This is a genomic window from Enterococcus sp. PLH-Efm8 (assembly GCF_053011625.1).
In genome coordinates, this window is sequence record NZ_CP172568.1 from 288358 (window position 1) to 403700 (window position 115343).

Consider the following 115343-nt stretch of genomic DNA (forward strand, 5'->3'; position numbering starts at 1 on the left):
CGAGGAGCGATCATTGGCGGTATTGCTCATGGTTTCTTTATTACATTATTGCCCGCTTTGCTAGTAACGATCTTTAATTCGATGGGATTCATCAATGCTACAGCAACCGATGTAGATACAGTAGCCGCAGCACTCTTATATGCCTGGATCTTAAGCCCAGTTTTGAAAGCGTTTTAATTGAAAGTAGGGAAAATGATGTTTGGATTTTTTAAGAAAAAAGAAAAAGAACCGAAAAAAGTTCTGGCAAAAGAAGAAAAAGCCCTATCGCCAGAAGCGACCGAAAAGATTCAATCAGAGATTACACAATTGAAACAAGAGATTTCCACTACCCAAGATAGGCATAAATTAGCGGAACTTTATGAACAAGTTGGACTTAAATTTTCTGAATTGCATGAGAACGATCAAGCCATCCAATATTTAGAAAAGAGCTTGGAAAATAAACAGACGATCGGAGATGGGTATAAAAAACTGATGAGCCTCTATAACCAGAAGCGTGCAGATGCTGCTCGTGCTGGTGATGATCAAGGGATCGATTACTACATGGGCAAAATGGATGAGATGCGACAAATTGCAAAACAAGTAACGATCAAAGGAAACAAATAAAAAGATAAGGTGGCAATAAAAGATGTATACAACATTGAAAGAAGTAACAAAAACAGCAGAAGAGTTGAATTTTACAGTTGGAGCTTTTAATACGCATAACCTAGAAATGCTTCCTGCCATGCTAGGCGCAGCAAAAGAAATGGGTTCGCCAATCATTATTCAAACAAGTGTCGATACCGCTAAATATATCGGCATGCATGTGTTAGTCAATGTAATGACAGCTATTGCAGAAGAAGAAATGGTTGATGCAGTCTTACACTTAGACCACGCCCGAGACTTTGATGATATCAAAGAAGCAATCGATAGCGGATATACTTCTGTCATGTATGACGGGTCCCATCTACCTTTCAAAGAAAATATCTTGAAGACAAAAGCAGTAGTAGAATATGCCCATGCGCACGGTGTTTCCGTAGAAGGAGAACTTGGAACAATCGGCGGTACAGAAGAAGGAATCCATGTCGCTGAAAATGACAAGGTATATACAAGACCGGAAGACGCAGTGAAATTTGTAGAAGCTACAGGCGTGGATGCATTAGCTATTGCTATCGGTACGAATCATGGACAATTCAAATCAAAAACAGAAGTAAACATTCCCTTGCTGAAAGAAATCGATGCAGTAGTTGATGTCCCCCTAGTTATCCATGGAGGAACAGGTGTGAAAGAAGAAGATTATCCTGAATTGATCAATAACGGGATCCGCAAATTCAATGTTGGAACGGAGCTTTTAGTCAACTGGACGAAAGTAGCTAAAGAAACCTTTAGTGAAACAGAAATCAACAAGTCTCTTCGCCATAATGTGATTCCAGCAAATAAAGCAGTAAAAGAAATTGTCAAGCATAAGATTGGACTGTTTATGAACTTGGAAAGTCCAATTAACTTAGGAAATAAATGAGATGAAAAAGTATTTCATTCTTCTGGCTGGTAGTCCTGGTACAGGAAAAACATATCTTATGAATAAACTACGGGAACGATTTCCAGATATGTATGCCATCACGCTCGATGAAATCAAGGAATACTATGCAGAATCCATCGGGTTTAACAATTTGGAAGAACGGGCGGAACAAGAAAGGACGAAAGTTTATCCTTTCTATTACAAAGCACTTGATTTGTATATGGAAGCAGGAAAGAAAGTGATTGTGTCCGAGTATCCTTTTAGTGATAAGCAAAAAGCACGACTCCAAGAATTAGCAGATAGATACGGATATCAGGTGATCACGATTCGCCTAACAGCAGACTTTGAAGTGTTATGGCAACGTCGGTACAAACGTGATCGTGAATCAGATCGTCATTTGAGCTATATCATGGATCATTATCACTATGGTGACGTATTGGAAGATCGAACGAAAGGGACCAATCATATTACGAAAGAAGCATTCAAAAAGATCATCGCCGACCGAAAATATGACAAATTCCAGTTAGGAACACTATATGAATTTGATGTAACAGACTATACTCAAGTGGATTACACTCCACTATTGGATAAATTAGAAAAAGAAATCAATGACAATAAGTAACAAAGAAATGGCTTAATATCGAAAAATTGGCTTTTGAACACCGTTTACCGAGAGGTCGTGAGCCTGTCGTTCAGCTCCGAGTCACAAGGAGCAATTTCAAAGAAACAGCTTCTCATGTTTGATGAATATTGTGACTTGTGACCGAGGAGTTGGTAGGAGAACACCGTTTAGTGGGGAGGTTGTGAAAAAGCTGTCCTGCCTCAATTAATAAGAACAGCCAGACAAGAATAGCTCGTCATATTTTTCGTTTGATGGGGCTTATTACCGCAGATGCAAGCTTTTGAACGCCATTTATTCACAGCCCCAGAGAAGTCGAATGTCTTTTGTTCTCGAGTTTTTTAACATTCTTTTATTTATTGCAGATTTCATTATATTTATTTGCCGTAATTAAACCAGTCTTCTATACTTGATTACATAGTCATACATTTGCTAAAAAAGAAGGGAAGAGAATGAACAAGAAGTTGGCTCAATACAAAAGACTACTCGCACTTTCTCAAGCTGGTCTATATTATGGAAAAGATGTATTTGATAAAGAGCGTTTTGAGGAGATCCGGACGATTTCATTGGAACTGATCAGTGAAATAGGAAAAGAAACTTTCGAAGAAATAAAAGCGCTCACAACGATTGGAGAAGGACATCCAACACCAAAAGTAGATGTTCGTGCCTATATCAAAAAAGATGGCAAGGTCCTACTAATCGAAGATAAACGGACGAAAGAATGGTCACTTCCTGGTGGATTTGCTGAAATAGGATTGTCTCCTGAAGAAAATGTGCGTAAAGAAGTCTATGAAGAAACAGGATTAACAGTAGAAACTACTCAGTTGCGAGCAGTTTTTGATACGAATAAACAAAAAGATATTCCACAGCTTTTTCAGTATTATAAACTTGTTTTTGCTTGTGCGATCCACGGTGAAGAGGCCAAGTTTATTGAGAATAATGAAACTTCCAACATGGGATTTTTTAGTATAGAAGAGTTGCCAAAGCTATCAGAAAAGCGAACAACGAAGAAACAGTTACTTATTTTAGAAAACAAAAACCAGATCTATTGTGATTGAGCTTTTTCGTAAAAGAAGAAAAGAATATACTTTACTAGTTATTAAAAAAGAACTTGATTTTTTTATTAAAAATAGTTGCATTTGCAACAAAAAGAGGTAAACTAGTCTTACAAACAAAATAAAGGTGGGATGAAATGGCTGAAATCCTTCGAGACATCGGAATGATTGCCCGAGCGCTAGACTCTATTAGCAATATCGAATTCAAAGAAGTCGATTTAACAAGAGGACAGTATCTTTATTTAGTACGTATTTGCGAAAATCCTGGAATCATCCAAGAAAAACTAGCAGAAATGATCAAAGTAGATCGTACAACGACTGCCCGAGCAATCAAGAAATTAGAATCCAATGGGATGATCGAACGTTTGGAAGATAAAGAAAATAAAAAAATCAAGAAACTCTATCCGACTAAAAAAGGAGCAGAAATCTATCCTTTCATCATTCGAGAAAACAACTACTCCAATGCAGTCGCATTAAATGGTCTTTCTGACGAAGAAGCAAAACAATTGGAATATCTTTTAAATAAAGTATGCAAGAATGTTAGCGAAGATTGGAGTTTTGTCAAAAAAGGCAATAAAAGGATCTATTGAAAGGAAGAAGCCGTGAATAAATACGAAATTCGAAAAATGACGCCTTCAGATGTAGACTTACTACAACAAATTAGTATCGAAACATTTACAGATACATTTGGAAAAGATAATTACCGGAGCATTTAGCTGATTACTTGACACAAGCTTATGCACTAGAAAAACTTACAGAAGAGCTAAAAGATAAAGAAACAGATTTTTTCCTAGTGAGTATCGATCAAGAGCCTGCGGGTTACCTGAAACTAAATACAGGAACGAGTCAATCTGAGGAAATGGCTGATCATTTTTTAGAAATCGAGCGAATCTATGTACGAAAAAAATTTAAACATCAAGGTATCGGTACATTTTTACTAGATACAGCTATTGAAAAAGCAAAAGAAAAGCAAAAAACAGCCATTTGGCTCGGTGTTTGGGAACACAACGATGTTGCGCTCGCTTTTTATCGTAAAAAAGGATTTATCAAATACAGCGAACATGTTTTTTATATGGGAGATGATCCCCAAACAGACTATCTATTCATCAAGCAATTATTCTAATCAAGAGGTGTGAACAGATGAAAAAAGTAATAGTGGATACCAATTTCTGGGAAGTATTTCCTGAAGCAACCATCGAAATCTTATCCGTAAATGGTATCGATAACCACGTAACAAAAGAAAGTGAAGAAACGTATCATCAATTATTGAATGAGGCAGCAAAAGAAGCAAGAAATTACCTTACAGAAGAAACATTCAGCCAAAACGAAGTCATTGCTCAGTGGCGTCAGGCATTTACCACATTCAAGACTAAAAAAGGTGCACGTTCTTCTATTGAAGCTTTACTGAAACGTGCAAATCAAGAACGGGAATTTTTCCCAATCAATCCGCTTGTAGATATCTATAATAGTATTTCCTTGTCTTTTGGCGTACCTTGCGGCGGAGAAGATATCGAAAAGATCGCAGGAAATCTGCATTTAGGAAAAGCCCAAGGTGACGAATCATTCCTGCCTTTAGGTGCAGATTCCGATGCTCCGGCACTTCCGGAAGAAATCATCTACTATGATGAACAAGGAGCGATCTGTCGCTGTCTCAACTGGCGTGAAGCCCAAAGAACGATGCTGACGGAAGAAACACAAGCAGCGGTGCTGGTCATTGAATCCATCAATGCTGAACAAGCGGCACGTGGCGCACAGGCAATCGAAGCGTTGAAGGAAAAAATCGATCAAACATTTGGCGTAACTAGTGTTAGACACACACTAACCAAAGATGAATCAGAAGCAGAATTATAAAAGAATCGAAATAAGAAGAGCGGCATTCATTGCCGTTTTTTTTTTGTCTTAATTGTCAAATTAAGTTAGACAGATCATCAATACTTACGTAACTCAAAAATACTTCCAAAGGTGTTCGATAATCCAGTGATTTTCTAGGAATATTATTTCGTTTAGATGCGACAGATTGAATAAAAAATTCATCTACTGAATTGAAATCCATAGATTTCAATAAACCATCTCTACGTAACAATCCGTTAGAATTCTCGTTTAGGCCTCTTTGAGACGGCGTTCCTGGATCAGCGAAATAAATGGCAATATCATTGACATTACTGATCTGTTTCCAATTTGAAAATTCCTTTCCACAATCAAAAGTGATGGATTTGAATAGGTTTTTCGGTACAGATTCAAACCATTGATTTAATTTTTTTTCAATATCAATCGCTTGTCTACCACACGGTTTCAATGTGATGATAACTTTTGATAATCGTTCAACTAAGGTAATTACAGCACTTTTATGTTTCAGACCTACGATAGTGTCACCTTCAAGGTGACCAAACTCATTTGAGAATTGGCTATAATCCTTTTCACGTTCATGAATAGAGCGGCGGAAAGTTTGTTTTCCACGTCTTTCTTGATGTCCATTCGGTTTACGCTTGCCTTTCATCGGTAAGTCAGAAGAATCAAATAGCCCCTTTTTGAACATACGATAAATGGTACGAGCAGAACAACTAATAGGAAACGCTGCACGACCAACAATCACATCGGGTGTCCATCCTTGAACAACCTTTCTTTGAATATATTCTGATTGTTCCTCGGGTAAAACAAGCGGACGTCTACCACAGTTTGATTTGTTTTTCTTATACTGTTGATAATATTCTAAGGCTGATTTTCCTTGCTTGAAGAACAGATATACTTTATGGATCGTTTGTCTTGAACGATTCAAGCAATGGGCAGTTTTAGCAACAGATTGATTCATTTTGAAATAAGACTCTATTATTACAAGTTCATCCGTTGTAAGATGGGTATAGGTCATTTGTACTCACTCCTTATAATTCTTTGGTCGGAACTATTTTGAGTGTAGCACAAATGACTTTTTTAGTTGTCTAGCTTAATTTTACAATCGGCGTTGTAAAAAAAGTTTGTGGAGGAAAGCAATCCTAGAAACTATTGCTTTATTTTTCTTGAATAGTATCAAACACAAGGTGTTTGCGCTTTCGTGATATAATGGAATCAGTTTATAGACAGGAAAGAAAATCAAATAGAAAGAAGGGTCAAACGATGATACAAAAAACACGTGTGATGCTTTATGTCAATGACGTAGAGATGATTTGCCGATTCTTTGTAGAAAAAATTGGTGCAGAAATTTCTGAAACAATCGAATTGCCAGAAGAATTTAAGAGTATTGTACTCAGCATCTCAAAAGAATTAGAATTAGGCGTATTCCCAAAAGTATTTGTGCAGAAGTTTTCACCAGAGGTATTAGGACCACCGCCTTCTTTAGTATTTTTTACGGATGAATTTGAAACTATCTACGAGAACATGGAAGAACCAGGAGAAATCACAGACAACAATGGCGTCTTGACTTTCAATTTTTCGGACCCTGAAGGCAATTATTTTGTTATAGGAAAAGCTGAGTCGTCTGATTGAATAAAAAGGAGGAGAAACAGTGGATCTAATGGGAAGATTAGAAGGTTATTTGAAGTATCGGCGAGCAAAACATAGTGAGAAGCTTCGAGCAAAGAATCTCAAATCAGGAAAAAAGAAGACAAAAGGCTGGGGAAAAATGGTCGATACAGGTTTTGGCGGACTAAATAATCTGAATCCTGTCGATACAAAAGAATTCATCAAAGAAGAACAGAAACGAAATGGTAAAATCAAATCACACTATTGATTTTTGAGACTAGAATGAAGAAACTTTATTAACACAATAAAGAAATTCTTGTAATCCAAAGTGAATGTTCATGAACTTTGAGATAAAGGGATTTAATCAGATGGAACGTTCGGATTTTGCTTAAAATCCGAATTTTTTGTTTACTTATGTTTTGTTTTAGTATATGATAAAACACGTTGTTTTATTAATAAATCGAAATTTTAACGGACTTTATTTATAATGTTCGGATTTAGGGGGATGGAAGATGAAGGAAAAAATACTTTCCTACTTCGAAATAGAAAAATTGAACACCACGGTAAAACGTGAGGTACTGGCAGGATTTACAACATTTATCTCAATGGCTTATATCTTATTTGTAAATCCAACTGTATTAGGTGCTTCTGGAATGGATGAAGGAGCAGTGTTTACTGCGACTGCATTAGCCAGTGCGATCGGCTGTATTTTAATGGGGGTATTAGCCCGTTATCCAATTGGAACGGCACCTGCTCTTGGGATCAATGCTTTTTTTGCTTATTCTGTTTGTTTAGGAATGGGGATTCCATGGGAAACAGCATTAGCCGGCGTATTCGTTGCTTCTTTGATTTTTATTTTGATCACAATCTTCAAGCTGCGGGAAATGATCATTGATGCGATCCCAGCAGATTTGAAATATGCGATTTCTGGCGGTATCGGTCTATTTATTGCTTTCCTTGGTCTGAGCGAAGGTGGGATCATCGTTTCGAATGAATCTACATTAGTAGGATTAGGATCACTCAACGTTGGTTCTACTTGGTTGACGATTTTTGGATTAGTCGTAACTGCTATCTTGCTTGTTCGGCGTGTACCAGGTGGCATCTTCATCGGGATGGCAGCTACAACGATTTTAGGTCTGGTCACAGGTTTGATTCCAATGCCTTCTGAAATTGTTGCCGCAGCACCAAGTTTGAAACCAACATTTTTAGTTGCATTAAAACATGTAGGGGACATCAATTCTCTTCAAATGTGGGTCGTAGTGCTGACATTCTTGCTTGTGACTTTCTTTGATACAGCAGGAACTTTAGTTGGATTAGCAAACCAAGCAGGTTTCATGAAAGACAACAAGATGCCTCGTGTAGGGAAAGCTTTAGCTTCTGATTCAACAGCTATGCTTGCGGGTTCCTTATTAGGTACTTCTCCTGTTGGTGCATTTGTAGAATCATCAGCTGGTATCGCCGTTGGAGGACGTTCAGGTATCACAGCTATTACTACAGGGATTTTCTTCTTGTTAGGCTTGTTCTTTTCTCCATTACTATCAGTTGTTACTTCACAAGTAACTGCACCAGCATTGATTATGGTAGGAGTATTGATGGCACAATCTTTGCGACAAATCGAATGGGGAAACTTAGAGATTGCGATCCCTTCATTCTTGATCTTGATCGGCATGCCTTTGACTTATAGTATTTCAGATGGGATTGCATTAGGTTTTATCTTCTATCCAATTACCATGTTAGCAGCTAAAAGAGGAAAAGAAGTATCTCCCATCATGTATGGTCTGTTCTTTGTATTCATGGGATTCATGTGGATATTGAATGTGAAATAAAGAGGTTGTGAAATCAGTGTTCTGGCCTGAGTATTAGAGAAAAAAACGAAAAAATAGTTCCTCATATTTTGCCGTTTTTTGAGCTAATACCAAGGGACAGCTGAGTGAACACCGTTTATAAAGAGGTTGTGAAATCAGTGTTCTGGCCTGAGTATTAGAGAAAAAAACGAAAAAAATAGTTTCTTATATTTTGCCGTTTTTTGAGCTAATACCGAGGGACAGCTGAGTGAACACCGTTTATAAAGAAGTTGTGAAATCAGCATTCTTCCCTGAATAAATCAATCCTTTCAAAAAACAGTTGAGGGAATTTCCTCAGCTGTTTTTTTGTTTTATTCTGTTACCGATAACAAGGTGCAATAGCTATTTGAAAGCGTTACAATTTTTAGTGAGAGAGACTAAAATAAATGATTAAGCAAAAAATAGAAACATCCATTTATAGGAGGAAAATCATGGAACAAAAATGGTGGCACCATTCAGTTGTTTATCAAATCTATCCAAGAAGTTTTCAAGATTCAAATCAAGATGGTATTGGAGATTTGCGGGGGATTATTTCCAGGTTGGATTATCTGGCGTATTTAGGTATTGATGCAATTTGGCTTTCTCCAGTATACGAGTCTCCGAATGATGACAATGGGTATGATATCAGTAATTATCAAGCAATCATGGCAGAATTCGGTACGATGGAAGAAATGGAAGAACTGATTGAAGAAGCAAAGAAAAGAAATATCCGTATCATCATGGATCTGGTGGTGAATCATACTTCTGATGAACATCCGTGGTTCATTGAGGCCCGTAAAAATAAAGAAAATCCTTATCGGGACTATTATATTTGGCGTGATCCGGTCAATGGAAAAGAGCCTAATAGATTGCGCTCAATATTCAGTGGTTCTGCTTGGCAGTTGGATGAAAAAACGGGGCAATATTTTCTGCACTTGTATAGCAAGCGTCAACCTGATTTGAATTGGAAAAATAAACAGGTTCGCCAAGAGATTTATCAAATGATGAATTTCTGGATCGATAAAGGTATTGGTGGCTTTCGTATGGACGTGATCGATATGATTGGCAAAGAACCGGATAAAGAAATCACAAGTAATGGACCTAAACTGCATGAGTATCTTCAGGAAATGAATCAAGCAACTTTTGGTGACAAAAATCTGATGACTGTTGGCGAAACATGGGGAGCAACTACCGAAATCGCTAAACTTTATTCCAATCCTAAAAGAAATGAATTATCCATGGTCTTCCAATTCGAACACATAGGATTAGATCAGCAAGAAGGCAAAGACAAATGGGATTTGAAACCCTTGAGTATCTCTGAACTGAAAAAAGTATTATCCAAATGGCAAACATCTTTAGGTGATGAAGGATGGAATAGTTTATTTTGGAATAATCACGATCTTCCGCGAATTGTTTCTCGTTGGGGAAATGACGATGTGTATCGAAAAGAAAGTGCCAAGATGTTTGCTATCTTGCTCCATATGATGAAAGGCACCCCTTATATCTATCAAGGAGAAGAGTTAGGCATGACGAATTGCCCAATCGATGATATCGCGGAAGCAAAAGATATTGAGACAATCAATATGTATAACGAAAGGATTTCTTCTGGATTTACAAAAGAGGAAATCTTGGAATCAATCAATGCGAAAGGAAGAGACAATGCTAGGACGCCTATGCAATGGAACGCCCGTGAACATGCTGGGTTTACTACTGGAATTCCATGGCTTCGAGTCAATCCAAATTATAAAGAAATCAATGCAGAAGAAGCGTTAGCAGATCAAGATTCTGTTTTTTATATGTACAAGAAATTGATCGATTTGCGTAGAAAACATGACATCATCGTCTGGGGAGACTATGAATTAGTGGAAAAGACGCCTGAGCATGTCTTTGCCTATTCTCGCATATATGAAGACCAGCAATGGCTCGTTATTTGTAATATGTCCAGTGAAAAGCAGACGTTCACTGTTCCACGTGAAGCTTTAAGGGTTATTGTGTCAAATTATCCTCTGAAACAGTTACCAGACGGCAAAGTTGATTTACGACCTTATGAAGCATTTGTGTTGGAAGTAAAATAAATCGTTTGCTTAGATGGTTAACGAGTGTTTTCTTTCGGGGATCGTCTTATGTATTTGTTATATATAAATATTAAAAATGAAGAGTAGCATTCAATTTTTTTCTTCTCTTCTGCCGAAATAGTTAGAATATCTTGTTTTGATGAATCGAGCTATACTTCAAGTAAGAAATTGTTGATAGCGAGGAGAGATAGTTATGGATCAGGAAATATTTCCAGAAAATTTTTTATGGGGCGGAGCAGTAGCTGCTAATCAATGTGAAGGTGCATGGTTGGAAGACGGCAAATTACCTAATGTGACAGATACGCTTATCGGGATCATGAACCAGCATCCTAGTATTCAGTGGAATGAAGAAAAAAAGATTTGGGAGATTGCTTTAGACGAATCACTCCATTATCTTTCTCATGAAGCGATTGATTTTTATCATCGATTTGAAGAGGATATTCGTTTACTGAAGGAGTTAGGTTTAAAAGCTTTTCGAACAAGCATCTCATGGGCACGAATATTTCCAAGAGGAGACGAACAGAAGCCAAATGAGGCTGGTCTCGTATTTTATGACAGACTAATCAATACATTAAATCGATATGATATCGAGCCAGTAATTACTCTTAGTCATTATGAAACCCCCTTAGCATTGGTAGGAGAGTATGGGGGGTGGCAAAATCGAAAATTAATCGACTTTTTTGAATTTTATGCGCAGACCGTCTTTGAACGCTACCAAGGGAAAGTGAAATATTGGATGACCTTTAATGAGATCAATAATGCTTTTCGTATGCCTTATGCAGCTGCTGGATTGGTTACATTCCCTGCTAGAGATAAACTTGAACCCATTGCTACACTAACAAAAAAAGAGATTTATCAAGCCTGTCATCATATGTTTCTAGCGAACGCCCGTGCTACTCAATTATTAAAGAAAATCGATCCAAATGCTAAGATGGGTATTATGTGTAGCTTTTCTGCATTAGCGACTTATGCATATGACTGTGATCCAGAGAATGTATTTGGTTCACTGCAATTTAAACGCAATTCATGGTTTTTCTCCGATGTCATGTGCCGAGGGCATTATCCAGCTTATATTTACAGGATATGGAAGGAAGAAGACTGTGCACCAGTAATGTTAGATGGAGACGAACAGTACTTGCAAGCTAACACGGTAGATTATATTGCATTTAGTTATTATCGTAGCGCTGTCTATAAAAAAGAAGCAGAAATGCGCGTAGATACTGGCGGAGCAAATGGTTTCGATAATCCCTTTTTGAAGGAAAAATCTCCCGAACCTTGGAGTTGGCCAATTGATCCTCTAGGGTTTCGTTATGTCATGAATGAATTGACAGACCGTTATGAATTACCATTATTCATAGTTGAAAATGGCATTGGACTAGATGAAGCACCAGATGAATTGAATCGAATCCACGATCCAAAACGTTGTGAGTATCTAAAAATACATCTTCAGGAAATTGCTGAGGCAATAAAAGATGGTTGCCAAATCATTGGTTACTTATGGTGGGGACCAATCGATATCGTATCGGCAGGAACAGGGGAAATGAGGAAGCGATATGGCTTTATTTATGTGGATAGACAAAATGATGGGAGCGGAAGCTTTAGGAGATTGAAAAAAGATAGTTTTGAATATTATAAACAAATTATCCAGTCTAATGGTAAAAACCTTGAATATAGATCTTTCTTCAAATGATTTTTAAACCTCTGCAAGTGACTATTGTCATTTGAGAGGTTTTTCCTGTATGTTTATAACAAAGAGGAGGTGTAAGCAAATGGACTTAAATAAACGACAACTCCAAATTCTTGTAGTATTAAGAAATAAGAATCATTGGATAACAAGCGAAGAATTAGCTGAAGCTTTAGGTACCAACAAGAAAACGATCCAAACTGAAATCAAAAATATGCTTGCTATCTACGAGAAGAAAATCATTATCCAGTCAAATAAACGTTCAGGTTATTTTTTAGAATCAATTGAATCTGAAACTAAACAGCAAATCATACAAGAGGTGACGAAACATAAAATCTATTCCAGCATGGATTTCCGAGCTTCAACTATTGTGACGTACTTATTGTTTCAAAAAGGGTATGTCAGTATGCAAAAGATAGCAGACATTTTCTTTCTTTCAAAAACAGCCGTATCATTACAAATAAAAACGATTTTGCGTTGGATCGAGCGCAATCCTAAATTAGAACTGGAAGTTTCGTCGACAAAAGGACTAAAAATCATTGCTGAAGAAAATTCAAAAAGAATTTTCTTATCTCTTGTTGGAACAGAAACGGTGATCCAACACGCAAGGTTGCCTCAACAAATCAGTACAATTTTTTCCAATATCATGCCGACTGTCCAAAAGACATTAAAAGAGGTTCTTATATCATATAATTATATTGTTTCAGGAGAGGACTTCATACGATTTTCTCGGTATCTCGTTTTGACCATTCTTCGAAGAGAAGAACTTTTAGAAAAAACAAACAGGTATACATTATTTATTCCGATGGTAGAGACCCTCACAAAAAAGTTATCATCAGAACTACCCTATTCTTTTTCCAATCAAGAAAAACAAGCAATTGAAAATCGACTATTAGAGTTAAATTATTTGATGATTAATGATGAAAAAAACAAAGAAATAGAGAAGAATCTAAGAGCATTTGAGCAAACGATTATTCGTTTTTTAGATCTTCCTGTTTCGTTATTGTTCCATGAAACAGAATTTTTGCTAACCCATATCAAACAAATGAAAACGAGGATGGATGCCGGACATAATACCATGAATCATTTTGTACAAAAGATCATCTCCCGTTATCCTTTAGAAATTTATTTAATTCGGCGTTTCTTCCCAATACATTTTCAATTACGTCCCAATTTAGCTGAAAGCGCTTATTTGGTTTTGTATCTTGCCGAAGCGTTGAATCCTTTTCGAAAACAAGGGGAGATACTGATTGTTAGTAACCAGCCAATTAGTATTTTGAATACACTAAAAAAACAGATTCAACAAAGTATGAACATGTGGATCAAAGAATGCCGGATAGAACCAGTGTATCTTTTCAAAAATCAATCAAACAAAATAACGGAATATGATGCAATTTTGACTACTGAGCAAGAGCTTATTTTTGAGTGGGATGATTTGATTTATCTACCTAGTGTTCTAGATGAGTTTGAATCTTCGGAGATTTATCAGATTTTGCGTGAAAAGCTGACCATAGTTGAAGAAAAAAAGAAAACAAAACTGCTTGATCATTACTACAAAGAAGAAAATCAAATAAAAATCCATAAAAAGATAGATTCCATTCAGCAACTAATCTCTCCTAGTTCTGACCTAGTTATGCTTCCGTTAAATGCCGAGACTTTGTTGTGCTGTCTTATCAAAAGCCAAGTAGAAACAAAAATCACAGAGTATCAGCTTGAGATACCACTTATACATCAGCAAAGGAAGATCAAGCGTGTTTTTTTTGTCTCCTTTGACTATAAGAGAAACGATATACTTGTTTTCTTTCAAGCAGTGAGTGATTTGCTCGGCTAAGTAAACCATACACACTATTGTACAGTTTCGTTCGCTATTAGAAGGGGTACTAATTGAATGGAGAAACCGTTTTCTAAGAACTATACTTATCTTGTAAGAAGGATTGCTACGGCATTAATTAACAAGGGGGAAGTAAAAATGGACTATTCACAATTAGCGAAAGATATTGTCCGATTTGTCGGAGGCGAAGAAAATGTCAGCAATGTTTACCATTGTGCAACAAGGTTACGCTTTACCCTAAAAGATAATAAGAAGGCAGATAAGGAGAAGGTAGAGCAACTAGAAGGTGTGATCACTGTAGTCGAAGCTGGAGGAATGTTTCAAGTCGTAGTAGGAAATGCAGTAAATGAAGTGTATGACGTATTATCCAAACAAATGAAACTAGAAGATGATGCATCTAGTGGAAAGAGAGGAACTGAGAAAAAAGGCATTTTAAACTCTTTTATAGACATGATCGCCGCTGTTTTTGCCCCGACTTTAGGCGTCTTGGCAGGAAGTGGTTTGATCAAAGGAGTACTCGCCTTATGTACGAGTTTGAATTTATTAACTACTGAATCAGGAACTTATATCATTTTGAATGCAGCAGCTGATGCATTTTTCTATTTCTTGCCTATATTTTTGGCATATACTGCTGCAAAAAAGTTCAATACAGATCGTTTCATCGCTATGGTTATTGCAGCAGCTCTCGTTTATCCTACGATTGTCAGTGCATATAGTGATAGCATAACCTTGCGATTTCTAGGGATGCCCGTGATTCTAGCAAGATATACAAGTACGGTTATTCCAGCAATTTTAGCTGTATGGGTTCTTTCTTATATTGAGCCTAAGATTCGCAAAAGCTTGCACGAAAGTATTCGAAATTTATTGACACCATTCATTTGTATCATCGTGATGGTCCCAATTACTTTATTAGTTGTAGGTCCAATTGCAGATTATGCAAGTCAGCTGATTGCAGCTGGATATTTAGCTGTTTATAACTTTAGCCCTGTTTTATCTGGTGCTGTTATCGGCGGATTTTGGCAAGTGTTAGTGATTTTTGGGTTACATTGGGGACTTGTACCAGTAATGACCAACAATCTTTCTTTCTACGGTCGTGATACGCTAGGTCCAGCATGTATGACTGCCGTAGCTGCGCAAGCAGGAGCAGTACTTGGGGTATTTTTGAAAACGAAAAATAAGAAAGTAAAAAGTTTATCTTTATCTGCATTTATCACAGCATTATTTGGAATCACTGAACCTGCTGTTTATGGTGTGACTCTTAAATATAAACGACCATTTTACATTGCTTGTATATGTGGAGCTATATTTGGTGGAGTAGCTGGTGCCGCAGGAGCCGGTGCTTTGGCAGTTGCTACAAGAAGTATTTTGTCTTTCCCGATTTATATTGGTGAAGGATTTGTTTGGCTAGTTGCTAGTTATTTCTTAGCGATGATCAGTTCCTGTATGCTAACTTTTCTTTTCGGCTACAAGGATGAAATCGAAGAAGAATCCTCAAAGGATATAGTGTTAAGTACTCCTGCAGCAGGTGAAATAATTGATTTATCTGAAGTAAACGATCCAACATTTGCTAGTGGATCTTTAGGAGAAGGGTTTGCGATCATTCCAACGGACGGAAAAATCTACAGTCCTGTAAACGGGGAAGTTTCAACAGTTTTTCCAACGAAACATGCAATTGGGGTAGTCAGTGAAGAAGGAGCAGAGATACTGATCCATATCGGTATTGATACAGTGAATTTAAATGGCAAATACTTTCAAAGTGCAGTATCTGATGGAAAAAAAGTACGTAAAGGCGATTTATTGATGGAAGTAGATTTGCAAGAATTAATCAAAGAGGGATATGATCCGACCACAATGGTTATTGTTACAAATAGTAGTAGATTCAAAAATATCATTACTAGTCATAAGAAAAATAATCAAACAAGAAAACTAGCAAGTTTAGGGGGATCGATATGAAAAAATTTCCAGAAGGATTTTTATGGGGCGGAGCGACAGCGGCCAATCAATGTGAAGGTGCATGGGATGTAGATGAAAAAGGATTATCTGTGTCTGATGTGTATACATTCGACAGCGATTTACCTAAAGAAAAATGGACAGATCAATGGCATATGATGACGCATCAGCAAGTAAAAGCGGCGCAGGATCCCAACAGCAAGTATTATTATCCTAAAAGACACGGAAATGATTTCTATCATCACTTTAAAGAAGACATCCGTTTATTTGCTGAAATGGGTTTTAAATGCTATCGGATGTCTATCGCATGGACAAGAATTTTTCCTCATGGTGATGAAGAAACACCCAATGAAGCGGGATTATTTTTTTATGATCAAGTGTTTGACGAATGTCTAAAATATGGGATTGAGCCAGTCGTTTCTCTTTCCCATTATGAAATGCCGTTATATTTGGTTACAGAATATGGTGGATGGCCTAATCGAAAGCTTATTCAGTTTTACGTTCGTTTCGCTGAAACAGTATTCAAACGCTATAAAAATAAAGTAAAATATTGGATGACTTTCAATGAGATCAACTGTGTAAAACATCACCCTTTTGTTAGCGTAGGAGTAATTGAAGAAAACCATCCCCATTTGGAACAAGCGAAATACCAAGGTGCACACCATCAGTTTATAGCAAGTGCTTTAGCTACAAAAGCTTGTCATGAAATTATCAAAGGTTCACAAGTCGGTTGTATGATCAGCTATCAGCTTCTTGTTCCGTATTCTTGTGATCCGGATGATATTCAAAAAACAATTGAGCAGCAAAGAACTTCTTTGTTCTTTAGTGATGTTCAAGCAAGAGGATATTATCCAGCGTATACGCAACGAATGTTTGAAGAAAAAGGTGTCAACTTAAAAATAGAAGTAGGTGATGAAGAAATCTTAGCAGCCTACCCTGTTGATTTTGTTTCTTTTAGCTACTACATGTCTAGTGCAGTCAGTGCTCATCCAGAAAATTTGGAAGGGGTCCAAGGAAACTTAATAACTGGAGGAATTAAAAATCCGTATCTTCCATCAAGTGAATGGGGCTGGCAGATTGATCCTAAGGGTTTGAGAATTGCTTTGAATCAATTATATGATAGGTATCAAAAACCACTGTTCATAGCTGAAAACGGACTCGGAGCTATAGACAAAGTAGAAGAAGATGGAACCGTTCAAGACGATTACCGCATTGACTATTTGAAGCAGCATATTGAGCAGATGAAGGAAGCTATCGAAGATGGAGTAGATTTATTTGGTTATACGTCGTGGGGCTGCATTGATATCGTCAGCGCTTCTACTTCACAAATGTCAAAACGTTATGGATATATCTATGTTGATCAAGATGACGAAGGGAATGGCACAAAGAAACGGTTAAAGAAAAAATCATTTGATTGGTACAGACAAGTCATCCAATCAAATGGCGAAATCCTATAATAAAAGGAAATAAGGGACTGTGACAAAAGTCTTGTCACAGCCCCTTCTTTACGAATAAACAGTATTCTCCTGCCAACTCCTCGATCACAAGTCACCATAGTCATAAAACATGAGAAGCTGTTTTTTGAAATTGCTCCTTGTGACTCGGAGTTCAACGGCAGGCTCACGACCTCTCAATAAACGGTGTACAATCAGCTGACCATCGGCATTAGCTCAAAAAACGACAAAATATGAGGAACTATTTTTGTTTGGCTGTTCTTATTACTTGATGCAGGACGGCTTTTTCACAACCTCTGATATAAACGGTGTTCAAAAGCCAGTTTTTCGGTATTAAGCCAAATTTATGCAAAAATGTGGAAAGCCATTTTCACAAAATTTTTCTTCATACTCAAAACTAAACGACTTTTTCACAACCTCTGATTCACGGTGTTCCAGAAGGAGTTTTGTCGAAAACAAGCCGAAATTCTTTGAAGATGGCTACTTCTTTTTTTCAAATCTAGACAGAGGAGGCGGACATTATTCCGTGTTTTTTGACAAAAAATAAAAATCATACTATGATATGTACGCCAATGGAGGGGATGAAATGGAAAAGCCAATTGAAAAAGCGTTAGATGAATGTCTTTTCTTTAGCGTGAAAAAGCTAGATCGCATGTTGAATAAATTAGCTGATGAAGCGTTTAGAAGGACAGGTCTGGCACCAACTTATGGTTTTATTTTATTGATATTAAAAGAAAAAGATGGAATACCACAAAAAGATATTGCACAAATGCTCTATTCCGCCCCATCAACGATTGCTCGTTTTGTTGAAAAATTAGAATATAAAGGATACGTCAAAACAGTTAGCGAAGGTCGCTTGTCATTAGTTTATCTTACAGAACAAGGACGCCAATTTGCTAAGGAAGTCGATGGTAGCTGGGAAGAACTTCATCAGTCATACAAAGCAGTTTTGGGAAATGAAGCAAGTAAAGAATTAGCCCAGACAATGAATGATGCAACAGATAAGTTACAAAAAAAATAAAATTTTTTAAGCAAATTAGTTGCATGTACAACTAATCGAGTGGTTTAATGATAGATGATTCTCGATAGGTTAATCAGAGCGAATTATGGGAGGAATGACAATGTCACAATTTGATCAATCAATTACTTTACCTTCAGGAGTTCAATTGAAGAACCGATTGATGCTGTCGCCTATGACGACACAACTCAGCTTTTTCAATGGAGTGATCACCGAAGATGAGATCACTTATTATAAACAACGTTCTAAAGGTCTTGGTGCTGTTATTACTGGTGCTGCAAATGTCCAAGATATCGGAAAAGGCTGGCCAGGTGAACTCAGCATCGCTCATGATGAAATGATTCCTCGATTAAGTGAGCTAGCGAAAGCAATCCAAGGAGAAGGCGCAAAAGCGATTATTCAGATTTTCCACGGTGGACGAATGACAAGTCGAGCAACTTTATCTGGAGAACAGCCTGTATCTGCAAGTGCAGTTGCAGCAAAACGTCCTGATGCGGAAACACCACGAGCAATGAGTGAAGAAGAAATCGTTGAAACAATCCAAGCATTTGGCAAAGCCACACGTAGAGCGATTGAATCAGGATTTGATGGAATCGAGTTGCATGGAGCAAATACGTATTTGATCCAACAATTTTTCTCTCCGCATTCGAATAGACGAGAGGATCAATGGGGCGGTAGCTTGGAAAATCGTTATCGTTTTATTGAAGAATTATTAACAACGGTTTTCTCAGCGGTTGAACAATATGCTAAAAAACCATTCATCGTAGGGTATCGTTTCTCACCAGAAGAATATGAAACACCAGGTATCCGTTTTGAAGACACGATCTGGCTTCTTGAACGATTACGTGAGTCAAAACTAGATTATCTGCATGTTTCATTAAATATGTATGATCGAATAGCTCGTTCTGATAAATACAACGATAAATCGATTCTTGAAGTGGTCCATAACACGATTCAAGGAAAGATCCCTTTAGTTGGTGTCGGTGGGATCCGCAATCGCGAAGATGTAGAGCAGGTATTGAAATATGCAGAACTTGCAGCAATTGGACAGCAAATGATCGTCGATCCTGACTGGGCAGAGAAATTATTGGAAAACCGTGAGGATGAATTTGTAACGAAACCTTTTGAAGAAGCATATAAAGAGCTTTATTTGCCAAGCCCATTATATAATTTCTTGAAAGCACGTTATCAATAACGCAATTTTTATAGAAAGAGGATGGGAAAATGAAAGTATTGATCGTATTAACAAATGTAGAAAAGTACGAAAAGATCGAGCGTCCTACAGGTTTGTGGTTAAGTGAACTGACTCATTTTTATGATGTATTAGTAAAAAATGGGATCGATGCAGATTTTGTCAGTCCTAAAGGCGGATATGTACCTTTAGAACCGCAAAGTGTTTTGAATATGGATGAAATCGATTGGGCCTATTATGAAGATGAAGATTTCAGAAATCGGGCCTTGGGAAATACCTTACGTCCTGATGATGTGGATGCAAATGATTATGCAGCGGTTTATTATGCTGGTGGCCACGGAACAATGTGGGATTTTCCAGAAGCAATAGATCTTGGGAAAGTCGCTTCACAAATCTATCGAAATGAAGGGCTGGTCTCAGCTGTTTGTCACGGTGTTGTAGGATTGTTGCCAGTTACAGATGAGTCTGGAAAATCTATTTTAGCTGGACGTACAGTGACTGGGTTCAGTAATGAAGAAGAGGAAGCAAATGGTACAACGAATGAAGTACCATTCTTAGCAGAAGATGCTTTGAAAGAAAAAGGAGCAAACTATCAGTCTGGAGCAGCTTTTTCAGAAGTGGTTCAAATTGATGGGCGGCTTCTTACAGGGCAAAATCCTCAATCTGCTCATCAATTAGGCGAAGCAGTTGTTGAAGCATTAAAGAATTAAAAATAAATGATGTGTCTATTCTAACTATTACATTACACACGCTAAAACTCGTCTTTTCGTTCTTTTCTGTTTCCTATTTGGACAGAGGTACGTAAAAGGCGAGTTTTTTTCTTTTATAAGAGTACATTTTTTGAAACATCTCTTCAGAAATGATACTCTTCAATTAGGTCCACTAGTACATTATTGAGAAGCAGACCTAGAACACGGTATGATGGAGAGGGTTGATTCTGCTGCATCGCTATGTATCATAAGGTTGAAAGCGAGTTATGAATACTGTGTTTTCTGATTGAGAAGTTAGCAGTAGAACACCTTATAAGAAAGAGGAATGCAGATGAACATTGTAATTGTCGGCGGGTCGTTTGCAGGGATTCATGCGGCTATTTATCTTCGCCAATTGATGCCAACAAGTGAAATATATTTGATTGAAAAGCAATCGAAGTTAGGATGGATTCCCAGCGGGTTCAATTTGATATTAAAAGGAAAGGTTACCAGTGAAAAACAACTTTCTTGGATCACGAAAGAAGAACTGACTGACCGCTATCGAATCCATGTTTACACAGAAAAGACAGTAATAGGATTGAAAGAAAAAAAAGTCGTTTTAGCAGGAGGAAAAAAATTGGATTTTGATCGTTTGATTCTAGCGACTGGTTCAAATCAAAAGTTTCGAAATATTTCTGCAGAATCAACGCTTATTCACCCAGTTAAAAAGATACAAAACGTAACGGCTCTTCAGCAAAAGATCATGAATGCAAAGAAAATTGCAATTATTGGTGCAGGACAAGCAGGAATCGAAATAGCTGAAGGGTTGGCATCAAGAAAAAAACAAATCCATCTTTACGAAAGCCGAAAGTCAATTCTTTTTCGTTATCTAGATCCTGAAATGACAGAACCGTTAGTAAAGGAAATGAAAAATCAAGGGCTTTCACTTTTTTTAGAAGAACAAGTTGTGTCTTTGACCGAAAATGAAACCGCTATTGTAGAGACGGAAAAAAGAAAGGAGAACTATGATCTTGTTTTGCTGGCTAATCATTCTCGCCCCGACAATCAGATGTGGGAAGAACAATTAACATTGAATGATGATGGAACGATCTGGGTAGATGACTACTTGCAAACGTCTCAAAAAGACGTTTATGCGATTGGCGATGCGATCCAAGTAACTTTTCGTCCAACAAATGAAAAAATGTATGTTTCTCTAGTAAATAACGCTGTCCGTACAGCACGAAATGTCAGCAAGACAATTAGTGGCTCACAGACAAAGGATCAGGGAACCTATCGTCCAGTCGGCAATCAGTGGTTTGGCTATTTCTTAGGAAGCGTAGGTTTGACAGAAGAAGAGAGCATTTTTTATCCCCAAAAAATTGAAACAGGATACGTAGACTACAAGCTTACAGCAATAAATCAAAGCAAAGTTAAACTCAAATTTCTATTTGATTCTGAAAAAAAGATTCTTGGAGCACAGCTCCAAAGCAAAAAAGAGATGTTCCACCTTCTTGACCAACTGACAATTGCAGTAAAAGAAGGATGGACGTTTGAACAGTTAGAAGAACATGAGCTATTTTTCCAGCCAGAATACCGTGTGCCAGATATGGTGTGGTCAAAGGTGGCGAATACTGCCTATGAAGATTGAAGCATTATTAGAAAGAAAAGAGCAGTTACAGATCCTGATTTTGCGAAACCTTGTTCTGCAAGGGGGAACAGCCTCTATCAATGGTTTGAGAGAGCATGTCCAACTGTCAAAAGCCTCGTTTGATCAATATTTGGAAGATATTGAATTGATTGGCCGAATGATGGAAAAAAAAGTAGAAGTACAGCGAAATGAGTATCAGGCGCTGCTTGTGTTGGACGAAGATGTAAGTTTGGAAAAAATTCTATTGTTTTTATTGCAGGAAAGCTTAAAGTTTAAGATGCTCGTCTATTTATTAGAACATCAGCAAGTATCCATCGTTCGATTAGCGACAGCGTTTAATATCAGTGAGTCTTCTGTTTTTCGAAAGATCAAAGAATTGAACCAGCTCTTAGAGGAATTTGGATTACAAATCAAAAACGGTCAATTATACGGAGAAGAGCTACAGATACGATATTTTTATTATGAACTATTCCAATATATCCCGGAAGATCAGCGACCGCTTTTTTTGCAAAATACACCAGAAAAAAGACCGTTCATTCTAGGATTGGACCGTGTATTAGAAACAACGTTTACGGCATCAGCAGAAGCACAGATTGCTTGCTGGCTCGGGATTACGAAAAAAAGACTATTGAATGAAAAAAGTACGTACGCAACTTTGAAAGAAAAGAAATTACTCTATCAGTCGGACCGGCTTTATCAAGCAATCGATCCAATCATCGTGATGCATCTTAGTCGAACAGCAGCAGAACTGAATGTATACGAAACAATGATGTTTTACAGCTTTTTTGTTTCTTTTTCGATAGTAGACGAAGAAATATTTTATCAGTATGATTTGACACGGAGCAAAAAGTTACCAACCGCTGTTTTAGATACTTACATTCGGGAAACGATGTTATGGCATTATCGTCCTCGTCGTTTGAAAATCAAAGAAGAAAAGGCAGTAGGCTACCAAATTTCCCAGATCAACAATGAATGGTTTTTCTTTGTTGGAAAGATCGAAGTCTATGAGCGTGATCGGCTTTTGGAACAGCAGCAGAAAATGCTCGGGCATTCCTTAACACAGTTACTGGCGAAATTACAGGAAACAGCGGTGCAGCAATTGCCGAGGAAAAGAGCTGAAGATAGTGAGCTTAGTTACCTGATGATCCAGTATGCCAATGTTCTTTTGATGATCGATTTTTATATTGCAAAACCAGTAGTGATTGGAATCGATTTAGAAAGTCTGCCGATTTATCGTATTGCTTTTCAACAATATCTGATCAGAGAACTGAGGGGAATCGGCGGTATTGAGATTGGAAGTTATGAAGAAGGTAAAGAATATGATTTGGTGATCACATTTTGCCAGAGAAACAAAAAACAGTGTGAATATTATCTGTCAGAATTTGCGTCACCTTACGACATTATTCGATTGAAAAGAAGAATAGAGACGCTGAAAAAAGAAAAGAATTGATTAAAAAATAGCTTCATAATAAAAAACTGTCAAAAAAAGAAAAAAAGAATAAAATTTTGACAGTTTCTTTTTTTAAAACAGTAGTATGATAAGAGTAGTTAAAGAAAGCGTTTGCATATAATGGAGGGAATCACAATGACAGAATCAACGTATATCATGGCGATTGACCAAGGTACAACTAGCTCACGAGCAATTATCTTTGACAAGAAAGGAAGACACATCGGCAGTTCTCAAAAAGAGTTCACGCAATATTTCCCGCAAGAAAGTTGGGTGGAACATGATGCAAATGAAATCTGGAATTCTGTACAGTCAGTTATTGCCGGAGCGTTCATCGAATCAGGGATCAAACCAAATCAGATTGCTGGGATTGGCATAACGAACCAGCGTGAAACAACAGTAATATGGGAAAAAGATACAGGACGTCCAATCTATCATGCAGTTGTTTGGCAATCCAGACAGTCAGCTGGAATTGCAGATAACTTAAAAAATGAAGGCTATCAAGAATTTTTCCACGAAAAAACAGGGTTAGTGATCGATGCCTATTTCTCAGCAACGAAGATACGCTGGATTCTTGATCATGTAGAAGGCGCGCAAGAACGAGCTGAAAAAGGCGAATTGATGTTTGGAACGATCGATTCTTGGTTAGTATGGAAACTGACCGATGGACAAGCACATGTTACTGATTACTCGAATGCCAGTCGGACGATGTTGTTCAATATCCATCAGCTAGATTGGGATCAGGAGATTTTAGATTTACTAAATATTCCTCGAGTGATGTTACCAAAAGTCACTTCTAACTCAGAAGTTTATGGTTATACGCAAGGTTATCATTTTTATGGAAGCGAAGCACCAATTTCAGGGATGGCAGGAGACCAGCAAGCCGCATTATTCGGACAAATGGCATTCGAACCAGGCATGGTCAAGAATACTTATGGTACAGGTTCATTTATTGTCATGAATACCGGTGAAAAACCGCAATTATCCAAAAATAATTTATTGACGACAATTGGTTACGGCATAAATGGAAAGGTTTACTATGCTTTAGAAGGAAGTATTTTTGTGGCTGGTTCTTCGATTCAATGGCTGAGAGATGGACTTCAAATGTTGCAAAAAGCTAGCGATTCAGAAGACGCAGCGAAACGCTCTACAAGCGAAGATGAGGTTTATGTTGTTCCTGCATTCGTTGGGCTAGGTGCTCCTTATTGGGATCAGGCAGCACGAGGGGCTATGTTTGGCTTGACACGTGGTACGACAAAAGAAGATATCATTAAAGCTACTTTACAGTCGATTGCTTATCAAGTGAGAGATATCATCGATACGATGCAAGATGACACTGGAATCAAGATTCCTGTATTGAAAGTAGATGGCGGTGCAGCAAACAATGAATATCTGATGCAATTCCAAACAGATATCTTGAATGTACCGATCCAACGAGCAGAAAACTTGGAAACAACGGCGCTAGGGGCAGCATTTTTAGCAGGATTAGCTGTCGGTTATTGGAAAGATACAGACGAGATCCGCGAATTTTATGAAGCTGGCAAGCTATTTGAAGTTCAAATGGAGGAAGAGCGCCGAGAAAAACTTTACAACGGTTGGAAAAAAGCAGTAAAAGCTACCCAAGCATTTGAATAAGGAGGAAATCCATATGTTTTCAAACAAGACAAGACAAGATAGCATTCAAAAAATGCAGCAAGAAGAATTGGATCTGTTGATCATCGGTGGCGGAATCACTGGTGCCGGTGTGGCAGTCCAGTCAGCAGCATCAGGAATCAAAACAGGATTGATCGAAATGCAGGATTTTGCAGAAGGGACTTCCTCTCGCTCGACCAAACTTGTTCATGGCGGTATTCGTTATCTGAAGACATTTGATGTGGAAGTAGTAGCTGACACAGTTGGTGAACGTGCAGTCGTACAAAGTATTGCCCCACACATCCCAAAACCAGATCCAATGCTTTTGCCAATCTATGAGGGCGAAGGAGCAACAACCTTCAATATGTTCTCGGTCAAAGTAGCAATGGACCTTTATGACAAACTGGCAAATGTGACAGGAACCAAATATGAGAATTATACGCTGATACCAGAAGAAGTATTGGAAAGAGAACCGTTTTTGAAAAAAGAAGGGCTAAAAGGCGCGGGTGTCTATCTAGATTTCCGCAACAATGATGCCCGTTTAGTGATTGATAATATCAAAAAGGCTGCCGAAGATGGGGCTTATCTAGTAAGTAAAATGAAAGCGGTTGGCTTTTTATATGATGGCGATCAAATCGTTGGCGTCAAAGCTCGTGACCTGCTGACAGATGAAGTGATCGAAATCAAAGCAAAATTAGTGATCAATACGAGTGGTCCTTGGGTAGATAAAGTACGAAACTTGAATTTTACGCGTCCAGTCTCTCCTAAAATGCGTCCAACTAAAGGGATCCATTTAGTTGTAGATGCGAAAAAACTGCCTGTACCGCAACCCACATACTTCGATACAGGAAAGCAAGATGGGCGGATGGTTTTTGCTATTCCAAGAGAAAACAAGACTTACTTTGGTACGACAGATACGGATTACCAAGGAGATTTTACGGATCCGAAAGTCACACAAGAAGATGTAGATTATCTATTGGATGTGATCAATCATCGCTATCCAGAAGCAAATATCACATTGAATGATATCGAAGCAAGCTGGGCAGGACTTCGTCCACTGTTGATTGGTAATTCTGGTTCTGATTACAATGGTGGAGATAATGGATCGATTTCAGACAAGAGCTTCAATAAAGTTGTCGATACAGTAAGTGAATATAAGGAAAACAAAGTTTCTCGTGCTGAAGTAGAAGACGTGTTGAACCATTTGGAAAACAGCCGTGATGAAAAAGCACCTTCTACGATTTCCAGAGGTAGTTCTTTAGAAAGAGAACCAGATGGTTTGCTGACTTTATCTGGTGGGAAAATCACCGATTACCGTAAGATGGCAGAAGGAGCTTTGCGATTGATACGCCAATTATTAAAAGAAGAATACGGAATAGAGACGAAAGAAATCGACTCTAAAAAATATCAGATTTCAGGTGGAAACTTCGATCCAACTAAATTAGAAGAAACAGTGACAGAATTAGCAAAAGAAGGAGTAGCAGCCGGTTTAGAGGAAGAAGATGCTACTTATATCGCTGATTTTTACGGGACTAATGCCCGACGTATCTTTGAATTAGCAAAAGAAATGGCACCTTATCCTGGTTTGAGTCTCGCTGAGTCAGCTCGGTTACGTTATGGTTTAGAAGAAGAAATGGTTTTGGCCCCAGGCGATTATCTCATTCGTCGTACAAATCATCTGTTGTTTGAACGAGATCAGCTTGATGAGATCAAGCAACCTGTGATCGATGCAATTGCTGGATATTTTGAATGGACAGAAGAGGAGAAGGCGCAACAGACTAAACGTTTAGAAGCATTGATTGCAGAATCAGATCTGCGGGAACTAAAGGGGGAGAAATAAATGAACAGTGATATGACTCAAATCATGGGGGAGTTTATTGGGACACTGATCCTAGTTTTGCTTGGAGATGGTGTGTGTGCGGCTGTGAATTTAAACAAAAGTAAAGCACAGGCTTCTGGCTGGATTGTCATCGCATTTGGTTGGGGACTCGCTGTAACAATGGCTGTCTATATTTCTGGATTCATGGGCCCAGCTCATTTGAATCCTGCAGTCTCTCTAGCTATGGCGATGACAGGGGCAATTAGTTGGAATCTTGTCGTTCCTTTCATCATTGCGCAAGTTTTAGGAGCTTTTGCAGGGGCCATTCTTGTTTGGCTTTCTTATTTGCCACATTGGAATGCAACGAAAGATGAAAGCGCGATTTTAGGAACGTTTGCAACAGGTCCTGCTATACGGAATTATCCAGCAAATGTGATCACAGAATTAATTGGTACATTTGTATTAGTTCTTGGGTTGCTAGCTTTTGGACAAAACGAATTTGCACCTGGAACGAACGTATTCGCTGTAGGTGGATTGATCTTAGCCATCGGTCTTTCATTAGGAGGGCCAACAGGATATGCAATCAACCCTGCTCGGGACTTTGGTCCTCGATTAGCACATGCGGTATTGCCAATAGCTAATAAAGGAACTTCAGATTGGGCATATTCATGGGTACCAATCGCAGGTCCAATGATCGGAGCAATTATCGCGGTAGGTGTCTATTCATTAATGGTGTAAATCTATAAAACATACTAAAGTTTGACAACCAAAATGTGTCTTGCTATAGTTAAGTGGAAAATAAATAAGACCTAGAAGAATGGGGTATGTTTTGTGAGTGTAGCTGGTATCTAATCAGTAAGTCGAATAGCCAATAAACAAAGTTTATTTGGTGTGCTTATGAAACGGTACCTGTCAGGAAAACAATATCTTTGTATTCTAATAAGGATAGGACATGACTTTTTTAAGCTGTGTTCTATCCTTTTATTTATCTCTAGGCCCTTATTTATTTTGGGACAGGTATCTCTTCAAGAAAAGGAGAGAATATGGACAACGAAATGATTAGTCAATTACAATTTGATCGGATCAAAAAGGAAATCCAAGCAAGAGCAATTGGAAACTATAGCAAAAAACGAATCAGCGATATGACGGTCTCGACAAACCTACAAACTGTCTTGGATCGTCAAGAAGAAACAAGAGAAGCACGCTTGATCTTAGAAAGCAGTCAGCATGTTCCATTTATGGGGTTGCCGAGGATCGATGCACTGACAGAACAAGTCAAAAAAGGGTTGATTCTGCAGCCAACCGATTTGATCGAATATGCGGATTTTCTTAGAAGCAGTCGGATGATCACAAAGTTTTTTGATAAGAATCAATACCAGACACCCTTGTTGTTTGCTTATAGCAAACATCTTCCTGATTTGATAAATGTAGAAGAGTTGATTGACCAGAAAATAAAAAATAATAAAGTCAGTGACGACGCGTCACGTAATTTGCGTAAAGTACGCAAACAATTACAACTAATCGAAAAAGAAATCCAGTCAAAATTACTGAAATTCTTGCGTCATCCGAAAAACAAAGAAATGATCCAAGAAGCAATGATTGTTCAAAAAGGCGAATACTATACGATTCCTATCAAAGCCAGCTATAAAAATAAAATAGATGGAACGATTATCGATGAATCAAATAAAAGAACGACGGTTTTTATTGAACCAACTGTGATTTCTAAATTGAATGAACACTATCAGTTGTTAAAAGCTGAAGAAATCAGTGAAGAATATCAAGTCCTGGCGGCATTGACTGGTGCTATCGCAGAAAACGAAGAAGTGATCGATTTATTGATCGAAACGATCACGGTGTTAGATATCATCTTTGCTCGGGCAAAATTTAGCCGAGAAATCAATGGAAGCACACCTAGAATCAATAAATCGGAACATATCATTATCAAGCAAGGCAGACATCCATTTTTACCTGAGCATGCGGTACCATTGGATGTTGAAATCGGTAAAGACTATCGAGGCTTGATTATCACCGGAGCAAATGCCGGAGGCAAAACAGTCGTGTTGAAGACAGTCGGTTTATTGACTTTGATGGCGATGTTCGGTATGCAAGTTCCGGCAAAAGAAGGGACAGAGCTTGCTGTCTTTGATGAGATTTTCGTCGATGTCGGTGACCACCAAAATTTAGAAAATGCGTTGAGTACATTTTCTGGTCATATGCAAAACATCGCTGCTATTTTGAAAAAGATAAAAAGGAATACGTTGGTACTTTTAGATGAGATTGGCAGTGGAACAGAGCCAAATGAAGGGGCTGCACTAGCGATCGCAATCATGGAATCTATGTATGAGCAAGGGGCATTGATCATTGCCACGACCCATTATGGAGAAATCAAGAAATTCGCCGGAGATCATGAAGATTTTGTGCCGGCTGCTATGGCTTTCGATCGGGAAGCACTTCGTCCTAAATATCAGTTGCGGGTTGGAGAAACAGGAGAAAGCCAAGCTTTGTGGATTGCTCATAAAATGGATATGTCGATGAAATTGATCCATCAAGCAGAGCGTTACTTGGCGGAAAAAGCCTATCGGACACAGAAAAAAGAATTTCTTCCTAAGACAGCAGTTACAAATAGGAAGGAGAATAAAAAAGAACGCCAGCTCTTTGCAAAAGGTGATCGGATATTTGTCAATGAATACCAAAAAGAAGCGTTAGTTTATGAAGATATAGGTGAAGATACGATTGATGTATATTTAGACAAAAAAATAATCCACGTGCCTCGTCAGCGTGTTCGTCTGGTGCGTTCAGCAGAAGATCTGTACCCGACAGGTTACGATTTAGACAGTCTGTTTATCGATTATAAAACACGTAAACGGCAGCGTGACCTAGAGCGAGGATCAAAAAAAGCTCATAAAGTACTAGTAAAAGAAATGCGCAAACGACAGGAAGAAAGAAGAGTAAACGATGAAAACAGCAAGTGATTATCTCAAATTAGCTCATAATATCAGTGGCTGTAAAGAAAAATAAAAACAGTGAAATCATTGGTTTTATTCCCCGTGTAAGCTAAAATAAAAAGAAAAGAGTGCTGAGGAGGTAGGGCGATAAAATGAAATTAAGCACAGACTGGCGTAAAGAAATACAAACGATTCCGAATCTTTTATCGATATTCCGTATTTTTTTGCTGCCGATTTATCTTTATTTTGTGCTGAGACAGTCATTTTATATAGCAGGAGCGGTCATTGTTGTCTCAGGTTTGTCTGATTATCTAGACGGGGTCATTGCTCGGAGATATAATCAGGTAACAGACTTAGGGAAGGTGCTTGATCCGTTTGCAGATAAATTGACACAACTTTTTCTGATTTTGTCTATGGCATGGTATCGACCGTGGCTTTGGCTGTTGTTTGGTCTATTCTTGATAAAAGAAGGCTTTATGTTTGTAGCTGGATTAATCGGGCTATCTAAAAATATCAAATTAAGTGGAGCGAAGTGGTATGGCAAAGTAGCGACTGCTGTCATCTATGTTGGCATGATCCTTTTGCTGCTTTTCCCAGAATTACCAACGCTGTGGGTGAGAGTCATTTTTGCCGTCATCACTTACGGTCTTTTACAATCTTTTGTCTTGTATGCTGTCGAGTACCGAAAGATGTTTCAAAGAAAATAAAAAAGGGGTGTGACCTATGTCGCATTCCTTTTTTTGATAAATAGACTCCCAGTAGCTACTTCTCGATAATAAGCCAACCAAACCAAAAACAGGAGAAGTTGTTTTTGAAATTATTTCTTGTGATTCGGAGTTAAATGGTAGGCTCACAACCTCTTGGTAAACGGTGTTCAATCAGCTGACCTTCGGTATTAGCTCAAAAAACGGCAAAATATGAGCAGCTATTTTTCCGTTTGTTTCTCTAATACTCAGGTCAAACCGCTGATTTTACAACCTCTTCCTTAAACGGTATTCAAAAGCCAGTTTCTCGGTATTAAGCCAAATTTATGCAAAAATGTAGAAATCCATTTTCACAAAATTTTTCTTAATACTCGAAACTAAGCGACTTTTTCACAATCTCTTCCTTAAACGGTGTTCAATCAGCTGACCTTCGGTATTAGCTCAAAAAACGGCAAAATATGAGGAGCTATTTTCCCGTTTTTTTCTCTAATACTTAGGTCAAACCGCTGATTTCACAACCTCTTCCTTAAACGGTGTTCAAAAGCTTGCATCTGCGGTAATAAGCCCAACCAAACGAAAAATATGAGAAGCTATTTTTGTTTGGCTGTTCTTATTACTTGATGCAGGACAGCGTTTTCACAACCTTTGATTCACGGTTTTCCAGAAGTAGCTTCTTCGAAAAATAAGCCGAAATTTCTTGAAGCTGATCACTTCTGTCGCAACCTCTACTGACTAAGGCTTGATATAAGCATAACCTTGGGATTGCAGTTCAACTAAATCAAGGACACCTGCTGGTACAACGATTACTTGTTCAGGTAAAGAACTTTCTGAAATATGATTAGCACGCATAGCATTGGCGCAAGCGTGAAAAACGACTCCTTGCAAATCTAAGAATTCTGCATTGGCAGAGTCTAGATAACCGGTAATCGCGATGCCATTTACAGATACGACAATCGTCGTTTCTGGAGAAGCTTTTATCAGGTTTTTTACGTTTTTCCCTGTTTCTGACCATTTTTCTAATTCATCAATATGGAAAACGACTTTCATTGAAATCATTCCTTTACTTTTTAATAATCATCTTGATCGCTTGTTCTAGTTTAGCCGCTTGTTCTTCTGGATTACTATCAGGTTTCTCAAAGCAATTTTTCAGATTATCTGCAACGATCATGCCCATTACGCGATCAATACTAGAACGAACAGCGCTTAATTGAGTGATGACATCCATACATTCTTTTTCGTCTTCGATCATTTTTTGGATACCACGAATTTGTCCCTCTGTACGTTTCAAACGGTTCAGGATATTTTTATTATCAATCTCCATAACACATTCTCCTCTATTTTTATAATTAGATAATACCCCTTATCGGTATTTTATGCAAATATAAAAAGTAGTGAAAAAAATGAAGAGTCATTCTGGTTGACATATTAATAAAGCTCCTGTTTAATATACCCCATGAGGTATTTATAAAAATGTAAATGAGGTGCAGAAAATGAATTTGCTATTTCAATCAATAAAATCGATAACAGTCCCAGAATTAAAGGAAAAGCTTTTGGAAAATCCAGCGTTACTTGATGTTAGAACACCTGCAGAATACCGGGGCGGGCATATAAAAGGAGCTAAAAATGTTCCATTACAAAGTATAAACAGATATGATGGAGACAAAGAAAAGACCGTCTATGTGATTTGTCAATCAGGGATGAGGAGTAAACAAGCAGCTAAAGAATTAAAGAAATCTGGTTATGATGTAGTGAATGTACGTGGTGGCATGAATCAATGGTTTGATCGAACAGTAGGAGGGAAATAAGATGAAAATCGTTATTGTCGGAGGTGTAGCAGGTGGAATGTCTGCTGCTACACGGCTTCGCCGATTAATGGAAGATGCAGAAATCGTTGTTTTTGAAAAAGGACCGTATGTTTCTTTTGCAAATTGCGGCTTGCCTTATTATCTTTCGGGAGAAATCAGTGAACGGGAAAATCTTCTTGTCCAAACGCCAGAATCATTATCCGCTCGTTTTTGTTTAGATGTGCGTCCAAATCATGAAGTGACAGCCATCTTTCCCGAAAACAAAACGGTAGAAGTCGTACATGAGGGTCAAAAACACATTGAACAGTACGATGCATTGGTTTTATCTCCTGGTGCAAAACCAGTTGTTCCATCGATTCCAGGGATAACAGAAGCCGACAATGTTTTTTCTATTAGAAATGTACCAGATATCGATAAAGTGATGCATGCATTAGAAAAACAGCCAAAGCGTGCCGTGATCGTTGGTGCAGGATTCATCGGATTGGAAATGGCAGAAAACCTAAAAAGAAGAGGTTTAGAAGTCATGGTGATCGAACAAGCACCACATATTCTTCCAACACTGGATGAAGAAATGGCAGCTTTTATAGAAAAAGAATTGTCTCATCAAGGAGTAGAAGTGATTACTTCTCATGCTGTCGCTGGATTTGAAGACCACGGGAAACGATTGCGACTGGATGATGGGCGTACCATCCCTGCTGATTTAGTTATTTTATCCATTGGTGTTCGTCCTGATAACCAGCTAGCAGTGACCGCTGGAATCGAATTAGGCATACGCGGGGGTATCCTAGTAGACGAACGTTATCAAACGAATATTCCTGATATTTATGCGGTGGGGGATGCTATCGTTGTAAAACAGCAAATCACTGGAAAAGATGCACTTATTTCTCTTGCTTCACCAGCCAATCGTCAAGGTAGACAAGTTGCGGACACGATTTCCGGAATTTCTCGAAGAAATCAAGGCGGTATTGGAACAGCAATTATACGAACGTTTGGAATGACTGCCGCATCCACCGGTTTAAGTGAAAGAACAGCCAAAGAAAACGAACTGTCTTTTGAAGTCATTCATGTATCAGGAAAAGATCATGCAAGCTATTATCCAGAAGCAACAGATATTTTACTGAAGTTGATCTTCCATCCAGAGACTGGCGAGATTTATGGTGCACAAGGTGTTGGGGCAAAAGGTGTGGATAAACGGATCGATATTTTAGCAACAGCAATCAAAGGGCATTTGACGATCTTCGATTTACCGGAATTAGAATTGACGTATGCACCGCCATTTGGCTCAGCCAAAGATCCAGTAAACATGCTAGGATATGCAGCAATGAACATTGCAGAAGGGCTTAGTGAAACCGTACAATGGCATGAATTGCCGACAGAACTAGCAAAAGGAAAAATTTTATTAGATGTGCGAACAGCAGAAGAATTGGAAAAGGGCAAATTCAAGGAAGCCAAACATATCCCTTTGAATGAACTTCGGGACCGATTAAATGAATTAGACAGCCAACAAGAATATATCGTCAGCTGTCATAGCGGATTACGTAGCTATCTAGCGGAAAGAATCTTGAAGCAGTCTGGCTACCACGTAAAAAACCTTGATGGTGCATTTTCTTTATATCAAACTGTCCGACCTGAAGAACTGATATATCCTAACAAATGATACTCGTTAAAAAGCTTGCATTCGACTCTTAAAAGAGGTAAACTAATCGGTTCCACCACTTTAAAAAAAGAGGAGAATGTGTATGGTCAACACACAAAAACAGTTAGAAGAAGCATATCTGAAGAACGTGTATCAAAAGCTAATTGATAAAAAAAACGAACTGCGGGAATCGATGGATACGGCAAAAATAGAAGGAAACCAGTCGTTGAAAGAAATGGCTGGCGAGCTTCGATTGAATTTTGACAGTTACTTAGATAACCTGGATACTTTTTCGATGATTGAAATGAAAAATAGAGAAATCGATCAGATGAATATCAAACAGAAAAACGCAGAAAATCAGCTAGCAAAGATCGAACGTTTATTGAAAAGTCCCTACTTTGGAAAAGTCGTTGTAGACTTTCTGGATAATGAGCCAAAAGAATCCTTTTATATCGGTACAGCAAATTTCACAGATGATGCAGATGAAAATCTTGTTTATGATTGGCGTTCACCAATTGCCGAACTTTTTTACAATAACATGATTGGTCCATCTTCTTATACGGTTCGTCAAAATAAAATCGATACGGTTATTAAAGAAAGACGACAATTTCTTTTGGAAAGAGATCGTTTGGTCAAGTTTTTTGATACGTCTGTAGCTATTCAAGATGACGTATTATTAGAAGTCTTAGGCCAAGATGAGACCAATGAAATGAAGGCTATCACTGCTACGATCCAATCGGAACAAAACACAATCATTCGGGATGTGAAAAGTCAAAATATCTTGGTAAATGGCGTAGCAGGAAGTGGTAAAACCTCTGCTATCATGCAGCGTATTGCGTATCTGCTCTATTTATATCGAGATACGATGACATCCGATGACTTGCTGATTCTATCACCTAATCATCGGTTTATCGACTATATTTCGAATGTCCTACCATCATTAGGTGAAAGAAATCCACTGAATCTAACCATCATACAGCTGGTTTCACAGCTTTCAGCAGAGGAAATAGAAGGTGAAGAGGCTTATTTCAAACGTATCACGGGAGAAAATGTATCGGAGCAGACAGAACGTTTGCGTAGCAAAAAGTTTATCGATAATCTAAAACAATCAGATCCTTTGTTTTTAGATCATCCGAATTTTATCCGTGGACTTACTAAAAATGGAAAAACAGTCCTTTCTAAAAAAACGATCGAAAAAATATATGAGAAAGTTCCTGCTCATCCTAAATTGATCGATAGGCTTCAAGCAACGAAAAAGGCACTGATGAGCGAATGGAAGAATCATCTTTTGAAACAAGCAAAAAGTCCTGCTGTGCAGAATCAGGTACTCTCGTTGACAGAAGATAGGCAGTTGGAATTATTCGGTAAATTGATTTCTGATGATTCGGAACAAAGTATTGTAGCTTATGCAAGGAAACTTTTACAAAAAAAATATCGAAAAATAACCAGACAAATCGAAGAAATGGCATGGGTGGATGAGCATCAGTTGTTTGAAAGAATTTATGAAAAACGATATGGCTCAGCTTATGCTTGGCAACCCACACGTACTGTTGATGAAGCAGTCATTATATTAGCTATTCGTCATTTACTTGTTGAAAAGGTAAATGTACCAGCATTTCGCTATCTATTGATTGATGAAGTACAAGATTATACCCTGGCACAATTAGGTCTATTGATCGAATTATTTCCAAAAACTCACTTTACTTTAGTAGGTGACGAGAATCAGGCAATCTTTAATTCTTCCACTACTTTTGCTGATATTATGCGTTGTTTCGACGACTACCATCTGCCGATCCATCGGTATGATCTTAGAAATAGTTACCGTTCTAGCGGAGCAATCACAGAGCTTTTCAAAACCTATGCTGTGGATCAAGAGAAGATCGACATCGTATCGATCCGACCGCAAGGAAAAGAACCCGAATACCGCTCTTTTCGATCCTCTGAAGAATTGTTGAAAATACTAGCTGAGATTTTGGTTTCTCTAAAAGGAGAAAAAGCGGCAGTTATCACCCAAACAGAAGAGGAAACCCAAACGCTACAAGAATCGATTAAAAAAAATTCATATGGATTAGAAAACTGCCAAATCATTCCTTTGAGTCTAGCAAAAGGACTGGAATTTGATCATGTAATCTTATATCCATTTGAAAACGATGGAGATGAGCAAAGAAGACGCAGACAAATGTACACGGCGATATCTAGAGGAATGAAAAGCATTGTCGTATTGGAAAGAGCAACATAATTAAGAGATAAAAAATAAAAAGAACAACTGATAAAAAGAACAAAATATTTTTCATTTACTGATGAGAAATGTTTTGTTCTTTTTCTTAGGAAAAATTTAGGAACACTTTATGTGAAAAGAAATGAAATGTATGGTAAACTCCTACGTCGTAACAAAAAAACGTGAGGTGAGGATATGAAAAAAGTAACAAGAGAAGAAGTTGCATCAATTTTGGTGAAAGATAAGTATTTTTCAAAAGGTAATTACTGGTTAAAGATTTGGCAAACGTTAGTGGCTCTTTTAGGATGGATGATCGTTGTTCTTCCTTTTATATGGGTCTTTTTCCCATTAACGAGACCAGAAAGAGCCAAGGATTTTTCCTTGTACGCTTTTTTATCAGAAAAGAAAATGCTGTATTTCTTAATCGGCTTTTTTGTATTGATTTTTTTCAGTTTCCTGATTACCTCATTTGTATTGACTAGGTGGAACAATCGAAATCTATACAAAAAAGTAAATAAATCTTTTGAATATGAAGATGAAAAATTGAAAAAAAGACAAGAATTACTTGAAGAAGTGTATACGGAACGTTTTGGAACAAAAGAAGAGAGAGAAACGGTCCGTTTTTATTCTGTCTCCGAAGAGAAAAATCTAGATACGACATTCATTGCAGATTTGTATAAAGAAAATGGGGTGGAACTGAAATGATCTCAATCACCCATACAGGTAATTTATTCTTAGATACTTGTTTGTCTATTATGTATTTTTTCTCGTTTCTTATCCGATTTTAGGCGGATTTGTATGGTTTATTGGTGTCTGGTGTTATGTGTTTTTATACAAACATAAGCAAAAAGAATGGGTAGATGTTCCCTTGAGTGTCGAACCGTTCATCACGATCATGGTGCCAGCCCATAATGAAGAAATTGTGATCGAAGATACAATCGAGTATTTGATGACGAAATTGAATTATCACAACTATGAGGTATTAGTGACAGACGATGGTTCAACGGACCAAACACCAGAAATATTAGCTAGACTGATGAAAAAATACGCTAATCTTCGTGTGGTTCGGATCGAAAAAAATAAAGGAAAAGCCCACGCGTTTAATATCGGACTTGCCTTTGCAAAAGGGAAATTGATTTTAAGCAATGATGCAGACACGGTACCGGAGCCAGATGCACTGATTAGGTATGTGAATTATTTCATTCGCCCTGGTGCAAGACATATTGCTGCGGTCACTGCAAATATGGATGTCCAAAATCGTACCAAATTGATTGCAAAATCTCAAACGGTTGAATTCTCAAGTATCGTGGGCATCATTAAACGAACACAGTCAGCTGTTTTCGGTGGTCTTTATGCGTACAGTGGAGCAAATACGATGTATCGAAAAGAAGCCTTGATCGATGTGGGCGGATTCAGACAAGATCGAGCGACAGAAGACATCAGTATTGCTTGGGATCATCAGTTAAATGACTGGTTATCTGTTTTTGCTCCTGAGATTATCTTTTTCATGGAAGTACCTGTGACGTTGAAGATGCTATATCGACAAAGAAAACGTTGGGCAAAAGGTGGAACAGAAGTCTGGCTGACGAATTTCAAAAAAGTGATGCTCCATCCTTTTAAACATATTGGAAGAACGATCATCTTCATTGATCAAACATTGAGTATTGTCTGGTCAATATTCTTTTGTATTTCCGTAGTTCTTTTTGCTGGATTAATCGGGCATTATGTATATCAAGGAAACTACGAACAGATTTATATTACTTTTACATTCAGTTTTGTGTTCATCTGCTTTGAAATGGTCGCAGGATTTTTCCAGTTGCTAGCTTCGCTGATTGTAGATGATCGACGAAGAAAATTGAAATACCTTCTTTTCGCACCACTATATATGCTTTTGTTCTGGATAGTGAACGCGATAACGATCGTGACGACTTTCATTCCAGCAGTCAAAACGATTTTAGGTTATGGAAGCGGGACATGGAAAAGCCCGGAACGTACAAAAAAATAAAAGATGCACCGTTTTTTAGACAAACAGCCTGTTGTGTTTATGGTTCTTCCAAACATTTTTGCTTATAATAAGAAATTAGTTAAAAAGTAGTAAGGATGGGAAAAGTGATGAAAAAAAGAATGAAGCCGTTAATCTGGCCAATTGCTGTTTCCAGTATTTTCTTATTGGGACAGACAGCTTTTGCGGAAACTTCTGAACCTGCTCAAACAGAACCTTCAACAACTATAAGCTCTTCTGGTGCTGAAAACGGTGCCTCGGAAACAGAAATGACTTCCAATGTACCGACAGATAATTCAGGAGAAACGATTTCATCTTCAGAAGATACATCAATAAATAGTTCTACCTCTTCTGACCAAATCGATCATTTGCAAGACTTGGAAAATAAAAGAAAAGAACTCGAAGAAGCATTAGAAGCTGCAAAAAACAAATTGAAAGAAGACCAAGCAGCAATCGATCAAGATTTAGCTGATCTTAAAAATAAAGTGGGAAATGACCGTGCACAACTTGAGAAAAAGCTTGCCGAAGCGAAAGCAAAAGCGGAAGCTGTCCAAACAGATCTTGACGGGAAGATCCAACAAGCAAAAGAATTCAATCAGCAATTAAATCAGGTTGCTCAAACAGCTTCTGGAAAGCTAAGTCAAACTCAAGCGGATATCACAGCGGCAAGTCAAGCAATCCACGGAAAGATCAGCGAAGCACAAACAGTTGCTAATGATTTTGAAGCAAAAAAAGCTGACTTAGCAGCTAGTTTCCAACGAATAAAAGATATTTTGCATTCGGCAGGAGAAAAATCAGTGACCTCTGGAAGCACGACAGAAACAGTTCAGCAAACGACAGAGCCATCCAAATCAACAAGTCAGACTTTGCCAAAAACAAATGAAAAAACAGCTTCTGTCAGTTATTCCTTAGCAGGGGCGGGTGTGTTAGTCGCAGCAGCTTACGGAATCATCCGCAAAAAGAAATAAAAAAGAGAGGATGGGAAGGTAGAGTACCTCGAAGTTAGACTGAAAAATCTAATTCTTGAGTGCCACTACATGTCCCATCTCTCTTTAGTTATTAAGGCTCTTTGTCAATAAGGACTGATGAGTTGTGCAAAATCAAATCTGAGTCAGAATGAACCACATTCTGGCTCAGATTTTTTGTTATCTTACATTGATTAATTGATTGATCAAAAAGATTCTAATTCTCATGTTCTCAAATGATTTAAATCCGTAGGATACTCGTTTCATTGTCTTTATGTGGGTATTCTTCGCTTCTATTTTTCCATTGGAATAAGGATAGATCATTGCGTTGGTGATGCCTTCTTCATAGGTCAGAAGGTTTTGAAGCTTTTCCCGAAAGCTGTCATCTAACGTTTCGGGAAGTTCTGCCAATAAGGAGAAAAATAAGTCAGGGTCTTTGTCTCGAAAGGCTTCAACTAATTCATGAAAAAAGGGATACGCCTCCTTTAGGGGCGGAGAAAACTCAAGCAATCGATCAATCATCATTGCTTCAGTAAGAAATGGGTATTTTGGTGCTCGGAAACTTTTCCATGTTTTGTATTCATAATGGTTGATGTTTGCACGATTTTTTAGCAAAAAGCGCCAGTTCTTTTTCAGTTTTTCTGCCTGGCTTTTCTGTCCGGCTTTACGAAGTTCATTCATTTCACGGATACGCAACTCATTGAACGCTTGATTCATGTGTTTGACAATATGAAACCGATCAATCACGACTTTCGCATTTGGCAGAACACGTTTGGTGAGCTGGAAGTAGGCGGCGTTCATGTCTGTCACCAAGAATTCTACTTCTTCTGGATTGGTACAACCTAAGAAATAGCTTGTTAATCGAGGTAATTTACGCGTAGGCAAAACATCTATTAATTTTCCTGTTTCGCCATCCGCGCAAATAAAGCTCATCTTATCTTCTATGGAAGCATGCGAACGAAATTCGTCAACCATCAATACTCTGGGGAGGATCTTCTTAGATTGCTTTGGTAAATAGCTTTTAAACTCTTTCAATGTACGAATAACGGTGGTCAAAGATACCTGACAGCTTTTCGCAATAAAAGATAAAGATACTTTTTCAGTCAGTAAAGAAGCAATTTTATATCTAACATGATTTGCGATTGAATGTCTGGGTTGGACAAAATAACTTTGAGCCGTCCAATGGGTGCGACAGTTTTTACAGGTATAGCGTTGCTTTTTTAGGCGCATAACCAAAGGCATATGATTGTATTGTTCAAAACGGACAATCGTTTCCTTTTTTCCATTTTTCACTATAATTGCTTTCCCGTTTCCATCTACCACAGTAGAACCACAACTTCTACAAGCACGAGGAGTAGGCGAGAGAACAGCATCGACGACCAACGTCTTTTTCTTCTGAAGGGTCTCGTAAGAGACCTCTGTAATCATCAAATCTTTCTCTGTTATTCTCAGCATTTTTTTGATAGAATCATTCATATAGCGTATCGTCCTCTCAGTTGTTTATTTTGTGGTGATTTAATCATACTAGAGAACGATATGTTTTTTAATACCTAAAATGAAAATGGGGCTGAAGAATCAATTCTGATTCATCAGTCCCATAAATTATAGAGCCGTTATTAAAACAGATGTCCCCTACTTATCTCGTGGAGACAGCTGTTCCACTACATGTGACCATCAGCATGCCATTGTCGCTGCCTAATACTTCATAGTCCATTTTTACGCCAATGATCGCATCAGCTCCTAATGCTTTTGCACGTTCGGCCATTTCGGCAAGTGCTTCTTCTCTTGCACCCATTAGTTCGTTTTCATAGCTTTTTGAGCGGCCGCCAAAGATATTTCGCAACCCCGCCTCCAAGTCTTTAAATGCATGGATCCCAGTAATGACCTCACCAAAAACGATCCCTTTATAAGCTACTACGGCTTTTCCCTCTACACTGTTCGTTGTTGTTGTAATCATTCGATCACTCCTCTCTTTTAATTAAAGTATAACAAACTTCAAGAAGCACTACACATATTTTCCCAAAATTAGAAATTTATTATATACTTGAATTGTTCATTAATGAAAGCGAAACCAATCGTTAGCAACTATGTAAAAGAAAGGAAGATTCTTGTGAAAAAAAGTATTTTGCTTATTTCTCATAGTCAAAAAGTAACAGATGGTATTAAAGAAATGATTGAGCAGATGCAAAAATCCGAAGAGGTGCAAATTTTTTCTCTCGGCGGAATAAATGGCGAGATCGGATCAGACCCGATGAAAATCGTAGAAGCAGTCAATGAATCAAGCGATGCAGCTAGTTATTTTGTTTTTGCGGATATCGGTAGCGCGGTATTGAACTCGGAACTGGCAAAAGACATGTTGGAAGAAGAGCAGCAGCAACGTTATCATCTGGTGGATGCGCCTTTAGTGGAAGGAGCTTTTGCAGCAGCCATCACTGCCGGTATAACAGATGATACTCAGCAAATCTTAACAGAAGCACAAAATGCCGGAAAGAAAGGATGGGAATAAATTGAAAAAAATCATGAATGATCCAAGCAATATTGTCGAAGAAATGCTGGAAGGATTAGTAAAAAGCTATCCAGAACTTGTTCATCGTGTAGAATCTTCCCGTGTTGTAGCCAAGAATCAGAAAGCGGAACAAGTTGGTTTGGTTTCTGGTGGAGGAAGCGGACATGAACCATCCCATGCCGGGTTTGTAGGGGAAGGGATGTTAAGTGCAGCGGTGCTTGGTGATGTGTTTACTTCTCCAACTCCAGATCAGATTCAGACGGCTATTAAGGAAGCGGATAGTGGAAAAGGAGTTTTGCTGATCGTTAAGAATTATACAGGGGATGCATTGAACTTCGATATGGCAAAGGAATTAGCTGCTATGGACGATATTGAAGTAGAAAGTGTGATCGTAGATGATGATATCGCCGTTGAAAATAGTACGTATACTGCTGGAAAACGCGGAGTTGCAGGTACTGTCCTTGTACACAAAATCGTGGGCGATGCAGCAAGAAACGGTGCTTCCCTAGCTGAGTTGAAAGAACTGGGAGAAAAGGTCGTACAGGCAACTAAGACGATCGGTCTAGCGCTTCGAGCAGCAACTGTACCAGAAGTAGGGAAACCAGGATTCGAACTAGGAGAAGATGAGATCGAGTATGGTGTTGGTATCCACGGTGAGCCAGGCTATCGTCGAGAAAAGATGCAGCCTTCTAAAGTACTGGCAAAGGAACTTGTTACTAAGATTTTAGATGATTACTCGAATTTACCAAAAGAAGCAGGTGTACTAGTCAACGGAATGGGCGGGACGCCTTTGATGGAACAGTTCGTGTTCATGAATGATGTTTTAGCTCTGTTGGAAGAAAGAGGCGTCAATGTAGTTTTCCGAAAAGTCGGTAATTTTATGACCTCACTAGATATGCAAGGTCTTTCTCTAACACTGATCGACTTGACGGAGACACAATGGAAAGATTCTTTAGAAAGCAATGTACAGACGATTTCATGGTAAAAAATCTCAAGATAAAAGGGTGATAATATGAAACTAACCGTTCAAGAAATCCAAGAATGGCTCACGCAATTTGCAGAGGCAATCAATCAGAACAAACAATATCTCAGTGATCTAGATACCCCGATTGGCGATGGAGACCATGGAAATAACATGGGAAGAGGGGTTTCAGCTTATGAAGAAGCTTTTCAAGCCGATCATCCTGAAACAATCAGCGATACATTCAAAGTATTCTCTATGGCGATGATATCGAAAGTCGGTGGGGCTTCTGGTCCGTTATACGGATCTGCATTCATGAACATGATGAAAGCGACAAAAGAGGTCGATTCTATTGATTCTCAAGAAAAATTAGGCGAAGTGATCGAGCAGGGAACAGCGGGTATTCAAAGCCGAGGAAAGGCAGAAGCTGACGATAAAACGATGTTAGATGTTTGGCTGCCAGTCACAGAGGCATTGAAGGCAGGGAATTTAACAAAAGAAATCATTGACCAGGCAAAAGAACACACCAAAGTCTTGGTAGCTAAAAAAGGACGAGCTTCCTATCTAGGAGAGCGTGCAATCGGACATATCGACCCAGGAGCTGCTTCTAGTGCCATTTTATTTTCAACGCTTTTAGATGTGATCAATCAACCTTAAGTTCAATAAAACTGCGGTGATGCTCATCGCAGTTTTTTGTTTGGCTGTTCTTATGACTTGATGCAGAACAGCTTTTTCACAACCTCTATTTGTCCATATCGCAAAATTCAGGTAGAATACAAAAGATAACGGAAAGAGGCGAAACAATGGAACTTGGAAAATCAGATTATCAGTTGTTTGATCGACCAATCTACGCATTCAAACAGCTCAAAGAGAGCCATCCAACAGATAAGATTGAACAAATCAAGAAAGAATATAAAGAACACTGGCAAAAATGGAAAGAGATTCAGCTCCAGACAGCTGCACTTTTGCCTGATATGTACGGCATGAGCAAACCTAAAATCGAAAGCTGGACGAATGGCTGGAATTTACGCAGTCATTTTTGGAGCGCGTACCGAAGCGAATCTCGTCAAGACGAGAATGCCTGTCTAGCAGTTTTGTTGAATCAAAAACAATACCAAATCTATTTGATGTACCAACATTATAAAAGCGAAGAACGATATGGTAGCATTGCAGCGTATAACCAGTTGCTTGCGATACTGAAAGAGTGGAGCAAAACAGTCGATATCAAGGATTATTACATATGGCCGCAACCAGAACATGAACTTGACGACCACTTAGCTTTGTCTGACTATTTGTCCGATACAAAGAAACAAGAAGAGTTGAAAAAAGCGATGAGAGACCGAACCTTTCAAATGGGTAAACTATTCTTCTATCCGCAAGAAATCGAACACGTTGAGCAAATAACCGCTGAAACCTTACAAGAACTAGCACCACTATATCAAAAGCTAGGTGCGGAAAAATTTCAATAGACAACACGAAATAAGCAATGCGAAAAACAAACCTTACTCTCGGCTTGCGAGTGAAGGTTTGTTTTTGATTATTCAAAAAGTAAATATTTAAAAAATTGATAGGAATCAATTACTTAAGGTCTCAAAAGAAGGAAAATAAAGCAAGGGACAAAAAGAAATCCACTCTATTTGCTGGTATCTGGTTCGCTTGACGTTTATGCTATGATAAAAGAAAATTATCAGTTGGAATAAGGGAAGTTATGTTTCTTTATTAGAAATAGCTGTTTAGAAGGAGGAGAGATTATGAGTCATGATCATTTATGTGTTTCATTTGTTCCTTTGTTCAATCACTTAGTACAGCAAGATCAAGAAAAAGTACACGCACTTGTCAAACATCACTATGTGGAAAAAGGAGAACAGATTCTTGCGCCGAATGGAGAACCTCAATTAGTGATCGTGGCCTCCGGCAGTATGAAAGTGTATCAATTATCTGCTAGCGGAAAGGAACAGCTTTTACGAGTAATAGAGCCGGGCGGATATGAGGGAGAGAGCCAGTTGCTAGGCGTTCCAAATGAGTCTTTATTTGGCGAAGCACTAGAAAAAACGGAAATTTGCATATTGAGACAAAAAGATTTCTCGGAACTCTTACTGCATTATCCCGCCCTTAGTCTGAAACTTTTAGCAATCAACGTTGAGAAATTAACAAAAGTACAGCAGCAGACAACTTTTTTGATGATGGAAAAAGTAGAAGAACGAGTCGCTGTCTATCTGCTTGACTTAGCTAAAGCGACAGGGAAGGATCACTTTTTCCTGCCAATGAAAATGAAAGAACTTGCTGCATTTATCGGTACGACCCCCGAAACTTTATCTAGAAAATTTAAATTATTAGAGGAGAATGGTTATGTAAAAAGAAAGAATCGAGAAGTCTGGATCATTGATAAAGAGCAGTTAGAAGACTTGTAAATAAAAAAATGACCTCCAAATGTTGGATTTTTGACCCAGATTTGGAGGCTAGCATGAAATTGTACATGCTTTTTTATTATCCTTCTAGTAAGTCTCTTCGCCTATAACCAATAGAACCAAGGACGAACAGTGCAAGGCTGATACATGATAACGTAAGGAACACGGAAAGATCAAAAGAATCGTTTGGCATCCGTGGAACCCAGCTAGGGACAGCTGTTTTGGAAAACCATTCTGGTAAATCCAAAATTCCGCCAAAGTAATTGAGTGCAAAGGAGTAAGCTAAGTAGATATAAGCAAGTTTACCCATTCGAGGAAGCCATCCGAATAGAAAGCCACTAATTCCGATAAACACTAAAACGGCAGGCAGGAAATTGAACCCGGCTTTAAGAAACATCAATAGATCCATGTCTTTCGCATCCTTCATCGAAGCCAAAGCAGAAAGCCCTAGTGCACCAGAACTAATCAGGATTGCCAATATAGCAAATAGAATAGCTAGTAACATATTGGTCCAATAAAGTTGGTTCCTAGAAATTTTTGTTGCGAACAGCTGATTCATACGTCCGTGGGTTTCTTCTGTAAATAAACGATTGATGCTAGCAATTGGTAAAATAGCAGCTAGACAAATCAAGACGACCATGATCGTGCTTGTAAAGTTTTTTTCAATTGAGACGCCAGATTGGATAAACATCTGTTTCATTAAGTCGTTACTTTCTAAAAACTGTTGCATATTCCCGTAGATAGAGCCGTATGCCGCCCCCATCAAACCAAAAGTGATAAGCCAACTGATTGTCATCCCTTTATTTAGATAGAATAATAAACCACGCAAGGATAAAAGAGAACGTTTAGCATACGGTTTTCCTTCACGTTCGGGGATATAGCCGGTGTTCAAATCTCGATGTTCCTCTAAAACAAATGAACTGATTATCAAGATTAGACTGAACAAAAACAAATAAAGCAAAGGAATCCAGTTGTTAGTTGTAAATGGATAGGTCAAATAAGACCAGCCTAAAGGATTCCACATCGAAAGGGAGGAATCAGCTACATCTGTTATTGCTCGTAGAAGGTAAAGTCCACCTAAAAACGCTAAAGACAGACCATTCGAACTGGCTGAACTTGGCATCAGTTGTGCAGCAAACAGTGCAACGGCACTCCCCAAAATCCCCATACTACCTACAGATAGCCCAAAAAGCCAAGCACCTTCTGCAGTGATCGAATCTGCTTGGAAAAAAATCATCGTACAGCTGATCGATATTGCTAAAAGCAAATTGATCAGAATACTTTCAGCGATGACAGCTAAAGAGTTTGCTTGACGTCCGACTCGAAAGGAACGAATAAGTTCAATCAGACCAAGTTCTTCTTTTTTTCTCGTTTGGCTCACCACGTGTAAAACAGAGATCACAGCAGCAAACAAACTGCAAAAAAGCAACATTTCATTTGCATACATCGCTCCTAAAGTATACTCAGCAGCATTCGAAGCTGGAGTTGGTCCGACCATTGCAATCATTGCCGGGTTTTGCAAGGTTTCGTATAATCCAGCTAATCCTTGTCCGGAAGTCAATTCTTCAAACGCAGGGACAAAACCACCAGAAAAAGCAGTGACACCGACTAGCCATATCAGGATCTTTTTCCAGTCACGGCTAAGGTTTTGAGAAAAAAGGGTGGACCAGCGTGAAAATTTATCAGTCATTTCGCTTCCTCCTCATCCTTCATAATGTCTCATGAATAAATCCTCAAGAGTCGGTGGAATAGATTCAAATTTTTTCACACCTAATTTGGACGCTTCAGCTAAAATCACATCGAAAGCTTCGTTATCAGCAGCAAATTGAGCGAGGTGACCTTTTTGCACAAAGTCATGGACACCGTTCAATTGTGCTAAGTGACTATTCTCTGCTTCTGTTTCTATAGTGATGGTCGAACGAGTCAAATGACGCAATTCATCGAGTGTTCCTTCTTCTACGACTGTTCCTTCGCGTATGATCACGACTTTATCCGCTAGTCGCTCGACTTCACTGAGAATATGAGAAGAAAGTAGGATGGATTTGCCCTGTTCTTTCAATTTTTCAACTTCTTCTTGGAAAATCGTTTCCATCAAAGGATCTAAACCAGAAGTAGGCTCATCAAATAAATAGAGATCCGAATCAACAGCCAAAGCAGCAATCAAGCCCACTTTTTGGCGATTTCCTTTTGAATAGTTTTTTGCTTTTTTCTTAGGATCAAGAGAGAAACGTTGAATCAGTTCATCTTTTTTTTGAGCACTCCCTTTTCCATGAAGCTTCATGAAGAGATCGATGATCGCTCCTCCAGTCAAATTTCCCTACAAAGAGATATCGCCTGGAACATAAGAAAGACGTTCATGGATAGATAAACTATCTTCCCATACATCTTGCCCAAAAATCGTTGCCGTTCCGCCGTCTTTTTTTATAATCCCTAAAAGTGTCCGAATCGTCGTGGATTTTCCAGAACCATTTGGTCCGATAAATCCAACGACTTCACCTGAATGTACGGTGAAAGAGACATCTTTTAAAGCTTCGAAACGACCAAAGCTCTTTTTCAAATGTGTGACTTTGACGATTTCTGCCATAAAAACCCCACTCCTTTTTCTAAAAATATATACTAAACAAGATTAAATAGTTTAATAAAAAGGTTTTATACCTTTTTATAAAACTTTTTTTATTATTTTAGTACATAATATTCTTTTTATAAATTTCTGTCAATGAATTCATAAACAAGGAATTGCTAGCTTGATACTTTCTCAATAGATAGTTATAATAAACCTCAGAATAAATTTGAACTATATATATTATAAAAGTTTAAAATTACGGGAGGCTCTACAAATGAACGGTTTTGAAAAGAGAGCACAAGAGAAAAAGAAAGAGATTTTACAAGCAGCTTTTGACTTGATGAACACAGACATAGGAACCGCTGGAGTGACAATGGATAAGGTAGCTGAGAACGCTCAGGTAAGTAAAGCGACGATTTTTAAATATTTTGGCAGCAAGGAAGGGCTGATTTATGAAGTATTTTTTGCATTTATGAATGATTTAGGGCAAGAAGCGAAAGCGTTGATTGCGGAAAATCTTCCATTTGAAGAAACACTGATTGCCATGAGTGAAAACAAAATCCGTTATCTCAATCGAGTGAACAAACAATTTTATATCGATTTGATGACATACTATACAAAAAAAGAAAAAAAAGAATTTTCTGACGCGATGGATGCGTATACGCAAGAAAGTTTCAGTATCATGCTTGATCTTTTCCATCGAGGGCGGAAAGAAGGAAAAGTGGATTTGAAATATTCGGATGAGTTCTTGATCCTCTATTTTCAAGCAATGGTAGAAGGAATTTCTAAGCCGGAGATATACGCAAAACTGCTTCCATATACAGCAGAATGGACAGAAGTCCTGATCAAGGGAATCGCACCGAAGAAGAAATAAAGCATAAAAAAGCCGAAACTGACGATAAAATGTCAGTTCGGCTTTTTTGGTTCATAAATGACGTAAAATCAAGCAGATTCGCGTGCTTCTTTGTCATAGACATCATGGACATTGATGAATGGATCAAGAATAGGATTTTTTCCGTCTAAATCAGATTGAAAACGAATGCCATCGATATTGATCCGAGCATTTCGATAGAAATCCGTACCTAATTGTCCCCAAGCTGGTGTAGAAGCATCGACATTACAGAAAATATCGAAACCTTGACTCTTCAAGTAAGCAAATTTTTGATTTTCTGCTGAATAAGGCTGCCAGTCGCTGATGTCTGCACCAAATGGATAAATCAGAATATTTGTTTTTCCTAGGATAGGTGCAACTTCTTGCTGCCACAATTCATTGTCTTTTTTTACATCTTCTAGTGAAGCTTGAGTCATATTCAAGTGACCCCATGTATGGGAAGCAAAGCTCCAGCCGTCTTTCTTCAACTGTTCCGCCACTTTTTTAGCTTCTTTAATCTCTTTTTTTGTTTTTTCATTGTCTCCATATTGAGATTTTGATGTTCGATAACCTAAAACTCCGTTGTAACCTGTCAGGGCCAAGGTACCTTTTGCGCCTCGATAAGAAAAATCAGGATGTTTCTTGACAAAGGCATCGATCAGAGGAACCATGTCAAAGTCACCGATTTCTTCTTTATCTTTCTCTTTATAGACATTTTTGATTTCATTGTTATTTGATACGACCAATCGGCTAGGAAAACCGGAATTATCCATATATTCATAATAGCTGACATCATCTTGTGAAAGAACCAATGGTTTTTTTCCTTCAGGTAGCGCAAGCCCGTTAAAGGAAAGATTTCCTTGTTCGTCTTTTTGGATCAAATCATTTAAATTAACTAAAACAAAATCATTTTGATAAAGTTGTTCGATCGAACGGTTGAATTCTTCAACAGTCACCATATAATCTTTGTATCCTTGTGCCTGTTGAGAGTGGAAGGCTTTTTGCGGGTCCACGATCAAGCTGTGGAAAAAGACATGAGAGATCTGAGTAGGATCAGACCAGTCGATCAGTTGTTCTTTCTCCTTTTTTAGTGTTTGAAGAAGCTGTTGTGTTTCAGTAGATCCGTTCTTACTATCTTTTTCCAATAACGCAATCGCTTGGTCATAATCGTAGCTTTGAGCCAGATTTTTTGCTTGAGTAACTAGTTGTTGCTTATCATCTGTCGGTTCTTTTGCTTTTTCTGTTATTTTTTTTTCAGGAATGATTGGTTCTTTTTTTGTAGATGATCGGATGACAAAAAACAAACTTAGAATTAAAATAACGATAGTTAAAGCAGAAGTGGCTCCTAAAATAATTTTTTGCTTTTTTTCCATATACCTCGTCCCTTGCTTTTTCATTTTTTTACTTGTCCCATTCCTTATTGTAACGAAGAAAGAATAAGAGGCAAAGTAAAGTGACTTCTCGATAAATTGCAGAAAAAATACAGAAAAAGTTATTTCTTTTAACAATAATTGAAAATAAAATGTTCGGAATTAGAGCGGATTCAAAAAAGAAAAAATGAGGAATTTAAAAAAAATATCCTTTTTCTGTTGACAAAGAAAAAGTTGCGCTCTATGATAGACACATATTAATAATAACAAGACGAAGATCGAAACGAAGTAGTTGTTAAAGCCAATGTTTCAGAAAGCTGGTGGTCGCTGCAAACCAGTACATGCTTTAAAGCGAATTACATTTCAGGAGTCTTTGGCAGTGATTGCCACGCGACAGCGTTAAATGTTCGAGAGGTATGTTGGATATCTAGACATACAAATTGGGTGGTACCGCGAGATTTCGTCCCTTGGCTTATATGCCAAGGGACTTTTTTTATTTCCTATCCTATCCTGAAGAAATAATTAATTACACATGCTAGCAGGTTCCTGCTTTCATAAAAAAACTACACGGAGGTCAGTAAAATGAATATTATTGATGAATTAACTTGGCGCGACGCCATTAATCAGCAAACAAACGAAGAAAGACTTCGCGAGCTCGTTGAAGAAAAGAGCATTTCACTTTATTGCGGCGTTGATCCAACTGGTGATTCGATGCATATCGGACATTTGATTCCATTTATGATGATGAAAAGATTCCAATTGGCAGGCCATCATCCATATATTCTGATTGGCGGCGGAACAGGAACGATCGGCGACCCAAGCGGCCGCAAAACAGAACGTGTGTTGCAAACGATGGAACAAGTGCAACATAACGTGGACGCACTTTCCAATCAAATGAGAAAATTGTTTGGTAAAGATGCAAATATCACATTTGTGAACAACTACGACTGGTTGTCAAAAATCTCTTTACTTGAATTTTTGAGAGACTACGGTAAAAACTTCAACATCAACACGATGTTAGCAAAAGATATCGTTGCCAGCCGTTTGGAAGTAGGAATCTCATTTACAGAGTTTACTTACCAAATTCTGCAATCTATCGACTTTTTGCATCTGCATAAAACATACGATGTGCAATTGCAAATCGGTGGAGCAGACCAATGGGGAAATATCACAGCTGGATTAGACCTAATCCGAAAATTAGAAGGACCAGAAGTAGAAGCGTTCGGTTTAACGATCCCATTGATGCTGAAGGCTGACGGAACGAAATTCGGAAAAACTGCAGGCGGTGCCGTTTGGCTTGATCCGAAGAAAACTTCACCATTTGAGTTCTACCAATTCTGGTTGAATCAAGATGATCGCGATGTAGTGAAATACTTGAAATTCTTTACTTTCTTGTCTCAAGAAGAAATCGAAGACTTAGCGAAAAAAGTAGAGACAGAACCTGAGAAACGTGAAGCACAACGCCGTTTGGCAGAAGAAGTTACAAGATTTGTGCATAGTGAAGAAGACTTGAAAGAAGCGCAAAAAATAACGCAAGCATTGTTCTCTGGAAATATTAAAGAACTAAATGCGGAAGAAATCGCGCAAGGATTCGGTAAAATGCCGAACGTTGAAATTTCAAGCACACCTGAAAATATCGTGGAACTGCTTGTTTCCACAAAAATTGAACCATCTAAACGTCAAGCACGTGAAGATGTTTCAAACGGAGCTATAAGTATTAACGGTGACCGCGTTACCGATTTAAATTTTGTCATAAATCCATCCGATGAATTCGATGGTAAGTTTGTGGTTATTCGAAAAGGTAAGAAAAATTACTTTTTGGCCAAAGTAATTGATTAGAATTTAGTAAGTTTTTACCTTGAAAAAGGGAAATACTATTACAACATTCCAATTTTGAAACCCATCCTAAAATAGAACGCTGGTTGTCGTTAATACAATCTTTGCGAGGGAGTTTACATTTGTAAATTCCCTCGTTTTTTTTAATTATTTCAAAAGTGTGAACAATTCGGATAATTGATACATATTAAAATATGATTAAAAATCAGGCCAAAACTTAGTTTACAGAATAGAAGAACAGGTGTAATGTAGGGCTCGACAAAATTTAAATATTTTTTTAGGAGGGTTTCACTATGAGTGAATCATTGTCGAAAGATCTAAACCTAAATGCCCTATTCATTGGGGACAAAGCTGAGAACGGCCAAATCTATAAAGCTTTGTTGAATGAATTGGTGGATGAACATTTAGGCTGGCGTCAAAACTACATGCCTCAAGACATGCCTATTATTACGCCAGAAGAAAAAAGCAGTGCTAGTTTTGAACACACTGTGAATAAAACAAAGGATGTTCTATCAGAAATTTCAGCGCGGATGCGTACCCATTCCGTTCCTTGGCATAATGCCGGACGTTACTGGGGTCATATGAACTCTGAAACATTGATGCCATCTTTACTAGCGTACAATTTTGCTATGCTATGGAATGGTAATAACGTTGCCTATGAATCTTCTCCTGCAACAAGCCAAATGGAAGAAGAAGTAGGAATGGAATTTGCAAAATTAATGAGCTATAAAGATGGCTGGGGCCACATCGTTGCTGATGGTTCTTTAGCAAACTTAGAAGGACTTTGGTATGCCCGCAACATCAAATCATTGCCGCTTGCAATGAAAGAAGTGACACCTGAACTAGTTGCTGGAAAAAGCGATTGGGAATTAATGAACTTGTCAACAGAAGAAATCATGAATCTGTTAGACAGCGTCCCAGAAAAAATCGACGAAATCAAAGCTCACTCAGCACGTAGCGGAAAACATTTAGAAAAATTAGGAAAATGGTTGGTTCCACAAACTAAACACTATTCATGGCTAAAAGCTGCCGACATCATCGGTATCGGTTTAGACCAAGTGATTCCAGTGCCAGTTGACCACAACTATCGCATGGACATCAACGAACTTGAAAAAATCGTTCGTGGTCTAGCAGCTGAAAAAACACCAATCCTAGGTGTAGTCGGTGTTGTAGGATCAACAGAAGAAGGAGCAATCGACGGTATCGATAAAATCGTTGCATTGCGTCGCGTATTAGAAAAAGACGGTATTTACTTCTACTTACACGTAGATGCTGCTTATGGCGGATACGGCCGTGCGATTTTCTTAGACGAAGACAACAACTTCATTCCATTTGAAGATTTAAAAGATGTTCATTACAAATACAATGTCTTTACAGAAAACAAAGATTATATCTTAGAAGAAGTACACAGTGCATATAAAGCAATCGAAGAAGCAGAATCTGTAACGATTGACCCACATAAAATGGGCTATGTTCCATATTCTGCCGGTGGTATCGTCATCAAAGATATCCGCATGAGAGACGTTATCTCTTACTTTGCGACATATGTATTTGAAAAAGGCGCAGATATCCCAGCATTACTTGGGGCTTATATCTTGGAAGGTTCAAAAGCAGGGGCAACAGCAGCCAGCGTTTGGGCAGCACACCATGTCTTACCTTTGAATGTCACAGGATATGGTAAATTAATGGGTGCATCAATCGAAGGTGCACATCGTTTCTACAACTTCTTGAATGACTTGTCATTTAAAGTAGGAGACAAAGAAATCGAAGTTCATCCATTAACTTATCCAGATTTCAATATGGTAGACTACGTATTCAAAGAAAAAGGCAACGATGACTTAGTTGCAATGAATAAATTGAACCATGACGTATATGATTATTCTTCATACGTGAAAGGAAGCATTTACGGTAATGAGTTCTTAACTTCACATACTGACTTTGCTATCCCAGACTATGGCAACAGCCCATTACAATTTGTGAACCAACTAGGATTCACAGATGAAGAATGGAACCGTGCCGGAAAAGTAACTGTATTGCGTGCCAGCGTAATGACACCATACATGAACAAAGAAGAACACTTTGAAGAATATGCTGAAAAAATCAAAGCAGCTCTTCAAGAAAAATTGGAAAAAATCTACGCAGACCAATTATTGGCAAGCGAAGCAAAATAAGCAAGGTAATCATGTTAGAAAACAGCTTGAATACTAACTGTTTCTGACGCATGTTTGGATCTGAAGAGCAAGGGGAGACCTAAGCTCTTCGATCCCTTTGTTTTGAGGTTGTCTTTGAAGAAACCCTTCAAGCAATAGACTCAAAGAATCCCCTCAAATATTCGCTGAATTGTTTCGTTTATTGCTGAAACTACTTCAAAGACATCGTTATTTTATCCAAAAAATCAAGGAGAGTGTCAACGGTGAGTAAATCTGAAGTAAGTAAAATGGGTCTTGGGACCTTTATCGGTCTGACAATGGCACTGTGTGCAACGGTTCGGAGTATTCCTACGTTAGCCGCAGTCGGTTGGACATTGATTTTTTATTCAATTTTTGCAGTTTTGTTTTTTGCCGGTCCGATATCAATGGTTTCCGGTGAGCTTTCAACGATGCTTCCTCAAGAAGGCGGTCCTCAGTTATGGGTAAAAACAGCACTGGGCAGCAAATGGGGATTTGTCGTTGCATGGCTATTATGGGTGCAAATGTTCCCAGGTATGGTAATGGTCGCTTCTACTTTAGGACCATTGTTAGGAAACACATTTGGTAATGTAGAACTTGGCAATAATCACTGGTTCGTTTTAGGTTGTATTTTAGTTATCTACTGGATCATCACGATCTTGAACTTGAAATTCGATATGGCAAAAGTCGGCGGGAACATCGGTGTATGGCTAGGGGTATATATCCCAGTAGTCATCATGTTCGTTTTAGGTGTTTTGGCAGCCTTCAAAGTCGGACTAGTCTCAAACGGCTATCTAGGTGACTTTTCATGGTCAAAAGCTTTCCCTGACTTGGAACATATTGATTCATTGAAATACTTAGCTGGTATCACATTTATTTTTGTTGGGATCGAAATGAGTTCTGTTTACATGCCTCGTTTGAAAGACGCAACAAAAAATTATACAAAAGGCGTATTTATCGCTTTGATCGGATTAGTTTTATTGAATGTCATCAATGCGATGCTTGTAGCAAATGTCGTACCAGATGGAAAAATGGAATTAGCAAATATCACGCAGCCTATCTTGATTGACTGTCAAATCCTAGGCTTACCAGAAGTGATCGGAAATATCTTCAGCTTCATGGTATTTATTGGTGTGCTTTTACAATTATCAGCTTGGGTTACTGGACCATCAAAAACAATCATCCAAGTAGCTCGTGAAGGATTCCTTCCACCAAAATTCGGATTCCATAAAGAAAACAAATACGGCGTATCTAGAAATGTCGTTCTAACACAATCAATCGTTATTTCATTATTTGCTTTGCTTTATGGTGTAATGGATGACGTAAGTGCTGTATTCTTGACACTTACAAATGCTACAACTGTTATTTATTGTATCGTGTACATTTTGATTGCTGTTTCATTGCTTAAAATGCGTAAGAAACATCCAGAATTCGAACGTCCTTACCGAATTGGTAAAAACGGAAACGGATTAGCTTGGGTAGTCAGCTGCATGCTGATCTTCTCTATCATCGTTGTCGTATTTGCTACATTAGGTACAGCGACATTGAGTGATGCATTATTAGTAGCAGCTATCACAGTGGTCATGTTCGTTATTCCATTGATCATCAATCACTTCAAGAAAGATTCTTGGGGGATTGAGGTAGAAAAAAGTTTAGAAGAAAAATAAAAAAATAAGTCTTTCAGCCGACGTTTTGTCGCTGATTTAGTAGGAGGTCCTGCCAAGTGAATAGTTTTTTCATGGCAGGGCCTTTTCATTTGAAATAGGAGATCGACGATGAATAAAAATATTTCTTTAAAAGAAAGTATCGCTGTATTGATCGTGTTGTTGGCACTCCTAGGAGTACTGATCATCGGATTCCAGCTCTCGCCACATATCCCGATCCTTGCAGCTTTCATGTGTTTGTTGTTTTATGGCAGATTTAAAAAGTTCACATGGGATGAGATCCATGACGGAATCATCAAAGGAATCACTCCAGGGATCATTCCAATCCTGATTTTTCTTTTGATTGGTGTCTTAGTTGCTTCATGGATTTTATCTGGAACCATCCCTACGATTATGGTTTATGGATTTAAACTTGTTTCTGTGCGTTTCTTTTTACCGACAGCATTTCTTGTTTGTGCAATTGTCGGAGTGACTGTCGGCAGTTCATTTACAACGATTTCGACGATTGGAATTGCTTTTTTGGGGATCGGTCATTTACTTGGATTCAATGATGCAATGACTACAGGCGCAGTCGTTTCCGGTGCCTTTTTAGGGAATAACTGCTCGCCTTTATCAGATACGACCAACTTGGCAGCGGGTATTGGAGGAGTTAATCTATTCGAACATATCGCTGGTATGCGTTATACGGATTTCCCAGCATTCGTCCTTTCGTTGATTTTTTATACGATATTAGGACATAACAGTCATTCAGCCGATCTAGCTAGTATCAATGAAATGATCCAAAACATGAAAGCGAGCTTTTGGATCTCTCCTTGGACATTGATTCCACTAGTTATTTTATTTGGGGGGGCAATCAAAAAGATTCCGGCTATCCCTACATTACTAGCGGGATCGACAGCTGCTCTCGTTCTTTCTTTTATCCATGAGAAAAGTTTGACGGTCGGAAAAGCAGCAGACATCTTGATGAATGGTTATGTCGCAAATACACCTGATCCAAAGCTAGATGAACTGCTTTCTCGAGGCGGGATCATGAGTATGTTAGGTTCTGCTAGTTTGATTTTACTTGCATTGGCATTAGGTGGGTTACTGATCAAATATCTGATCGTTGATACCATCGTTCAAGAATTAAAAGAAAAGATGGACCGACCTTCTCGTTTAGTCGGGTTTACTGCCTTGAGCTGTATCGGAATCAATCTGATCGTTGGAGAACAGTATCTGTCCATCATTCTTCCAGGAGAAACATTCAAGCGTTCTTTTGATGACGTTGGCTTATCAAAAACCTATTTGACACGAACACTAGCGGATTCAGGTGCGACCGTCAATTCTCTCGTACCGTGGGGAGTCAGCGGCACATTCATTATGGGAACGATGAAAGTTAGCGCGTTGCATTACTTGCCATTCGCCTTTTTCTCGATTCTTGCACCTGTCTTTACAATATTAGGCGGTTTTTTATTGAATCGTCGACGTGTAAAAAATTGAAGGAAGGAAAAAAGAGGCTGGGACAGAAGCGTTTAACTCCAAGAAATAAGAAGAAACTCAAGAAAATTGCTTTTTAAATTTTTGTGAATTTCAGCTTATTTCCGAAGGAGTTGCTTCTGCTTCCGCCGTTTATACGTGTTTAGAGCGTGAGACAAAAGTGTTCTTTACTTTTGTCCCACGCTCTTTTTTACAGATAAACAATGTGTTAGAAGTAGTATCTTCTTTTACATAAAAAGCTGACCATAGGATAAATGGTCAGCGTATTTAGTGAGTCAGCTATTTAGTATGGGTTTTCTAAAGGAACGACTGTCTCTCTTTTGATCAAGCGATGAGGGATGACCAAACGTACGCCACTGCTCAATTCTTCATGGATCAATTCGCGCAGCTTTTGCATAGCGACACGTCCTAATTCGGAGATATCGATATCGATACTTGTAAGGTAAGGGTGTGTTAATGTTGAGAAGATCGAGTTGTTGAAGCTAATGACGGAGAGTGTCTCTGGAATGACATAGCCGTACATTTGCGCCAACTGCATCGTGCGAAGGGCGAAGATATCGTCAATGACCACCAATGCTGTGGCTTCGTTTTCTTTCAACGTTTTCTCAAAGGACAGATAATCTTCCGGATGCTCTAGTACTACACTGGATAACGCAGGAAGACCAGCCATCATCATTGCTTTTTGATAACCGAAATATCGTTCGAAATACAAACTTTCATGAGTCGTGTTTGTCACAAACAGGATATTCTTATGTCCATTCTGGATCAAAAATTCTGTTGCTTGTTTACCTAGAAGCTGGTTATCATTATCTACATAAACGATTTCGTTCTCATGATGATAAGGCTGTCCGATCAAAGTGAAAGGGATGTGGTTTTGGTATAAATAATCAATGACAGGATCTTGACTATCTGAATACACTAGAATAAAACCATCTACTTGTTTTTGTAAATGCATACGCTGGACGTTCTCTAACAGCAATTCAAAATTTTTAGCAGTAGCGATTGCTGTAGTCATATCATAATTCCGCGCTTCTTCGTTGATTGCTTCCATGATCTCAAGATAAAATGGGTTACCGATCCGCTCTTTTGAATCAAGAGGGGGTAAGATTACGCCGATGGCACTGGAAATGCGTTTTCCTAGATTGCGGGCAGTCATGTTAGGAACATAACCTAGTTCATCCATAATTTTTCGGACTTTCTTCTTTGTTGTCTCGGAAATACTAGGATGATCGTTGATGACACGAGAGACGGTCGAGGTGGCAACACCGGCTTTTTTCGCCACATCTTTTACGGTAATAGCCATGATAAAAACACCTTTCTCTTGTTATTGTGCAGAGAACCGATAAATCGTCTGACTGATCCGTTCTTGACCAGGATGGAGGTTGATCGATCCAAATTTGGGGAAATGAACGATATCAGGGATTTCTTGCGGTTCGATTGCTAATCCGTAGTTTGAATGCATCTGTTTTCCATTGACAGAGAAATCAGCTTCGAATCCAGTCGTAGAAAATAATACCATACTTTTATTAGAAGTTGCTATAGTCATTTTGCGACCAGAATGCTTCTCGAATAATTGTAAGGAAGTTTTGGAAAGCCTAGGATGATGCAAAAGAAATACATCATCTAGTCCATCTGGATAACATGCAAGGATCTCTTGCAGTGTTGGGGATTTTCTAAAGTCGATTGGCAGTTCTTCTTTTTTTGTCCAATTTCCAGTAGGCAGTTTTTCTTGATCTAATTCAAGCACACCATCTAAAAAGACCGTTAACTGATGTTCATAGATGTCTCTTGTTCCATTTCCTGAAAGGTTGAAGTAGGCATGGTTGGTCGGATTGCAGATGGTTTCAACAAGGCTACTAGCAGAGGTTGTCATCTCTAATTCGTTTTTTGTTAAACGGTAAGTGATCGTAGCAGTGATTGGTCCTGGATAGGTAGAAAATTCATCTTTTAAGTAAAAGACCACACCTATTGATGATGGAGTTTTGAAAACTTCTACTTCCCAAAATTGGAAAGACCAGCCTTTCGTGCCACCGTGGATATGGTGTGATCCGCAGTTTTTCTCCAATCTATGCTCACCCCAAGAAGCATCCCGGATCCTTCCGGCTACAGGTCCGACAGTTGCTCCAAAAAAGCTTTTGTCTGTTAGAACATCTTCGAAACGATCGTAAGACAATAAAACATTTTCTGATTTTCCTTCTTTGTCTGGTGCGAAGATTTGGTGCAGGCGGGCACCGTAATTGAGAAGAACGACTTCTAAGTAGTCGTTCTTCAATGTGATTTTCTTTATTTCAGTCTCTGGAACTGGTACGACGGAGATTTCTGGATTATCCATGGTCATGCCACTTTTCTTTCAAGTAATCGATCGTAAGAAAAGTCGTATCAGGGACAAGCGGGATCTCCTCTCCAAGGTCTTCAGCACGTCCCACGCCAATTGGTTGAGCGCCACTTGAGAGGATGGCTTGGATACCGGCTTGCGCGTCTTCGATCCCGATACATTCTTCTGCTTTTAGTCCGACAGCTTTTGCTGCAAGGAGGAAGATATCTGGCGCAGGTTTTCCGTTTGTTGCTTCTGCCGGGTCGGCAATAGCATCAAAGTAAGGTGTAAGACCCATTTTTTCAAGTAGGAAAGGCCCGTTTTTACTTGCAGAAGCAAGAGCAATCTTGATTTTTTCTTCTTTTAAAGAATCTAGTAAAGGCACGACTCCGGGGAAGACATCTTTTGGTTCGATCGTCTGGATCATCTCTAAATAATAATCGTTTTTTCTTTTCGCTAATTCTGCAAATTCTTCCTTTGAAAAAGAGTGTTCTTTTCCGCCATGAGCTAAAAGCAAAGAGAGTGAGTCTTCTCGGCTGACGCCTTTTAGCTGTTCGTTGAATGTACGATCGATCGTAATGCCGATTTCCTGACCAAGCTTTCGCCAAGCACGATAATGGAATTCAGCAGTATCGGTAATGACACCGTCTAAATCAAACAATACCCCTTTAAACATTTGCTTCCTCCTTTCTTAGCGTTATTTCTAGACGATCCGCTAAAGAATAAGACTGTTCATAGACGTAAATTTCTAGAGGAGAACCTTCTAATAACTCGAAAGTAACTTGTTCATCTGTGACTGAGATGAACAATAAACGTCCGCGATAATTGATATGGAAAGAATAAGCTTTCCAAGTTTTTGGCAGAAATGGTGCGAATCTCAACTGATCATGGGCAGTTTTCATTTGAGCAAATCCTTGGACAATCGACAACCAGCTACCAGTCATGGAAGTGATGTGCAAGCCGTCTTCTGTGTCGTTATTGTAATTATCCAAATCCAAGCGAGCTGTTCGCTGGTACATTTCTACAGCTTTGCTTTCCATTCCTAATTCTGCTGCTAAAATCGAATGGATACTTGGCGAAAGGGAAGACTCATGGACAGTCATTGGTTCATAGAAATCAAAGTTTTTTTGTTTTTCTTCTTTTGTAAAAGTATCATTGAAGAAATAAATCCCCTGTAGTACGTCTGCCTGCTTGATGAAGCAAGATCTAAGGATTTTGTCCCAAGACCAATGCTGATTTAGAGGAAGATCGCTTGTGGGAATATCGGATACAGGCATGAGATCTTTATCTAAGAATGTGTCATGCTGGACAAAGATTCCTAATTCTTCGTCAACTGGGAAGTACATGTTCTCTGCGATATCTTTCCATTTGGCTAGTTCTTCTTCGCTGATAGTGATAGTAGCTTCTTTTTGATAAGTTAAATAATTTTCTCGCGTGTAACGCAAGACCCAAGCTGCGATCGTATTTGTATACCAATTGTTATTGATATTGTTCTCATATTCGTTTGGGCCGGTCACACCGTGGATCATGTATTTATTTGCTCGTTTTGAAAAATGGACACGGTCTGCCCAGAAGCGTGCTATTTCTGCTAAAACTTCCAGTCCTTCATTTTTCAAATATTCCGTATCGCCGGTGTAATTCGTATAATTGTAGATTGCATAGGCAATCGCGCCATTTCGGTGAATCTCCTCGAATGTGATTTCCCACTCGTTATGGCATTCGACACCAGCGAAGGTGACCATAGGATAAAGCGCGCCTTTTAATCCTTGTTGCTGAGCGTTGTGGATTGCTTGCGGCAGTTGATTATGCCGATATTTCAGCAGATTCTTAGTTACTTCAGGTTTGGCTAAAGCAAGATAAAGAGGGACAGCATACGCTTCTGTATCCCAGTAAGTGGCTCCGCCGTATTTTTCTCCTGTGAATCCTTTGGGGCCGATATTCAATCGTTCATCTTCGCCGTAGTAAGTAGAGAATAGTTGGAACAAATTGAATCGAATACCTTGTTGTGCTTCTTCGTCTCCTTCGATGACCACATCGGCAAGCTTCCATCGTTCTGCCCAAGCCGCTGTTTGCTCTTCTTTTGCTTGGATATAATTGTTTGTCTGGTTCGTTAATTCTGAGACAGCTTTTTCTGCTTGCTGCGCTTCTGGAATATCTCTACTAGTAAGAACGATAATTTCTTTTTCCACTGACCATGTCTCACCTTGAGATAATTCCGCAGACAAGCAACCATGTAATGCTAAAGTATCTTCGTGATAGTCAGGGATGACTGATTTTCCATTAACGAAATGGCGCATTGCTGCAGTAACAGTAAATTGTTCAATCCCAAAGTTGTTTGGAATAGTTTTAGTCGTCAAATAGCCGATTTCTTCTATAGTTCCACGATCAATCTCATTCCAAAAATGTTCATCATAGTTGCTGTCTTCGTTTTGAACATTTCCATCCAATTTTGATACGAGTTTGACTGTTCCGCTACCTTCAAGCATTTCTATAGTTAAATAGATATAAGCTGATTCTTTTTTGACAATGCTCAGAAAACGTTCGAAGGAAATGCGTACTTTATTAGTAGAAGTAGTGATTGTGAATGTACGAGATAATACACCATTTTTCATATCTAATTCCCAGTAAAAGTCTTCTGGTTCCAAAGAAGCCAAGTCGATCAGCTGATCGTTGATCGAAATATCTATCGCGATAAAGTTCAAGGCGTTGATCACTTTTCCAAAGTATTCTGGATAACCATTTTTCCACCAGCCGACACGTGTCTTATCGGGATACCAGACACCCGCCAAATAAGTACCTTGATGGTGGTCCCCTGAGTAAGTTTCTTCAAAGTTCCCGCGCATCCCCATATAACCGTTTCCAATACTTGTTAAAGATTCTTGCAGTCGAAGATTTTTTTTATCTAATTGTGTCGTGCTGATTTTCCATGGATCAATAGCAAATAGTCGTTTGATCTGTTTCATTTTTCTCCTCCTAATGAGCTGTTTTATACGTTCATAATAAACGCAACCGATTGCACAAGTCAATAGACAAAAGAAAATATTTCATAGAAAAAAGCATAAAAAAATAAATTTTTAGGAGAAAATTATAGAAGGGAACACACGCATTATAGGTTTTCTAGAATGGTATAGACAGAAAAATAAAAAATAAAGCATTTACAAAAAAGAAAACGCACGCTATAATACGTTTAACGAAACCGATTGCGTAAAGGAGCTAAACGGAATGAAAAAGATATTTAGTTTTGAGTTTTGGCAAAAATTTGGAAAGGCTTTAATGGTTGTGGTAGCAGTTATGCCGGCAGCTGGGTTGATGATCAGTATAGGGAAATCAATTCCCTTGATCAATCCTGATTGGACGCCGCTTGTCACAACAGGCGGAGTAATTGAAAATATTGGTTGGGCAATTATTGGTAATCTTCATATTTTATTTGCTTTAGCAATAGGAGGAAGTTGGGCAAAAGAAAGAGCAGGCGGAGCATTTGCAGCTGGGATCTCATTTATTTTGATCAATCGGATCACTGGGGCTATCTTTGGTGTCACAAGTGACATGCTTGCGAATGAAGATGCATTTACCCACACTCTGTTCGGTACGAAGATCATGGTTAAAGGATTTTTTACAAGTGTATTGGAAGCACCAGCTTTGAATATGGGAGTATTCGTAGGGATCATCGCTGGATTTGTCGGGGCAATGGCTTATAATAAGTACTATAATTATAGAAAATTGCCGGATGCTTTGTCATTTTTCAATGGAAAGCGCTTTGTTCCGTTTGTTGTTATCTTATGGTCAACAATCGTGGCATTGATTCTTGCTGTGGTGTGGCCAAACGTACAGGCTGGAATCAATAATTTTGGTTTATGGATCGCAGAATCACAAGAAAGCGCACCGATTCTAGCACCGTTTTTATTTGGAACATTAGAACGTTTACTATTGCCATTTGGATTGCATCATATGCTGACGATTCCTATCAACTATACACAGCTTGGCGGATCGTATGAGATTTTATCAGGCGCACAGGCGGGGACACAAGTATTTGGGCAAGATCCGTTATGGTTGGCTTGGGCCACTGATTTAGTGAATCTTAAAGGTGCAGGGGATATGTCGCAATATGAGTTTGTGTTGCATAACTGGACGCCGGCTCGTTTCAAAGTAGGACAAATGATTGGTTCTTCAGGTATCTTGATGGGAATGGCTTTTGCGATGTATCGTAATGTCGATCCTGATAAGAAAGCAAGATATAAATCAATGTATTTTTCAGCAGCGTTGGCTGTCTTTCTAACAGGTGTAACAGAACCATTGGAGTTCATGTTTATGTTTGCTGCTGTGCCATTATATGTCATTTATTCAGTGATCCAAGGGGCTGCATTTGCGATGGCAGATATCTTGCCATTGCGGGTCCATTCATTTGGGAATATCGAATTGCTGACTCGGACACCGTTAGCTATCAAAGCGGGTTTAGGTGGAGATCTTATCAACTTCGTGTTGTGTGTGATCGCTTTTGGTGTTGTTACGTATTTCTTAGCAAATTTCTTGATCAAAAAATTCAACTTTGCTACACCGGGACGTAACGGAAATTACGACAATGACAGTGAAGAAACCGTTGTATCTAACAGCGGAACAGGAACAGCAGATCAGCAAGTGGTCCAGATCATTCATTTGCTGGGAGGAAAAGAAAATATCAAAGATGTCGATGCTTGTATGACTCGGTTACGCGTAAGTGTAAATGATCGAGAAAAAGTAGGGACTGAAGAAGCCTGGAAACGAGCAGGGGCGATGGGATTGATCGTCAAAGACAATGGAGTCCAAGCAGTTTATGGACCAAAAGCAGATGTCTTGAAATCAGATATCGAAGATCTGCTGCAATCAGGAGCAGAGATTCCAGAGCCAGAAATGGTTTCTACAGGAAATAGACAAGCAGATAGTAAGCAATACTTAGGTATAGAACAAGAACTAGTTTCCGCAGCTTCTGGAGAAGTGATTCCTTTATCTGAAGTAAAAGATCCGGTATTCTCACAAAAAATGATGGGTGACGGCTTTGCTGTTATTCCAACATCAAGAGAAGTTGTTGCGCCGATCGCTGGAAAAGTGACAAGTATTTTCCCAAGCAAACATGCAATTGGGCTGGAGACGAAAGATGGTATCGAAGTTTTGATCCATATGGGTATCGATACAGTCCAAATGAATCAGCCAGCTTTTGAGATTGCTGTCAAAGAAGGCCAAGAAGTAGGAACAGGAACGAAATTAGCTGAGATGGATCTTGAGGTGATCCAAAATGAAGAAAAAGATCCAACGATCATGATCGTATTTACAAACGATAAAGTAGAAGAAGTAGTGATCAAGCAATTAGGTACAGTGACAGCTGGTAAAGTGATCGGCTCCATTAAAATGTAAGGAGAGGTTGTGAAATCATTGTCCTGACCTGAGTATTAGAGAAACAAAACGAAAAAACAGCTCCTCGTATTTTGCCGTTTTTTGAACTAATACCTAAGGTCAGCTGATTGAACACCATTTATCGAGAGGTTGTGAAAAAGCTGTCCTGCATCAAGTAATAAGAACAGCCAAACAAAAATAGCTCCTCCTATTTTTCGTTTGGTTGGGCTTATTACCGCAGATGCAAGCTTTTGAACACCGTTTAAGGAAGAGGTTGTGAAAACTGCGTTATGCATTGAGTAATAAGAGCGCTAGTCAGAAAATAGCTTTTCATATTTTCTAGGCTAGTGAGCTTATTACCGAGAAGCAGCAGTTTGAATACTGTTTAGTGGAGAGGTCGTGAAAAAGCTGCCCTGCACCAAGTGATAAAAACAGCCAAACAAAAAATAGCTCCTGGTCCATTGAGCTTATTACTGAGGAGTTAGCAGGAGAACACTATTTGCTGGAGAGGTTGTGACAAAAATTTTGTCACAACCCTTTTGTTTCGAAATGAAGACAAGGAGAAAACCAATGAAATTCATGACACTCAACACGCATAGCTGGCTTGAGCCAGAACCAGAGAAAAAATTGCAAGAATTAGCAGATAAGATCCTGTTAGAAGATTATGAAGTGATTGCTTTACAAGAAATCAACCAATTACTGGAATCTGAAGAAGTAGAACCTGCGAAGCTAATGAAGTTCTGTCCGGTAAAGAATCAAGTACCTATCCGTAAAGATAATTTTGCCTACCGTTTAGTTCAGCTTTTAAAGGAACACGGAAAAGAGTATTTTTGGAGTTGGGAAATGAGCCACATCGGTTATGATAAATATGAAGAAGGAAATGCACTGCTTGCGAAAAAAACATTGGAAAGTCAGGTCCTTACCGTCTCCCAATCTCAAAAGAAAGAAGATTATCAGACACGCAAGATCTTGATTGGGAAAACAAAGATAGATGATCAGGACATTTTTGTCTCGAGCTGCCACTTTTCTTGGTGGACAGATAAAAAAAGTGGCTTTTATTTTGAGTGGAAAAACTTGGAAAACTACTTTTTGGAAACTCGCGTACCACTTTTTTTCCTAGGTGATTTCAATAATCCAGTAGACTCTCAAGGTTATTATACTGTAAGAGAAAGTTGCCTTCTTCTTCAAGATTCGTATGTTGTCGCGAATGAAGAAGGAAAAGCAGCTACTGTGGAAAAGAAAATCGATGGTTGGGAACAAAATACAGAAAAATTGCGTATAGATTTTATTTTCGTCCCTGAAGGAATGCAGGTTAAAAAATATCAACGGATTTTTGATGGGATCGATAGTCCAATCATCAGTGATCACTACGGGGTGGAAATCGAATTAGATGTGAACGAATAAAAAATATAACATATAACATAAAAAAACTGATTAAAATAAAACTCTCCAAACGATTATACCGTTTGGAGAGTTTTTTGATCGGATGCATTTATCCCTTTTGCCTAAGCACGTAAATGCTTGTATCTATGATAAATAAATAAACATAGCAAGGTAAACCAGCCAATCAAAGTAAGAGAAAGAATGAAATAGAAATAGATTGGCGTTTGATAATGAAGCGTGAGCTCGTTGATTCCTTTTTGCTGCTTCACGATTGGGGTCCCGATATCTGTTACTTCATAATCAGTCAATGTTTTTCCATTTTGCTGTAGCACAGTCCGATCGTAGACGATAACAGGGATATGAACAGTTTTGTCCCCAGTGTTTTTCCACTTGATTGTCAGAAGACCGCCTGGATGTGTTTTTATAAAAGTTGTTTCGTTTTCTAGTATTTCTTCGTTATACCGGTCGTATTTATTGTCTTTTGTCTCCTTATAGATTGGCAGATAGTCAGGTGTGGTTTTTTGGAAAACGAACAAGCTGGTAGACATATCTTTGTTGAAGAATGTTTTCCTTGCTTCTTCCGGCGTATCGAATAGATAAGTATGTCGACTGACAAATGTTTCATTTTCCCACTTTTCCAGATGCTGGTATAAGTTCTGGATCGTCTGTGCTGAAAAAATAAGAATGCCAAATATACTTAAAAGACGGAACCACTTTTGTTCAGACCACTGGTTCAGTGAAAGGGCAAGGTAAAGTAGAAGCAATAGCGTAAATGGCACGAAAAATCGAAATGGAAACTGGATCAAACTAATAAAAGGCACATTTTTTTCGATCAATGTCGTCCATGGAATCAAGCTAGTAGAAAGAAAAAAGAAAACAAGACTTGTGTACAACACGATTTTTTGGAATAAGGTGTTCTTTTGTTGAAAGAAAATAAAAAGCAAAAAACCTGATAATATCAATATAGGAAAGGCCTTAGGGTAATGGAGCCAATAACTGCCATCCAGATCTATCGCCTTTTGACTCATTTCTCTGTTAACAAAGGGAGGAAGAATCTTATTCCCACTGTAAACAATAGCTAATCCTGCCCAAATATTTGCTGTCAGAACAAAATAAAGCAAGACCGACTTAATCAGTTGAAGCAGTGCTTTTCCTTTTTCAGTCTGGTTAAAAAAGTAATAAAGATAAAAAGGAATATACATCAAAGCTAACATGATCGAAGACAGTAAATGGATCTGTGTCATAAGTCCCACTGAGACAGCGACTTTGATAACAGGAAACTTTTTATGAAGGACGAAATCAGCAATAGGGATCATACATAAAGGATAAAAACAAGTCCCCCAGCTAGTGAATCCTTGGTTGATAGACCAGTATTGAATAGAATACGTACTCATGAATAAAACGGCTACTGGTACACTTACCCAATTTCGAATATTGACATATCTCAGTAAAATCAGCATAGAAAATCCTGAAATAAGATAAAGAATGAAATTTGAAAGAATCTGATAATGAAACCAGCTACCTGCAAGCAACACGATCAATCCTTGTAAATAAGCGAAAAATGGGCCGTAAACGGCATTCACGATCCTGCCACTTTGCTGGAATCCATAAAGGGAAGGAAAATAATGGAAATCCCCATATTTAATTTGTTGCGCGGCATCATAGAACCGATTGTAATGGAATGGGGCATCAGCACCCAAAATTAGTTTATGTGTGAATAAATGAGGCATGAGAAATGCCAAAGCAATGAAAAAAATTGCTAAAAATGGGCCATATTTTTTCAATTGTCGAACTCCTTTGCAAACTTTAGATAAATTCATCATATATCCTATGCGAGAGGTAGGCAAGAAATTAGAAAATTCATGAAAATATTTATGAATTTTACAAGAAAAACATAAGTGAAAGTTCTAAGGAGAGAGGATGCGACATAAGTTTTGTTGCATCTCCTTGTTTTGAAACAGAATTTTTCTTAATACTCGAAACAAAGTAGCTTTTTCATGACCTCTCGGTAAACGGTGTTCAATCAGCTGCTTCTCGGTAATAAGCTCACTAGCCTAGAAAATATGAAAAGCTATTTTCTGACTAGCGCTCTTATTACTCAAAACATAACGCAGTTTTCACAACCTCTTCCTTAAACGGTGTTCAATCAGCTGCTTCTCGGTAATAAGCTCACTAGCCTAGAAAATATAAAAAGCTATTTTCTGACTAGCGCTCTTATTACTCAAAACATAACACAGTTTTCACAACCTCTTCCTTAAACGGTGTTCAATCAGCTGCTTCTCGGTAATAAGCTCACTAGCCTAGAAAATATAAAAAGCTATTTTCTGACTAGCGCTCTTATTACTCAAAACATAACACAGTTTTCACAACCTCTTCCTTAAATGGTGTTCAATCAGCTGCTTCTCGGTAATAAGCTCACTAGCCTAGAAAATATGAGAAGCTATTTTCTGACTAGCACTCTTATTACTCAAAGCATAACGCAGTTTTCACAACCTCTTCCTTAAACGGTGTTCAAAAGCTTGCATCTGCGGTAATAAGCCCAACCCAACAAAAAATATGAGTAGCTATTTTTTGAGGCTGTACTTATTACTTGATGCAGGACAGCTTTTTCACAATCTCATCGGCTTTCATTTTCTATTTTTTTCCTGAACCCATATAATAAAAGAAAGAACAAAAAAACTTGCAAGGGAGGACACATGTGAAGCAGAGTAAGCAAAAACAGTCTCGTCGACTTTTGTTTCGTTTGTTTTTATTAATATGTATCGTCGTAGGGTTACTGATCGCTTTATATCCATTTTATGTGGATTCTTTAAATAGTTTTATTGATCAAAAACGTATCGAACAAGTACAAAAACGGACCGCAGCTGAAATTGAAGTGCAGCGAAAGAAAATGGAGGAGAAAAACCAACGATTAACTGACCAAGGATTCAATCCTGGTACTGATCCTTTCAATGAAAAGAACAGAAATGAAAGTACAACATCCAGCCAATTAGAGGAATGGCTGATCGGAAGTATCAATATACCTAAGATCCAATTAAATATTTCACTTTATGATCGGCTCAATGGTAGGATCCTTGAAAATGGAGCAGGCGTCTTGCAAGGAACCTCTTTCCCGCTTGGTGGAAATTCGACGCATTCAGTGATCTCTGCTCACAGCGGTTTACCTAATCGACGGTTATTTACCGAATTAGATCGTTTAGAAAACGGAGACACGTTTATTTTGACTGTTTTGGGAGAGAAATTGGCTTATCAAGTTAAAAATATACAAGTGGTACTGCCAGATGACACGTCTGTTCTAACGATTGCAGAAGGAGAAGACTTAGTTACCTTGCTTACATGTACGCCGTATATGATCAACACGCATCGTTTGCTAGTGACAGGACATCGGATTCCTTATAACGAATCGGTAAAAAAAGAAGAAGGAAAAGGAAATCAGGAAAGAACCATGCGGCAATGGTTTATTCTTGCAGGAACGATAATAGCTGTAGTCATACTGTTAGTGTTTATCGGACGACTAATCTATCAGTATAGATTAAGTAAAAAAGTGCTTGATTTTTCATTTATTATTAGTGATTCGTCAGGGAAACCGGTAAATGGTAGTTCATTCATTTTGAAACATAAGAAAAAAACACTTACTAGAAATGGTGTGCCGTTTTCAGTACAAAGCGACCATCATGGGAAAGTCAAGCTGGATCAATTGCCTGGTGGGACTTATCGAATCGTTTCAGCTGATGATCCTAAAGTTGCTGTTTCTTTTGGTATTAGAAAAGTAAAACAAGAGAAGATATACTTTTTTGAGGGGCGAAAACTTGTAAAAGAGCTTCAAAAAAATGGTTTTTATTTTAAAATCAATGAATAAGTAAGGAGAGAAAAAATGATCCGCACAACAACAAAATTGTCTGCCAAAGAACTGGAATCTGTTCTATCGATTTGGCTACATGCTAACTTGGATTCTCATGAATTCATTCCATCAACTTATTGGGAGAATCAAGTAGAATCTGTTAGGAAAGCTTTACCAGATGCAGTGATTTACTTAGCAGAAATAGATCAAGAAATTATTGGTTTTGCTGGGGTGATTGATCAGTTTATCGCAGGAATCTTTGTGAAAAGGGAATACCGGCAACAAAGAATCGGTACGCAACTAATGAAAAAAATAAAAGAAACCAATAAAACACTGACTTTGACAGTCTATCAAAAAAATCAATCAGCTATTCATTTCTATCTTTCACAAGGTTTTACAATTCAAACACAGCAAAAAGATGAAGCAGTAAATGAGGAGGAACTTGTGATGAAATGGAATCAAAACGCTGATTTTTGATGAACAGAATAACGAAATAATGCTCCCAGCCTAATTTTTTGGGCTCTTTGTCAATAAGGACTGATGAGTTGTGCAAAATCAAATCTGAGTCAGAATGAACCACATTCTGGCTCAGATTTTTTGTTATCTTACATTGATTAATTGATTGATCAAAAAGATTCTAATTCTCATGTTCTCAAATGATTTAAATCCGTAGGATACTCGTTTCATTGTCTTTATGTGGGTATTCTTCGCTTCTATTTTTCCATTGGAATAAGGATAGATCATTGCGTTGGTGATGCCTTCTTCATAGGTCAGAAGGTTTTGAAGCTTTTCCCGAAAGCTGTCATCTAACGTTTCGGGAAGTTCTGCCAATAAGGAGAAAAATAAGTCAGGGTCTTTGTCTCGAAAGGCTTCAACTAATTCATGAAAAAAGGGATACGCCTCCTTTAGGGGCGGAGAAAACTCAAGCAATCGATCAATCATCATTGCTTCAGTAAGAAATGGGTATTTTGGTGCTCGGAAACTTTTCCATGTTTTGTATTCATAATGGTTGATGTTTGCACGATTTTTTAGCAAAAAGCGCCAGTTCTTTTTCAGTTTTTCTGCCTGGCTTTTCTGTCCGGCTTTACGAAGTTCATTCATTTCACGGATACGCAACTCATTGAACGCTTGATTCATGTGTTTGACAATATGAAACCGATCAATCACGACTTTCGCATTTGGCAGAACACGTTTGGTGAGCTGGAAGTAGGCGGCGTTCATGTCTGTCACCAAGAATTCTACTTCTTCTGGATTGGTACAACCTAAGAAATAGCTTGTTAATCGAGGTAATTTACGCGTAGGCAAAACATCTATTAATTTTCCTGTTTCGCCATCCGCGCAAATAAAGCTCATCTTATCTTCTATGGAAGCATGCGAACGAAATTCGTCAACCATCAATACTCTGGGGAGGATCTTCTTAGATTGCTTTGGTAAATAGCTTTTAAACTCTTTCAATGTACGAATAACGGTGGTCAAAGATACCTGACAGCTTTTCGCAATAAAAGATAAAGATACTTTTTCAGTCAGTAAAGAAGCAATTTTATATCTAACATGATTTGCGATTGAATGTCTGGGTTGGACAAAATAACTTTGAGCCGTCCAATGGGTGCGACAGTTTTTACAGGTATAGCGTTGCTTTTTTAGGCGCATAACCAAAGGCATATGATTGTATTGTTCAAAACGGACAATCGTTTCCTTTTTTCCATTTTTCACTATAATTGCTTTCCCGTTTCCATCTACCACAGTAGAACCACAACTTCTACAAGCACGAGGAGTAGGCGAGAGAACAGCATCGACGACCAACGTCTTTTTCTTCTGAAGGGTCTCGTAAGAGACCTCTGTAATCATCAAATCTTTCTCTGTTATTCTCAGCATTTTTTTGATAGAATCATTCATATAGCGTATCGTCCTCTCAGTTGTTTATTTTGTGGTGATTTAATCATACTAGAGAACGATATGTTTTTTAATACCTAAAATGAAAATGGGGCTGAAGAATCAATTCTGATTCATCAGTCCCATAAATTATAGAGCCATTTTTTGCTGGGAGCATTATTTCATTTTGAAGTCACTAATTTAACTGTGTGAATATGCAGTTGTTACAATCTTTGATAAACGGTGTTCAAAAGCTTGCATCTACGGTAATAAGCCCAACCAAACAAAAAATATGAGGAGCTATTTTTATTTGGCTGTTCTTATTACTTGATGCAGAACAGCTTTTTCACAACCTCTGATTCACGGTGTTCCAAAAGTAGCTTCTTCGGAAATAAGCCGAAATTTTACAAAAATTTGAGAAGCAATTTCCGTAAATTCCTTCTTATTTCTTGAAGCTGACCACTTCTGTCACAACCTCTTTCTTAAACGGTGTTCAATCAGCTGACCCTCGGTATTAGCTCAAAAAACGGCAAAACATGAGGAACTATTTTTCCGTTTCTTTCTCTAATACTCAGGTCAGAACGCTGATTTCACAACCTCTCTTTCACAACCTTATTTTACTCGTTTATAATTTTCATCGAAATATTTTCCGCTACGGATATCATCTGGCATTCCATCGTATGGTTCTTCGCTAATAACATCTTCATTGTCTATACCTGCATCACCCATATAAGTGATAGTAGCAAATTCAGGAACAAGTAATTTTGGATAAGTTTCATATTTTTCACGAGCTGCTTCCATTTCTGCGATATGTTCGTTTTGGAAAGTAACAGTGATTTCTGGATGTTCTTCAACCCATTTAGGGAAAAAGATCATTCCGTGAAGTTTCTTTTCATTTGGCATAAAGTCCAATGCCACGTCTGTCCCTGTTGGCTCTGTCCAAGTGATTTTGAATACGCCGTCCGTCAATTTAACGATATCAGCTTCTTGGTCTTTTACCCAACGGCCTTTGACCATTCCGCCATGGATACGGTAATCAACAGTATGGTCATTTTTGGCATACCATTCATATTCCCAACCATTATCATACGTATAGATAAAGTGAGTTCCAATAAAATCTTCCAATTCTTTAAATTCTTTCATGTTTAAGCATCTCCTTATAAATTAAAACATGTAATAAACTACATGTTTTCGATTACTCATTTATGATAGAATGGATTTAAAGATTTGTCAAGGAGGGAAAACTGATGGCAAGAAAAAATACACTTCGATATATTTTGTTAGGGTTATTAAGTAAGAAGAAGATGACAGGATATGAATTGAATCAATCGTTCAAAAATGAAATAGGAGAATTTTGGCAAGCAAAACATAGTCAGATTTATCCTGAACTTGCAAAAATGGAAGAGCAAGGAATCATTCAGCATCAAGTAGAGATCACAGGTGAAAAATTGGAAAAGAAAGTTTATGAATTAACAGAAGAAGGGAAGGAACAATTGGCAGAGTGGATTCATACACCCACCAATGAACTACCGGTTAATCGAGACGAATTTGTTCTGAAATTGTATTTCGTCAAAGACGTGAATGATCCGGCATTAGTAGAAATTATTCAGCAGCAGCGTGACCTTCATGAAGAAAAACGACTTCATCTATTAGAGCGAAAAAAAACGATCTTTCCTACTGAAAAAGAAAAACATGAAAATTACGGACACTACCTGATTTTAGCGCATGCGATCAATCGGGAAACAGAATATGCAAATTGGCTAACAGATGTATTAGAAGAAAGTAACCGAAAAAAATAAAAAAATATCCGAACAGTGATGGAGAATTCCTTTCTATATGAAAGAAACGCAGATCACCGTTCGGATATTCTTATGTTCAAACAGGCCTTTTTTCAAGTATTTATGTAGCATCTACTTATTAAAAAGCTTGGTACTTAGGAGATTAGTGGCGTTTAGAGTTCTTTTAACAGCTGTTCGTAGTCAGCTTTTTCATCGACAGGAAGGAGCTTGTAAGTTAATTCGTCTGTCTCGTTGTCATGAATGATGTACATCTTAGCATTCTCTTCTTTGAAGTTACCGATTTGTAAAATCGTATAGCGTTCGTCGATCAATTCGATATCTTTGATTGCTTTTGAAAAAACTTTACGGACATGGTGCATTTTCTTTTGGCGGATTTCTGCCTTTTCTGCAGCTTTTGACAAAGTAAATCCGTCATCTAAATATTTTTTGATCAGTTCTACTTTTATGACTGTAGGTAAACGATATTTTCTAGGACAATTCGCATCAGCTTCGATCGAACGAATGAATCCCTTTTGTTCCCAATACCTTAATTGACGTGGAGACACACCTACGATATCACTTAATTCACTGATGCCAACAACCAATTGATCATTTTCCAACAAACGTTTAAGGGAAGCCCCAACCATTTTTGTCACTCCTTTTGTCCTCTTGCTTCCCTTAATTATATCCGTATTAACTTATGTGTCAAGTAGGTTGACAAATAGCGAATTTAGGACTAAAGTATTCTAGTAGTTTCAGAAAAAATTCAGAAAGAAGGAGAAATATGAGTAACAACCAACCCGTAGATATTTACGGAAAACCATATAATCGGACACTTTTAGTTGTTGTCTTATTAATTGGTACATTTTGTACCGTTTTGAATCAGACCTTATTGACGACAGCTTTTCCTACATTGATGAAAGCTTTCGATATTTCAGCGTCTGATGTGCAATGGTTAACGACTGGTTTCTTGCTAGTCAACGGGATTATGATCCCAATAACAGCATGGCTGATCAATAAATTCAGTTCAAGAAATTTATATCTTTCTGCCATGACGATCTTTTTGATCGGAACGATTACTTGCTTTACAGCACCTAATTTTAGTACATTACTAATCGGTCGCTTGATCCAAGCTTGCGGTGTGGGAGTATCGATGCCATTATTGCAAAATATCATGCTATCTATTTTCCCGCCAGAAAAAAGAGGATCAGCAATGGGGATGTCAGGGATCGTTATTGGACTTGCTCCTGCTTTAGGCCCTACATTATCTGGTTATATCATTGATAACTACCATTGGCGTGACTTGTTTGGTATGGTACTGCCAATCGTTGTTCTTGTCTTGGTTTTAGCATTCTTCCTAATGAAGAGCGTTATTCCATTGTCAAATCCTAGCATTGATATTTTATCCGCTATTTTATCAACGATTGGATTCGGTAGTTTGCTTTACGGATTTTCTAGTGTAGGAGATGACGGCTGGGGAAGCTTGAAAGTAATTGGTTTCTTAGTTGTTGGTGTGATTTTCATCGCATTGTTTTCATGGCGTCAATTACATTTGGAACATCCATTCTTGGAACTTCGCGTATTCAAATCATCTACATTCACGATTGCCGCTGTTTTAGCTGGTGTAACAAATATGGCGATGGTAGGGGCAGAAATGGTCGTACCATTGTATATTCAAAATATTCGTGGAGAATCAGCATTCCATTCTGGCTTGATGTTGTTGCCGGGTGCATTGATCATGGGGGCTATGATGCCTGTTACGGGTGCGATTTTCGATAAATATGGCGCGAAACGTTTAGCCATCACAGGGATGTTCATTTTGACAGCCGCAACTGCACCATTTGCTTTCTTGACAAAAACGACTCCAGTTTTATATATCGTGATCCTTTATGCGATCCGTATGTTTGGGATCTCCATGGTCATGATGCCGGTAACGACTTCTGGTATGAATGCATTGCCAAATAACTTGATCAGTCACGGGACAGCGGTAAATAATACATTCCGTCAAATCGCAAGCTCGATTGGTACAGCTATTTTGATCAGTGTGTTGACGAATGTGACAAAAGCAAATATCCCAAGCAAATCTGTATTGGATAATACACCATTAGCTTATAAAGATCAGGCAATCAATGCCACACTGTCAGGTTACCATGCCGCGTTTATCGTAGCGATCATCTTTGGGATCCTTGGCTTTATTATTGCCTTTTTATTGAAGAAAAAAGAACCTGTTCTAACGAAAGCGGGGGATAATGCATGATTATTGGAGTTTTGATTGTCAGCTTGCTTGCTTTTGCTTTAACGAACGTGTTCGCTAAAAAAACATGGCAAACCTTTTTATCTTTGATTTTCGGACTAATCTTCGTCGCTTCACTAAGTTTGATCGTCGCTAATTTGTCCAATCACTTTGGAATGGAAAAAGTAACGGAAACAAAAACAGAAAAAATTGTTTCCAGTGCTGATTCCCAAGGAGCAGATATGCTTTTGTATAAAGCTTTAGGGAATGGAAAAGAAAAAGTGTATCTTTACCGAACAAATGAAAAACAAGAAAAACCAAAAGCAACTGGTACGGATAACGAAACAAATAAAGTAGAAAAGACAGACGGCGATGCTGAAAAAGTGACGAAAACTACTTATTGGGAATACAAAAACGACATGTATAAATTCTGGTTCAATATTGCTGATAACAATCACGAATATGACAGCCGAGTGAATACATTCAAAATCCCAGAGACATGGGTAGAATTAAGTACGGACCAAGCAGCCAAGTTAGCTGAATTAGTTAAGAAACAGCAAAGTACGATGGAAAGTGAAGCAAAAGCTTATGTTCAAGACGGTATGGTAAAAGCAATGACTGAAAATCCAAAAATGAGCAAAGCAGAGCAAGAACAACGTACGAAAGCCTTAGCTGCTGAATTCCAACAACAAGCATTCGCAAAATTAGTGAAAGAAGCAAAAGGCGAATAATATTTTGAACACCGTGTAGGAGGTTGTGAAAAAGCTGCTCTGCATCAAGCAGTAAGAACAATCAGATAAAAATAGCACTCCATATTTTTCATCTGATTGGGGTTAGTGCCGTAGATGCAAGCTTTTGAACACCGTTTAAGGAAGAGGTTGTGAGCCTGCCGTTTAACTCTGAGTCACAAGGAGCAATTTCAAAAAACAGCTTCTCATGTTTGTTGAATATTGTGACTTGTGACCGAGGAGTTGGCAGGAGAACACCGTTTATTCGAAAAAAGGAACTGCGACAAGACTTTTGTCACAGTTCCTTCTTTTTTTTGCTATGCTATACTAGATGTAAAAAATAGGAGAAATAAAATGAGGGAAATTTATTCTTTTGAATCAAAAATCTATGCTTCCGAAGTCGGCAAGGGCGGGGCATATATTATTTTTCCGTATGATATAAGAAAAGAATTCGGTGCTGGAAGAGTTAAAGTCCAAGCAACTTTTGACAATGTGCCGTACGAAGGCAGTATCGTGAATATGGGTGTGAAAAATCCAGATGGTTCAGTCTGCTACATCCTTGGACTACGAAAAGATATTCGTAAAAACATCGGTAAAGAAATCGGTGATATTGTAGCAGTTACAGTGAAGCAAAAATAAAAGAGGTTGTGACAAAAGACGTGTCACAACCTCTTGATAAACGGTGTTCAAAAGCCAGTTTCTCGGTAGTAAGTCAAATTTATGCAAAAATGTGGAAACCCATGTTTACAAAATTTTTCTTACTACTCGAAACGAAGCGGCTTTATCACAACCTCTTGATAAACGGCGTTCAATCAGCTGTCCCTCGGTATTAGCTCAAAAACGGCAAAATATGAGAAGCTATTTTTCCATTTTTTTCTCTCATACTCAGGTCATAACGCTGATTTCACAACCTCTTCTTTCATAATGGTTTTTCACCATCTTTATAATAAACTGGTTCTTTGATATGGAAATCTATTTTTTCCAACCAATCTAAAATCTTGTAACCTAACTCTTCTGACATCGGAAAAGAGGCGTTGATTTGTGCATTGGAGATATGGTCAACATGGATACCGGAAGTAATCGTACAACTTCCCGGAACGGCAGTTTTGATGATCACAGCTATTTTTTCGGCTAAGACATCGTCTTTATGGAACCAACCATCGTGGCTAGGGAAACGTACAGTTTGCATCTCTGTATCACGAGAAAATGTAGTGACTGTTCCGATATGTGGTGTATCTCCGCCTGTTAAAGTGATCAATAAGTCTTTACCGATTACTTTAACAGCAGCTTGGATCGTGAAACCTAGTTTGGTTACTTCAACTATCGTTTCTTTTTCCATATTAATCACCCTGCCAACGTTTTGAATGCTCATTTACAATTCCAAATTGATCCAAAAGTTTCATTGTATGGTGATTAACAAGATCTTGGATCGTTTGAGGCTGATTATAAAAAGCAGGAATTGGTGGTATGATTTGCACACCTAGTCGTGCTAATTTAGTCAAGTTTTCCAAGTGAATGGCATTTAATGGCGTTTCACGAGGAACAATGACTAACTTTCGTTGCTCCTTCATTGTTACATCAGCAGCACGTGCAATAAGATTGTCGCCTAAACCAACAGAGATACCTGCGACTGTTTTCATACTTGCTGGTACGATGATCATTCCATCGGTCAAAAATGATCCGCTGGCGACAGCAGCACCTAAATCTTTGTTTGAATAATGGTAATCAAACAGGCTTTCGAATTCATTTAGTGATAAGTCGGATTCCAGCTTTAAGTTCTGTTTTGCCCATGGACTGATGATTCCGTGTGTTTCTATCATCGGATATTCTTTTAGTTTCTTCACTAGGTTGATGGCATAAATGGTGCCTGAAGCGCCACTTACACCAATCACGATTTTTTTCTTCCGTTGTGCCAATTGTTCCATTTTCCGCACTCCTTTTTATGATGTCAAAACAGTTGCAGATCATTCATTATTTCAAATATTTTTCCCAATCTTTTACTTCTTGGAATTTTGCACGTACAAAATGTTCTTTCATATCGAAAGGAACTGTACCGTCAAAGATAGTTTTTGCACTCATCCCACGGAAACGAATAGAGCCAGGATTATATTCTGGTAATTCTGATGGGTCCAATGGATGGTTTCTCATTCCTGGGATCACAATGACGTCTTTATCTCCTTGGAAACGAGTGTTGAAAGTCCAAACTACATCGTTCATGTCGAAAATATCAACATCTTCATCGACTAAAATGACTGTCTTCAATTCTTTGAAGGCTGATAAAGCAAGAATAGCTGCTTGACGCTGAATACCTTCATCCGCTTCGTTTTCTTTACGGATTTGCATGATGGTCATCAATTTACCACCACCTGCAGGAGGATTGTAGACATTTACTACTTTTCCTGGAATAGCTTTATCGACCAAGGCAAGAATACTTGCTTCTGTAGGAATACCGGCCATAGATACGTGTTCTTCACTGGGACCAATCGTTGTTTGCATGATTGGATTGTCTTTTCGGTGAGTAACTGCTTTGACTTTCACTACTTGTACAGCTGGATTAGCATCCCCAGTATAGCCAGGAAATTCTGGCATTGCTTTTCCTGAGTTCGTGTTGATATCTTCTTGCATTGTTTCATTTGGCATGATTTCTGCTTCAATGATGAATTCAGCACGAGCAATACCCACTTCATCGACTGCTATACCATCAACGATTTGAATAGGTTCGTTACGCAAAGCTCCTGCACACCATAGTTCATTGTAGCCAAGTGGAGTGGTAGGTGGTTCGAAAGTCGTGCCAATGGCAATTGCTGGATCTAAACCAATATTGATAGTGATAGGCATTGGTTTATTCAAGGCTTCGAATTGTTTTTGGAAGTGACCAATGTGGCGTCCGCCAGGCATGATGTACATACCGATCGTATCTTTATCTTCTAGAACCATACGATGGATCGTTACATCGCTCATTGTTTTTTCTGGATCTGATCCTAAGACTACACCCATTGTGATGTATGGACCAGCATCTTCAGGAGTATTTGTAGGTGCAGGCAAAATGTTGCGAATATCGAAGTCTGCATCGGTAGCTAGATGAACGACTTCTTGTGCTGGAGCGTCTGCTTTGTCTACTTTCACAGGTTTGATTGGATTTTCTACAGCGTCTTTCAAGAAACGACCAAGTGTTCGATAATCATGGTGCAAAATTTCACCTACACGTTTACGACTAGCCATTGTTCCGATGTTCACACGTGTGCCGGGGAAACCTTTGATATTGTTGAAAGTCATAGCTGGTCCTTCTTGAGTCGGACGTTTTACTGTACCGCCAGCACCGATATAACGGTAAACACCAGATAATTCTGCTTCAGGATCGATTTCAATATCTGTTTCGTGATATTGACCTGGAAGTGTTTTTAGTTCTTCGATGACTTTTCTTAAATCATACGGTTGATCTGTCATGAGAGATTCCTCCTTAGTTGTCTTTACCTATCTATAGTAAAAGGTGAAAAAGAGGAAAACAATTCAACTTGTTCGGTAAAGTATTCTACAATGGAATGGATGCGTTTTTTTGATAATAGAATAAACTATGATATACTTATCAATAAAAGAAAGCGCATACTTAGTGTTGGAGGAAGGAAAGTGAAAAAAATGGAGGAGTCATTTCCTAAAGCAGCAAAAGTGGAAAATATAGCGAATATTTTGAAAGTTACATTTGAAAACGGAGAAGTAAAATACGTGAAATCTCATTGGACAGAAGAGATAACCGATGACTTGCAATTTGGAAAAAAAGGAAGAGGAAAAAGAAAAAATCTTCTCGCACTTTCTCGTAATATGTGGATTGGGACTGAAGTAACGATTGAAGCAGATGGAACAGTATTCATAAATGGAAAAGACAGGTATACGCCAGAAGAGTTGTGGTACAAAGGAAAGAAAAGTATACCAGAATTATAAAAAATAATTAAAAAAAACAGCGCGAAACAAGGAACATATTACTTCCTCGTTTCTTGCTGTTTTCTACTATTTCAGCGCTCTTATGACTCAAATCTAAATGTGGTTGTCACAACCTTATTCTGCACGCAAAGCGATAGCGGCGTCTTTTTTCGCTGCCATTCGTGCAGGAAGATGACCGCCAAGCATCGTCAATATAGTAGAGACGATCACTAGAATAATCGCATGGACAGGATTTAGTTGAGCAACATTTTTTAGATCCGTCATGTTGTATAAGATGCTATTGATAGGGAATGTAGCTAGCCATGCAATAAACACACCTAATATCCCAGAAGAAATACCTAAAATACACGTTTCTGCGTCAAATACGCGAGTGATGTCTTTTTTACGTGCACCTAAAGCTTTTAGTACACCGATTTCTTTTGTCCGTTCAATCACAGATGTATAAGTAATGATACTGATCATGATCATACTTGTTACTAAAGAGATCCCTGCAAAAGCAATAAGGACATAAGTGATAGCATCCATCAATCCGCCAGTCAGTTCAGTCATCGTTCCAGCTAAATCAGTATAAATGATTTTATCTTCATCTGATTTGCCTTTATTGTAATCATCTAGATAATCCAAGATCTTTTCTTTGTCTTCAAAATTGTTCGGATAAATCATGATACTTGAAGGCAAGCTGTCTCCACCTAAATAACTAAGCAATGTTTGTTTGGCATTTTCGTCAACTTTTTCAGTAGTTAAGACATTTACATCACTGTCTCTTTGAGCTTTGACGATTTCTGATTCTTTGTTTTCGTTGACGATTTGAGTCGTTAATTGATCGCTATAAGCGATTCCTGGAGATAAGAGATTCATTGTAGAAGAAGATTTCACGCGTAGGATCCCCGAGATCTTCAATTCATCAGAAGCATTCTGATACATCGCATCATAATCTGTATTAGGGATAAAATTCCCAGTTGGAAGTTTTGTATAGTAAGTATTGTTGTTTACTAATTTGAATGTTGTACCAACGATATCATCAAAATCAAGTTTTTCGTCTTCTTTCACATCAAATCCAAGATTCTTCAATGCGTTGATATTAGTATTATTATTGCCGTCTACGATCAGCACGACATCTGTTGCTGAGGCTGGATAACTTCCGGCAAGTAAAGAATAATTGTCTTTTAAAAAGTTTTCTTTGCTAGTGTCAAGCTGTGTAGGGAAACTTGACACTCCCACACCTGTCATTGCTGACATCGTACTAGATAAAGAAAGAGATTCCGTATCAGGATTTTGATTCGAGAAGCTGACAGGCTGTACTTTGCCATTTACATCACGTAAAAGATTGATTCCTGTAGTACGGGTAAATCCGATATTATTACTTAAGTTAGGATCGATGTCTGTTACGTAATCGACGTATGTTTGATCAATCTTATTCGTGTGCTGTGCTTTATCTTCTTCGCTGACTTTTGCAGTAATCGTTTTGCTGTCTGGATAATCCGCTTTGCTTGCACCCAATCCGGCATCGTCACGAGTCTGGTTAGTCGTTACCTTAGAAATAGTAATCGGAAATTTCGCCATCGTTTCAGCTTGCGTGTTATCGATTTGTTTTTGGAATCCAGAAGAAAGGGACAGAACGATCGCGATTCCGATGATCCCAATACTGGAAGCAAAGGAGGTCAAGAAAGTACGTCCTTTTTTTGTTCGGATATTGTTGAAGGAAAGCTTCAACGCTGTCCAAAAACTCATCTTTGTTCTGCGTAAGTTAAATTGATCATCTTTTGGCCGTTCGATGTGAGGATGGGAATCTGTTAAGATCTTACCATCAGAAAATTCAATGATCCGATCTGCGTATTGATGGGCCAGTTCAGGATTATGTGTGACCATGATCACTAATTTTTCTTTCGATAACTCTTGGATCAATTCCATGATCTGGATACTTGTTTCTGTATCTAACGCTCCGGTTGGTTCATCGCACAAAAGGATATCTGGGTCATTGGCTAGTGCTCGAGCGATGGCCACTCGCTGCATTTGTCCACCAGATAACTGATTTGGCTTTTTATGCATATGATCTGTCAAGCCGACCCGGTGCAATGCATCTTCTGCCCGTTTTCGTTTTTCGTCTTTAGAAACACCACTTAATGTCATCCCAAGCTCAACGTTTTCAATAATGCCTAGATGACCAATCAAGTTGTAACTTTGAAAAATGAAACCGATAGAGTTGTTTCGGTAGGCATCCCAGTCACTGTCCTTAAAGTCTTTAGTAGACTTTCCGTTGATTACCATATCACCGGAATCATAATTATCTAGTCCACCAATCACATTCAGCATAGTCGTTTTACCAGAACCACTAGGACCTAAAATCGCTACGAATTCTTTTTGTCTGAAAGCGACAGACACACCATCCAATGCTTTGGTGGTGGTTTCGCCGACTTTATAATATTTTTTTATATCTTTTAATTGAAGCATAATCACCCTTCTCCCGTATTGAAATATTCGGTATACTAATAAGTATATCAGAACAATGATCGTAGTATACGAAATAAATGTTAACTGAAGATGAACTACAAGAAAAAATCTAGAAATTTTTCAAAAAACAGAGGGAGATCAATGAATCGTATTTTAGTAGTAGAAGATGATCCGCAATTACAGTTGCTTTACCGTTCTGTGTTGGAACGAGCGGGCTTTTCAGTCATCACCGCACTGAATGGAGAGGATGCGCTGAAAAAACTAGAAGCGACACATATAGAATTGATCATTACAGATGTCATGATGCCTGAAATGGATGGCTATGACTTGGTAGGATCATTACGTAACGCCAGATTCGACATGCCAGTTCTGATGATTACAGCAAAGGCTGATTTCGAGGACAAGAAACGTGGATTCAAATTAGGTGCAGATGATTATATGACAAAACCCATCGATGTCAATGAAATGATCCTGCGTGTGGAAGCATTGCTTCGACGTTCAAAAATCAATTACAGCAGTATCTTGACGATTGGGCAAACAAAATTAGAGCTGGATACTTATACAGTGGTACAAAATCAGCATTCTTTTATTCTGCCTCAAAAAGAATTTCTGCTTCTGTATAAATTACTGTCTTATCCAAACAAGATTTTCACTCGCCAGCAGTTGATGGACGATATTTGGGGATTAGACACGAATACAGAAGAACGAACGATCGATGTACATATCAAACGTTTAAGGACCCGTTTTGAAAAGACAGAAGATTTTCAAATCATCACAGTACGGGGACTAGGCTATAAGGCGGTTATTTAAAGATGAAAAAGAAGCTATTTTCACAATTATGGATCTATTTTGCTAGTATCGTATTTATTTCGATCTTAGTAACACTGCTGTGTTTTCTTGGTTTTATTTTCTTATTGTCTCGACATTCTATCTCGCCTGCTGAATCGGCTGGAAAACCAACGTTATACCCGTTATTCGTCTTTGCGGGGTTCAGTATGGTCGTGGGTACAGGAATATCGATTTTTGTTGGGCGGCGTATCCTGCATCCAATCAGTGCGCTAGGGACAAATATGAGTCTGGTAGCAACGGGAGATTTTTCGATTCGAATGGATGAACAGCAGAAAGTAGCAGAAGTACAGCAACTGTATAAAGATTTCAACGTTATGGTCCAAGAACTCAATAGTATCGAGACACTGAGGAATGACTTTGTGTCCAGTGTATCCCATGAATTCAAAACACCACTAGCAACAATCCAAGGATATGTTCAATTGTTACAAGCCCCAAATCTTTCTGACGAAGAACGCCAAATATTTTTATATCGGGTCATCGAAAGTATCACGCAGCTTTCACAATTAACAGAGAACATTTTAAAATTAAACAAACTGGAAAACCAGCGTATCCAACTGGAAAAGAAAGAGTATCGATTAGATGAACAAATCAGAGAAGTAATCGTTTTTTTGCAGCCTAAATGGGAAAAAGAACAGCTAGAATTGGATATCGAACTTGCTGCAGTAAACTATACAGGTAATGAAGAGTTTTTGTACCAAGTGTGGCTGAATATCATGGATAACGCCATAAAGTACAATCAAGTCAATGGAAAGATTCATATCAAATTATTTGAGACAGCCACAGAGATCGTACTGGAAGTGACCGATTCAGGTGTAGGAATGAATGAAGAGACCCGAGATCGAATGTTTGAAAAATTTTATCAAGGAGATACAAGCCGTCAGATTTCTGGGAATGGACTAGGGCTTTCACTGGTCAAAAAAATTCTAGAACTACATGATGGACGTATCGATTATAGCAGTATCGAAGGAGTAGGGACGACAGCAATAATACGTTTAAGCAAATAATAGGAAAAAAGAACAAAATACCTAAAAATTCTAGTGAAGGTTTTTAGGGATTTTTAGACGTTTTTTTGTGATTAGCGAATTGCTCTTAATGTTCTTCCGGCATAAAATCGCTGATCTTCTATTGAAATACGAGAAACGTTAGATGTGTCATTGAATCAATGGCACGATGTAAGAAAGAGAGCGAAAGTCATGCGTCGCTCTCTTTTTTGGGGTGGATAGATGGACAGAAAATGTAGGGCTTAGTTTTCTTCTTGATTTAAATACTCCCAAAATGTATCTGAAGCCAAAGAATGCTCACCGACTTTACGAGTAAATGCAAGATAACTCTCTGTTGTTGGAGAAATAGGGAGAATCACAGTATTTTCTTTTAATAGATTCTTGACTGTTTTTTCCATAACAATAGCAATCCCCATGTCATTTGCAATCATATTGATGATCAAGTCGATTCTTGCTCCTTTATAAGAGATTTTTGGTTCAAATCCAGCTTCGCGACACAGATCTAGTACAGGTTGATACAAGTTCGTAGTGGGGCCAAGTAGCAAAAAGTTCTCCTTTTTCAGTTCGCTTAGATCCAATTTCTTTTTACTAGCTAAAGGATGATTTTTAGGTAGAACTGCTACAAAATCGTCTGTTTCAGTAGGCAACCACTCAATCGAACTCGGCGGGGCCTGGAAACTTCTAGCAAAGTGGATCGTGTCACTATGTTCATTGGCGTCATTGTAAGTTAATTCGACACTTTCCACTTCTTTCAACTGGACTGTAAATTCAGGATGGCGTTTCAAAAAGTCGGTGATTTTGGAAAAACCTTTATAATTGATCATTGTCGGTATCGTTAAGATATTTAATGAAAGATTGTTGTCTTTCGTATAGGTTTCAAGCACTTCTTGCATAGCATGGTATTGTTCTACGACATTTTTTACATATGGGAGCAATAAGCTTCCAGCTTCGGTCAATTCGATTTTTCTATGGGCGCGTTCGAATAATTTGACGTCTAATTCTGTTTCTAACGAAAGAATCTGTTTAGAAATATTTCCTTGGGTGGTGAATTGTCGATCAGCAGTTTTGGTGAAATTCATTGTTTCGGCTAAATCAAGAAAAACTTCGAATTTATGGATATCCATCATATTCCTCCTACTTATTCCAATAAAGAATACTTTAACACAAAAAATGAATTGGTGTAATCTTCTCTGTCTGTTACAATCTTTCTTGCAGCGAAAGCAATAATTACAGAAATTTTTCTGATTTTTTTCGCTTCGTAGAAAAAGAGAGGAGTTTTTTTGATGCCAACTGGAGTTTTGATCAATGTAGGTTCCGTTTTGCTTGGCGGACTAATTGGCGGATTAGTAGGAAATAAATTAAGTGAACATTTTAAAGCACAGCTGACGATGGTTTTTGGTGTGTGTTCGATGGGGATGGGAATCTATTCCATTGCGCCGATGAAAAATATGCCGGCTGTTATTTTTGCTTTAGTGATAGGAACAGCGATTGGTCTGATTGTTCATTTAGGTAATGGGATAAATAAGGGGGCTGCGCTGATGCAAGTACCTATTTCTAAAATCTTCCCTAGTGAAAAGCTTGGTATGACCCACGATGAATTTATCAGTACATTAGTGACGGTCATTGTTCTATTTTGTGCAAGTGGTACGGGGATCTATGGAAGTTTAGATTCTGGAATGACAGGAGACAGTACGATTTTGATTTCTAAATCTGTCCTTGATTTTTTCACAGCAGCTATTTTTGCGTGTAATTTAGGGTATGTCGTTTCTGTGATAGCAATTCCCCAATTCATTATTTTTTATATTTTGTTCTTATTGGCAAAATTTATTTATCCATTGACTACACCAGACATGATCTTAGATTTTAAAGCTTGCGGCGGATTCTTGATGGTCGCTACCGGTTTTAGAATGATCAACGTGAAAATGTTCCCAGTAGCTGACATGATACCTGCAATGATCGTTATCATGCCACTGAGCTGGATGTGGACAAATTGGATTATGCCACTGTTATAATAAAAATCAAAGAGAAGCCATTTTTTTGCTGACTAAAAAGGATCAAATCTTTTAGTCAGTTTTTTTGTATTTGACAAACTGATTTTGAAACTATATTATATGTTGTATAATATAGATTGAAATAAAATATTACACTTGAGAATAGAAGGTGACGTAATGCACATCCAGATTCCAACTGTTCTTCTTGATGGTACTGTGTTAGCAGCATTAAGCAAGGAAGATATGTATGGGTATGCCTTAACAAAAATCGTACAAGAAAGTCTCTCTGTCAGTGAATCTACACTATATCCGGTTTTGAGAAGATTGAAAAAAGAAGGATATCTTGAGACCTATGATGAACCTTTTGAAGGCAGAAACCGTCGATATTACTCGTTGACACCAATGGGAAGTCGTCATTTAGAAGAAATTATTGATGAATGGATTGTTTTTCGAGATTCTTTAGACCGGTTATTGGAGGAGAGCACAAATGAATGAATATTTGAATGAAGTTGTGGATCATCTTCAAGAAATTCCTGAAGACGATCGTTTTGATTTGATCCAGTATTATGAGGAATATTTTTTAGATTCTGGAAAAACATTAGATCAGATCATTGATGAATATGGTACACCAAAGCAGTTTGCCTTAAAATTAAAAATCAGTTACTTTTCAGAAGAAGAACAAGCAGAAAACGAGTTAGTGAAAAATCCAAAAAGACAAATTCGCCTGATTTGGTTAATCATTATCGGTTTATTTGCTTCTCCTGTCCTCATTCCACTAGCACTGGGGTTTATATTGGTTATTGGGGGACTATTGGTTGCTTTACTAGCGCTCATTTTTAGTATCTATGTTTTATGTATCAGTATCTTAGGTGTTGGCCTATTCATGATCATATCAGGAATAAGTGTGTTTGGACAATCGATTCTGAGTGGATTATTCTTTATCGGTGTCGGTCTGTTCGCCACAGGAAGCGCAGTATTTATTTCGCCACTGTTGCTGAAAGGAACAAAAGGGCTTTTTTATGTCATGATGAACTTTGTTAAATGGATGGGACGACGTTTTATTACAAAAAGAGATCTGCATTCAGCGGGCGTTTGAAGGAGGACACATAAATTGAGATTGAAACATTTTTTGATTACCGGTATTGGTCTGATGCTTACTGGTGGCCTCCTAGCAGGTGCAACTTATACATTAGGCGCTCAAAAGAGTCTGACTTGGGATAATGGTCCTCGGTTGATCGATATGGTTACTGAGACAAAAAAAATCAAGGATGCAAACAAAATCGTCATCCATGCAGAAAATCAAACAGTTTCGGTCATACGCGGATTGGATTTTGAGATAAAAACGACTTATGATAAGACAGAAAAGCCAGAAATAAAGGAGAAAAATGGCGTGTTGACTGTGAATGCAGTCAAAAAATCAACAGGTGCAATCATTAGTTTAGAAGACACAAGTGCACAAATCACTATTGTTGTCCCTGCAGATTATGAATTATCTGAATTGACAATCGAAGGGAATAATAGTGCAATTGATATCAACGAAGTATCAATCAAAAAAGTGAATACTAAGACACATGATGGCTGGGTATCGTTCAATGAATTTACAGGAGGAACAATAACTGCGAAAGATGAATTAGGCTCACTTCGACTAGATGAGGCCAATGTGGATAACTTGATCGTCACAGGTGAAAACAGCAACTTCCATCTAGAAGACAGTTTGATCAGCAAAGAAGGAAAAGTCATCCTAAACGGTGGTAATTTATCTTTGCATGAGATGGAAAACAGTGGCTATACTATCCAAACGTCTGGTGAATCTTATATTGAAAAAGACTACCAGCCAATAACAAATACTTTGTTAGAACAAGGACAGAAAAAGCTAAAGATCACTGCTAAAGACACATCGATCAATATTACGACGGATCAAGAGGACAATGAAACAGATTGATCCTGTACTCAACTAGATATTTTAAGAAAAAACAGCAAAGATCCTTCCAATCTTTGCTGTTTTTCATCGCTTAACGCACATAACTATAGTAAAATAAGAAAGAAAATATCTATAAAGAAAACAGGGTGAAAAAGTATATGAAGGCAGAAGAAGGTCAAAGAGAAAAGTTAAAGACAGAAATGGAAAGATTACATACTTATATCACTCAACTAAGCCAAACCTTCTATGATCCAGACAAAGAAAAAGTGATGGTTAATTACCCGAACAATTCAGAAGGTCGCCAATTAGAGCAAGTGTACCATGAAGTTTTCAAACATTTATTGACGGTGAAGAAAGAGCTGGATTATTATTCTTTACCGATTATCGATACAGGAATATTGAAGTATGATGGGAAGAAGGAACGATTTATCTTTAAATCTGTTCGGGAAGATTTGCCTCTTTCAGCAGGGATGGATCTAGAGGTCTTGGTAGAAGACTATTTTACAGAAGAAAAGCACTGGGTTCGAACAAAATTGGATTATTTACCGCAGGCAGCCGGAGGGACACAGGCAAGCGGTTGGTACATCACTGAAGACAAAGAGTTAGAACTAGAAGGTGTAATGGCGCGTATTCGAAAAAAAAATTAAAAAAGTAACATTAGATATTTATTGAAGGATAAAGGAGCGCAGGAAGTAGCATGAGAGAAAAAAGAGCATTTTATATCAATGGTTATGCAGGGATTGTCGGATTGATCGTATTAGCTTTAGTTGGATTGTTTTTCTTCTATTTAGGCATGTGGCAAGCGAAAGTTTGGGCACTTTTTTTAAGTATTTTTCTTTGGTTGATCACGTTATTGTTGTTAAGTTCGGCAACTGTAGTCAGTCCTAATCAAGCAAAAGTAATTTTGTTTTTTGGACAATATTTAGGTACGATTCGAGAAAATGGCTTTTTCCTTACGATACCTTTGGCACAAAAAATGACTGTTTCGTTGAAAGTTCGGAATTTCAATAGTTCTGTTTTAAAAGTCAATGATTTGGATGGAAACCCCATCGAAATCTCAGCAGTAGTAGTCTTTAAAGTCGTTGATACAGCAAAGGCATTATTCGATGTAGCGTATTATCAAGATTTTGTAGAAATCCAAAGTGAGACAGCCATTCGGCATATCGCTAGCCAATACCCGTATGATACATTCAATGAGAATGATTTGACGCTTCGAGGAAACACGACGGCAGTGTCTGACGAGTTGCAAAAAGAACTGCAAGAGCGTTTAGCAGTAGCAGGTGTCGAAGTAATCGAAACACGCTTGAACCATTTAGCCTATGCAACAGAAATCGCTAGTGCCATGCTCCAACGTCAACAAGCAAAAGCCATTTTGTCTGCTCGACAAACCATTGTTGAAGGAGCTGTCACAATCACTCAAATGGCCTTAGAGCAAATCGAAGATGGACAAGAAATCAATTTCACCGATGATCGGAAAGTCCAATTGATCAATAATTTACTTGTCTCAATCATTACAGACAAAGGAACGCAACCTGTTATCAATACAGGCGACATGAAAGACCGTAAGTGACATACTTTTTGTAAGATAGGAAGAAGGAGTTTAGGACGGATTATTGTCTTGAACTCTTTTTTTAGTTGTTTTAAAGAAAATGACAAAATTGAAAGAAGAATGATAGTTGATTCGAAGGCAGAATTGTTCGCTTTTTTCTATAATCAGTATATAAAGTAAGAGAGAAGGGGAAAAAGTGAAAAAACTTCTGATCGGTCTACTTGTTTTCATCGTTGTGGTACTTGCAGGGGTGAAAATCGCAGATTACGTAGTTATGGGTGGAGAAGAATACTATGTACAAATTACGACAGATGGTACAAAAACAGTTTCAAAATCAGACTCTGGACAAGAAACAGTCAACTATAGATATATCCTGCCTGGCTATACGAAAGAGGGTAAGGAAAAAGAACTGGACTTCAAGGGACAATTGACTCGACCGCTTCGTAAAGGAGCATATTTAAAAATCACCTGGAACAAAAATAAAGGTGTCACTTCGTATGAAGAAGTCGAAAAAAAAGACGTGCCGAAAACAGCACTGGAAAAACTAATTAAAGGGTAGGGAAAGAAATGAACAAAATAGTCGAAGTACAGAATGTAACAAAAGTATACGGAAAAAACAATGAGAAAAAGACGCAAGCATTAAGCGGCATCAGCTTCGATGTAGAAAAAGGCGAATTTATTGGGATCATGGGCGCTTCTGGTTCTGGTAAATCGACACTTTTGAATATTTTATCCACATTAGATAAACCAACAGATGGGCATATCCGAATCAATCAAAAAGATGTGACCACATTAAAAGGAAATCAACTAGCAGATTTTCGTGCGAATGAGATTGGCTTTATTTTCCAAGACTTTAATTTATTAGAAAGCTTGACAGCACAAGAAAATATCGCTGTTCCTCTTTCTTTACAAGGCGTCAGACCAAAAGAAATCAAGCAACGTGTCCAAAAAATTGCAGAACGTTTATCCATCTCTCATATTTTGGAAAGCTATCCTTCTGAGATTTCCGGTGGACAAAAACAACGGGTCGCCGCCGCACGTGCATTGATCACACAACCAACGATTCTATTAGGGGATGAGCCTACAGGTGCGCTGGATTCCAAAAGTGCCCGGGATCTTTTAGATACGATGGACGAATTGAATACAAAAGATCATGTATCGATTCTTCTTGTGACGCATGATCCGTTTTCTGCAAGTTATTGCCAACGTATTTTATTCATCAAGGATGGCGGTATCCATCAAGAAGTGAAACGTGGAGATCAAAGCCGTGATTCCTTCTATCGAGAAATACTATCTATTCTTGGAAACTTGGAACAGTAGGGGGAGATTGACTATGCTTTGGAAATTATCACTTACTGGGATCAAGAGCCGTTTAAGAGACTACTTGGTGTTATTCTCAGGATTAGTTATGGCATCTGCTATTTTTTACATGTTTGAATCAATGGCAAGCAACGAAGCTTTTTTGAAAAGTAATACGATCGTTGCGGCTACAGTTATCATTTTCCGATTCGGTTCTGTTTTACTAGGGATCATCACATTCGTTTATATTTTATATGCAAATTCCTTTTTGATGACGATGCGGCAAAAAGACTATGCAATGTTTATGATGCTAGGAGCAAAAGGCAGAAAAATCGCACAGATGATTTTTTCTGAAACATTCTTAGTAGGGATCGCAGCTACTTTAGTGGGTTCAGCTGTCGGTGTAGGATTGACAAGTATCGTCCACCGATTATTAGTGGATCAGTTAGATCTCAATATTTCGCATTTTACACCTTTTAGTATTCACGGGTTGTTGATCACTGTTTTGTTTTTTGCTGTTTTGTTTTTATTAGCTGCTGTTGTCAATGCTTTTTCGATTGTCAAAAAACCGATTTTAGCATTGATTCGTGCGGATCAGACACCAACAAGAATCAAGCAGCATAAATTCTTGTTTTTCCTTGAAGTAGTACTGGGAATTGCTTTTCTAGGCTGCGGTTACTATATGATGAAACACGTGGGGACCTATCAAGTCTTTGGTATAGGAGTAGCCTTAGTTACGATCGTATTAGGAACTTATTTCATTTTCCATTCTGTGATCATTTTCTTTTTATCATTACTAAAGAAATCAGAACAGATTTCATTGAAAAAATTGAACAATTTCACATTGTCACAGTTAAACTTTCGTATTCGTGAATATACACAAATGCTCTCAATGGTCGCTATGCTGTTTGCCTTGGCACTGGGCGCTTTGACGGTAGGATTAGGTTTTAAAAATGAAATTGCAGACTTGACAGAAAACAATTCTGGATATGATCTAGTGATGAATAATCCTCGGGCAGAAGATCAGCAAAAAATCAAAGAACTTTCACCAACACTTTCTGCTTCTTATACTCAAAAAGAAGATGCGGGAACGATTTACTATAATGCAAGTGAATTTGCGGCTCAACCATTGATCATGATAAAACATGAAGATGGAACACCGCCGAAGATCACGAAAGAAAAAGTTCCTGCTGAAAAAATGAATGAACTGACTGTACAAGAGGAACTTCGAAGCTATGAATTGCCGGAACAGCAAGAAAAAGAAATCAAGGTAGTCAGTCAATCAGAATTTGATCAACTGAACTTGCCACAAACCACTTTACAGCTAGTTCAGGTAAAAGACTTCCAAGCAAACCTGAAACCAATCGAAACACTTGTTGCTCAAAATAAAATGAACAATCCATCTTTGCAAAAAGTAGAGTACAGCAACCAGAAATATGAAATGTATGAAGTGTATAATGGTCTATTCTCTGGTTTTGAATTTATGGGATTCTTCCTAGGTTTAGCTTTCTTGACCATGCTTGCTAGCTGTTTGATGTTCAAGATCTTGTCAGGAAGCAAGAGTGACATTGCTCGTTATGAAATGCTTGAAAAGATAGGAACACGACGCGGGTTGCTTAAACAATCGATCCGTAGAGAAGTAGGCGTGTTATTCTTAGCACCAGGAATCTTAGGTGTAGTCCATGTCTTATTCGGATTACAAATGTTTGGTCTATTCATGCAAAATCCATACAAAGATATTTGGGTTCCGTTTACGATCTTCTTCGTATTGTATTTCATCTACTATGTACTGACGACATGGTTATATACTGGAATCGTATTGAAAAAGAGATTGTGAAAAAGCTGTCCTGCATCAAGTAATAAGAACAGCCAAGCAAAAATAGCTCCTCATATTTTTCGTTTGATTGGGCTTATTACCGCAGATGCAAGCTTTTGAACACCGTTTGTTCGGAAAAAGAGGTTGTGACAATACTTTTGTCACAACCTTTTTTCGCGGTCTTTTATTAGAATATAGTAAATTTTTTCTCGTTACTCACGGAATAAGCTGTTAAGAAAACGGTTTCTATGTATACTGGAATCAGTGCAAATGAAAGAAAAGAGGGTGCAAGGAACATGGAAATCAATGAACAAAATTTTGGCGAAAACTATCACTTGATTACTATCACGAATCAAAATGGGACATCTTTGTCTGTCAGTGATCTTGGGGCACGGGTTGTTCATTTTCAAACAATAATCGATAATGAAAAACGAGAGTTGATCTTAGGTTTTGATGAAGCAAAAGAATATCTAGAAAAAGACCCTTATATCGGTGCTTCAATCGGACGTATGGCTGGACGGATCACGAATGGCACATTCAAATTAGATGATGAAACGTTCGAAGTAAAAACAGACCCGGACACTGGTCATTGTTTACATGGTGGTGCACCTAGCTTTGAAGCCAAGCAGTGGCATTATACAGTCATCAATGGTGAAAACGAAGCATCGGTTATTTTCTATCAGACTAGCCCAGACATGGAAAACGGATTTCCTGGAACTTTAGATGTAGAAGTACGGTATACGCTGACGAACGATGATACATGGCGAGTGACGGTCCAAGGGATCAGTGACCGCAAAACAGTATTCAATCCTACAAATCATGTCTATTTCAATTTAACCGGTGATCCAGCACAGTCAATCGACGAACATATACTTTGGTTGAATAGCCGATTATTTGCTACGCTCAATAAAGATACAACGCCTACAGGAGAAGTAGTTTCAGTAAGTGGCACAGCATTTGACTTCCAACGTCCTAAAAAATTAGGTGAGGTCTTTGCCAGTGATTTTCGCCAATCAATGATAGTGGGCGGTATCGATCATCCATTTTTGTTGAAAAAACAATCTGGTTTACTAAATGCTGCGGAATTGACAAGCCTAGATGAAAAAGTATCGATCCAAGTAAAAACAGATGCTTCAGGAATCGTGATTTTTACAGCAAATTTTGGAGAAGATGGACCGGAAATGCGCGGGAATAAATTAGTAAATCATGGCGGTATCACATTTGAGACTCAAGAACTGCCAGGAGCGGAGCGACTTGAAAGTTTTGGAGATGTCACTCTGGAACCTAATCAAGTACGCGAGTTTGTAACGGAATACAAAATAAATATAAAGAAATAGAATAAATTAAAAAGGGAGTGTGACAGTGTCACATCCCCTTTTTAATTTATTCTATTTCTTTAAAGGCAGATCAAGCCAGAATGATTTGTCTAAACTTAACAAGGTTAGTACAGGAACAGTTGCAGCTTTAACTGTACGAGTAGTTGTTTCTGGTATCTGTCTTGCCGTAAAATTGTTCCACAAATCCCAGATTGAAGCGACACGGAAGATGGAAGAAGCGTTGTTGACGCGTTTTATCGTTGAAAATTCTAATCCTGTGATTGGCACGCCATCTGTTGTCCATTTGATTGGCACATCGAATCGCTTAGACATATTGAGGATTTCGGCGTTTGCTTCTTCAGTTGTTGCTGCTTCTTTTTTCGGTTCATCATATTTTGTCAGGTCGTACGCTTCGATGATCGCGTTCAATTTTTGTGAATATTGGCGATCTGTAGCATAACGTCCTTCCAAATATTTGGTTGCTTCTTTGTAGTCTTTTGTTTCCGACTTCCAAGTTGGTTTGTAGAAATCAGGATTGCCAGTCAGTCCATTTTTGATCAAGTCGGCATAGTCTTCCAAACTTTCCTTGTAAGAAGGATATTTACGGAATTGTGCGCGGATTTGGTAGCTTTGTCCGGAACTATCTTGTTCATGTGTATTGAAGGTCACGCTGCTTCCATTATATGATCCTTTGATACCAAAAAGGTTATGATTTGGTTCGCTTGATAATAAGCTGTTTCCAGATCCACTTTCAAGGATAGCTTGAGCCATCATGACTGATGCGTAGATTCCTTCTTTTTGCCCGATTTCCTGTGCATCATCTGCAATCTTTTTCAAGAACTGATCAGTTGTTTGGTTTTGACTGAAATGGAACGAGCCATCTAATCCATCTAAAATAGATGAACCAGTTAGCGAGCCTGAAGTAGCAGGTAAACCTGCTAAGTTTACTCGGACAGCAAAATCAGGCGTGAAATCTGAAATAGAAGTTACTCGAACTTTATCTCCTGGTTGGGGCGCATGGATAAATTGTCCGTTCCCAATATAGATACCTACATGGTGAGTAACACCGGAAGAAGGTCCCCAGAAGACGAGATCGCCAGGTTGGGCCTGACTTACTGGAATCTGCGTACCTGCATATTGCTGTTCGCCTGTCCAGCCACCGATATAATGACCGGTTGCTTTCATATATACGTAATAAGTCAAACCAGAACAGTCAAAAGTATTTGGACCTTTGGCTCCCCATACATATGGTTTTCCAAGATGCTCGAATGCTTCTCGAACGATTGCTTGTTGGACATTCGTTGTATTTGTAGGCAATACAGCATCAATTGGTGATTTTACAACAAAATCAGAAGAAGCAGAAGATGGATTCTCTATACCGCTTTGATTTGCTGTATTTGGACGAGATGAAGCATTGTTCGTTCCGCCATTCGATGAACCATTGTTTGGATGGTTTGGTTCTCTCTGAGTATTTCCATTGTTATTCGATCCAGATGGGTTTGTTTGATTCGAAGAATTCCCGTTGTTCGAATTATTGTTATTATTGTTTGAATTATTTGAACCATTATTATTGTTGTTATTGTTGTTATTACCCACATCTGGTTTGTTTGGCGTTTCCGGATCTGGTGTACTAGGGACTTCTTCACTAGGATCAGTTGGTTTCTCTGTTGAAGTATCCGGTACAGGTTCAAATTCTGCAGTAATAGATAAATTGTTCGTACCTACTGTAAAGGTCTTTGCATCATAATTTACTTCTTTGGCACCATTAACAGCGACTGAAGCAATTTGTTCACCTTCAGCTGGCGTAATAGTGTAAGTTACCTTCGTTTCCGCTAATAAACCTTCTACCGTTCCACTTTCCGTAATATCCAAAGGTTGCTGTTCAGGGGAATCCGCTGTCGAAGCAGTCAGTTGGATCTTACCAATCAAAGAAGGAGCAATTGTAAGGGAATATGTCTCGGCTGGCTTTTCATTTTCTGATGGATCAGCCGGATCAATTTCAGTTGGCTCGGTCGATCCTGTTGTTGAGTTAGTTGTTCCAGTTGGGTCTTCTGTAAAAGAATCCGTTGTTTCACTAGTAGCTGAGCTGGATGTAGTCGTATCTGTTGTGACTGTTTGATCTGCTGTTTGATTATCTACGGCAAATACGGTATTGGTCGACAAAACGGACGGAGCAATCAGCCAAGTAGCAGCTAGCAAACGTATCGTTTTTTTATTTTTCATAATAAACTAGTCCTTTTCCTTTCATTGATTTTCTGTCTTATTCAGCATTCATTAGACATTTTTTGGAACAGATAATCGTGTCGAAAAGCTTTTTCTTTTCATAAATCTGTCTGTGTATTCTAAATAAAACAATTTGTAAATAAGCAACGAGCATTCATTCGTTTTTCTTTGACGTTCATTTTATTGCATAGACCACCTTTGTTTGGGGATAAACAAGTGGGGATAAAAATGGTTATGCATATGTAAATTATACCAAAGTTTGGAAAGTATCACAAAAATTTATAAAAATAATGATCCTAAAAAGAAAAAGACTGAAATATGTGATAAACATCTCATACTTCAGTCTTTTTCATTAACTATTCATAAGACATTAGGTCTTCATCAAACCCGCTAACGAGAGTAGTAATCATTGCTACGACTAGACTAACAGCCAGTCCTGCTAAGTACCAGAAAAAAGTACCGGAAATGAATGCAGGCAATGTGGTCAGACTACCAAATACAAAAGCGATCGCTTTCACTTGGGCAAATCCCATTACAGCTCCACCAGCAGCTGCACCAATGCAAGCAGCAACAAATGGTTTTTTCAATGGGATCGCAATTCCGTAAACAGTTGGTTCGGTCACTCCCGCAAGTAAAATCGAAGCAAAAGCAGAACCGGAGATCGAACGAGTTTTTGAACGTTTACTTCGTAGAAATACACCTAAAGCTGCACCAGCCATTCCAAAATTGGCTGCTCCTGTCAACGGAACGATTCGGTCGAACCCATAAGCAGAGATATTACTGATCATGACAGGGTTTACAGCCCATTGGATACCAAATATTACCAAAATATTCCAACCACCAGCGATGATTGCGCCGCTGATCGGTCCGTTAATATCCATCATCCAAGTAATTGCGGCAGCTAAACCTTCGCCAAGGTAAACACCCGCAGGCCCGAATACCATTAACGTCAAAGGAACCGTGATAACTAATGAAAGTAAAGGTACAAATACTAATTGCATATTATCGCGAATATATTTTTTGAGGAATTTTTCAACAAAAGAATAAAAGAAAATACCTAAAATCGCCGGCATGACAGTAGACGTATACTGCATCAGTACTACAGGAATCCCCAGAAAATCAGTAGCTGCTTTGCCACTGTCTGAAAGTAAAGAGGTCAGATTCGGTTCAATCAGTGCTGCAGCAATGACAGCCGCAATATATCCATTCACTTTAAACGTTTTGGCGGCAGAAAAAGCAAGAAAGATTGGCAGAAAATAAAAGACGGCATTCGACGCAGCAGACAAAATATGATAAGTTCCGCTTGTTTCACTAAGCCAGCCAATCGTAGTCGCTAAAACAACCAGACCTTTTAATATACCAGAACCGGCAAACAGCGGAATGATCGGCGTAAAGATTTCCGATATCAAACCAAATAGTTTTTCGATCGGATTTAGCTTTTCTTTCGGAGCTGAATGATCGATTTGACGCGTCAATTCCTTGTAAGCAGGAGCCAATCCCTGATCCATGATTATTTCTGCATATCTATCGAGTAAAATGAAATACTTAATGGAAGGGATTTGCTGTTTTAATTTTTCTGCATTGGCTACTGGCTGTTTTTTCAATTTGATACGAAGCCGAGTCGCACATGGAAGGACAGAATCAATATTGTCTTTTCCTCCCAACTGTTCAATCAGCATATGAATCTGCTCGTACAGTACCATCTGTTCAGGATTCATTGTCGTTTCCATTAGAAGACCACTCCACTCACTAATATAATATTGGCGTAAGGTGTCATTTCGCCTGTACGAATAAATGCATGACAGTTATTCAACTCTTTTTTCATTTCTTCATGTGGGATAAAGCTAATCGGTGTATCTGGTAACAATAATTTGATTTTTTCCAATATTTCCGGATTCATTGTCTTTATTTCTTCCGCCAATTCAATCGATTGTACCTCAAGTTCTTCTAAAACGTTTTCTAAAACAGATAAAAAGCTTGGAAGACCGTTTGAGACAGCCAAATCTATTTTTTCAGTACCAAAGGGGACAGGCATGCCTGCATCCCCGATACTTAATTTATCAAAGTGCCCCATTTGTGCGATTACTCGTGAAATATCTGAATTGATTACTTTTCCTTTTTTCATGTTTGTTTCTTCCTCTCATTGTTAATTTTAGACTGCTGATTGTTCTAAAGCTTCGCGGTAAGGGATAGAAGGTTGCGCACCATAAGACTGCACAGCAACAGAAGAGGCTAGATTTCCATAAAGGATCGCTTCTTTCAAGTTACTAAGGTCTGGCTGAAGTGTGCTGCTTAATGCGCCAATAAATGTATCACCTGCGGCTGTTGTGTCAACGGCATCCACTTTAAAAGCAGGGACGATACCGTGTTCTTTTTCTGTATGATAGAAAGCGCCGGCACTGCCTAGTGTAATGATTACTGTTCCAATACCTAATTCATGGAGTTTTTCGGCTGCTGCGACCAAACTGTTATGATCTGTCACTCTGATTCCTGTAATGATTTCTGTTTCTGTTTCATTTGGTATAATGATATCTGTCTTTTCAAGTAGTTCAGTAGGAATCGTTTCACGAGCTGGTGCAGGATTCAGGATCGTTGTTTTTCCTGCGTCTTTTGCAATAGAAAAAGCTAGGATCGTCGCATCTAAGCTACTTTCAAACTGAGCAATAATAAAGTCACTGTTTGTAATCAGTTGCTTGTTTTTTAGGACTTCTTGTTCATGGAAAGCATTATTTGCCCCTGCATGGATCAAGATACTATTTTCTCCTGCTGCGTCTACCATAATCATTGCTTGTCCGGTTGTGGCGCCTTGGATTTCAGCTATCCCAGATGTATCGATGTTTTCTTTTGTCAGTAGATCTAATAACTGTTGTCCTTCGCTGTCAGCCCCAACGCCTCCAATAAAAGATGTCCGTGCGCCTGAACGTTTGGCTGCCACTGCTTGGTTGGCGCCTTTACCTCCGCCAGCGTGAAAAATCTCATGCGCATGCATCGTTTCGCCTGGCTTGGGCATGTTGGTTAAACGAAGGGTAGTGTCCATATTAATACTTCCAATTACTGTAACCGTGTTCATTTTACAAACCTCCAACTATCTCATTTATTTTGATGGGAAAAATTATTTTTTAAAACGTTTTAGTAAAACGTTTTAATAGTTCGATAAAAATATAGCACACCTTGAAAGCTATTTCAAGGGTGCAGTTGAAAATCTTTTTTCTAATCGTACAGGTAATCTTTTTTCTTCCCATTCTTTTTCTGGGAATTGGATCCGATCTAACAATAATTTGGCAGATGTTTGTCCCAATTCGAAGATCGGTTGTGCGATCGTTGTCAGTTTCGGCTTGATATACTCGCACATATCTATATTATCATAGCCAATAATGCTGTAGTCTTCAGGGATGCTTTTTCCAGATTCCTCTAATCCGCGATATAATCCAAAAGCTAATTCATCATTTAAAGCAAACACACCAGTTGCAGCAGAATCAAGAAGTTCTGCTGTGATTTGGTAGCCACCTTGTTTTGAGAACTGTGTAGGTAAGAGGATCAGTTGGTCGTGAGAGATTTGGTAAACATCAAGAGCAGATTTAAACCCCTCAATCCGAGCGTGGACATTTTCCGGCGGATTTTCAGGATAGACAAGGGCGATCGTTTGATGACCTAGACTAAGCAAGTGCATGCCCGCTAGGTAACCACCGCGAAAATCGTCTGTTCGTACGGCATCACTAAATCCTTCAGATTTTTTCTGATCCAAAACAATGAAGGGCCGGCCTTGTTTTTTCAAATTTTCGTTGATTGCATCTGTAGAGACAGCAGAAGTCGCGATAATGAATCCATCCACACCTCGACGTGTGAGCTCGGCTAGATATTCGATTTCTTTTTGATGATCAGAATCAGCATTACATAATATCGTGACGAAATTCTGCTTATACAAGATATCCTCAATTCCTCGCATCAGTGTACTGAAGAATGGATTCGTGATATCAGGAACGAGTACACCAATTGTTTTCGTTTCCTTGGTAATCATTTGTCTAGCAAAATAGTCAGGCTGATAGCCTAATTCTTCTTTGGCAGCTAAAACTTTCTGAACAGTTTTCGGACTGAATTTCTCCGTATTTCCATTTAATATCAAGGAGACAGTTGTGATTGAAACGCCGGAAAGTTTAGCGACTTCTTTGATTGTGATCTTTTTTTTCACCATGTTCATACTCCTATCTAAATCCTGTGGTTATTTTCCCATGAAATCAAAAAGAAGTAAATGAAAATCACGTGTGCCAGTACTTATTTGCTTTGTTGGATAGCTTCGATTATTTGTTTCGTTGAGCGTACTCGTGCAGTTTTCGGAAATATCTTTTTTATGAACAATTGATGGGATTCTTTGTCACGATCACTGCAAGCATCTTCAGCAAGTACGACATGATACCCATGTTGGAAGGCATCTAATGCAGTAGCATATACACCGTTTGTTGTCGCTACACCGCTTAAAATGATAGTTTCGATTCCACGCCGGCGAAGTTGAAGATCAAGAGAAGTACCAAAAAAGGCACTTGGATTGTATTTTGTGATAGTCAACATATTGTTTGTATCTTTCAAGGAATCCTTCAACAACAAGTCAGTGAATTCTGGAGGTACAGAAGCAGTCATTCCACCCATATCAGTTTGTTGACTCAAATAAGGGAAAGTGGAGATGTCTACGTTCACTAAAACTTTCAAGGCAGCGGTACGTTTCAATGTTCTTACTAACAAATCATTGTTTGACAGAATAGATTGTGCAGTGTGTGGAGAGAGTGTACCGTTATTTACGATCCCTTTTTGCATGTCGATCGCGACAAAAGCAGTTTTTGATAAATCAAAAATCATATTTTCCTTTAAATCATTCATGATGTTCCTTCTTTCAAATAACAATGTTTTTTATGTAAGTAAATCATAAATCGTTTATTTGTCAACTAAATAAAGGATTCCTTTCTTTAGTCTAGAGAAATTCAGTGGTAAAATAAATAAGTGTGAGAAAACGCATTCTATGCATAGATATAGCGAGAAATATCGTGAAAATGGAGGAATCAGAGTGAAGTATGTCGAAGTAAAAAATGAATACAAACGATACAAAATGGGAGAAACGACCATTACAGCAAATGACGATATTTCTTTTTCAATTGAAAAAGGCGAATTAGTGATTATACTTGGTCCAAGTGGAGCAGGAAAGTCAACGATTCTTAATATTTTAGGTGGGATGGATACACCTGATGAAGGTCAGATCATTATTGATGACACAGATATTGCGCAATTTTCAGATAAACAGCTTACTGCTTACCGACGAACAGATGTAGGGTTCGTTTTCCAATTCTACAATCTCGTTCCTAATCTAACAGCAAAAGAAAATGTGGAATTGGCAACGGAAGTTTCTCCTGATGCGCTTGATCCTGTAGAGGTATTGAGGCAAGTGGGCCTAGCTCATCGATTGAATAACTTTCCGTCCCAATTATCAGGAGGCGAACAGCAGAGGGTTTCAATTGCTCGTGCACTAGCTAAAAATCCCAAACTTCTTTTATGTGATGAACCGACAGGCGCGCTGGATTTTGAAACGGGCAAGCAAGTATTGAAATTATTGCAAAACGCTAGCAGACAACACGGCAATACCGTTTTGATCATTACACATAATTCTGCTTTAGCGCCCATCGCTGATAGAGTCATTCACATTAATGATGCTAAAGTAAGGTCTGTTGAATTAAATGATCATCCTTCATCCATTGATGAGATTGTATGGTAGGGGGATTTTATGAAAACAAGAACATATCTTAAAGCAGGTTTTCGCGAAATTCGGCAATCTAAAGGACGATTCATTGCAATCATCCTTATTGTCATGCTAGGAACACTTTTATTTGTAGGTGTCAAAACTGCTGGACCTGTCATGCAAAAAACGATGGATCACTATGTTGGTACAGCAGGACTTTCTGATTTGCAAATCGTTTCTACTGGTGGCTTGACACAAAAAGATATTGCTCAAGCAGAAAAGATCCCAGATGCAAAAGTAGAAACAGGAAAACAGATCTATTATTCCAATACTGGCAAAAACGAAGTGATTCAAATATTTTCTTATAACAAAAATAACAAGCAGAACAAGCTACAATTAACTGATGGAAAACTCCCGGAAAAACCAAACCAGCTTGTATTGGATGAAAAAGCGGAAGATGAAGGGTATAAAATCGGTGATATTTATCAGATTGATTCAGATGAATTGAAAGAAAAAGAGTATACCATCACGGGCTTTGTCCGTTCTCCATTGTTCATCAACAATTTGGAGAGAGGATACGCGAACGTCGGAAATGGTAGCGTCGATTATTTTGTCTATTTACCTGAATCCGTTTTTAAAACAGATATTTATTCTGTCTTATATCTTGATTTTACAAACGCAAAGAATTTGAATACGTACAGCAAAGCTTACAAAGATAAAATGGAGCAAAATCAAGAAAAGGCAGAAAAGTATTTACAAGATCGACCCGAAGAACGCTTAGAAGAGCTGAAAAAATCGGCCAACGAAGAATTAGAACCGGCACAGCAAAAAATAGCGGATGGCAAAGCACAAACAACGCAAGCAAGAACACGGTTAGAAGATGCTAAAAAACAGTTAGCGCAACAGTCAGCAACTATCCAGCAGCTTCCTGAAGCGCAACGAACAATCGCTGTTCAAACATTATCTCAACAAGAAGCTCAACTTGCTGAACAAGAAAGGCAATTAGTTGAGAAAGAACGTGAACTGGCCTCTGCAGAGGAAGAATTGAATCGAAATGCAGAAAAAATTGAAAATTTAACTAAACCATCATACCTATACAATGAACGTTCAGAAAATGTCGGTTTTCAAGAATTTGGTGATCTGTCTGATCGTATCGCTGCGATTGCCAATGTTTTTCCTGTTTTCTTTTTCTTTATTGCTGCATTGATCACCTTTACGACAATGACACGTATGGTAGAAGAAAACCGCAGGGAAATCGGGACATTAAAGGCGTTAGGTTATACGAAAGTTGAAATCGCAAAAAAATATGCAATCTATGCAAGTCTAGCCTCAGGGATAGGCATTGTTTTAGGAACGATATTAGGAACGAATCTTTTGCCAAGGATCATTTTTGAGCTGTCTAACGAGCGGTATGATATTGGGAGTGCGCTTATTTTTTATGACTGGCCGCCGATTTTACAAGCAGCTGCCGCATTCTTCATTGCCGCATTTGGCGCTGCAATGATCGTTTTATTCAAAGATTTAAGAGAACGGCCTGCTGCATTGCTTCAACCGAAAGCACCGAAGCCAGGGAAACGCATTTTTCTTGAATACATCACTCCGCTGTGGTCACGCCTTAGCTTTAATCAAAAAATCAGTTACCGAAATCTCTTCCGATATAAGTCAAGAATGCTTATGGCGATTATCGGAATTGCTGGATGTGCCGGGCTGATGGTTGCAGGCGTGGGATTGAAAGATTCTCTAAGTTCTGTCTCAGCCAAACAATTTGGACCGATCATTGACTATCAAGCAATCGTTACATTGGATTCATCCACGGAAGATAGTCGTCAAAAAGCAGCGGATATGCTGCAGAAGCAAGAAAAAGTAAATGAGATCCTAGCTATTCATACTCAAACCGTAGAATTGAGAAAAAAAGGACATGCTTCGCAAAGTCTGACAGTGATCGTACCAAGTAAAACAGCTGATTTGGATCGTTTTATCCATTTAACTGATCTTGAAGAGAACCCACGCTCCTTGCCTAAAACAGGAATCGCTATTACGCAAAAAGCAGCAGAACTATTTGACTTATCTACAGGAGATCATATTTCGCTTTATGATGAAGATCAAAAAGAATGGAAAGTCGAAGTAAAAGAAATCGTGAAAAACTATCTAGGTAGCTTTATTTATATGTCCCCTGAATATTATGCTTCAGTTACTGATCAATCGATGATGGATAATGCATTTTTGCTGCGTACAGATAAGATGACAACAAAAGAAGAAGAAATGCTTTCCGAGAAACTGCTTGCCACAGACGCTGTGACAAATACGTCTTTCATGTCCAAACAAATCGAAACGCAAGAAGAATCAATGGCGAACTTAGACTCGGTTGTCTTAATCTTTGTCGTATTATCAGGACTGCTGGCTTTTATCGTCTTGTATAATCTAACTAATATCAATATTTCCGAGCGTGTACGCGAATTATCTACAATAAAAGTCCTTGGATTTTTTGATAAAGAAGTCACGATGTACATTGTTCGAGAAAATATCATCTTTACTCTTTTAGGAATCATCGGAGGATTTGGTGTAGGATATATATTGACTGACTTCATCTTGCAACAAGCGTCTATGGAGAATGTCATCTTTCCATTAGTGATCACATGGTGGGCTTATGTCTTATCAGCAGGATTAACTATCGTATTCACGGTTATTGTGATGATCGTTACCCATTTCAAATTAAAGCATATCGATATGATTGATGCGTTGAAATCGAATGAATAAAAACAGAGGTTGTGAAAAAGCTGTCCTGCATCAAGTAATAAGAACAGCCAAACAAAAATAGCTTCTCATATTTTTCGTTTGATTGGGCGTATTACCGCAGATGCAAGCTTTTAAACACCGCTTAAGGAAGAGGTTGTGAAATCAGCGTTTTGAGCTAATAACGAGGGTCAGCTGCTAATTGAACACCGTGAATCAGAGGTTGTGAAAAAGCTGTCCTGCATCGAGCAAAAAGAATACTCAAATAAAATTAGCTCCTCATGTTTTACATTTGAGAAGACTGATTGCCGTAGATAAAAGCTTTTGAGCACCATTTATAGAAGAAACAAGAATATTTTGCTATTTTAAACAAGAGGATAGACAAATACATGTCTGATCTCTTGTTTTTTATTGGGCAACAGACCTCTTAGAATGTATAAAGATAAATTTTACAAACGCTTTCGGTTCAGTTATAATAATAAATGATAACTTGTATATATAAGTTTTGGTAGGTAATAAATCAGTTGAATGGAGGTAAATATCCATGACATTTAAAGACAAAGTCATTTACCAAATCTATCCCAAATCTTACAAAGACAGTAATGGTGATGGAATTGGAGATTTAAAAGGAATCAAAGAAAAACTCCCGTATCTGAATGATCTAGGCATCGACATGATTTGGCTAAACCCTATTTATCCAAGCCCTCAAAAAGACAACGGTTATGATATCTCTGATTACACAGCCATCGATCCTATCTTTGGTACGATGGAGGAATTCGAACAGCTAATAGCCGAAGCAAAGAAATACCGGATAGAAATCATGCTCGATATGGTGCTGAATCACGTTTCGACAGAACATGAATGGTTCAAAAAAGCACTAGCAGGGGACCAGCATTATCAGGACTTCTTCATTTTAAGAGAAGAGCCAACGGATTGGGTATCAAAATTTGGTGGAAGTGCTTGGTCGCCATTTGGAGATACGGGGAAATATTATTTGCACTTATATGATCGGACACAAGCTGACTTGAACTGGCGGAACCAAGCAGTAAGAGAGGAACTATTCAAAGTTGTTCGTTTTTGGATGGAAAAAGGGGTAAAAGGATTCCGTTTCGATGTTATCAATGTTATCGGTAAAGACGAACAATTGAAAAATAATAAAGAAAATGATGGCAAACCTGAATATACGGACAAACCAATCACCCATACGTATCTAAAAGAATTGAACCAAGCAACGTTTGGGACGGATTCCACTATCATCACAGTCGGTGAAATGAGCTCTACGACGATCGAAAATTGTATCTTGTATACAGAACCTAGTAGAGAAGAATTATCAATGGTCTTTAATTTCCATCATTTGAAAGTCGATTATGAAAATGGGAATAAATGGTCTACTCCTCCATTTGATTTTGCAGAATTAAAGCGACTATTTCATACATGGGGAGAAAAGATGAGTGAGGGTAACGGCTGGAATGCTCTATTTTTTAATAATCATGATCAGCCACGTGCGCTCAATCGATTTGTAGCTATCGATCAGTATCGAAAACAAGGAGCAGAGATGCTAGCAACCATGATCCATTTGAACCGTGGGACGCCCTATATTTATATGGGAGAAGAAATCGGCATGATCGACCCAGACTATTCATCGATTTCCGACTATATTGACGTAGAAAGTTTGAATGCTTATAAGTTACTCCTTGAACAAGGATTCACAGAAAAAGAAGCGTTTCGTCGGATCAAAGCAAAATCTCGCGATAACTCTCGAACACCCATGCAATGGTCAGACACAGAACAAGCAGGATTTACTACAGGGAAACCTTGGTTAAAAGTTGGAGGCAAGCTAGAAGAGATTAATGTAGAAAAAGAACTATCTTCTGAAGATTCTATTTTGTCCTATTACAAGAAATTGATTCGGCTGAGAAAAACATATCCAATCGTTGCACAAGGAGATTATCATGCTTATGAAGCAAATCATCCGGAAGTTTATGGCTTTCTTCGCCAATTTGAAGGACAGCAGCTGCTTGTATTAACAAATTTCTATGATAAAGATACAAGGATCGCCATCCCAGAAGGATTCACAGAAGCCAATATTCTTATCGATAATTATTCCGATACTGTTCTTCATCAAAGTCTGGAGCTAAAACCATACCAGGCAATTGCTTTGCTGAAAAATTAAAACAAAAACACAAAACGTCGTTCCTACGAGCTATTCTCGTAAGATCGACGTTTTGTGTTTTATTTAAAATAATCTTCTTCAGAAAATGAAGAGTTTTGATACTCTCCTTTATCGCCATAAAATTTATTGTAGCGTTGTTTGAATTTACGGAAAATAAAAGTAACGAGTAATTTGACTAACGTATAGATAGGAATACCAAAAATAACGCCCACAATTCCCATTAGATCACCCATGACAAGTAAAACGATTAAGATCGTAATCGGATGGATCTGTAAACGATCACCCATTACTCGAGGAATCACCAAGTCACCGTGGAGAAGTTGTACGGCAAACCAGACAATGACAAATTTGACAGCCATAAAAGTAGAGTCTTGGAATGCAATGATCAAACCTGGAAAGAAGGCGATAAACGGCCCAATATATGGAATGATACATAACAACCCAGCAGAAATAGCTAAAACACTAGCAAATTCTAATCCGATCAGTAAGAAACAAACCCAGTAGACTGCTCCAAGGATAAATGAAGCAATGATTTGCCCCTTTAGAAATGAACCCAATTGTTGATTAGCAATCTTTGTCAAATTTTTAAAATCTGTACGAAATGCTGGTGGGACAATCGCTAAAACTGACTGATAAAATTTTTGAGGATCTCTCAAAAGGAAAAAAGCGACAATTGGACCAGTAAATAAAGTAATAAAAATAGCTGTAACAGTTGAAAAAATGTTGCTGATCCGTTGTGCGCCACTTTCCCAATAATTTCCAATAAATCCAGCTATATCAGACGTCACGTCGTCAATAGAAGCGAAAAATTGATTAAATGAATCGGCAAAAGGTGTTTTCTCCAAAAATTGTCGGAGACTCTCTTGAAAATCTTGAAACAAATCTGGCAAACTACTGATCAATGTCTTTGCCTGTTCTTCAAGAAAAGGAACAAGCCATACGCTTCCAAGCCCCAATAAAAATAAAATAATCACATAAACGATAATGACTGACAAGTTCCTCGAAAGGTGCTTGCTCAAACGTTTGATGACTGGTTCCAAAAGATAATACAAGATCAGTGCAAACAATAATGGGGGCAAGATAGTAGCGATAATGATTCCGACAGGCTTGAATATAAACGAGATCTGATGGAAAAAATAAATGATCAGCGCAAGTAAGATAACTATTCCTAAAACATAGTAAGAGGTTTTTCCTCCTAAAAAGCGGATCAAACGATTCGTTGTATCTGTTTCTTTTTTCAATCTTTTTCCTCCTTTATCTATAACTTCATTATAGACAAAAGCGGGTATAAAAGGAAAATGATAGAGGTTGATTGCAAAAATATCGTCAATCATTCACATAAACTTTCTCATCAATTAAAATAAGAAAACGCTTGACAGTTATTTTAACCATATGATAAATTAAATCCTGTTGCTAAAACGTAACTATTACGGTTTACAAAAGGCGAATCGGAACATTCAAATGAAAGAAGATGAGAAGAGGAGTGTCATAAATGAAACGATTGATAGGTATATTGGCCATGCTGGTTTTAGCAGGTATGTTAACTGCTTGCGGGGCAAGTGGGAAAGCCGAGGACAGTAAAGAAAAATTGAGCGTGATGACGACCTTTTATCCCATGTATGATTTTACAAAAGCAATCGTCGGGGATGAAGGAGAAGTAGAGTTATTGATTCCAGCAGGGACTGATTCCCACGATTATGAACCTTCTGCTAAAGACATGGCAAAGATCCAAGATACAGATATCTTTGTTTATAATGATGAAAACATGGAAACATGGGTCCCCGCAATCCAAAAAACATTACAAGAAGGCAATGTCCATACGATAAAAGCGACAGAAGGTATGCTTTTACTTCCGGGAAGTGAAGAAGGACATGATCATGACCATGAACACGGGGAAGAAGGCCATACACACGAGCTAGACCCACATGTATGGCTAGCACCAAGTTTAGCAATCAAGCAGGTAGCAAGCATACGTGATCAGCTGATTGAAGCTTACCCAGAAAAACAGGAAGTATGGACAAAAAATGCAGCAGCCTATACCGAGAAACTTCAAGCACTCCATCAGCTTTATCAAGAAACCTTTAAGCAAGCAAAACAAAGATCTTTTATCACGCAACATGCTGCATTCAACTATCTGGCATTAGAATATGGATTGAATCAAGTATCGATTGCTGGTCTTTCTTCTAGTGAAGAACCGTCTGCGGCGAGAATCGCTGAACTGAAACACTTTGTTAAAGAACATGGAATCAACTATATTTATTTTGAAGAAAACGCCAAAGATAGTATTGCCAGAACGTTAGCAAATGAAGCAGGTGTATCTTTAGAAGTATTGAATCCTTTGGAAGGATTGACGAATGAACAAATAGAAAATGGAGAAAACTATCTTTCTATCATGGAAGCAAACCTCGAAGCGTTGAAAAAAACGACAGAGACAGAAAACCCGTTAGAAGATACTTTGACCCCCAAAAAAGAAAAGAGCGTCTATAACGGTTATTTCGAAGACGAGGATGTACAAGATCGCTCTCTTTCAGATTGGGCAGGAACTTGGCAAACAGTAGATACGTATATAGAAGATGGGACATTTGATCCTGTTTTTGAATATAAAGAAAAATTGAATCAGGATAAGACAGCACAAGAATATAAAGAATATTATACGAAGGGCTATCAAACAGATATTGCTTCAATCAAGATCAGTGAGAAAGAGATGGCATTTACGTTTAAGGATGGAACAACGAAACGTTCAAATTATCGTTATGTAGGGAAAGAAATCTTGACCTACGAGGCAGGAAACCGTGGCGTAAGGTATCTATTCGAAGCAGAAGATAAGGAAAGTGGCGCTTTTAGATATATTCAATTCAGTGATCACACGATTGCACCGGCTGACTCCGAACATTTTCATTTATATGCAGGAAATGAAAGTCAAGAAGCATTGCTGAAAGAAATGGAGAATTGGCCAACATTTTATCCAGATACAATGGATGGACGTGAAATTGCACAGGAAATGCTTTTGCACTGATAGGCAAAAAAGAACCGAAGGGTTTGGATCGGCTGGTCATTTAGTCGGTCCAAACTATTCGGTTCTTTTTATGAAATCAATTTCTTTAATCCACGGATAGAGGCTGGGATGGTCTCGCCGTTTGCCAACGTGACTTCTCTGGTTTTTTTATTAATCGACCGCACATTTTGTGTATTGATAACATAGGATTTATGACAACGGATAAAATTCCGATGCATTTTCTCGATTTCTTTGATCTTCTCATAGAATTGTAATTGGGCATGAGTCAAATGGACTTCCAGTTTATGTGGTGCTCCTAGCGAAGTAGAAAAATATTGGATGTCTTTGATCGGTAAAAATTTGATCTCATCATTAAACTCTATTTTGAAGATATCTTTTTGGATCTGGGACATTTGAAAATCTTCGAAAATTTTGCTCAGGATATGCTCGACATTTTCTTTTAAATCATAAAGATCCTCTTTGACGATATAATCAGTCGGTTCAATGTTGCTTTTTAAGATTTTCATCGACATTTCCGTATGGGAAGTCACATAGATTATTTTTCCTAAAGGATCTAATTCACGGATCAATTTACCGATCGCTACACCATCCATTTCACTGTCTTCTAGTTCGATATCTAAAAAGTAAATACCAAAAGAAGAAGTTCTGATCTTGGCTGCATTGAGAAGTTCTTCCGGATCAGAGGTAGAAATATGGACATAACTGTCTAAGTTTTCAATCATGATTCTATTTTTGATCACCGTTGATAAAACTTCTAATTGTTTTGGATCGTCTTCACAAATATAAATGGGAATCATATCATTACTCCTTTATTTTATTTGTATATAAATCGTTTGAGAAAAACGCTGGTTTTCAATTGATGTTTCAAGGAAAAGATAAGGATTGGTCTTTGTCAATTCATCCAAGATAAACAAGCCAAGGCCTTCGTTTTTTGGATTTGTTTTTGTTGAGAACCCTTTTTGTTTCAACTGGTTTAACGGCAATGTATTTGTTGTTGTATTGATCACACGAATCATTACGGAATGATTCTTCTTGAGTATGGTCAATTCGATTTTTTTCTTCTTTGCAGCACTAGCTCCTTCAATCGCATTGTCCAAGATAATACCAAGCATACGTACAAGGTTTACCGTATGTTTCGTATCCAGTTCGATTGGCTCAGGAAAATGAAGCTGGACGACCAACCCTTTTTCCTGTGCCATCATGAGTTTTAATGACAGTAAACTACGGATCTCAGGAACTTTCATATTATCCAACATACTTAGATTGGCCGGAAAAAGGTTCATCATCTGGCGTGTAGGTAATATCGTTTGATCATAATAAGACCGTAATCCTTCTAAGTCGCCTTCTGAAATATAGCTGTGAAGAGAAAAAAGCAGATTTTGGTAATCATGTTTGAATTCTCTCAAGTCTTGATAGTTTTTTTCTAGATCTTTGATATAATCCTGTTGCATCCTGACTTGTTGCTCTAATAACTGATCAGCTAATTTCTTATTAGAGATTTTCCAATAATAAACCAAGATGATCAGGCCAACACACAGATATAGAATGAAAAAACTCGTATTCAAAGCTAAGACATCAGGTGTTTCACCAGAAAAACGGGTATAAAAAATAATGATATAGTATGTAAATAATATCAATGTCCCGATCGTACCGATCATACGGCGGTCCACAGTGTGAAACCAAGTCTCTAACGTTTTTTTAAAACAAAAAGCTAATAAAGCAGATAAAAAAGCGGATAAGGCAATGTGAAAATACTGCAATGAATCTCCTGGTTCAATAACCGAAGATTTCAAAACAAAAAAATCGCCGATGCTTGTTAAGTGATCTCCTAAAAGCGACGTCAATAACCCAAAAGGAAGGGCGTAAACCAATTGTTGACGCGAAGTCGAAAAGAAGAAAAAAGTAAGCATCAGCATTCCTATAGCAATTAGAGCAGTAAAAATCCCTAAAATCGAATAGACCCATCCAATCAAAATACAAGAAATCAGAATGACTCCCGCAAACAGATATTTGTATCGGATGTGATGGTCAATCAATAAGATACAAATTGTGTAAATCAAATATTGCAACGCTATGGACCATAAAAACATAAAGTACAGCTCCCATTGATTTTTACCAAATTATAGCACAATTAGCGTATTATTTTTTTAATTTTTCAGGGATTTTGAATTCAGAACTCATACCAAAGCAGCAGCCAGATACAAAAAAGTCAGATAAGTTAGTTAATTGTTTAATGATTGTTTTTTTCATGAAAGATTCCTCCAAAATTCATCAAGTAGTTTGTAATAGGAAGCAACGTAGCTATTTCTAAAACAATCCCAAGTAGCAAATAGGTAGAAAAGTAAGAAGCTGAGAAAAATAAAGTAATGAGAGAAAAAATTAGAAACATGCTGATCGCCTTCTTTAATAATGGGGGACGTTTCTCGGGTTCAATGGGATTGATTGCTGTACCTCTTGATCCATAGCGAAGCAGTAACAAAAAGCAGCTGATTAACAAAAAGACCATCATTGGGAAGGAGATAGTCAATTGCAGATGTTTCATCACCAAGGGAACGCCCCATAAATAAAGTAGTGTCCACAGCAGACAAACGAATTCAGAGTCGGAATGCAATCCATAAGCATATCTGCGGATGCAGATATAAGAAAGAAAGGTGATTCCTGTTTCCGCCCATGAGCCTGTCACCAGAGAAAAGACTAGAACGACCGCTAGTTTTCCAAGATTATTCAATAAAACTTCTAAGGCAAATTTTACTTGGACATACACCATATCTTCTTCCGATTTGTCTCCGCTGAATAAGGCTTCTAATAATTTGTTCACAACTTTATCTTTCATCTCATACGTACCTCCACCACAAATTTTATGCTAAAAAAAATAAAAAACGTCTTTTGTTTCATAAAAAGTGGTTTTGACATCAAAACCGTCATGATTTCCTAAAAAAATCTTCGTTTTCCAAGAACCTTACCAAAAAAAGTGACAGTTTTGATACGAAAAGTACTTTTTATGACAAGTTTGTGCTTTTTCGAGTGATTTATGTTAAAAAATTACTGACCTTATAAAAGGTGATGGAGGGATTCTTATGGAAAATGAACAATTGTTTGAAGTCGGCGAAACATATGCATTTAAATCTGATTTATTTGAATCACCAATAAAAGGAAAAATAGAAAAAATCTATGAAAATAGTGTGATGATACGTGTCATGAAATGCGCAGTAGAAGACAATGATACCGCTCATAATCTGCACTGGCAGTTAGTTGTACGCAAATCAAGTACAATAGAAGAATAAAAACAGATAAAATGTTGAGAGCATAAAGAGGTTGTGAGTCTCCCGTTTAGCTCTGAGTTACAAGGAATAATGTTAAAAAACAGCTTTTCATGTTTTATGAATATTGCCTTGTGACCGAGGTGTTGGCAGGAGAATACTGTTTATTTGAAAAAAGGGCTGCGACAAGACTTTTGTCACAGCCTTTATTTTCATGAATAGGAGTTACTTTTGGCTACTTTTAGAGAAGTAGCATTTAAGGAGCAGATAAAGTCAAGGCTTTTATTTCTATAAATGAAGTAGTAAAATGAAGAACAGATTTTATTACAGGAAGGATGCCGATAATTGTGATCATTGTTGCAGGAACGATCGGTGCAGGGAAAAGCACACTGACTGAAATGCTTGCCCAAGATTTAGAAACAAAACCTTTTTATGAGAACGTGGAAGATAATGAAGTATTGCCGCTATTTTATTCTAATCCAGAAAAGTATACTTTTTTATTACAGATTTTCTTTTTGAACAAACGCTTTTTGGCAATCAAAGATGCTTTCAGCCATGATGACAACGTACTAGACCGCTCCATCTACGAAGATAGTATGCTGTTTCATTTGAATGCAGATTTAGGGCGTGTTTCTGAAGTAGAAGTAAAGCAGTATGAAGGTCTTTTAGAAACGATGCTGAAGGAGTTAGAAGAAATTTCGCCACAAAAGAAACCAGATCTACTGGTTTATATTCGTGTATCCTTTGAAACTATGTTAGCGAGAATCAAAAAAAGAGGCCGGGAATATGAACAGCTAGAACAAGATCCTGAACTCTATTCCTACTATAAAGAACTCAATCGACGATACGAAGAGTGGTATGAACAGTTTGATATATGTCCCAAAATAGTGATCGATGGGGACAAATATGATTTCGTAGCCGATCCGGCATGTGGAGAACAAATCGTACAAGAAATCAAGATGCGGGCAAAGAAAATGACAGAAGAGGCAGATGCCCAGTCGATCCGCTACACTACAAATAACCCGAAAGCAAAGGGAATCTTTACAACTAAATAATATAAAAACTAAGCAAATTGCTCACTCGCAGATATTTCTCTGTGAGCAGCATCTTGCTTAGTTTTTTTGATTCATTGAGATCAAATAGTGAACCGATTCGTATGATAAAATTGCCATAAATGAAATGTCTGAGTGAGGGCCATGATCAAAAATAAAATGGAAACGATCAAAATCGAATGGGCGCCAAACAGATGATGACAGAAAACAAGGACAATAGCTCCTGCGATAAAGGCAAGAACGACACTTAGATAGTGGAAAAATCGATCAAAATCTGCTTTTTCTTTAGAAATACAATAATCATATAAGTTCGTTGCTACCCCTTTTAAATTTCCAGTTGTAAATAAATTAGTGTAGGCACGCCCGTTGATTTTATCAAAAGCTACCCACTGGATCGATGCAGTAAAAGCAATCAAAATCGTTACTAATGCGGGATGCTCATGGACGGGTGTCAAACTAACAAAGAAAAAAATCACTGCTTCATAATATAGAACAAACAAGCGCCAGAAATGTTTTTCTTTTTTTCTAAAA

General features: G+C 38.2%; 98 protein-coding genes, 3 pseudogenes and 1 other annotated feature (2 of these 102 only partly in view). Of the genes and pseudogenes, 69 read left to right on the forward strand and 32 right to left on the reverse strand.

Annotation, left to right across the window (positions count from 1 at the left end):
- The 8 genes and pseudogenes from ACIFUW_RS01445 to ACIFUW_RS01480 form a co-directional block, all read left to right on the forward strand.
- Positions 1 to 177, forward strand: partial view of a PTS sugar transporter subunit IIC gene (locus ACIFUW_RS01445; RefSeq protein ID WP_002300730.1) — the 3' end only. 1113 nt of this gene lie to the left of the window's left edge; 177 of the gene's 1290 nt are visible here — the last part of the coding sequence; its start codon lies off the left edge, out of view; its stop codon occupies positions 175 to 177.
- An 18-nt stretch (positions 178 to 195) separates the two neighbouring features.
- The gene (locus ACIFUW_RS01450; protein WP_002317515.1) at positions 196 to 603 is read left to right on the forward strand and encodes a hypothetical protein; all 408 of its coding nucleotides are present in this window, start codon (positions 196 to 198) and stop codon (positions 601 to 603) included.
- Between the two features lie 22 nt (positions 604 to 625).
- On the forward strand, positions 626 to 1495 hold the full coding sequence (locus tag ACIFUW_RS01455; protein WP_002298926.1) for a class II fructose-bisphosphate aldolase: 870 nt from the start codon (positions 626 to 628) through the stop codon (positions 1493 to 1495).
- A gap of 1 nt (position 1496) precedes the next feature.
- The gene (locus ACIFUW_RS01460; protein ID WP_002294697.1) at positions 1497 to 2117 is read left to right on the forward strand and encodes an AAA family ATPase; all 621 of its coding nucleotides are present in this window, start codon (positions 1497 to 1499) and stop codon (positions 2115 to 2117) included.
- Positions 2118 to 2566: 449 nt separating this feature from the next.
- Positions 2567 to 3172, forward strand: coding sequence for an NUDIX hydrolase (locus ACIFUW_RS01465; RefSeq protein WP_002294695.1), 606 nt, complete (start codon positions 2567 to 2569; stop codon positions 3170 to 3172).
- Between the two features lie 134 nt (positions 3173 to 3306).
- Complete coding sequence (locus ACIFUW_RS01470) at positions 3307 to 3759, forward strand: MarR family winged helix-turn-helix transcriptional regulator (RefSeq protein WP_002300731.1); 453 nt, start codon at positions 3307 to 3309, stop codon at positions 3757 to 3759.
- 36 nt (positions 3760 to 3795) lie between these two features.
- A pseudogene (locus ACIFUW_RS01475) lies at positions 3796 to 4292 on the forward strand (GNAT family N-acetyltransferase).
- A 17-nt stretch (positions 4293 to 4309) separates the two neighbouring features.
- Complete coding sequence (locus tag ACIFUW_RS01480; RefSeq protein ID WP_002298929.1) at positions 4310 to 5020, forward strand: B3/B4 domain-containing protein; 711 nt, start codon at positions 4310 to 4312, stop codon at positions 5018 to 5020.
- Between the two features lie 55 nt (positions 5021 to 5075).
- On the opposite strand, the gene ACIFUW_RS01485 is transcribed toward ACIFUW_RS01480, so the two are convergent.
- A complete protein-coding gene (locus tag ACIFUW_RS01485) occupies positions 5076 to 6035 on the reverse strand; it encodes an IS30 family transposase (protein ID WP_002301399.1) in 960 nt (319 codons plus the stop codon).
- 191 nt (positions 6036 to 6226) lie between these two features.
- On the opposite strand from ACIFUW_RS01485, the gene ACIFUW_RS01490 reads away from it, so the two are divergent.
- The 18 genes from ACIFUW_RS01490 to ACIFUW_RS01575 all read left to right on the forward strand — a co-directional run bounded on the left by ACIFUW_RS01490 (position 6227) and on the right by ACIFUW_RS01575 (position 30539).
- On the forward strand, positions 6227 to 6649 hold the full coding sequence (locus tag ACIFUW_RS01490; protein WP_002349820.1) for a VOC family protein: 423 nt from the start codon (positions 6227 to 6229) through the stop codon (positions 6647 to 6649).
- Between the two features lie 19 nt (positions 6650 to 6668).
- A complete protein-coding gene (locus tag ACIFUW_RS01495; protein WP_002294687.1) occupies positions 6669 to 6893 on the forward strand; it encodes a hypothetical protein in 225 nt (74 codons plus the stop codon).
- A gap of 244 nt (positions 6894 to 7137) precedes the next feature.
- The gene (locus ACIFUW_RS01500; RefSeq protein ID WP_002301172.1) at positions 7138 to 8451 is read left to right on the forward strand and encodes an NCS2 family permease; all 1314 of its coding nucleotides are present in this window, start codon (positions 7138 to 7140) and stop codon (positions 8449 to 8451) included.
- Positions 8452 to 8900: 449 nt separating this feature from the next.
- Positions 8901 to 10523: a glycoside hydrolase family 13 protein gene (locus ACIFUW_RS01505; protein ID WP_002294685.1), complete on the forward strand. Its 1623-nt coding sequence runs from the start codon at positions 8901 to 8903 to the stop codon at positions 10521 to 10523.
- A gap of 193 nt (positions 10524 to 10716) precedes the next feature.
- Positions 10717 to 12213 carry a glycoside hydrolase family 1 protein gene (locus tag ACIFUW_RS01510; RefSeq protein WP_002301175.1) on the forward strand — a complete coding sequence of 499 codons (1497 nt, stop codon included), beginning with the start codon at positions 10717 to 10719 and terminating at the stop codon, positions 12211 to 12213.
- A gap of 49 nt (positions 12214 to 12262) precedes the next feature.
- A complete protein-coding gene (locus tag ACIFUW_RS01515) occupies positions 12263 to 14038 on the forward strand; it encodes an HTH domain-containing protein (RefSeq protein ID WP_002351198.1) in 1776 nt (591 codons plus the stop codon).
- Between the two features lie 57 nt (positions 14039 to 14095).
- Complete coding sequence (locus tag ACIFUW_RS01520) at positions 14096 to 15991, forward strand: beta-glucoside-specific PTS transporter subunit IIABC (RefSeq protein ID WP_002317516.1); 1896 nt, start codon at positions 14096 to 14098, stop codon at positions 15989 to 15991.
- Positions 15988 to 17445: a glycoside hydrolase family 1 protein gene (locus tag ACIFUW_RS01525; RefSeq protein WP_002300024.1), complete on the forward strand. Its 1458-nt coding sequence runs from the start codon at positions 15988 to 15990 to the stop codon at positions 17443 to 17445. The genes ACIFUW_RS01520 and ACIFUW_RS01525 overlap by 4 nt, the downstream gene beginning before the upstream one ends.
- A gap of 583 nt (positions 17446 to 18028) precedes the next feature.
- Positions 18029 to 18463: a MarR family winged helix-turn-helix transcriptional regulator gene (locus ACIFUW_RS01530; RefSeq protein ID WP_002294674.1), complete on the forward strand. Its 435-nt coding sequence runs from the start codon at positions 18029 to 18031 to the stop codon at positions 18461 to 18463.
- 100 nt (positions 18464 to 18563) lie between these two features.
- Positions 18564 to 19655: an NADH-dependent flavin oxidoreductase gene (locus tag ACIFUW_RS01535; protein WP_002294672.1), complete on the forward strand. Its 1092-nt coding sequence runs from the start codon at positions 18564 to 18566 to the stop codon at positions 19653 to 19655.
- 29 nt (positions 19656 to 19684) lie between these two features.
- On the forward strand, positions 19685 to 20362 hold the full coding sequence (locus ACIFUW_RS01540; RefSeq protein WP_002294671.1) for a type 1 glutamine amidotransferase domain-containing protein: 678 nt from the start codon (positions 19685 to 19687) through the stop codon (positions 20360 to 20362).
- Positions 20363 to 20693: 331 nt separating this feature from the next.
- Entirely contained in the window at positions 20694 to 21989 is a 1296-nt protein-coding gene (locus tag ACIFUW_RS01545) for an FAD-dependent oxidoreductase (protein WP_002301179.1), read from the forward strand.
- A complete protein-coding gene (locus ACIFUW_RS01550; protein ID WP_002296783.1) occupies positions 21979 to 23439 on the forward strand; it encodes a helix-turn-helix domain-containing protein in 1461 nt (486 codons plus the stop codon). Before ACIFUW_RS01545 ends, ACIFUW_RS01550 begins: the two co-directional genes overlap by 11 nt.
- 135 nt (positions 23440 to 23574) lie before the next feature.
- Entirely contained in the window at positions 23575 to 25071 is a 1497-nt protein-coding gene (glpK, locus tag ACIFUW_RS01555) for a glycerol kinase GlpK (protein WP_002294668.1), read from the forward strand.
- 13 nt (positions 25072 to 25084) lie between these two features.
- On the forward strand, positions 25085 to 26908 hold the full coding sequence (gene glpO, locus ACIFUW_RS01560) for a type 1 glycerol-3-phosphate oxidase (RefSeq protein WP_085811548.1): 1824 nt from the start codon (positions 25085 to 25087) through the stop codon (positions 26906 to 26908).
- Positions 26909 to 27625 carry an MIP/aquaporin family protein gene (locus ACIFUW_RS01565; protein ID WP_002292560.1) on the forward strand — a complete coding sequence of 239 codons (717 nt, stop codon included), beginning with the start codon at positions 26909 to 26911 and terminating at the stop codon, positions 27623 to 27625.
- Between the two features lie 305 nt (positions 27626 to 27930).
- On the forward strand, positions 27931 to 29859 hold the full coding sequence (locus ACIFUW_RS01570; protein ID WP_002294659.1) for an endonuclease MutS2: 1929 nt from the start codon (positions 27931 to 27933) through the stop codon (positions 29857 to 29859).
- A 125-nt stretch (positions 29860 to 29984) separates the two neighbouring features.
- The gene (locus ACIFUW_RS01575) at positions 29985 to 30539 is read left to right on the forward strand and encodes a CDP-alcohol phosphatidyltransferase family protein (protein ID WP_002294657.1); all 555 of its coding nucleotides are present in this window, start codon (positions 29985 to 29987) and stop codon (positions 30537 to 30539) included.
- A 729-nt stretch (positions 30540 to 31268) separates the two neighbouring features.
- Here the strand turns inward: ACIFUW_RS01575 and ACIFUW_RS01580 are convergent.
- Together ACIFUW_RS01580 and ACIFUW_RS01585 are read right to left on the reverse strand one after the other, a co-directional pair.
- Positions 31269 to 31583, reverse strand: coding sequence for a DsrE family protein (locus ACIFUW_RS01580; RefSeq protein ID WP_002321527.1), 315 nt, complete (start codon positions 31581 to 31583; stop codon positions 31269 to 31271).
- A gap of 13 nt (positions 31584 to 31596) precedes the next feature.
- Complete coding sequence (locus ACIFUW_RS01585) at positions 31597 to 31857, reverse strand: metal-sensitive transcriptional regulator (RefSeq protein WP_002294653.1); 261 nt, start codon at positions 31855 to 31857, stop codon at positions 31597 to 31599.
- Between the two features lie 169 nt (positions 31858 to 32026).
- Here ACIFUW_RS01585 and ACIFUW_RS01590 point away from each other — a divergent pair, with 169 nt between their 5' ends.
- The 6 genes and pseudogenes from ACIFUW_RS01590 (at position 32027) to ACIFUW_RS01615 (ending at position 39165) form a co-directional block, all read left to right on the forward strand.
- Positions 32027 to 32341: a rhodanese-like domain-containing protein gene (locus ACIFUW_RS01590; RefSeq protein WP_002294651.1), complete on the forward strand. Its 315-nt coding sequence runs from the start codon at positions 32027 to 32029 to the stop codon at positions 32339 to 32341.
- A 1-nt stretch (position 32342) separates the two neighbouring features.
- Positions 32343 to 33998: an FAD-dependent oxidoreductase gene (locus tag ACIFUW_RS01595; RefSeq protein WP_002294648.1), complete on the forward strand. Its 1656-nt coding sequence runs from the start codon at positions 32343 to 32345 to the stop codon at positions 33996 to 33998.
- Between the two features lie 82 nt (positions 33999 to 34080).
- Positions 34081 to 36216 (forward strand): HelD family protein, encoded by a 2136-nt coding sequence (locus tag ACIFUW_RS01600; RefSeq protein ID WP_002296832.1) that lies wholly within the window; start codon positions 34081 to 34083, stop codon positions 36214 to 36216.
- 174 nt (positions 36217 to 36390) lie between these two features.
- Positions 36391 to 36900 (forward strand): hypothetical protein, encoded by a 510-nt coding sequence (locus ACIFUW_RS01605; RefSeq protein WP_002294644.1) that lies wholly within the window; start codon positions 36391 to 36393, stop codon positions 36898 to 36900.
- Positions 36897 to 38200: pseudogene (locus tag ACIFUW_RS01610) on the forward strand (glycosyltransferase family 2 protein). The gene ACIFUW_RS01605 and the pseudogene ACIFUW_RS01610 overlap by 4 nt, the downstream one beginning before the upstream one ends.
- Positions 38201 to 38307: 107 nt before the next feature.
- Positions 38308 to 39165, forward strand: a complete 858-nt coding sequence (locus ACIFUW_RS01615) for an LPXTG cell wall anchor domain-containing protein (protein ID WP_002289299.1) — start codon at positions 38308 to 38310, stop codon at positions 39163 to 39165.
- A 177-nt stretch (positions 39166 to 39342) separates the two neighbouring features.
- Here the strand turns inward: ACIFUW_RS01615 and ACIFUW_RS01620 are convergent, their stop codons facing one another.
- Both ACIFUW_RS01620 and ACIFUW_RS01625 read right to left on the reverse strand, forming a co-directional pair.
- Positions 39343 to 40638 carry an ISL3-like element ISEfa11 family transposase gene (locus tag ACIFUW_RS01620; protein WP_002297218.1) on the reverse strand — a complete coding sequence of 432 codons (1296 nt, stop codon included), beginning with the start codon at positions 40636 to 40638 and terminating at the stop codon, positions 39343 to 39345.
- A gap of 160 nt (positions 40639 to 40798) precedes the next feature.
- Positions 40799 to 41119, reverse strand: a complete 321-nt coding sequence (locus ACIFUW_RS01625) for a heavy metal-binding domain-containing protein (protein WP_002289297.1) — start codon at positions 41117 to 41119, stop codon at positions 40799 to 40801.
- 153 nt (positions 41120 to 41272) lie between these two features.
- Between ACIFUW_RS01625 and dhaM the strand changes: the two genes are divergently transcribed.
- From dhaM to ACIFUW_RS01650, 5 genes are all read left to right on the forward strand, one after another.
- A complete protein-coding gene (dhaM, locus tag ACIFUW_RS01630) occupies positions 41273 to 41668 on the forward strand; it encodes a dihydroxyacetone kinase phosphoryl donor subunit DhaM (RefSeq protein ID WP_002304157.1) in 396 nt (131 codons plus the stop codon).
- On the forward strand, positions 41643 to 42653 hold the full coding sequence (gene dhaK, locus ACIFUW_RS01635; protein ID WP_002289294.1) for a dihydroxyacetone kinase subunit DhaK: 1011 nt from the start codon (positions 41643 to 41645) through the stop codon (positions 42651 to 42653). The genes dhaM and dhaK overlap by 26 nt, the downstream gene beginning before the upstream one ends.
- 27 nt (positions 42654 to 42680) lie before the next feature.
- On the forward strand, positions 42681 to 43286 hold the full coding sequence (gene dhaL, locus ACIFUW_RS01640) for a dihydroxyacetone kinase subunit DhaL (protein WP_002289293.1): 606 nt from the start codon (positions 42681 to 42683) through the stop codon (positions 43284 to 43286).
- Between the two features lie 146 nt (positions 43287 to 43432).
- On the forward strand, positions 43433 to 44098 hold the full coding sequence (locus tag ACIFUW_RS01645; protein WP_002289292.1) for a glucose-6-phosphate 1-dehydrogenase family protein: 666 nt from the start codon (positions 43433 to 43435) through the stop codon (positions 44096 to 44098).
- Between the two features lie 282 nt (positions 44099 to 44380).
- Positions 44381 to 45040, forward strand: coding sequence for a Crp/Fnr family transcriptional regulator (locus tag ACIFUW_RS01650; protein ID WP_002289290.1), 660 nt, complete (start codon positions 44381 to 44383; stop codon positions 45038 to 45040).
- Positions 45041 to 45116: 76 nt separating this feature from the next.
- Here the strand turns inward: ACIFUW_RS01650 and ACIFUW_RS01655 are convergent, their stop codons facing one another.
- A complete protein-coding gene (locus tag ACIFUW_RS01655; RefSeq protein WP_002301601.1) occupies positions 45117 to 46727 on the reverse strand; it encodes an ABC transporter permease in 1611 nt (536 codons plus the stop codon).
- 12 nt (positions 46728 to 46739) lie between these two features.
- Positions 46740 to 47621 (reverse strand): annotated as a pseudogene (locus ACIFUW_RS01660) (ABC transporter ATP-binding protein).
- 253 nt (positions 47622 to 47874) lie between these two features.
- Between ACIFUW_RS01660 and ACIFUW_RS01665 the strand changes: the two are divergent.
- Positions 47875 to 48474 (forward strand): TetR/AcrR family transcriptional regulator, encoded by a 600-nt coding sequence (locus ACIFUW_RS01665; protein WP_002294634.1) that lies wholly within the window; start codon positions 47875 to 47877, stop codon positions 48472 to 48474.
- 68 nt (positions 48475 to 48542) lie between these two features.
- Here ACIFUW_RS01665 and ACIFUW_RS01670 read toward each other — a convergent pair whose 3' ends face one another.
- Positions 48543 to 49844, reverse strand: a complete 1302-nt coding sequence (locus ACIFUW_RS01670) for a polysaccharide deacetylase family protein (protein ID WP_002296829.1) — start codon at positions 49842 to 49844, stop codon at positions 48543 to 48545.
- A 262-nt stretch (positions 49845 to 50106) separates the two neighbouring features.
- Positions 50107 to 50312 (forward strand) — a binding site (T-box leader).
- Between the two features lie 111 nt (positions 50313 to 50423).
- On the opposite strand from ACIFUW_RS01670, the gene tyrS reads away from it, so the two are divergent.
- The 4 genes from tyrS (at position 50424) to nhaC (ending at position 56988) form a co-directional block, all read left to right on the forward strand.
- Entirely contained in the window at positions 50424 to 51680 is a 1257-nt protein-coding gene (gene tyrS, locus ACIFUW_RS01675) for a tyrosine--tRNA ligase (RefSeq protein ID WP_002294629.1), read from the forward strand.
- A gap of 290 nt (positions 51681 to 51970) precedes the next feature.
- Positions 51971 to 53848, forward strand: coding sequence for a tyrosine decarboxylase (tdc, locus tag ACIFUW_RS01680; RefSeq protein WP_002301604.1), 1878 nt, complete (start codon positions 51971 to 51973; stop codon positions 53846 to 53848).
- 266 nt (positions 53849 to 54114) lie between these two features.
- A complete protein-coding gene (gene tyrP, locus ACIFUW_RS01685) occupies positions 54115 to 55512 on the forward strand; it encodes a tyrosine-tyramine antiporter (RefSeq protein ID WP_002316652.1) in 1398 nt (465 codons plus the stop codon).
- A 108-nt stretch (positions 55513 to 55620) separates the two neighbouring features.
- Positions 55621 to 56988, forward strand: coding sequence for a Na+/H+ antiporter NhaC (gene nhaC / locus ACIFUW_RS01690; protein WP_002286385.1), 1368 nt, complete (start codon positions 55621 to 55623; stop codon positions 56986 to 56988).
- Between the two features lie 280 nt (positions 56989 to 57268).
- On the opposite strand, the gene ACIFUW_RS01695 is transcribed toward nhaC, so the two are convergent.
- The 4 genes from ACIFUW_RS01695 to ACIFUW_RS01710 are packed head-to-tail and all read right to left on the reverse strand — an operon-like array spanning position 57269 to position 62262.
- Positions 57269 to 58288, reverse strand: coding sequence for a LacI family DNA-binding transcriptional regulator (locus ACIFUW_RS01695; protein ID WP_002294628.1), 1020 nt, complete (start codon positions 58286 to 58288; stop codon positions 57269 to 57271).
- Positions 58289 to 58309: 21 nt separating this feature from the next.
- The gene (locus tag ACIFUW_RS01700) at positions 58310 to 59317 is read right to left on the reverse strand and encodes an aldose epimerase family protein (RefSeq protein ID WP_002301606.1); all 1008 of its coding nucleotides are present in this window, start codon (positions 59315 to 59317) and stop codon (positions 58310 to 58312) included.
- Positions 59310 to 59975 carry a beta-phosphoglucomutase gene (gene pgmB / locus ACIFUW_RS01705; RefSeq protein WP_002301607.1) on the reverse strand — a complete coding sequence of 222 codons (666 nt, stop codon included), beginning with the start codon at positions 59973 to 59975 and terminating at the stop codon, positions 59310 to 59312. Before pgmB ends, ACIFUW_RS01700 begins: the two co-directional genes overlap by 8 nt.
- Complete coding sequence (locus ACIFUW_RS01710; protein WP_085811457.1) at positions 59968 to 62262, reverse strand: glycoside hydrolase family 65 protein; 2295 nt, start codon at positions 62260 to 62262, stop codon at positions 59968 to 59970. The genes pgmB and ACIFUW_RS01710 overlap by 8 nt, the downstream gene beginning before the upstream one ends.
- Before the next feature lie 259 nt (positions 62263 to 62521).
- Between ACIFUW_RS01710 and ACIFUW_RS01715 the strand changes: the two genes are divergently transcribed.
- On the forward strand, positions 62522 to 64687 hold the full coding sequence (locus tag ACIFUW_RS01715) for a PTS transporter subunit IIBC (RefSeq protein ID WP_002301609.1): 2166 nt from the start codon (positions 62522 to 62524) through the stop codon (positions 64685 to 64687).
- 549 nt (positions 64688 to 65236) lie between these two features.
- On the forward strand, positions 65237 to 66070 hold the full coding sequence (locus tag ACIFUW_RS01720; protein WP_002302075.1) for an endonuclease/exonuclease/phosphatase family protein: 834 nt from the start codon (positions 65237 to 65239) through the stop codon (positions 66068 to 66070).
- A gap of 101 nt (positions 66071 to 66171) precedes the next feature.
- Here ACIFUW_RS01720 and ACIFUW_RS01725 read toward each other — a convergent pair whose 3' ends face one another.
- A complete protein-coding gene (locus tag ACIFUW_RS01725) occupies positions 66172 to 67872 on the reverse strand; it encodes a hypothetical protein (RefSeq protein WP_002321520.1) in 1701 nt (566 codons plus the stop codon).
- 875 nt (positions 67873 to 68747) lie between these two features.
- Here ACIFUW_RS01725 and ACIFUW_RS01730 point away from each other — a divergent pair.
- Positions 68748 to 69908, forward strand: coding sequence for a class C sortase (locus ACIFUW_RS01730; protein ID WP_002307920.1), 1161 nt, complete (start codon positions 68748 to 68750; stop codon positions 69906 to 69908).
- Positions 69909 to 69923: 15 nt separating this feature from the next.
- A complete protein-coding gene (locus ACIFUW_RS01735; protein WP_002286361.1) occupies positions 69924 to 70367 on the forward strand; it encodes a GNAT family N-acetyltransferase in 444 nt (147 codons plus the stop codon).
- Positions 70368 to 70490: 123 nt separating this feature from the next.
- Here ACIFUW_RS01735 and ACIFUW_RS01740 read toward each other — a convergent pair whose 3' ends face one another.
- Together ACIFUW_RS01740 and ACIFUW_RS01745 are read right to left on the reverse strand one after the other, a co-directional pair.
- Positions 70491 to 71786 (reverse strand): ISL3-like element ISEfa11 family transposase, encoded by a 1296-nt coding sequence (locus tag ACIFUW_RS01740; RefSeq protein WP_002297218.1) that lies wholly within the window; start codon positions 71784 to 71786, stop codon positions 70491 to 70493.
- A gap of 588 nt (positions 71787 to 72374) precedes the next feature.
- Complete coding sequence (locus ACIFUW_RS01745; RefSeq protein WP_002286355.1) at positions 72375 to 72905, reverse strand: phenolic acid decarboxylase; 531 nt, start codon at positions 72903 to 72905, stop codon at positions 72375 to 72377.
- Between the two features lie 104 nt (positions 72906 to 73009).
- On the opposite strand from ACIFUW_RS01745, the gene ACIFUW_RS01750 reads away from it, so the two are divergent.
- On the forward strand, positions 73010 to 73561 hold the full coding sequence (locus ACIFUW_RS01750; RefSeq protein ID WP_002286354.1) for a PadR family transcriptional regulator: 552 nt from the start codon (positions 73010 to 73012) through the stop codon (positions 73559 to 73561).
- A 152-nt stretch (positions 73562 to 73713) separates the two neighbouring features.
- Here the strand turns inward: ACIFUW_RS01750 and ACIFUW_RS01755 are convergent, their stop codons facing one another.
- On the reverse strand, positions 73714 to 74187 hold the full coding sequence (locus tag ACIFUW_RS01755; RefSeq protein WP_002286344.1) for a MerR family transcriptional regulator: 474 nt from the start codon (positions 74185 to 74187) through the stop codon (positions 73714 to 73716).
- A 137-nt stretch (positions 74188 to 74324) separates the two neighbouring features.
- On the opposite strand from ACIFUW_RS01755, the gene ACIFUW_RS01760 reads away from it, so the two are divergent.
- The 3 genes from ACIFUW_RS01760 (at position 74325) to ACIFUW_RS01770 (ending at position 77140) form a co-directional block, all read left to right on the forward strand.
- Entirely contained in the window at positions 74325 to 75797 is a 1473-nt protein-coding gene (locus ACIFUW_RS01760) for an MDR family MFS transporter (protein WP_002293204.1), read from the forward strand.
- On the forward strand, positions 75794 to 76504 hold the full coding sequence (locus tag ACIFUW_RS01765; protein ID WP_002286342.1) for a DUF4811 domain-containing protein: 711 nt from the start codon (positions 75794 to 75796) through the stop codon (positions 76502 to 76504). The genes ACIFUW_RS01760 and ACIFUW_RS01765 overlap by 4 nt, the downstream gene beginning before the upstream one ends.
- A 351-nt stretch (positions 76505 to 76855) precedes the next feature.
- Positions 76856 to 77140: a DUF1905 domain-containing protein gene (locus ACIFUW_RS01770; RefSeq protein WP_002286335.1), complete on the forward strand. Its 285-nt coding sequence runs from the start codon at positions 76856 to 76858 to the stop codon at positions 77138 to 77140.
- Positions 77141 to 77420: 280 nt separating this feature from the next.
- On the opposite strand, the gene lpdD is transcribed toward ACIFUW_RS01770, so the two are convergent.
- Genes lpdD through ACIFUW_RS01785 form a run of 3 tightly spaced genes read right to left on the reverse strand, consistent with a single transcriptional unit; the run spans position 77421 to position 79948 of the window.
- Positions 77421 to 77840 (reverse strand): prenylated flavin chaperone LpdD, encoded by a 420-nt coding sequence (gene lpdD / locus ACIFUW_RS01775; protein WP_085811458.1) that lies wholly within the window; start codon positions 77838 to 77840, stop codon positions 77421 to 77423.
- A 1-nt stretch (position 77841) separates the two neighbouring features.
- On the reverse strand, positions 77842 to 78426 hold the full coding sequence (locus tag ACIFUW_RS01780) for a UbiX family flavin prenyltransferase (RefSeq protein ID WP_002302336.1): 585 nt from the start codon (positions 78424 to 78426) through the stop codon (positions 77842 to 77844).
- Between the two features lie 46 nt (positions 78427 to 78472).
- Positions 78473 to 79948 (reverse strand): UbiD family decarboxylase, encoded by a 1476-nt coding sequence (locus ACIFUW_RS01785; RefSeq protein WP_002302338.1) that lies wholly within the window; start codon positions 79946 to 79948, stop codon positions 78473 to 78475.
- Positions 79949 to 80128: 180 nt separating this feature from the next.
- Here ACIFUW_RS01785 and ACIFUW_RS01790 point away from each other — a divergent pair, with 180 nt between their 5' ends.
- Positions 80129 to 80440, forward strand: a complete 312-nt coding sequence (locus tag ACIFUW_RS01790; protein WP_002302339.1) for a hypothetical protein — start codon at positions 80129 to 80131, stop codon at positions 80438 to 80440.
- Positions 80441 to 80554: 114 nt separating this feature from the next.
- Here ACIFUW_RS01790 and ACIFUW_RS01795 read toward each other — a convergent pair whose 3' ends face one another.
- Positions 80555 to 82891: an ABC transporter ATP-binding protein/permease gene (locus ACIFUW_RS01795; RefSeq protein WP_002297413.1), complete on the reverse strand. Its 2337-nt coding sequence runs from the start codon at positions 82889 to 82891 to the stop codon at positions 80555 to 80557.
- A 141-nt stretch (positions 82892 to 83032) separates the two neighbouring features.
- On the opposite strand from ACIFUW_RS01795, the gene ACIFUW_RS01800 reads away from it, so the two are divergent.
- Both ACIFUW_RS01800 and ACIFUW_RS01805 read left to right on the forward strand, forming a co-directional pair.
- Positions 83033 to 83701, forward strand: coding sequence for a response regulator transcription factor (locus ACIFUW_RS01800; protein ID WP_002297412.1), 669 nt, complete (start codon positions 83033 to 83035; stop codon positions 83699 to 83701).
- A 2-nt stretch (positions 83702 to 83703) separates the two neighbouring features.
- Entirely contained in the window at positions 83704 to 84744 is a 1041-nt protein-coding gene (locus tag ACIFUW_RS01805) for a HAMP domain-containing sensor histidine kinase (protein ID WP_002301716.1), read from the forward strand.
- Positions 84745 to 84983: 239 nt separating this feature from the next.
- On the opposite strand, the gene ACIFUW_RS01810 is transcribed toward ACIFUW_RS01805, so the two are convergent.
- Positions 84984 to 85865: a LysR family transcriptional regulator gene (locus ACIFUW_RS01810; RefSeq protein WP_002301715.1), complete on the reverse strand. Its 882-nt coding sequence runs from the start codon at positions 85863 to 85865 to the stop codon at positions 84984 to 84986.
- A gap of 159 nt (positions 85866 to 86024) precedes the next feature.
- Here ACIFUW_RS01810 and ACIFUW_RS01815 point away from each other — a divergent pair, with 159 nt between their 5' ends.
- From ACIFUW_RS01815 to ACIFUW_RS01860, 10 genes are all read left to right on the forward strand, one after another.
- On the forward strand, positions 86025 to 86753 hold the full coding sequence (locus ACIFUW_RS01815; RefSeq protein WP_002294613.1) for a DUF554 domain-containing protein: 729 nt from the start codon (positions 86025 to 86027) through the stop codon (positions 86751 to 86753).
- A gap of 156 nt (positions 86754 to 86909) precedes the next feature.
- Positions 86910 to 87227 (forward strand): PadR family transcriptional regulator, encoded by a 318-nt coding sequence (locus tag ACIFUW_RS01820; protein WP_002286315.1) that lies wholly within the window; start codon positions 86910 to 86912, stop codon positions 87225 to 87227.
- A complete protein-coding gene (locus ACIFUW_RS01825; protein ID WP_002286313.1) occupies positions 87220 to 87828 on the forward strand; it encodes a DUF1700 domain-containing protein in 609 nt (202 codons plus the stop codon). The genes ACIFUW_RS01820 and ACIFUW_RS01825 overlap by 8 nt, the downstream gene beginning before the upstream one ends.
- A gap of 54 nt (positions 87829 to 87882) precedes the next feature.
- The gene (locus ACIFUW_RS01830; protein WP_002321458.1) at positions 87883 to 88674 is read left to right on the forward strand and encodes a DUF4097 family beta strand repeat-containing protein; all 792 of its coding nucleotides are present in this window, start codon (positions 87883 to 87885) and stop codon (positions 88672 to 88674) included.
- Positions 88675 to 88811: 137 nt separating this feature from the next.
- Positions 88812 to 89300 carry a DUF5348 domain-containing protein gene (locus tag ACIFUW_RS01835; protein ID WP_002301711.1) on the forward strand — a complete coding sequence of 163 codons (489 nt, stop codon included), beginning with the start codon at positions 88812 to 88814 and terminating at the stop codon, positions 89298 to 89300.
- 50 nt (positions 89301 to 89350) lie between these two features.
- Positions 89351 to 90223: an SPFH domain-containing protein gene (locus tag ACIFUW_RS01840; RefSeq protein WP_002301710.1), complete on the forward strand. Its 873-nt coding sequence runs from the start codon at positions 89351 to 89353 to the stop codon at positions 90221 to 90223.
- A gap of 175 nt (positions 90224 to 90398) precedes the next feature.
- Positions 90399 to 90761 (forward strand): YxeA family protein, encoded by a 363-nt coding sequence (locus tag ACIFUW_RS01845; RefSeq protein ID WP_002286306.1) that lies wholly within the window; start codon positions 90399 to 90401, stop codon positions 90759 to 90761.
- A gap of 8 nt (positions 90762 to 90769) precedes the next feature.
- Positions 90770 to 91522 carry an ABC transporter ATP-binding protein gene (locus tag ACIFUW_RS01850; RefSeq protein WP_002286304.1) on the forward strand — a complete coding sequence of 251 codons (753 nt, stop codon included), beginning with the start codon at positions 90770 to 90772 and terminating at the stop codon, positions 91520 to 91522.
- Between the two features lie 13 nt (positions 91523 to 91535).
- Positions 91536 to 93338 carry an FtsX-like permease family protein gene (locus tag ACIFUW_RS01855; RefSeq protein ID WP_002301709.1) on the forward strand — a complete coding sequence of 601 codons (1803 nt, stop codon included), beginning with the start codon at positions 91536 to 91538 and terminating at the stop codon, positions 93336 to 93338.
- 275 nt (positions 93339 to 93613) lie between these two features.
- Positions 93614 to 94654 carry an aldose epimerase family protein gene (locus ACIFUW_RS01860; RefSeq protein WP_002301708.1) on the forward strand — a complete coding sequence of 347 codons (1041 nt, stop codon included), beginning with the start codon at positions 93614 to 93616 and terminating at the stop codon, positions 94652 to 94654.
- Positions 94655 to 94705: 51 nt separating this feature from the next.
- Here ACIFUW_RS01860 and ACIFUW_RS01865 read toward each other — a convergent pair whose 3' ends face one another.
- The 6 genes from ACIFUW_RS01865 to ACIFUW_RS01890 all read right to left on the reverse strand — a co-directional run bounded on the left by ACIFUW_RS01865 (position 94706) and on the right by ACIFUW_RS01890 (position 101728).
- On the reverse strand, positions 94706 to 96856 hold the full coding sequence (locus tag ACIFUW_RS01865) for a glucosaminidase domain-containing protein (protein ID WP_002321454.1): 2151 nt from the start codon (positions 96854 to 96856) through the stop codon (positions 94706 to 94708).
- Between the two features lie 356 nt (positions 96857 to 97212).
- A complete protein-coding gene (locus ACIFUW_RS01870) occupies positions 97213 to 98586 on the reverse strand; it encodes a PTS transporter subunit EIIC (RefSeq protein ID WP_002301351.1) in 1374 nt (457 codons plus the stop codon).
- Entirely contained in the window at positions 98586 to 98981 is a 396-nt protein-coding gene (gene rbsD / locus ACIFUW_RS01875) for a D-ribose pyranase (RefSeq protein WP_002286295.1), read from the reverse strand. The genes ACIFUW_RS01870 and rbsD overlap by 1 nt, the downstream gene beginning before the upstream one ends.
- A 27-nt stretch (positions 98982 to 99008) precedes the next feature.
- Entirely contained in the window at positions 99009 to 99926 is a 918-nt protein-coding gene (rbsK, locus tag ACIFUW_RS01880; protein WP_002286294.1) for a ribokinase, read from the reverse strand.
- 108 nt (positions 99927 to 100034) lie between these two features.
- Positions 100035 to 101048 (reverse strand): ribose utilization transcriptional repressor RbsR, encoded by a 1014-nt coding sequence (gene rbsR / locus ACIFUW_RS01885; RefSeq protein WP_002298484.1) that lies wholly within the window; start codon positions 101046 to 101048, stop codon positions 100035 to 100037.
- 80 nt (positions 101049 to 101128) lie between these two features.
- On the reverse strand, positions 101129 to 101728 hold the full coding sequence (locus tag ACIFUW_RS01890) for a cysteine hydrolase (RefSeq protein ID WP_002301349.1): 600 nt from the start codon (positions 101726 to 101728) through the stop codon (positions 101129 to 101131).
- 184 nt (positions 101729 to 101912) lie between these two features.
- Between ACIFUW_RS01890 and ACIFUW_RS01895 the strand changes: the two genes are divergently transcribed.
- From ACIFUW_RS01895 to treC, 3 genes are all read left to right on the forward strand, one after another.
- Complete coding sequence (locus tag ACIFUW_RS01895) at positions 101913 to 102614, forward strand: ABC transporter ATP-binding protein (RefSeq protein WP_002296067.1); 702 nt, start codon at positions 101913 to 101915, stop codon at positions 102612 to 102614.
- 9 nt (positions 102615 to 102623) lie between these two features.
- Positions 102624 to 105335, forward strand: coding sequence for an FtsX-like permease family protein (locus ACIFUW_RS01900; RefSeq protein WP_002301347.1), 2712 nt, complete (start codon positions 102624 to 102626; stop codon positions 105333 to 105335).
- A 520-nt stretch (positions 105336 to 105855) separates the two neighbouring features.
- Positions 105856 to 107484 carry an alpha,alpha-phosphotrehalase gene (treC, locus tag ACIFUW_RS01905; protein WP_002286285.1) on the forward strand — a complete coding sequence of 543 codons (1629 nt, stop codon included), beginning with the start codon at positions 105856 to 105858 and terminating at the stop codon, positions 107482 to 107484.
- 59 nt (positions 107485 to 107543) lie between these two features.
- Here the strand turns inward: treC and ACIFUW_RS01910 are convergent, their stop codons facing one another.
- Complete coding sequence (locus ACIFUW_RS01910; protein ID WP_370678019.1) at positions 107544 to 108818, reverse strand: AI-2E family transporter; 1275 nt, start codon at positions 108816 to 108818, stop codon at positions 107544 to 107546.
- Positions 108819 to 108976: 158 nt separating this feature from the next.
- Between ACIFUW_RS01910 and ACIFUW_RS01915 the strand changes: the two genes are divergently transcribed.
- Positions 108977 to 110500, forward strand: coding sequence for a zinc ABC transporter substrate-binding protein AdcA (locus ACIFUW_RS01915; protein WP_002321451.1), 1524 nt, complete (start codon positions 108977 to 108979; stop codon positions 110498 to 110500).
- Positions 110501 to 110568: 68 nt separating this feature from the next.
- Here the strand turns inward: ACIFUW_RS01915 and ACIFUW_RS01920 are convergent, their stop codons facing one another.
- The 3 genes from ACIFUW_RS01920 to ACIFUW_RS01930 all read right to left on the reverse strand — a co-directional run bounded on the left by ACIFUW_RS01920 (position 110569) and on the right by ACIFUW_RS01930 (position 113333).
- Positions 110569 to 111297: a LytR/AlgR family response regulator transcription factor gene (locus ACIFUW_RS01920; protein ID WP_002286278.1), complete on the reverse strand. Its 729-nt coding sequence runs from the start codon at positions 111295 to 111297 to the stop codon at positions 110569 to 110571.
- 12 nt (positions 111298 to 111309) lie between these two features.
- Positions 111310 to 112590, reverse strand: a complete 1281-nt coding sequence (locus ACIFUW_RS01925) for a sensor histidine kinase (protein WP_002298495.1) — start codon at positions 112588 to 112590, stop codon at positions 111310 to 111312.
- A 140-nt stretch (positions 112591 to 112730) separates the two neighbouring features.
- Positions 112731 to 113333, reverse strand: a complete 603-nt coding sequence (locus ACIFUW_RS01930; protein WP_002296063.1) for an accessory gene regulator B family protein — start codon at positions 113331 to 113333, stop codon at positions 112731 to 112733.
- Positions 113334 to 113577: 244 nt separating this feature from the next.
- On the opposite strand from ACIFUW_RS01930, the gene ACIFUW_RS01935 reads away from it, so the two are divergent.
- Together ACIFUW_RS01935 and ACIFUW_RS01940 are read left to right on the forward strand one after the other, a co-directional pair.
- The gene (locus ACIFUW_RS01935; protein WP_002286271.1) at positions 113578 to 113784 is read left to right on the forward strand and encodes a hypothetical protein; all 207 of its coding nucleotides are present in this window, start codon (positions 113578 to 113580) and stop codon (positions 113782 to 113784) included.
- A 311-nt stretch (positions 113785 to 114095) separates the two neighbouring features.
- Positions 114096 to 114815 carry a deoxynucleoside kinase gene (locus ACIFUW_RS01940; RefSeq protein WP_002321450.1) on the forward strand — a complete coding sequence of 240 codons (720 nt, stop codon included), beginning with the start codon at positions 114096 to 114098 and terminating at the stop codon, positions 114813 to 114815.
- Positions 114816 to 114895: 80 nt separating this feature from the next.
- On the opposite strand, the gene ACIFUW_RS01945 is transcribed toward ACIFUW_RS01940, so the two are convergent.
- On the reverse strand, positions 114896 to 115343 hold the 3' portion of the coding sequence (locus ACIFUW_RS01945; RefSeq protein ID WP_002286265.1) for a YoaK family protein. The gene runs 236 nt beyond the window's last position; the window shows 448 of its 684 coding nt (coding positions 237–684); its start codon lies beyond the right edge, outside the window; it ends in the stop codon at positions 114896 to 114898.

Coding starts and splice junctions, on each gene's coding strand:
- pgmB (WP_002301607.1), bottom strand. CDS start 59,975: ATGTTTAAAGGGGTATTGTTTGATTTAGACGGTGTCATTACCGATACT.
- ACIFUW_RS01935 (WP_002286271.1), top strand. CDS start 113,578: ATGGAAAATGAACAATTGTTTGAAGTCGGCGAAACATATGCATTTAAA.
- ACIFUW_RS01570 (WP_002294659.1), top strand. CDS start 27,931: ATGGACAACGAAATGATTAGTCAATTACAATTTGATCGGATCAAAAAG.
- ACIFUW_RS01760 (WP_002293204.1), top strand. CDS start 74,325: ATGAGTAACAACCAACCCGTAGATATTTACGGAAAACCATATAATCGG.
- ACIFUW_RS01710 (WP_085811457.1), bottom strand. CDS start 62,262: ATGAAACAGATCAAACGACTATTTGCTATTGATCCATGGAAAATCAGC.
- ACIFUW_RS01840 (WP_002301710.1), top strand. CDS start 89,351: ATGAGAGAAAAAAGAGCATTTTATATCAATGGTTATGCAGGGATTGTC.
- ACIFUW_RS01465 (WP_002294695.1), top strand. CDS start 2,567: ATGAACAAGAAGTTGGCTCAATACAAAAGACTACTCGCACTTTCTCAA.
- ACIFUW_RS01835 (WP_002301711.1), top strand. CDS start 88,812: ATGAAGGCAGAAGAAGGTCAAAGAGAAAAGTTAAAGACAGAAATGGAA.
- ACIFUW_RS01510 (WP_002301175.1), top strand. CDS start 10,717: ATGGATCAGGAAATATTTCCAGAAAATTTTTTATGGGGCGGAGCAGTA.
- ACIFUW_RS01750 (WP_002286354.1), top strand. CDS start 73,010: ATGGCAAGAAAAAATACACTTCGATATATTTTGTTAGGGTTATTAAGT.
- ACIFUW_RS01530 (WP_002294674.1), top strand. CDS start 18,029: ATGGAAAAGCCAATTGAAAAAGCGTTAGATGAATGTCTTTTCTTTAGC.
- ACIFUW_RS01745 (WP_002286355.1), bottom strand. CDS start 72,905: ATGAAAGAATTTAAAGAATTGGAAGATTTTATTGGAACTCACTTTATC.
- treC (WP_002286285.1), top strand. CDS start 105,856: ATGACATTTAAAGACAAAGTCATTTACCAAATCTATCCCAAATCTTAC.
- ACIFUW_RS01540 (WP_002294671.1), top strand. CDS start 19,685: ATGAAAGTATTGATCGTATTAACAAATGTAGAAAAGTACGAAAAGATC.
- ACIFUW_RS01595 (WP_002294648.1), top strand. CDS start 32,343: ATGAAAATCGTTATTGTCGGAGGTGTAGCAGGTGGAATGTCTGCTGCT.
- dhaK (WP_002289294.1), top strand. CDS start 41,643: ATGCCGGAAAGAAAGGATGGGAATAAATTGAAAAAAATCATGAATGAT.
- ACIFUW_RS01785 (WP_002302338.1), bottom strand. CDS start 79,948: ATGACAGATCAACCGTATGATTTAAGAAAAGTCATCGAAGAACTAAAA.
- ACIFUW_RS01535 (WP_002294672.1), top strand. CDS start 18,564: ATGTCACAATTTGATCAATCAATTACTTTACCTTCAGGAGTTCAATTG.
- glpK (WP_002294668.1), top strand. CDS start 23,575: ATGACAGAATCAACGTATATCATGGCGATTGACCAAGGTACAACTAGC.
- ACIFUW_RS01650 (WP_002289290.1), top strand. CDS start 44,381: ATGAGTCATGATCATTTATGTGTTTCATTTGTTCCTTTGTTCAATCAC.
- ACIFUW_RS01545 (WP_002301179.1), top strand. CDS start 20,694: ATGAACATTGTAATTGTCGGCGGGTCGTTTGCAGGGATTCATGCGGCT.
- ACIFUW_RS01910 (WP_370678019.1), bottom strand. CDS start 108,818: ATGATTGACGATATTTTTGCAATCAACCTCTATCATTTTCCTTTTATA.
- ACIFUW_RS01825 (WP_002286313.1), top strand. CDS start 87,220: ATGAATGAATATTTGAATGAAGTTGTGGATCATCTTCAAGAAATTCCT.
- ACIFUW_RS01520 (WP_002317516.1), top strand. CDS start 14,096: ATGGAGAAACCGTTTTCTAAGAACTATACTTATCTTGTAAGAAGGATT.
- ACIFUW_RS01800 (WP_002297412.1), top strand. CDS start 83,033: ATGAATCGTATTTTAGTAGTAGAAGATGATCCGCAATTACAGTTGCTT.
- ACIFUW_RS01925 (WP_002298495.1), bottom strand. CDS start 112,590: ATGTTTTTATGGTCCATAGCGTTGCAATATTTGATTTACACAATTTGT.
- ACIFUW_RS01915 (WP_002321451.1), top strand. CDS start 108,977: ATGAAACGATTGATAGGTATATTGGCCATGCTGGTTTTAGCAGGTATG.
- ACIFUW_RS01715 (WP_002301609.1), top strand. CDS start 62,522: ATGAAAAAGATATTTAGTTTTGAGTTTTGGCAAAAATTTGGAAAGGCT.
- ACIFUW_RS01480 (WP_002298929.1), top strand. CDS start 4,310: ATGAAAAAAGTAATAGTGGATACCAATTTCTGGGAAGTATTTCCTGAA.
- ACIFUW_RS01805 (WP_002301716.1), top strand. CDS start 83,704: ATGAAAAAGAAGCTATTTTCACAATTATGGATCTATTTTGCTAGTATC.
- ACIFUW_RS01665 (WP_002294634.1), top strand. CDS start 47,875: ATGAACGGTTTTGAAAAGAGAGCACAAGAGAAAAAGAAAGAGATTTTA.
- ACIFUW_RS01580 (WP_002321527.1), bottom strand. CDS start 31,583: ATGAAAGTCGTTTTCCATATTGATGAATTAGAAAAATGGTCAGAAACA.
- ACIFUW_RS01485 (WP_002301399.1), bottom strand. CDS start 6,035: ATGACCTATACCCATCTTACAACGGATGAACTTGTAATAATAGAGTCT.
- ACIFUW_RS01860 (WP_002301708.1), top strand. CDS start 93,614: ATGGAAATCAATGAACAAAATTTTGGCGAAAACTATCACTTGATTACT.
- ACIFUW_RS01700 (WP_002301606.1), bottom strand. CDS start 59,317: ATGGATAATCCAGAAATCTCCGTCGTACCAGTTCCAGAGACTGAAATA.
- ACIFUW_RS01900 (WP_002301347.1), top strand. CDS start 102,624: ATGAAAACAAGAACATATCTTAAAGCAGGTTTTCGCGAAATTCGGCAA.
- nhaC (WP_002286385.1), top strand. CDS start 55,621: ATGAATAAAAATATTTCTTTAAAAGAAAGTATCGCTGTATTGATCGTG.
- lpdD (WP_085811458.1), bottom strand. CDS start 77,840: ATGGAAAAAGAAACGATAGTTGAAGTAACCAAACTAGGTTTCACGATC.
- ACIFUW_RS01820 (WP_002286315.1), top strand. CDS start 86,910: ATGCACATCCAGATTCCAACTGTTCTTCTTGATGGTACTGTGTTAGCA.
- ACIFUW_RS01585 (WP_002294653.1), bottom strand. CDS start 31,857: ATGGAGATTGATAATAAAAATATCCTGAACCGTTTGAAACGTACAGAG.
- ACIFUW_RS01565 (WP_002292560.1), top strand. CDS start 26,909: ATGAACAGTGATATGACTCAAATCATGGGGGAGTTTATTGGGACACTG.
- dhaL (WP_002289293.1), top strand. CDS start 42,681: ATGAAACTAACCGTTCAAGAAATCCAAGAATGGCTCACGCAATTTGCA.
- ACIFUW_RS01855 (WP_002301709.1), top strand. CDS start 91,536: ATGCTTTGGAAATTATCACTTACTGGGATCAAGAGCCGTTTAAGAGAC.
- ACIFUW_RS01460 (WP_002294697.1), top strand. CDS start 1,497: ATGAAAAAGTATTTCATTCTTCTGGCTGGTAGTCCTGGTACAGGAAAA.
- ACIFUW_RS01725 (WP_002321520.1), bottom strand. CDS start 67,872: ATGATGAATTTATCTAAAGTTTGCAAAGGAGTTCGACAATTGAAAAAA.
- rbsK (WP_002286294.1), bottom strand. CDS start 99,926: ATGAACACGGTTACAGTAATTGGAAGTATTAATATGGACACTACCCTT.
- ACIFUW_RS01770 (WP_002286335.1), top strand. CDS start 76,856: ATGAGGGAAATTTATTCTTTTGAATCAAAAATCTATGCTTCCGAAGTC.
- ACIFUW_RS01655 (WP_002301601.1), bottom strand. CDS start 46,727: ATGACTGATAAATTTTCACGCTGGTCCACCCTTTTTTCTCAAAACCTT.
- ACIFUW_RS01615 (WP_002289299.1), top strand. CDS start 38,308: ATGAAAAAAAGAATGAAGCCGTTAATCTGGCCAATTGCTGTTTCCAGT.
- rbsD (WP_002286295.1), bottom strand. CDS start 98,981: ATGAAAAAAGGAAAAGTAATCAATTCAGATATTTCACGAGTAATCGCA.
- tyrP (WP_002316652.1), top strand. CDS start 54,115: ATGGGTCTTGGGACCTTTATCGGTCTGACAATGGCACTGTGTGCAACG.
- ACIFUW_RS01455 (WP_002298926.1), top strand. CDS start 626: ATGTATACAACATTGAAAGAAGTAACAAAAACAGCAGAAGAGTTGAAT.
- ACIFUW_RS01740 (WP_002297218.1), bottom strand. CDS start 71,786: ATGAATGATTCTATCAAAAAAATGCTGAGAATAACAGAGAAAGATTTG.
- ACIFUW_RS01850 (WP_002286304.1), top strand. CDS start 90,770: ATGAACAAAATAGTCGAAGTACAGAATGTAACAAAAGTATACGGAAAA.
- ACIFUW_RS01755 (WP_002286344.1), bottom strand. CDS start 74,187: ATGGTTGGGGCTTCCCTTAAACGTTTGTTGGAAAATGATCAATTGGTT.
- ACIFUW_RS01490 (WP_002349820.1), top strand. CDS start 6,227: ATGGAATCAGTTTATAGACAGGAAAGAAAATCAAATAGAAAGAAGGGT.
- ACIFUW_RS01645 (WP_002289292.1), top strand. CDS start 43,433: ATGGAACTTGGAAAATCAGATTATCAGTTGTTTGATCGACCAATCTAC.
- ACIFUW_RS01795 (WP_002297413.1), bottom strand. CDS start 82,891: ATGCTTCAATTAAAAGATATAAAAAAATATTATAAAGTCGGCGAAACC.
- ACIFUW_RS01890 (WP_002301349.1), bottom strand. CDS start 101,728: ATGAATGATTTAAAGGAAAATATGATTTTTGATTTATCAAAAACTGCT.
- ACIFUW_RS01830 (WP_002321458.1), top strand. CDS start 87,883: ATGCTTACTGGTGGCCTCCTAGCAGGTGCAACTTATACATTAGGCGCT.
- ACIFUW_RS01865 (WP_002321454.1), bottom strand. CDS start 96,856: ATGAAAAATAAAAAAACGATACGTTTGCTAGCTGCTACTTGGCTGATT.
- ACIFUW_RS01870 (WP_002301351.1), bottom strand. CDS start 98,586: ATGGAAACGACAATGAATCCTGAACAGATGGTACTGTACGAGCAGATT.
- ACIFUW_RS01620 (WP_002297218.1), bottom strand. CDS start 40,638: ATGAATGATTCTATCAAAAAAATGCTGAGAATAACAGAGAAAGATTTG.
- ACIFUW_RS01930 (WP_002296063.1), bottom strand. CDS start 113,333: ATGAAAGATAAAGTTGTGAACAAATTATTAGAAGCCTTATTCAGCGGA.
- ACIFUW_RS01625 (WP_002289297.1), bottom strand. CDS start 41,119: ATGATTACAACAACAACGAACAGTGTAGAGGGAAAAGCCGTAGTAGCT.
- ACIFUW_RS01500 (WP_002301172.1), top strand. CDS start 7,138: ATGAAGGAAAAAATACTTTCCTACTTCGAAATAGAAAAATTGAACACC.
- ACIFUW_RS01605 (WP_002294644.1), top strand. CDS start 36,391: ATGAAAAAAGTAACAAGAGAAGAAGTTGCATCAATTTTGGTGAAAGAT.
- ACIFUW_RS01600 (WP_002296832.1), top strand. CDS start 34,081: ATGGTCAACACACAAAAACAGTTAGAAGAAGCATATCTGAAGAACGTG.
- ACIFUW_RS01575 (WP_002294657.1), top strand. CDS start 29,985: ATGAAATTAAGCACAGACTGGCGTAAAGAAATACAAACGATTCCGAAT.
- ACIFUW_RS01765 (WP_002286342.1), top strand. CDS start 75,794: ATGATTATTGGAGTTTTGATTGTCAGCTTGCTTGCTTTTGCTTTAACG.
- tdc (WP_002301604.1), top strand. CDS start 51,971: ATGAGTGAATCATTGTCGAAAGATCTAAACCTAAATGCCCTATTCATT.
- ACIFUW_RS01815 (WP_002294613.1), top strand. CDS start 86,025: ATGCCAACTGGAGTTTTGATCAATGTAGGTTCCGTTTTGCTTGGCGGA.
- ACIFUW_RS01940 (WP_002321450.1), top strand. CDS start 114,096: ATGCCGATAATTGTGATCATTGTTGCAGGAACGATCGGTGCAGGGAAA.
- ACIFUW_RS01720 (WP_002302075.1), top strand. CDS start 65,237: ATGAAATTCATGACACTCAACACGCATAGCTGGCTTGAGCCAGAACCA.
- ACIFUW_RS01810 (WP_002301715.1), bottom strand. CDS start 85,865: ATGGATATCCATAAATTCGAAGTTTTTCTTGATTTAGCCGAAACAATG.
- ACIFUW_RS01670 (WP_002296829.1), bottom strand. CDS start 49,844: ATGGAAAAAAAGCAAAAAATTATTTTAGGAGCCACTTCTGCTTTAACT.
- ACIFUW_RS01695 (WP_002294628.1), bottom strand. CDS start 58,288: ATGGCTATTACCGTAAAAGATGTGGCGAAAAAAGCCGGTGTTGCCACC.
- rbsR (WP_002298484.1), bottom strand. CDS start 101,048: ATGGTGAAAAAAAAGATCACAATCAAAGAAGTCGCTAAACTTTCCGGC.
- ACIFUW_RS01470 (WP_002300731.1), top strand. CDS start 3,307: ATGGCTGAAATCCTTCGAGACATCGGAATGATTGCCCGAGCGCTAGAC.
- ACIFUW_RS01450 (WP_002317515.1), top strand. CDS start 196: ATGTTTGGATTTTTTAAGAAAAAAGAAAAAGAACCGAAAAAAGTTCTG.
- ACIFUW_RS01590 (WP_002294651.1), top strand. CDS start 32,027: ATGAATTTGCTATTTCAATCAATAAAATCGATAACAGTCCCAGAATTA.
- ACIFUW_RS01505 (WP_002294685.1), top strand. CDS start 8,901: ATGGAACAAAAATGGTGGCACCATTCAGTTGTTTATCAAATCTATCCA.
- ACIFUW_RS01735 (WP_002286361.1), top strand. CDS start 69,924: ATGATCCGCACAACAACAAAATTGTCTGCCAAAGAACTGGAATCTGTT.
- ACIFUW_RS01780 (WP_002302336.1), bottom strand. CDS start 78,426: ATGGAACAATTGGCACAACGGAAGAAAAAAATCGTGATTGGTGTAAGT.
- ACIFUW_RS01920 (WP_002286278.1), bottom strand. CDS start 111,297: ATGATTCCCATTTATATTTGTGAAGACGATCCAAAACAATTAGAAGTT.
- ACIFUW_RS01515 (WP_002351198.1), top strand. CDS start 12,263: ATGTTTATAACAAAGAGGAGGTGTAAGCAAATGGACTTAAATAAACGA.
- tyrS (WP_002294629.1), top strand. CDS start 50,424: ATGAATATTATTGATGAATTAACTTGGCGCGACGCCATTAATCAGCAA.
- ACIFUW_RS01525 (WP_002300024.1), top strand. CDS start 15,988: ATGAAAAAATTTCCAGAAGGATTTTTATGGGGCGGAGCGACAGCGGCC.
- ACIFUW_RS01550 (WP_002296783.1), top strand. CDS start 21,979: ATGAAGATTGAAGCATTATTAGAAAGAAAAGAGCAGTTACAGATCCTG.
- glpO (WP_085811548.1), top strand. CDS start 25,085: ATGTTTTCAAACAAGACAAGACAAGATAGCATTCAAAAAATGCAGCAA.